Below are 107866 nucleotides of genomic sequence, written 5' to 3'. Positions count from 1 at the left end.
GAACCGCTCGTCACCGGCCTGCTGGAAACGGTGCTCCGACAGGGCGGCGCCCCGGCGGCAGGCGGACGCTAGCGGGGGATCAGCACGCTGGCCTGGTTGCTGCCGGGCACCACGCCCGCCTTCCGGTGCGCCTCCTTGAGCGCGTCGGACGCGAAGTGCCGCCGCATCGCCTGGGCGTCGTCGCATTCGAACAACACGACCGCCTCCTCCGGCTGCTCGGCGTCGACGGTGACCAGGACGGTGCGCATCCCGGCCGCCGACCGCACCTCCCCCAGCTCGTCGAACGCCGCGCGCCACGTGTCGTAGTCGGTGAACCGCTGCCTGATGAGCAGGTACTCCATGGCTGGACTCCTCTAACTCAACGCTGTTGAGTTAAATCTAGCACACCGAACTCAACAGCGGCGAGTTACTCTGGGGCCATGTCACAGCAGAAGCGGGCCGGAGGGCGGCGGCCAGGCGCGAGCCGTACGCGCGAGGAGATACTCCAAGCCGCGCAGCGCAGTTTCGCCGAGTCCGGCTACGACGGCACCACGATCCGTGGGGTGGCCCGGGCGGCGGGCGTCGATCCCGCTCTGGTGGTGCAGTTCTTCGGCAGCAAGGACGGGCTCTTCGACGCGGCCCTCCGCGCCGACCCGCCCATGCGGGACCTGGTCACCCTGGCCGGCGAGGGCGAGGCCGCCGATCTCGGCGCGCGCCTCGCCCGCCGCTATCTGGAGTTGTGGGAGGACCCGCACACAGGCCCCAGGATGCTGGCCGTGGTCCGGGCCGCCACGGCCGCGCCGAGCGCGTCGGCCATGGTCACGGCGTTCATGACGGACGCGGTGATGCTGCCCCTGGCGCGGGCCATCGAGGCCGACGAGCCCGAGCTGCGCGCCGCCCTCACCGGGGCCTACCTGCTCGGCGTGGCGACGGCACGGTACGTGCTCCGCATCGGCCCGCTGGCCTCACTGCCCAGGCAGGACGCCGCGTCCATCCTGGCCCCGGTCGTCCAGCACCACCTCACCGGCCCGCTCCGGGATCCGGCCGTCCAGCGGCGCTAACCCGCCGGCCGGCTACGAGGCCCGAGCACCACCGGCAGCGCCACCGGCCCCTCCGTGATGAGCGAGGGCGTGTAGGAGATCTCGTCCACCGCGACCCGCAGCCCGGGATACCGGCCGAACAACGACGACAGCGCGATCCGCATCTCCAGCCTCGCCAGCGGGGCCCCGAGGCAGAAGTGCGGCCCGCGGCCGAAGCCGACGTGCACGTCCGGCTCGCGCGAGGCGTCGAACAGCGTGGCGTCCGGGCCGTACCGGACGGGATCCGTGTCGGCCCCGTCGAGCGCGACGACGATCGGCTCCCCCGCCGGGATCTTCGTTCCCGCCACCTGCACGTCCTGGAGCGGGTAGCGGAACATGACGTTCAGCACCGAGTTCCGGCTGCGCAGCGCCTCCTCCACCACCTTCGCCCAGGAATCCTGATCGTCGGTGGCCGGCACCTGGGACGGGTGGGCGCACAGGGCGATCACGCTGTTCGCGATCAGGTGCACGGTGGTCTCGTGACCGGCGATGAGCACCAGCCACAGGATCCACAACATCTCGTTGTCCGACAGCCGGTCCCCGTCGTCCTCCTGCGCCTGGATCAGCCCGCTGGTCAGGTCGTCGCCCGGCTCGGCGCGCTTGCGCTCGATGAACGCGGCCAGGTACCCCAGCATCGCCTGCGCCGCCCCCGCGGCCTCCTCCGGGCTGGCGGTGTGGAAGAGCAGCACGTTCGTCCACTCGCGGAGCTGATAGCGCTCCTCCTCCGGCACGCCGAACAGCTCGCAGATCACGGCGATGGGCAGCGGCTCGCTGAAGTGCCGTACGAGGTCGACCACCTCGCCCTCGCCGGCCAGCCCGTCGAGCAGCCCGTCGGTGATCTGCTGGATGCGCGGCCCCATGGAGGCCACCCTGGCGGGGGTGAAGGCGCGGTTGATGAGGCCGCGCAGCCGGCGGTGGTCGTCGCCGTCCTTGGTCAGCAGGTGGTCACCCTGGACGAGCTGGCGCAGCGGCCAGTCAGGGGGGATGGTGCCGTCGTGCAGGGCGGGGCAGTTGAGGTGGTTCTTGCTGAACAGGGTGCCGTCGTTGATCAGCACCTCGTTGACGCTCTCGTACGAGGTCACCATCCAGGCGTTGACCTTGCCCGGCAACTCGATGGGAACGACAGGTCCGCCTTCGTCCCTGAACCGGCGGATCGTCTGCGACGTTCGCTCACCAGGGACTGGAATCTGCAGGGGTTCCATGCGCAGTCTCCCATGTCGGAGGGACTTCAACTGTCCGCTCAACCGACGATCCGGGCCAGAGCGCTTCGTGGTCATGTCACCGCGCAGTCGGCGACACCTGCCGCCGAAGCTACATACTGCTACGGGACGACTTCATCCAGCTCCCGCAGCGAACCGCCCTCTCCGCACTTGTAGCAAGATGTCCGGGTGATCGCCAACAGCCCGTTACGGCCCCGACGGCGGCTGCTGCTTCCCGGCCTGGCCCTGGCCACGGCGCTGGCCACGGCGCTGGCCACGGCGCTGGCCACGGCGCTGGCCATGAGCGCCGCCGTCCCGCTGCTGCGCGCCCGCGGGCACGCGGCGGCGGCGCCCCGCGAGGAGGCCGGGTCAGCGCACCCGTAGGACGCGGCCCCTGCGCTCACCGGTGAACTCGCCCGACTCCACCACCACCTGCCCTTCGAGCAGCACGTGCACGATGCCCGACGGCCGGGCGGAGGGGGCGGCGTAGGTGCCGGAATGGCCGATGGCGCCAGGGTCGAAGACGCAGATGTCGGCCCAGGCGCCGGGGCCCAGCCAGCCCCTCCCGCGCAGGGCGAACTGGTCGGCGTTCGCGGAGGTCGCCTTGCGCACGGCCTCCTCCCAGGAGACGATCTCGCGTTCCCGCACGTACGTGCCGAAGAAGCGCGGGAAGCAGCCCCACGTACGGGGGTGCTCCAGGCCGGTGGGGAGCCCGTTGTCGGAGCCGATGCCGATGAGCGGGTCGGCCATGATCTCGGTCAGGTCCTCCTCGGCCATCAGGAAGGCCACCATCGTGGCGGCCGGATCGGCGGCGACCAGCGCGCAGGTGGCCGCCCAGGCGTCCACCTCCAGCCTGCGGGCGATGTCGGCCAGCGAGCGGCCGGCGTAGGAGGGCTCGGCATGCGCGGTGATCAGCACGTCGTCCGGCGTGACGTCCTGCCACAGGCCCGCCCCCGTCCCGCCCGCCTCGGCCCGCGCGCGCAGCCGGTCCCGCTCGGCCGGCGCCGCCAGCACCTCGCGCACCCGGCCGCCGGCCAGCGCCGACGGGGGCAGCAGCGCGGCCAGCACGGTCGCGCCCGCGACGTACGGGTACTGGTCGCCGCGCACGTCCACCCCGCTCATCCGGGCCTCGCGCAGCCGGTCGAGCAACATCCGGGCCCGCCCGTGGTTCGCCCGCCCGGCGACCTTGCAGTGCGACACCTGCAGCCGCACGCGGGCCCGCCGCGCCACCTCGATGGCCTCGTCCAGCGCCGCGGCCAGCCCGGCGCCCTCGTCCCGCAGGTGGGTGGCGTACGGAACGCCGTACCCGTGCGCCACGCCGGCCAGCGCCACCAGCTCGTCGGTGCCGGCGTAACCGCCAGGCGGGTAGATCAGCCCGCTGGACAGCCCGCACGCGCCCGCCGCGAAGGCCGCCGCGGCGAGGTCGCACATCCTCTCCAGGTCGCCGCCGCGCAGGCGCTCGTCGAACCCGGCCACGGCCGCGCGCAGCGTCGAGTGCCCGATGAGGGTCGCCATGTGGTTCGTCGGCCTGGCCGCGGTGATCGTCTCCAGGTACTCGGCGAACATCCAGTCGGGCACGGCTGCGCCGGTCACCTCCGCCAGCACGGAGGCGTCGGGCGCGTAGGAGAAGCCGCAGTTGCCGTTGACCTCGGTGGTGACGCCCTGCAGCAGCTTGAACGGCTGCGGCTGCGCCATGAGCGGCACCAGGTCGGAATGCGCGTGCGCGTCCACGAACCCGGGCGCCACCGCCAGCCCCGTGACGTCGATCACCCGGCGCGCGGCCCCGAGCTCCCGCCCGACCTCCACGACCCAGCCGCCCGAGATGGCGACGTCCCCGGCGACGGCCGGGGAGCCGAGACCGTCGTACACGGTGCCACCACGCAGGATGAGATCGACCATGTAACCCACCCATCATCGCACGAGTCAATAAATCTTGTTATGTCATACAACGTCGCTCGCCCGCGCAGGTTCCAGGTCGCTGACATCCAGTCAAAAACAGGGGCAAGGACACTCTTGCGGAGCGCATACCGGCTGGTCTTGAATACGCCCTGGCGCTGACCCAGCCGCCCCTGCCGCCGACGAGGAGCCGCCGTGACCATCCCCGCAGGTCGGACCTCATCTTTCCCCGCCCTTCAGCTCGACGCCTCCCTGTTAGCGCTATCACGCACCACATGAAACTTTCTTTCCGCCCATCGGGAAAGCGCTTACCAATCGCAGAGGAAACCACCATGCGCTTACACCTGGCCGCCGCGGCCGCCGTCCTGGCCCTGGCAGCCACCGCGTACCCCGCCCAGGCCGCACCGCCGACCAAGCAGATGGAGGATCTGGACCGGGGGCTGATCAGCGTCCGCTCCGGCTCCGGCAACCTCGTCTCCTGGCGGCTGCTCGGCACCGACCCCGACGGCGTCTCCTTCAACGTCTACCGCGGCTCGACCAGGGTCGCGACCGGCCTGACCGGCTCCACCAACCACCTCGACAACGGCGCCGCCGCCGAGTCCTCCTACACCGTCCGCGCCGTCGTCAACGGGGCCGAGCAGGCCGCCTCGCCCGCCTCCCTGCGCTTCACCGGCGGCTCGTACCTGGACGTGCCCATCCAGCCGCCCTCCGGCGGCACCACCCCGGACGGCGTCTCCTACACCTACAGCGCGAACGACGCCAGTGTGGGCGACGTGGACGGCGACGGGCAGTACGAGATCGTGCTGAAGTGGGACCCGTCCAACGCCAAGGACAACTCGCAGTCCGGTTACACCGGCAACGTGTTCGTGGACGCGTACCGGCTGAACGGCACCCGGCTCTGGCGCGTCGACCTGGGCCGCAACATCCGGGCCGGCGCGCACTACACGCAGTTCCAGGTCTACGACTACGACGGCGACGGCCGCGCCGAGGTGGCCATGAAGACCGCCGACGGCACCAGGGACGGCTCCGGCACGGTGATCGGCAGCTCCGGCGCCGACCACCGCAACTCCAGCGGGTACGTGCTCAGCGGCCCCGAGTACCTGACCATGTTCAACGGCCTGACCGGCGCCGCCATGTCCACGGTGAACTACGACCCGCCCCGCGGCACGGTCTCCTCCTGGGGCGACAACTACGGCAACCGCGTGGACCGGTTCCTGGCCGGGACCGCGTACCTGGACGGCGAGCGTCCCTCGCTGATCATGGCCCGCGGCTACTACACCCGCAGCGTCATCGCCGCCTGGGACTTCCGCAACGGCGCCCTCACCAAGCGCTGGACGTTCGACAGCAACTCGGCCGGCTCGCAGTACGCCGGGCAGGGCAGCCACAGCCTGTCCGTCGGCGACATCGACGCCGACGGCCGCGACGAGATCGTCTACGGCGCCATGGCCGTCAACGACAACGGCGCCGGCATGTGGTCCACCCGCACCGGCCACGGCGACGCCCAGCACCTGGGCGACTTCGACCCGGCCAGGGCCGGCCTGGAGTACTTCAAGGTCAGCGAGTCGTCCTCGCAGCCGAGCTCGCTCTACATCGACCCGCGCACCGGCGGCATCCTGTGGTCCACCGCGGCGGGCGCCGACAACGGCCGCGGCGTGGCCGGCGACATCTCGACGGTCAGGGTGGCGAGCGAGTTCTGGTCCGCCTCGGACACGACCCTGCGCAGCGTGACCGGCAACAGCGCGGGCCGCGAGCCGTCCTCGGTGAACTTCCTCGTCTGGTGGGACGCCGACCCGGTCAGGGAGCTGCTCGACCAGACCAGGATCGACAAGTACGGCACCAGCTCCGACACCCGCCTGCTGACCGCCTCCGGCGTGCACTCCAACAACGGCACCAAGGCCACCCCGTCCCTGTCGGCCGACCTGTTCGGCGACTGGCGCGAGGAGGTCGTCTGGCCCACCAGCGACAACCGCGCCCTGCGCGTCTACGCCACCACCACGCCGACGGACCGGCGCATCTACACGCTGATGCACGACCCGCTCTACCGCGTCTCGGTGGCCTGGCAGAACACCGCCTACAACCAGCCCCCGCACACGAGCTTCTTCCTCGGCGACCGCATGCCCGCGCCGCCGAGGCCGGACATCTACGTGCGCTGACCGGGGCTCACCCGTGCTCCGCGCGCGCCCGGGCGAGCACGTGCAGGGCGCGGGGGAAGCCGTGGAGGCGTTCGGCCAGCGCGTCCAGGGCCGCCGGCACCACAAACTCCGGGATGCCGCGGGCCGTGAGCACGCCGGTCATCCAGCCCACGAAGGAGGTGAAGAGCTCGGGGTCGTCGACGTACAGGGCGGCGCGCAGGAAGTCGACCAGGTAGGCGACGTCCTCCGCCGTCCGTCCGCGCTGCTGCTCGTCGTAACCCGTGAGCTGCGGCACGCGCCGGGTGAGGTCGGCCAGGATGTCACGCACCAGGTCCCCCGCGGACCGGGTGAGCTCGGTGTACTCCCGGTCGGCCAGTGGGGGCGGCTCGTCGCGGGAGGCGACCCGGTGCGGCAGCCCGGCGGCCAGGAGGTCGGCGGCGGTACGGGCGTCAGGGGCCCAGGCGTCGGCGCCGAGCAGGCGGGCGTAGCGGCCGTCGGGGCCGAAGGCGGCGCCCCCCGCCACGACCGGAGTGCCCGCCGCCTGGCAGGCGGAGATCGCGGCGTGCGCGGCAGGCAGCCGGATCGCCAGCGAGCTGGACAGCGCCACCGCATCCGGGTTCGTCAGGTGCAGGTGCGCGACCAGGTGCGGCGTGGGGACCTGCGCGCCCAGGTAGTCGACCTGCCAGCCCCGCGCCCGCAGCACCTCGGCCAGCAGCCGGGCGGGGAAGGCGTGCCACTCGCCGTCGATGCACGCCACCATGATCCGCCCCAGGGTCTGATCGCCCTGCTCTGACGCGCGGTGCGCCAGGGTGGCGAGCACCCGCTCGTTGACCGCCGTGGCGGTGTGCTCCTGGGCGACCGAGAGGCGGTTGGCCGCCCACTCGTGGCCGACGCGCGCCTGCACGGCGGCCACGACGTCCAGCAGCAGGGTCTCCAGGGGCATGCCGGCGTCGAGCGCGTCCATCGCCACGCCGGTGGCGGCGCGCTCGTCGCCGGCCGTCGCCGCCGCCCACAGCGCCTGCGCCCGCTCCTTGACGGCGGCCGTCACGGGCGTCCCTCCTCCTGCTCGCGGGGGGCCGAGATGGCGACGACCGCCATGTCGTCGTGCTCGCCGTCGCCGACCCACTGGGAGGCCAGCATCTGCACCCGCTCCGCCAGCGCCTCGGGAGGCATGCCGGCGCACTGCCCGAGCTGCTCGCACAGCCGCTCCTCGCCGAAGAACTCGTGGCCGAGCGGGCCGCCTCTGGCCTCGATGATGCCGTCGCTGTAGAGCAGGCAGGTCTCGCCGGGCTCCAGCACCACCGAGTCGGTGACGCTGGTGATCTCGTCCAGCACCCCGATCAGCGTGCCGACGGCCGGCACCGCCTCGACGCGGCCGTCGGTGCGCATGATCAGCGGCGCCGGGTGCCCGGCGCTGGTCAGCCGCATCGCCACCCGCGGGCCGCGGTGCTGGAACGAGGCCAGCACGAGGGTGACGTAACGGGTCGGATCGCTGTCGCTGAGGAGCACCCCGTTCAGCAGCTCCAGCACGCGCTGGTGGTCGTCGGCCAGCGGCAGCAGGGCCCGCAGGGTGTTGCGGATGCGGCCGGTGAGCACGGCGGCCTCCAGGCCCTTGCCCGCCACGTCGCCGAGCACCACCAGCGATTCGCGTCCGGAACCCGCGGCCGGATACACGTCGTAGAAGTCGCCGCCGACGTGCTCGCTGGGGCCCGCGGGCCGGTAGCGGGCCGCCAGCTCCACCCCGTCCAGGATCGGCGTGGGCGGCGGCAGCAGCTCGGCCATCAGAGTCTCGGTGATGATCGACTGCTCGACGTAGAGGCGGGCGACCGCGATCGCGGAGCCGGCCCACAGCGCGAACAGCCGCACGAACATGCGCTCGTCGCCGGAGAAGCCGTCCGGCGAGCCGCGCAGCAGCACCAGCGCGCCCGCGGGCAGCCCGTGGCCGGGCAGGGCGGTCACCGCCACGGAGCCCACCTCGCCCGGCCCGTCGCGCAGCGCCCAGCCGGGGATCTCCTCGGGGGTGCTCCAGCGCGGCGGCACCGGCGGGAAGCCCTGCAGCGCCTCGGCCAGGCCGGGGAACGTGCCGGGGTCGATGGCCGCGTCCTCCCTGACCGCCTGGCCTCCGCGGGCGCAGCGGGCGATCGCGTACCGGCGCCCGGGCCGCGGCAGGACGACCAGCGCGACGTCGGCCAGGCGGCGGGCGGCCAGGCAGGCGGTCACCTCAAGGCAGCGGTCCAGGTTGAGTGAGGGCAGCAGCTCGCTGGAGGCCTCGGCCAGGAACGTGGCCCACTCCCGCAGCGAGTCCACCTCGTGCTGCCTCTCGGTGACGTCGACGAGCCACCAGACGATCCGGTCGGCCGCCGCCTGCACGGGGTGCGCCTGGTACACCCGGTCGCCGATCGCGCCGTAGCGCTCCGACCCGCCGCATCCGAAGTGCGCGTGCGACAGCCACTCGGGGACCGCGTGCTCCAGCCGCTCGCCGACGACGAGGCCGGCGAGGAGCCGCCGGGCCGCCTTGTTCGCCTGCTCGACGGTCCCCGTGGTGCTGACCGCCAGCATGGGGTACGGCGCGTCCTCCCACACCATCCCGACCATGGCACCATCCCGCGAGACCCCCGGATTTCCCACGTTACCGGCGGGACACCGGGGCTCTCTTTCCGCCATATCGCTTCTTTGCAGGATCTTTTCTCCGCTGCGCGGACGTGACCCGGGCGGCGCAGGCCGTACCGATGAGGAGGAGCACGGCGACGGCGACGGCGACCCTTCGCAGGCCGTCCACGGAGGCCGGCGCGGCGAAGTAGACGCTGCCGAGCCCGGCCACGGCGGTCACCCCGGCGAGCACGGGGCCGGTGGCGTTCAGCGCCGAGACCGCGGAGGCCAGCCGCGGCTCCACCAGGGACGTGATCCGCGCGATGAGCGGGCTGTACCCGGCGGCGTGCCCGGCCCCGGCGAGCATCAGCAGCGGCACGGAGGCGACCTCGTGCCACCGCAGGGCCAGCAGTCCGGCCCCGGCCGCGAACGCGAGCGGCCCCGCCACCGGCAGCACGTCCTGGAGCCGCCGCGGGTACCGGCTCCAGGTCAGGCTGAGCGCGCCGAACCCCAGCGCGTACGGCACGAACGCCAGCCCCGCCCGCAGCGGCGAGTACCCGAGCGCGTCCTGGAGGTGCAGGGTCAGGGTGAGCAGGAAGACGGTGTAGCAGCCCATGACGATCCAGCAGGCCGCGAGCCCCGGCTTCACGCCCGCCGGCCGCAGCGCCGCCGGGTCCAGCAGCGGATGCCGCGCCCTGGTCTCGTAACCGGCGAACCCCGCCAGCAGCGCCACCCCGCCCGCCAGCGAGATCCACGCCCAGGCGGGCCAGCCCTGGTCCTGGCCGAAGATGAGCGGGGCGGTGAGCGCGGTCATCGCGGCCGTCAGCACCGCGACGCCCGCCGGGTCCAGCCTGGCCTGCCCGTCCGTACGCGAGCCCGGGAGCACCCGCCGCCCGGCCAGCACCACGACCAGCCCGATCGGCACGTTGACCAGGAAGATCGGCCGCCACGAGAGCCCGAACAGGTCGGCCCCGGTCACCAGCCCCCCGATGACCTGGCCCAGCGCCACCCCCAGGGCGAGCACCATGCTGTAGACGCCGATCGCCCTGCGCCGGGCCGCCCCGTCGAAGTGCTGGAGGACGAGCGCGAAGATCTGCGGCGTCAGCAGCGCCGCGCCGACGGCCTGCGCGACGCGGGCGAGCACCAGCACGGTCGCCGTGGGCGCCAGCCCGCACAGCAACGACGCGGCGGTGAACCAGCCGAGCCCCAGCAGGAACGCCCGCCGGTGCCCGATCACGTCGCCGATCCGGGCGCAGGTGACCAGGAGCACGCCGGTGGTCAGCAGGTATCCGGACACGATGAGCTGGATCGCGGCCCCGTCCGCCCGCAGGTCCTCGCGGATGGTCTGGGCCGCCACCGAGACGATGGAGCCGTCCATGGAGGCCATGACCTGGCCGGTGAGCAGCACGGCCAGCATCCGGCCGCGGCGGGCCACAGTGATCATCGGCCCAGCATGGTGCGGGGGCGGCTGCCCGGTCTTGAAGGAATATGCGGATCTGCGTCGTACGGTGGTGCGGTGCGTACCACCAGGACGGTGACGGAGAGCCGCCACTTCGCGATCCGCTCGGTCGAGTGCACCGACGACCACGCCCGCTGGTCGGACCCCGAGCCGGCGCGGTCCGCGCACATCGTGCTGGTCCGGCGGGGCCGGTTCCGGATCGACGTCCGGGGGCGGGGGGTGACCGTCGAGCCCGCCACCGGTTACCTGCACCTTCCCGGGGAGGAGATGCGGTTCGCGCATCCGGCGGGCGGCGACGTGTGCACGGCGGTCGCGTTCGCCGGTGACGAGCTGACCCCCGGTGACGAGCTGGCCACCGGTGACGAGCTGACCGCCGGGGTGCGGGCGGCCGCGCGCTCGCGGGCCGTCCGGGTGGACGCGCGGCTGGAGCTGGCCCACCGGCTGCTCCTGCGCTCCGGCGACGACCCCGGCTTCGCCGCCGCCGAGGCCGTGCTCGGCCTGCTGCGGCTGGCCCTGCGCGAGCAGCCGCGCGACTCCCCGCCGCCCGGGCGGGCCGACCTGGCCGAGCGCGCCAGGGAGGCGGTCCTCGCCGACCCGCTCGCCGGGGCGGGCCTGGTGGAGCTGGCCCGCCTGCTGGAGACGTCCCCGTCGCACCTGAGCCACACCTTCCGGCACCACGTCGGCATGCCGCTGAGCCGCTACCGCAACCGCGTACGGGTCAGCCGGGCGCTGGCCCGCCTGGACCAGGGCGAAACCGACCTCGCCGCGCTCGCGGCCGGCCTGGGCTTCAGCGACCAGGCCCACCTGACCAGGGTCATGCGCGCCGAGCTGGGACACACGCCCGGCCGGGTGCGCGCCCTGCTCGCGTCAGGAGTGTGACGGCGGCTGTAATCCGAATCCGGGTCCCAGGCAGTAGTCATCACCGGATGACGACGAGACGGAGATGACGGATGGACGACGGGTTCGCCGAGTACGTGGCACACCGGCAGCTACGGCTGTGCCGGATGGCGTACCTCCTCACCCGGGACTGGGGCACGGCCGAGGACGTGGTGCAGACGGCGCTGGCGAGGGCGTGGCTGGCCTGGCGGCGGATCGAGGGCAACCCCGATCCGTACGTCTATCGGATCATCGTGAACACCCACACGTCCTGGTGGCGCAGGCGCTGGCGTGGCGAGGTCCCGGCCGAGACGCTGCCCGAGACCGCCGACCCGCGCGACGCGGCGGCCGAGGTGGACGACCAGGCCGCGCTGTGGAGCGCCAGCGGGCGGTGATCGTCCTGCACTACTACGAGGGACGCACGCTGACGCAGGTCGCCGACATCGTCGGGAGCTCGCTGGGAGCGGTGAAGAGCCAGCTCAGCCGGGCCCTCGCCCGTCTCCGGGTCGATCCGGACATTGAGACCATGAGCCTGGAGAGGGTCAAGCGATGAGCCACACCGAGAACGACCTGCGTGAGCTCCTGACCGGGCGGGCCGGAGGGCAGGAGGGCTCCTCCGCCCGGCTCGACACGATCATCCGGCGCGGCCGGCGCATCCGCCGCACCCGGCGGGCCCTGACGGCCGGCGCGGCGGCGCTGGCCGTCTCCGCGGTCGCCGTGGCCGGCGTGCAGGTGCGGCCGGGCGCGCCTCCGGTCGCCCAGCAGCCCGTGGACTCGGCCCAGGTCGAGCCGACCGGCCCGGAGATCCCGGAGAAGTACGAGGTGCGGCTGGGGGCCGAGCGGTTCGACCTCCCCCTCCTCCACGCCGAACGCTTCGAGACGACGGGCGCCCGTTCCGTGACCTTCGTCCCGACCAGCACCTCGACCGGGTACAAGGTGCTCTGTGACGATCCCCGTGCCTGGGTCACCCTGACGCTGGCGCTCAAGAGCGACGAGCCCGGCGGCGCCTCCGGACGGTGCGGCACCTCCTTCGGCGGGCACCACGACGAGCGCTCCGCGCCGGACGACTGGCTGAAGCGTCCGCAGTCGCTGCAGGTGTGGGTCTTCCCCGCGGACGCCCCGGTGCGGAAGGTGGCCGAGGAGGTCACGGGCTGCCCGCCGGTCAGGAAGGGCACGGAATGCGACGAGTCGGCGCAGCTCCGCGCGCTGGGGAACCCGGAGGTCCGAGAACGGCTCCTGGCCGAGATGGGTGAGCGTCCCGGCAGGTGGGCGGTCGCGGTCTACGACCGCCCCGCCGCCTCGGGGAGCTGAGCCGGCCACCGTCCGGGCGGGGGCCGCGTCGCGCCCGCCGGGTCACCGTCCGGGCAGAAGGGGCCACGCCCGCCGGGTCACCGTCCGGGCAGAAGGGGTCCGCGCCGCGCCCGCCGGGTCGCCGCCAGCCCGCCGATCAGCCCGCTCACGGCGCAGACCAGCACCAGCCCGGCGTACTGCGGCAGCGAGTAGGCGAACCACGGCCGGCCGGTGGCGGCCTGGCCGAGCGCGGTGAGGCAGGCGGCGGCGATGCCCGTGCCGATGAGCGCGCCCACGGCGGTCACGATCAGCGTCTCCCAGACCACCGCCCTGGTGAGCTGCCGCGGCGCGGTCCCCACCGTCCGCAGCAGCCTGAGCTCCTCGGCCCGCTCGGTCATCGTCATCGCGGTCGCGTTGAGCACCGAGATCACGGTGTAGACCACCGCCGACCCCACCAGGGCCGGGGCCGCCCACGCCGACGCCCCCGTACGGGTGACGCCCGCCGCCGCGTCGGAGGTGGTCACGGCGAACAGGAAGGTGCACGCCAGCGCCACGGTCAGCATCACCGGGGACGCCGCCGACATCGCCCGGCGCGGCTGCGCGACCAGCGACGCCCTGGCCAGCATCCCCGCGCCGGGGTCCAGCCCGGCCACCACGGATCCCAGCAGCCGGCCGATCCCGCTCAGCACGACCGGGCCCAGCGCGGAGGCGCCCACGCACAGCGCCATCGTCGCCCCCAGCCCGGCCGGCACCGCGGCGACCGGCTCGACCCTCGGCACCAGGGCCACCAGCACCCCGCCCCCGCCCAGCGCCGCCAGCCCGGCGACGGCCCTGGGCCAGGGCAGCAGCCGCCGCTGCGCCGCGCTGTCGCGCAGCACCTCCAGCGGCCCCACGCGTACGGCCTTGCGCGCCGCGACCCGCGCCGCGATCAGAGTCACCGCCAGCCCGACGACCAGCACCACGACGAACGGCCCCGGCGTGACCCGCACCGGCACACCCCCGGGCGCCAGCCCGGTCACCCGCACGAACCCGGACATCAGCACCGCGTACGGCACCGCCAGCACGCAGCCCGCCGCGCTCGCCAGCACGGCCACCACCAGCGCCTCCACCGTGACCAGCCGCCGCACCTGCCGCGGCGTCATGCCGAGCGACCGCAGCAGCCCCCAGGTCCTGCGCTGCCGCAACACGTGCAGGCTCAGCGTGCCCGCGACCACGAACACCGACACGAACCCGGACACCACGGCCGACAGCACCAGCAGCCCCATGACGCCGTTCAGCTCGTCCCTGGCGCCGGCGGCGGCGACCACCAGGCCGCCTCCGGCCACCAGCGTGACGGCCAGGAGCACCGCCGCGAACGACGCGGCCACCCCCGTCCGGTTCGCCCGGACGTTGCTGACGGCGAGGACGAGCGTCACCGTCCGCCGCCCAGCCTCGCGCCGATCCGCTCGGCGGTGGGCCGCTCCAGCACGTCCACGATCCGGCCGTCGGTCAGGAACAGCGCCCTGTCCGCCCGCGCCGCCGCCTCCGGATCGTGCGTGACCATCACCACCGTCTGCCCGAACCCGTCGACCGCCTCCCGCAGCAACCGCAGCACCTCGTGCCCGGTGGCCCGGTCCAGCGCCCCGGTCGGCTCGTCGGCGAACAGCACCTCGGGCCTGCCCAGCAGGGCCCGCGCGATCGCCACCCGCTGCTGCTGCCCGCCCGACAACTGCGCCGGCCGGTGCCCCTCCCGCCCTTCGAGGCCGACCCGGCGCAGCAGCTCCCGCACCCGCGCCGGATCCGGCCGCCGCCTGGCCAGCCTGCTCGGCAGCACCACGTTCTGCCACGCGGTCAGCGACGGCACCAGGTTGAACGCCTGGAAGACCACGCCGACCCGGTCGCGGCGCAACACCGCGAGCTGCTTCTCCCCGAGGCGGGTGATGTCCTGCCCCGCCACCCGCACCGCTCCGGAGTCCGGCCGGTCCAGCCCCGCCGCGCACTGCAGCAGGCTGCTCTTCCCCGACCCGGACGGGCCCATCACCGCGGTGAAGCTCCCGCGCGCGAACCCGACGCTGACCTGCCGGAGCGCGGCCACCTCTGTGGCGCCGTTCCCGTAGGTCCTGGTCACCTCCTCCAGGAGGACCGCATGATCAGTCATGATCGTCAGCGTGCCGGAGAGAGTGACCCGCCGCCCATCCGGGACATCCCCCATCGGCCCCTGGGACGTACCCGGTCCCGATCCGTACGCGGCGGGGTCAGAGCCAGTGCCACGTGACGCGCGCCTGTTCGGCGGCGCCGGCCAGCCACTCCTCGAAGGCGGCCGCCCCCGCCGCCTCCAGCGTCTGCGCGTCCGCCACGGCCTCCTCCCGCTTGTGGACGGCGCCCGTCAGGAACCGCCCCTCGAAGGGCACCGGCCCCACGCCGCTGCCCGCCGGAGCCGATCGCAGCGGCTCGGGCAGCTCGCCCGACCACGCCACGACCCTGTTCAGCCGCAGGTCCCAGCGGTCGCCGAGCGAGCCGTCGAGCTCGGCGGCCTCGATCGGCTCCCCGGACAGCGCCCAGGCCGCCCACACCCTCGCGAACCGGTCGCGATGGCGGCCCAGATACCCGGGGCCCAGCTCGGCGCGCATCCGGGCGCGGAACCTGTCGTCCTTGGCATTCGTGGTCATGTGGTCATGGAACGCCTCGGCGCTCATGCCCATCCGTTCCAGCCACTTCAACATCGCCTCCCGGCCGGTGAGGCCGTGGCGCCGGCGGAAGGCGTCCGCGGCCGCCTGGACGTCCTCCAGGCCGGCCTCCTCCTTGGCGGCGGCGTTGCGCAGGACGCAGAACCGCACCAGCTCCTCCTGCGGCGACAGCCCGGCACGGGTGAGCGAGCGGAGCATCAGCATCGCCTCGGGCATGGAGATCTGCATGCCGTCGACGGTCAGCAGGTTGCCGGCGGCCCAATGGGTCGAATGGTCGACCAGCCAGGACGTGCCGTCGTCCGGCTGCACGCCGAGCATGATGGTGCCGCCGGCGGGGTCGTCGATCAGCAGGTCGTAGTCCACGACCGGCGAGCCCGGCCGCGGGTTGCTCACGAGCTGGGCGGCGAGCGCGGGGAACGACCGCGCCCAGTCGTCGGCGGCGCGCCGGGCCTCCGCCACCGCCGCGCGGCGGCGGGGCAGGCCGCGCAGCAGGCTCACGCCGCTTTCGAGGGCCGGGCCGAGTGAGGGCTGTTTCATGGTTCGTCCGTTTCTCCGGTGAGCCAGTCGGCGATGGCGTCGCCGACGGGCAGGCCGGTCAGGTCTTCGATCCAGGCCCACTGGCCGTTGGGGTTGATCTCGAGGAACACGTACTCCCCGTCGGGGGTCAGGATGAGGTCGATCGCCCCGAACGACACGCCGAGCGCGGCGACCAGGTCGGCGCAGCGGGCGGCGACGTCGCCGGGCAGGTGGTGCACGCTGTGGCGGGCCCGGTCGAAGTCGTAGTGCCGCCAGTCGTCCCGGGTGCGCGGGGAGTCCTGCGAGGCGATCTCCGCGGCGAAGACCTGCCGGCCGACCACGGTGACCCGCAGCTCCACGGCCTTGGGCACGTACGGCTGCAGGATGGTCGGCTCGTGCGCCAGCCGGCCGCGGGCCGCCAGGTCCCTGCGCTGCACCACGGTGGTGTAGACGGTGTGGCGCGCGCCGTCGATCTCGAACGGGGCGTACTCGACCGGTTTGGCGATCAGCCGCCCGCCCGCCCGCTCGTAGGCGGGCGCCAGCTCGGACGGATCGTTGGTGACCACGGTGGGCGGCACGACGAAGCCCAGCTCCTGGGCCAGCGCCAGGTGGACCAGCTTGTTGTGCGCCCTGCGCAGCACCGGATGCCTGGCCGGCAGCCACCGCGCGTCCAGCAGATCCCAGAAGCCCTCCAGGAACCACTCCGAGAGCTCCCCCACGCGCTCCCGCAGGTCCCCGGCCGTGACGCTCGGGGCGGCGGCGGGCTGCCCGGGACGCCGGTTCCACACGGCCGTCGTCCCGCCGAGGTCCACGACCTCCCCGCCGGTGACCAGCCTGAGCTCGGTCCCGCCCGCCGCGAACCCGGCGGTCAGGTGGGCGGCGGCCGGGTACTGGGCAGGATCCCACCAGACGACTTCGGCGCCCCTGGCCTTCAGCTTGGGCAGGACCATCCGGACGGTGGTGTCGCCGGGTTCGCTGAGAATCAGTAGCATGTGCCCCCCTCAGCCGCGCGGGAGGAGCACGGATTCCTCGATGCTCCTCCCACGCGACGCCGAGTGATCTTTAGTAGTCGGACACCCAGCCGTCGGACGGCCTGCCCTCGGTGCCGTTGGTGTGGTAGCAGCGCTCCATCGGCCTGCCGCCCGAGACGAGACCGAGGTCGGCCTCGTCGATCACCGGCAGTTCGTTGCTCAGGTCGTCGAGGCTCACGATCTTCTTGGTCATGACTTCCCTCCCTTTCCTTGATGTGCTGGCCGCGGAGCATCCGCGCCGGAGATCCGCGGCTCGTGGGTGAAGCACACCAGCCGGAATTTGGAGCCGACTTGAATGTGGCTTGGAGGGGGAAACAAATCCCCTTCCTACCTGGATGTCAGTCCCCGCATGGCCTGGACCAGCACGGGCACGGCGACCACCAGGCAGATCCCGCGCAGCGCTCCCGCGACGGGGTACGGCGCGTGCACCCCGAACGTGTGCGCCACCATCCCGCCGGCCAGCGCCCCGAGCGGCATCAGCCCCCAGCCGAGCATCCGGTAGACGCTGTTCACCCGGCCGAGCAGCGCGGACGGCACGATCTGCTGCCGGAGGCTGACGGTCACGATGTTCCACAGCGTGGTGACGAAACCGGTGACGGCCAGCAGGGCGCCGAGCACGATCGCGTTCGGGCTCAGGCCGATGCCGACGAAGGTGACGACGTTGGTGACGAGCGCGGCGAGGAGGGCGGGCAGCGCGCCCAGCCGCGCTACGACGGGCGCCCCGAGCAGGCCGCCGAGCAGGCTGCCGGCGGCGGCCCCGGCGAGCAGCAGGCCGTAACCGGGGGCGTCGAGGTGCAGCTCCTGGGTGGCCAGCAGGATCAGCGAGACGTTGCCGAGCTGCCAGCAGAAGGTGTTGACGCCGAGCAGGAGGGCGAGGGTGCGCAGCAGCCGGTGCCCGGCCAGCCAGCGCAGCCCGTCCGCGATCGCCGTCCGCATCGGGGGAGGTGCGGCGTCATGGCCCTCGACACCGCGGCCGGGATGCCGGCGATCGCCGGACCTGGCCAGAGACGCCAGCAACGCGGCGGACAGCGCGAACGAGACGGCGTCCAGCCCGAACGGCAGCGCCGCCCCGGCCGCGAACAGCAGCCCCCCGACCGGCGGCCCGGCGAACTGCAGGCCGATCGTGGTGATCGCCTGCTGATGACCGTTCGCCTGGTGCAGCAGCGGCTTGGCCACGAGATCCGGCAGCACGGCCTGCGCCGCGTTGGAGAAGACGACCGTGCAGGCCCCCAGTGCGAACGCCATGACCGCCAGGACCGGGACCTCGATCCGGCCGGACGCGGCAAGGAGCGCGACGGCCCCGACGAGCACCGCCTGGATCACCTGGGCCCGCCACATCAGCGCCACCCGGTCGTACCGGTCGACGAGCGCCCCGGCGGGCAGCGACAGCAACAGCCAGGGCAGGAACGTCGCCGCGGACACCACCGACACGAGCCGCGCGTCCTGGGTGACCGTGACGGCCAGCAGCGGGACCGCCGCCGTGAACGCCCCGTCCCCGACACTGCTGATCCCCGTCGCCCACCACAACCGCCAGTACGCCGGGGACAGGTGCGGCGCGGCCTCGCTCTGCGTCATGCCGCGATCTTCCGGTGCCGGGAGGCCGCCACGACAGCTTGTAGGTGAGCGCTACATAATCGGCCCATGGCCCTGACGGTCGATCTCGGCGTCGCCGAGCTGGCGGCGACCCGGTTCGCGATCTCGCCGCTGTCGGAGACCGTGTCCGCCCTGCAGCAGCTCGGTGACCGCGACCGGCACCCGGTCAACCTGCGCTGGCTGCGCTGGGCGGCGGACGAGCTCGCCAGGCGTCCGCTCGACCTCTCGCGCACATGGCCGCTGATCGTGAGCGACCGGCCGAACTGGCCGGAGTTCCTCGTTCCCGCTCCGCGCGGTTCGGGCGCCTCCATCGACGACGACCTGGCCGCGTTGCGCCGCACACCCGCGTCCCAGGTGCGGATCAGCCTCCGGCGCGTGTTCGGCGACGACCCTCCCGCGCCGGTCGCCGCGCTCGCCGAACGCCCGGCGGCGGGGCTGCGCACGATCGCCGCCGAGCTGCGCGCGGCCCACGACCGGCTCATCGCGCCGCACTGGCCGCGGATCCGGGCCGTGCTCGACGCCGACGTCGGCTACCGCGCCCGGCGGCTGGCTGCGGGCGGCGCCGAGAGGTTGTTCGCCGACCTGCACCCCGACCTGCACTGGCAGGACGGCCGGCTGAGGCTGGAGGGAGCGCGCTGGCGGGCCGAACGGGCCGTGGACCGCGGCCCGGGCGGGCTGGTCCTCATGCCGGTCGCGCTCGGCACGCCGTACGTGCTGATCAAGAAGAGAACGTCCACGCAGACCACGGTCCGCTATCCGGCACGCGGGGTCGGTACGTTGTGGACCGCCGGAACGCGCGCCCCCGCCGGCCACGCGGTCCGGCTGCTCGGCCGGGTGCGCGCGGGGCTGCTCGAGGCCCTGCGCTCGCCCGCGACGACGACGGACCTGTCCCGCGCGCTCGGCGTCACGCCCAGCGCGGTCTCGCAGCACCTGCGGGTGCTGCGCGAGAGCGGGCTGGTCGCCTCCGAGCGCTCCGGACGCCAGGTCCTCCACATGACGACCCCCCTCGGAACGTCCCTGATCGGGGACGATCGGCGCCGCTAGCGCGTGGCGGCGAACTGCTTCGCCGTCGGCGCGCGTTCCGGGTCGGTCAGGCACTGCGAGGCGAGCCCGACCAGCAGGGCCAGGTAGTGCGACCCCGCCGCGTGGACCTCGCCGGGATCGCTGTCCGGCCCGAGGCCGGCGAAGGCCCGCGCCAGCGCGATCCGCGCCTGCTCCTGACCGCTCGCGATCATCTCCCGGATCTCACCGTCCCGCCGGGCGGACGCGACGGACTCGAAGTTCACGAACCACAGCGCCCGGTTGGCCCGGATCGACTCGATGATCCGCCCCCACAGCGCCTCCACCCGTGCCGCGGGCTCGTCCGAAGCGTCGTGGGGCTCCTCGATCACCGCGAACAGCAGCTCTCCCCACTCCGTGTTGAGGTCACGCAGCGCCTTGGTGAGCAGCTGCTCCTTGGACCCGAAGTGGTAGTTGATCGACGCCTGGTTCGCCCCTGAGGCCGCGACCAGGTCTCGCACGGTGGTGTGCGCGTACCCCTTGGTCAGCAGGCAGTCGCGCGCTGCCAGCAGCAGCTTGTCCTTGGCACTCACATGCCCTACCGTATCAAATAAACGTTCGTTTGAAATGTTCGTTTAAAACGGTTGTTTGGAGAGCTTCATGACCATGTCCACACCGCCCGTGCTGCGCATCCGCGACCTGCGCTGCGAGTACCCGGGCGAGGCCGGCCCCGTCCACGCCCTGCGCGGCATCGACCTCGACATCCCGCGCTCGTCCTTCATCGCGATCATGGGCCCGTCGGGCTCCGGCAAGACCACCCTCCTGCACTGCGCCGCGGGCCTGCAGCGGCCGACGTCGGGCGCCGTCGAGCTGGACGGGCAGGACCTGGGCCGGCTCGACCAGACCCAGCTCGCGCAGTTGCGCCGGCGCCGCGTCGGGTTCGTCTTCCAGTCGTTCAACCTGCTGCCCGCGCTCTCGGCCGTCGACAACGTCGAGCTCCCCCTGCGCCTCGACTCGCGCAGGACGCAGCCGGCGCGCACCGCCGACCTCCTCACCCGCGTCGGCCTCGGCAACCGGGGCGGCCACCGCCCCCACCAGCTCTCGGGCGGCCAGAAGCAGCGGGTCGCGGTCGCGCGGGCGTTGATCACCGACCCTGACGTCGTCTTCGCCGACGAGCCCACGGGCGCCCTCGACATCCGCAGCGCCAGGGAGGTCCTGCGGCTGATGCGCGAGCTGGCCGACCACGGCCAGACCATCATCATGGTCACGCACGACCCGGTCGCCGCGTCCTACTCCGACGCCGTGCTCTTCCTGGCCGACGGCCGGATCGTCGACCGGATCGCACGCCCCACCGCGCAGCGGGTCGCCGGCCGGATGGCCGTCCTGGTCGAGTCGGCCGAGCAGGCCGCGAACGGTGCGGTGGCCACCCGATGATCAGGATCGCCATCCGCTCCTTCGCACATCACCGCACCTCCGCGATCGCGACCGGCCTGGTCGCTCTCGTCGGCACGATCCTGGTCACGGGCATGATGAGCCTGCTCGGCACCGGGCTGGCCGGCAGCACGACCGACGCGGACCGTGAGTTCCTGGTGCAGTTCCCGCTCATCGTGGGCGGCTGGACGGTCGCGATCGTCCTGTTCGCCATGGTGTCCACGATCAGCGTCGCGCTCGGCGGCCGGGCCGGGGAGATCGCCGGCATCCGGCTCATCGGCGCGAGCCCCCGGCAGGTGCAGTGGATGCTCGCGGTCGAGACGGCGGCCATCACGGCCGTCATGGCACTGCCCGGCCTGGCCGGCGGGTACCTCGTCGGCTGGGCCGTCACCCGGAGCCTCCATGCCGCCGGGCTCACCAGCGCGGCCTCGGCGTTCGCGCCCGGCGTGCTCCTGCCGGTCCTCGGCGTGCTCGTCGTGCTGGCCGCGAGCGTGCTCGCCGCCTGGATCGGCAGCCGCTCCCTGGCCCGCCGCAGCCCGGTCGCCGACGCGGCCCCGCCCCCGCGCCGCCGTACGGGACGGCGTCCCGGACGTGGCCGCCGCGTCACCGCCACCATCATGATCGGCGCCGGCCTGGCCTCATCGGCCGCCGTGCTGGGCATGGACCCGGCCGACATCCTCACCACGGCGCTGACCGGGCCCGGCTGCGTGCTCGTCGCCGTCGGCCTCTGCGTGCTCGCCCCGGAGCTCGTCGCCGCGGTGAACCTCGTGCTCAGGGCGGTGCTCCCGGCCCACCGCGCCGCCCCCTCCCACCTGGCCGCCGTCAACCTGTCCGCCGCCCCCGACCGGGTACGGCCGACCGTCACCTTCCTCACCCTCTTCGTCGGCGTGGCGGCGGGCACGCTCAGCATGCAGGGCATCGAGAACGCCGCGGGCCTGGCGGGCGGCTCGGACGGCCAGGTCCTCGCCTCGATCAACTACTTCGTCGTGGCGCTGATCGCGGCCTTCATGGCCATCGCCCTCACCAACAACCTCGTCGCCTCCATCACCCAGCGCCGCGCCGAGTTCGCCGTCATGTCCCTCGTCGGCTCGACGGGCGGCCAGACGCACCGCATGCTGGTACGCGAGATCGGCGCGGCCACGGCCGTCAGCACCGTCGCGGGCAGCGCGGGCGCGTTCCTCGCCGTCCTGCCCTTCGCCATCGTCAAGACCGGCGACCCCCTGCAGGCGGCGGCGCCCCTGCCGTACGCGATCACGATCGCCATCGGGGTCTGCGTCACCCTCGGCGTCTCGTCGCTCGTCGGGCGGCACGTCATCCGTACGGCATGAGGCTCACCACGGCAAGCCTCACCTCGGGAAGATCGCCATGTCCCTGAGCATGCGCCAGCTCTCCAGGGCCTTGATCGAGTTGGGGTACTCGCCCTTGGCCATCCAGTCGCCCAGCCTGCGCCTACCGGCGTACTTCTTGAGCTGCCCGTTGAACTCCCCCACGTTGTAGTACACGTACGTCCAGTAGACGAGCTCGTCCCGGGTGGGGGTCGCGTACCCGTAGGCCCTGGCGTCGGCCAGGAACAACGCGCGGCGCCGCCTCAGCATCGCGGCCTCCCCCTGCAACCCCGCCGTCAGGCTCGGGAACAGGGCCGACTCCACCAGGGTGCCCTTCTCGTTGCGCCTCGTGTCGAGGACGACCCTGCCCGGGTCGTAGGGCAGGAAATTCCTGCCGGGCACCCTGGAGGCGTACATGTCGAGGAAGAAGCGGTCGGTGCCGAGGTAGTCGTAGCCGAAGATCGGGCCGGTGACGCTGACGCTCCTGAGCTGCGCGTCCGTCGGGTCGCCGGCCTTCTTCCCCAGCCCGATCCGATCGCGTACGTAGTCGACCAGCCCCTCCAGGTAGGCGTAGGCGTAGAGCTGGTCCGCCGGCAGGTCGGGCGTCGCGGCGGCGAAGACGACATCGAGCACCTGCGCCGGGGTGTTCTTCAGCCAGTACTTGGCCTGCGAGTTCGGGTACTTCTGCGCCAGCACGGCCAGAGGGGTGGTGAAGGCGCCGAAGAACCGCCGTTCCCTGTCCAGGTAGGACGAGCTCCCGGCGCGCGCCCGATCGGCCACCAGCCCCGCCCACTGCGCCAGCACCGCCTCCGCGTCCGCCGCCCGGCCGAGAACGCCCAGCGCGGAAGCGATCCTGGCTCGGCCCGCGTTCAGGTTGAACGCCACGCTCCTGCCGCGCTTCACCTCGCCCAACGCGCTCCTGAGCACATCGACGTCGGCCTTCACGCGGGCGTCCGGGACGAGGTACCGCTTCCTGGCCTCGTCGACGACCTGCTCGCCCCGCGTCCGCAGCCCCGCGCCCGCCTCAGCCGCCGGGTTCCCCGCGAAAGCCACCGCACAGGCCAGGGCGGCGACGGCGAAGCGCCGCCGTGAGTAGGTGTGCATGCCGCTGCCTCCAGAGGTCGGTTGGACCTCCTTGGTTACCGGCCGGGATGTTGACCTGCCAGGGCGCGGCGTCCGTGGTCATGGGTGGACAAATCTCAGCCCTCTGCCTACGGGAGGAGGCCCGCATCCACCCCTGGTCGTACGCCGGCCCCCGCCCGCCCGCCAAGATGCGACCCGGGTCAGACGCGCATGCCCCGCCCCGCCCGACACGATGCTGCTGCACCCCTCATCTCCCACAGGACGGGCACGAACCCATGAAGACCGCCCCTCAGAGCCGCATCACCCGATGGCGACGGGCCGGCGCCGAACGCCGGGCCGCCAGCGCCGCCGCCAACCTGGACCGGCAGCCCCCGTTCCCGGGCCGATGGGTGAGCGCCGTCTCGCTGATCGGCGGCCCCCTTCTGATCATGACCGGGACCCTCCTGCGCTCCCCCTTCTACTACTTCGTCCCGCAGCAGCTCACCGCCTACACCCGCCACCCGGCCCTCATCATGGCCGCCTACACCTGCTTCGCCGCGGGTTTCGTGCTGTTATGGCCGGCCGTCATGACACTGGCGCAACGGATCTGCGCCACCAGCCCGCTGTGGGGGCTGTGGGGCGGCTGCCTGGTGATGGTCGGCCTGTTCACCCGCACCTTCCAGTTCGGCACCGACTACCTGGCCTTCCACCTGACCGACAGCTTCGGCCTGCAGACCATGCTCAGCGGCATCGACGACTACTACCAGGCACGGCTGGAATCGAGCTGGCATCCGTTCAAGGCCATGTCCGGGCCGGCCTTCCTCGGCTGGGTCGTGCTGGCCGTCGGCGCCTACCGCTCCGGCGCCCTCGGCCTCGGCCGCTCGGTCGCGCTCGGCCTGATGTCGGCGCTCGCGCTCGGCACGCTCAAGGGCACCGAACCGCAGTCCTTCATCGCCGTGGGCGGCCTCTGCGTCGCCTTCATCCCGCTCGGCATCTCCCTGCTGCGCGGCGGCCCGCCGCCGACCAAGCGCGCCATGTTCTGGATCGCCGCCCTGGTCCTCGTGCACATCCTCATGACGGCGTACGGGCCGAAGGGCTGAGGATTCTCAGAAGGGCCACGGCGGCAGAACACAGCCACCTGGAGTGCCCACGGTGGCCAGGTCGTACAGAACCATGGCCACCGGCCCGGCGAAGGACCCGGCGACCGCGAGAGCCGGCAGAACGGCGCCCGACCAGAGGCGCCCGGCCAGCCAGGGCAGCCGCGCCAGCAGATGGAACGACTGCGCGACGAGCGCCGACAGTACCGAAACGATCGGAAACATCACGACCCGGCTCAGGAACCACATGGTGCCGGCGAACTTCTCCCCGGAGCTCAGATCTCCCTCGCAGTAGACCTGCGCGCGAGCGACCAGGTGAAGGTCGAGAAAGGTGCCGAACGTCGCGCACGCCATGGCGATGATCAGACAGAGCCCGCATCCGAACGTCCAGTAGACCTCGCGCGCCTCTGGCGTTCGCCGCTCCGTCACCGCGCCATCAAAGCAAACGCGAATGCACACGACGCGCAGCCCGTGTGCGGATCCGGTGCAGGATCCACGTCAGGGGGCGGGACGACGTGCTCAGCGGTCTTCCTGACGTCGCCACCCCCACCGAACGCCCGCCCAACCACAACTGGCATGCTTACGATCATGGGCCGCGGTGAAGCCGTTCCTCCACGGACAGCAGTCGCAGGAAGCTCGGCGCCCACACCCATCCTCGACTGGCGGCATCCTCGGGTGCTGGCGTTGTCCGCCGAGACCCGGGACGTCGCCCCTCAGGCAGAGCGAGCCTTCCTGACCGCGGCGCACCGGCTCATCGCCATCCGCGTGCGCCCGGTATACGCCATGAACGAACGGCAGCCCGTCTCCACCACCCTGCGTCTGGGACGCGGTTCGTGCAGTCAGAGACTGGCGCTGCTGGAGGCCGTCGCACGCAGTCGCGCAATCGACACCCGGGTCAGAGGCCTGCTGCTCGATGGGCGCTTCTGGCACCCGCGGTTCCCGCTGTTGCGTGCGCTGATCCCGCGTCACGTGGTGCTGGCCTGGCCGGAGTTCCTCCTCTACGGCCGGTGGGTGTCCGTGTCCGAACTCTACGGTGATCTGGGCACGCTGCGAGCGGGCGGCCGATTCACCAACACAGGCGGCATGACGCTCTTCGACGCGATCGCGCACACCGCCGTGGACTGGGACGGCGGCACCTGCTCCTCGTGCGACCTGTCAGGACACGTCCTGGCCGATCTGGGCTACTTCCACTCCCGGGACGACCTGTTCGAACAGCACGGACAAACCTTGTGCCTGCCGGTACGCGTACCCGCGGATCTCATCATGAGCCGTCGATCGGCCAGGACCCGCACGCCGGCCCGCCCCCGCCGTTGATCGACAACGGATACCCTGCCGGGCGTGCGGCGATCAACGACTTCCCGGGCGGTGTGGCTGGCGCTCGCGGCGGCCCTCACGGCAGCGGTGGCGGTGCTGGCGGCGAGGCGTTCCCTCCGTCCGCCCCCCACGCGGCGCCTGGCGCGGCATCAGGACGAGCCGGCCCCGCCTGCCACCGTCGGCCCCGGACAACCTGCCGCCGTCCCGATCCTCGGCACCCCCACGGCACGCGACCTGGAGCGCCTGGCTGCCAAGCCCTCCCTTCTGGATCGTCCCCCGGCCAAGGCGCGCACGCCCCGGGAGCCCTTGGACGCGGCGACTCGCCGTCGCCTGACCCGCTGGGGCGTGGCGGCCTGCGCGCTCGTCCTGCTGGCCTCCTGCACCCAGGTGCTGGAGTCCGCGGTGTTCTCCAGGACCGAGCGGGAAACCGGTGAGGTCGTCAGCGGACCGGGCCGGATCGTGGCCGAGGTGTGCGAACCCTCACTCGTCCAGAGCCAGGCCACCTGCCTGTTCCGGCAGATCGACGGCATGAGCCTTCCCGTCCGGGAACCGGCCGCCGACGAGGACTGCTCACCCCGGAGAACCACCCCGCGCGTACGCGAGATCGACGCGAAGGTGACACGAGCCGTCAACCGGCAGTGGCGGCGGATCGAGTCCTGGCTGAAGAAGCACGCCCCCCGCAGCCACCGCACGCTCGGCGAGCCGGGCAAGGCGTCGGACCTCGCGGCGGCGGAGGCCGAGACGGGCCTGCGCTTTCCCGACGACCTGCGCGCGTCGCTGCTGCGGCACGACGGCTCCAGCACCGTCGACGACACCTGGGGCTTCGGATTCCTGGGCCACACGAACGCGAGCGTCGCGCAGATCCTGTCCGACTGGCGGGCCCTGTGCGAGGTCGACGGCGAGAACGATGGAGACGGTGACGACGCAGCCGCCCGCGCCGAGTGGTGGGACGGCCGCATGCTGCCCGCCGGCGCCAACGGCATGGGCGACCATCTCGTGGTCGATTCGGTGCAGCGTGACATCGGCACGACCGACCACGAGGGCGGCATGAGCTTCGAGCCCGGCGGCGTCCGCATCCGCTCGTTCCACGCCCTGCTGAAGGCCACCGCCGACGCCATGGAGAACGGCACGTCCATCGGGTACTGGAAGCCCACGGCGGTCGCCCGCCAAGTGGAGTGGGACGTCCTTTGAGCCGGGCGTGACCGGCGGCCTTCTTGGCCCGCTGGTCGGACCGAGGGGCCGGGCCCGACCTGAGTGATCCGCGCAGAACCGGCCCGCCCACAGCCGGGCCCTGGCTGCGCTTGAGCCCGCTGGCGTCGGCTGGCGTGACCCCGGCTGCGGCCCGGCCGGAAGTTGTCGGACCCGTCCGCCATGATCAGCCTTCAATGATCCTCACGTCCCCTCAAGGAGTGTCATGGTCGTCACCGAAGGACCCGGCTGGTCCGGAATCGGCTGGGATGACTGGGCGAACCTCAGCCTGATCCGCGCCCGGCTCGACGCGGGCGCCGACCCCGACACGGGCGTGTACTTCCATGAACGACCGCTGCACGCCGCCGCCGAATGCGGCTCACCCGAGGTGATCGCCGAGCTGTGCCAGCGAGTCGGCGACGTCGATGCCGAACACGAAGGCCGTACCGCCCTCTGGGAAGCTGTCTTCAACAACCGCCCCGGCAACGCCCGCGCCCTGGCCGCCGCTGGAGCAGACCCGTGGCGGCCGATGATGAACGGCTGGTCCCCCGGACGCCTCAGCCTGGCCACGCCGACCCCTGACCTGTTCACTCCTCCTCCGGGGGAGGCCGGTCTGTCCGCCGCCGAGACCGCCGCCGTAGCCAAGGCCAGGCAGCTGATCACCGCCTTGGACGACCTGGAGGATGACGGCTTCAGCCTCGCCTGCGTGGCCGGCATCACCGCCGCGGAGGCGGCCCGGAGGCTGGAGGCCACACCGGCCGATGCCGACGACGTCGAAGACATCATGGACGACCCGTTCTCGGGCTCGGACGACGGCCTGTCCCTCATCGGCATCACGGACGTACCGGGCGGATGCGTCGTCTTCCAGCCGTGGGGATACAACGCATCCACCCCTGGCGTCATGAAGCGCCTGTCAGCCGGCTCTGTCTGCTACGGCATGTTCGCCAACCCCAAGAGCGGCAATCAGGGAGCCGTCGCCCGTGACGGCGTCATCGAGGAATGGGACACCCATCCCGGCGGAGGCTCCGTATCCGACCACGCCGCCACGGAGGACATCCTCACCGCCTACCTCTACCACCACCAAGCGGTGGCCTACTGCTTCGCCGGCGCGGGCCTGCGTCCGAGCGACACCCGCTCCATCACCGATCAACCCGACATCTGGCTCGAACTCCCCGACCGCGACTGGTGGAGCTGACCAGTGACACCACGAATGGCCCGGAGCCGAAGCGCGGGCCCGACGTGTTCGCGGGCCCGCGGACGGTTCCAGGCGGTTCGGCGACTTGTTCAGGGTGGACGCTTCGTTCGGCGGAGAAGCGGCGGTGGCACATGCGGGTGACGATGACGAGCGCGGCCGCGGGGCGGGCCGGCCGCGCGAACGAAGACTTCACTGGTGCCTTGCCGACGGCGGCGGTGCTGGTCGACGGCGCCGGCATCCCCGGCACGGAATCGATCTGCCGGCACGGCGTGGCCTGGTATGCCAGCCGCCTGGGAGGCGATCTCCTCGGTCTGTTGTCCCTCCCGCAGGACCGCAGCCTCCGGGCGGTGCTTGCCGAGGCCATCGAGCAGGTGACGGACGACCATCGAGAAACCTGCGACGTCACCGACCGCATAAGCCCCTCGGCGGCGGTGGCCCTCCTGCGCCTGTCCGGTGACCTCGTCGAGTACCTGGTGCTCGGCGACGCGTACATCGTGCTGGACAAGGCAGGCGGTGCGCCGCTCGTCGTCTCCGATCCCCGGGAGGTGGTGATCAGCCGCTCGTACGAGCCCGCGCTCAGGGCCGCCGCCGAGGATGGCGACGAGTACCACAGGATCCTCAGCGACCTACGCTCGAACCGGAACCAGCCGGGCGGCTTCTGGGTCGCCAAGGACGACCCACGGGCGGCGGACGAGGCCATCACCGGAGATTGCCCGATCTCCAGGCTGACCCATCTCGGCGCCGTTCTCCTCAGTAACGGCGCCGGCGGCATCGTGGACCGGTTCGGGCTCACCGACTGGCCAGGGGTCATGGCCGTCCTGGCGTCGAGCGGACCGGAGGAGATCATTCGCCGTGTCCGGCAGGCGGAGGCCCAGCACGCGGTGCCGCCGGACGACGCGACGATCACCCACTGCACAGACCTCGGGCAGACGTGACAGCGCCCACGATGACTGCCGGCACTTGATGTTGAGGTTCTGAAGGGATCCCCGGGGTCAGCGAGGTGATCAGCCCCCAGCCAACCCTCAACGTTCAGGTCACCTCGGTGCCGGAATGCTCCCGCCGGAGACATTCTCTGACCTCGTCGGGAGTCCAGGAGTTGGCGTCTCGCATGGTGCAGGCGAATGTCCTGCGCGCCACCTTGACCGGCTCGCCGAGGCGGTCGAGCAACTCGTCGTCCACCCCCGGTCAGTGATCTTTGAGCCAGGATTCCAGCGCGTTCAGCTCGCGCAGCGGGAAGGCTTGTCCTGTCCACTGCCGGGCGTATTCTTCCTCGCCCATCTCGAAGAGCAGTCGCCTGACCGAGCGGACCACCGCTCGCACCAGAGGGCTTACCTCGCTCTGTAGCGCGAACACCTCCTGCCCCGCGTCGTCCGGTTCGGGTCTCCTCCCGTCCCGGAACCTGAGAACGCGCACCCGGACCGCGTCGTCCTCATGGGTGAACATCCATCGGTACTCGGTGGGCTCAGCATCCCAGGAGAAGCGGATGTCGTCGCCCTGAGTGACCCGCACCAGGCTGTACAGGAGGTCCCGAAGAGCATCGGTCACGTAGGACACGACCATCCGGGCCTCACGCCCTTCATGGGCGATGGTGACCACGGACCAGCCATGCTCCGGCGCTCCATAGGAGAACTCGATCCGCGACATGGTGGTCATCGTCGCAGAACCGATGGTCACTCAGAAGATCAGTAAGGCCGCTCCCGACGACCGGCAGTCGCGCTGCTCGTGATCGTTTTCAGCCGGACCCTCCGGTCGGCAACGCGACCCGAGCGCAGTCGCGCCGTCCTGCACGGTGACGGCTGGGTAGCCTCCTTGATCAGCCCTGCGGCTCTGAGCAAGAAGGCGGTACAGCTGCGTGCGATCGCCCAGGAGCTCGGACGCCCGGTTCCGTCGATCTCCGTAGGAGGTCAGGCGATCGGCTGCGCCGTAGCCGGACGAGGAAGGCAGATCAAGGGTGCGCAGACGATCCTGATCGTGCCGCTCGTCGCTGTACGCCCAGAGGACCGTAGGAGTCGATCTGCGACGCCTCCGGGGATCTGCGTCAGACGCTGCAGCTGAAGCGGCCCGCGCCCGCACCGACATGTTGACAACGTGCCAACACAAGGTGTGTTCCGGTAGGTTCGTCACCTGCCGCTCAGGAGATCACGAAGGAGGCCCTCCCACAGGTAACGGTCATGACCGATGAAACGCTGGTCCTGCCTACGGAGGGTTGTGCGATGCGACTGGGGATCAAGATCTTGGGCCCGTGGGAGCTGACGGCAGACGGCGACGTGCTGCCGCTGACCGGCAGCCGGCGGATCGGCCTGCTGACCAGGCTGGCGTCGAGCGCCGGCCGGGTGGTCACCACCGACCAGCTCCTCACCGACGTGTGGGGGGAGAGCCGGGCGGCGACGGCGCCGAAGCAGCTCCACATCGTGGTGTCGAAGCTTCGCGAGTTCCTTGCGCCTCGGGCGCTCGACGAGGTCATCGTGACCGCGCCGGGTGGATACTGCCTGGACGTGCCACCTGATCACGTCGATGCTCATCTGTTCATGAGGCTGGTGCGCGAAGCGCGGGCCGGCCGGGACAGGGGAGACACCGTCACGGCGGACAGGTCGTTCCGGCAGGCGCTGGCCTTGTGGCGGGGAGAGGCCCTGGCGGGCATGTCGGCGGAGTGGGCCCAGATCGAGGCCACCCGCCTGACGGAGGAACGTCTCACCGCGCTGGAGGATCACGTCGATCTGCGGATGGCGGCGGGTGATCACCATGCGGTGATTCCGGATCTGACCGTCCACATCGAGGCGCACCCGCTGCGGGAGAGGCCGCACGCGCAGCTGATGCTGGCGCTGTATCGCGCTGGACGGTCGTCGGAAGCGCTCGCGGTCTACCAGGAGACCCGCCGCGTCATGATCCAGGAGCTCGGCATCGAGCCGAGTGCCGAGCTGCGCCGGCTCCAGCAGGCGGTGCTCGCTCACGATCCCGTCCTCGATCTGACCTCTCCGGCGCAGGATGCCACGCTCGGCGACGCCGTCGTCCCGGCCGAGCTGCCCGCCGACACCCGCGCCTTCACCGCCCGCGATGTCGAGCTCGCCTGGCTCGACAAGGCGCTCACCTCCTCGGAAGCCGGCACGCCGGCGATCGTCGCCATCGGCGGTCCCGGCGGGATCGGCAAATCCGCGCTGGCCGTACACCTGGCGCACGCCGTCGCCGACCGCTACACCGACGGTGTTCTCTACATCGACCTGCACGGCGCGACCGAAGGCCTCCGGCCGCTGTCGCCGCTGGAGGCGCTCGGCCGGCTCTTACGCTCGCTCGGCCTGGACGGCTCCGCCGTACCGACCACGGTCGACGAGGCGGCGGCCCGTTACCGATCCCTCACCTCGGCTCGGCACGTGCTGCTCATCCTCGACAACGCCCTCGACACCCGCCAGGTCCGCCCGCTCATTCCCGCCGGGTCGGGGTGCGCGGTCGTCATCACCAGCCGGCAGGTTCTCACCTCGGTCGACGGGGCGAGCCAGCTGAACCTGCCCGAGCTCGACCCGGCCGAATCCACCGCGCTGCTGGCCCGGATCGCCGGCCCCGGCCGGGTCCACGCCGAGCCGGAGGCAGCCGGGCGGATCGTCCGGCTCTGCGGGGGCCTGCCCCTCGCCCTGCGCATCGCGGCGGCGCGTCTGGCCGCCCGCCCCGACTGGACGCTGTCCTACCTCGCCGACAGGCTCGCCGACGCCACCCGCCGCCTGGACACGCTGGAGCATGCCGACCTGGCCGTCCGCGCCGGCATCGCCGTCAGCCTCCACCACCTCCAGGAGGAGCCCGCCGGCCAGGACGCCGCCCACCTGTTCGCCCTGCTCGGCCTCCTCGACACGCCCACCCACACCCCGGCGGCCACCACCGCTCTCGCTGATCGGCCCGAGCGCACGGTGGCGGATGCGCTGGACCGCCTCCTGGATGCCCGGCTGCTCGAATCGGCGGGGCCGGGCCGCTACCGGATGCACGACCTCGTCCGCCTCTACGCCCGCGAGCAAGCGGACGGCACCGTCCAGGAGAACGATCGGGTGGCCGCCACCCACCGCGCGTTGCACCATTACCTCGCCACGACCAGAACGGCCAGCCTTCTGCTCGATCCCACCTCCCCCATCGTCAGAGATCTTCGCGCCGACCAGCCGGGCCTCCGCCTGGACACACCGCGGGAGGCGATCGACTGGATCGAGCTGGAGCGCGACAACCTCATCGCCGTCGCCCGGCAGGCCGCCGGCCGCACCGACGATCCCGGCACCGTGGAAGGGCTCGCCGCCGGTCTCAACAGGCCCTTCAGCCACAGAGGCTGGCTCGCCGATCTGAGCGAGATCCATCACCACGCCTTGCGCGTGGCCGTCCGGACCGGTGACTGGGCGGGCCAGGCCCGCGGGCACAACCATCTGGGCCTCATCCACAAGAACGAGGGCCGCTTCGAGCCTGCGGTCGAGCAGTTCGAGCGCGCCCTCGCGTGCTGGGATCGAGCAGGTCTGCCCCTGCGCAAGGCGGGCACTCTCCACAATCTCGGCACGACGTACGGCAAGCTGGGGCGGTTCGACGACGCGCTCGCCACCCAGGACGAGGCGACAGCGGCAGCGACAGCCAGCGGCCTGCGCGACTACCAAGCGATGATCCTCAACGGCCGGGCCGCGGTGCTGATCAGAATGGGCCGGCTGGACGACGCGATCGACGCCAGCCGGCGAAGCCTGGAGATCTGGGCGGAGTTCGACAATCCCTACGGCGAGGGGACGGCGACCGACACGCTGGCCGACGCCTACCGGCGCGCCGGCAGGCTCGTCGAGGCCGAGGCCGGATACAGGAGGGCGGCCCGCCTCCACCACAAGGCCGGTGCCCGCGCGCTGGAGGCCGGCACTCTGTGGGGGCTCGGCGACACCCTGCACGATCTCGGACGCCAGGACGAGGCGCGGCAGCGCTGGCACCAGTCGGCTCGGATCCTGTGTGACCTCCATCTCCTCACCGAGGAGGAGCTGGAGGTCCTGCTCGCCCAGGACCTCCCTCAAGCTCCCGACCCCGTCAAGCACCTGAGCGCGGGAGCGCGCTGATCAGACCGACGGTCGCCCGGAACGGGGCAACGGTGCAGGTCAGGAGTCCGGGCCGAGATGGCTGCGGCGTTCTTCCTCGGTCAGCTCGCGGGTACGACGGGATCTGGCCAGTTCGAGCACCGTTCCGGCCGGGCCGCACACCTCGCAGGCGCGGGTCCGGACGAGGCTGCCACCCAGACCGGTCCCCAGCGAGCGACCGAGGAAGATCCGCGGGCTCAGCCCTCTGACGATCCGCCTGCCGTCGGGGCTGAACGCCGCGAGACCGCCTGTCGCGCCCCAGCCGGTCAACTCCAGCGGTTCGCCGCCGCCTGCCGCCCGCCAGAGCCGCAGGTGGCCCGCGGGCTCGTTGGTGACCAGCCAGGTGCCGTCAGGGCTGAAACCCACTTCGCGGACGGTGTTCTCGGCGCCGTACAGCACGTTCGCAGGCTCGCCGCGGCCGCCGGTGTCCCAGAGCCGGATGGCGCCGTCCGCGGCCGCGGCGGCCAGCCGCAGCCCGTCCGGGCTGAAGGCGAGGCCGGTGATGTCGTCCGCATGGCCGCGGAGGATCTTCGGCTCGCTCTTGCCGGTCAGGTCCCAGACGACGACGGTGTGGTCGTCACGGGCGTCGGCCAGCTTCGTGCCGTCCGGGCTGAGTGCCACGTCGCCGTCGGCGCGGCCGGTGGGCCGGGCCTGCCAGCCGGTGAGCGCCGTCAACCCGCCGGACGGGGAGATCTGCCACACCTGCGGTTCGGTGCGGGAGGCGCCGGCGACGATCCGCTTTCCGTCGGCGCTGAACGCCAGGCCGATCGGGAGGCCGCTGAAGGTCGCGGGTGTGGTGACCGGGGCGCCGGCGGTGGTGAGGTCCCACAGGCTGAGCGTCCCGGCCCGGCCGATGCCCGCCATCCGCCGGCCGTCAGGGCTCAGGGCGACGAGGTAGCCGGCATCACGCGGGCCGCGCACCTCGGCCGCGGTCGTGCCGCGCCAGATCTTGACGCGGACGTCCAGCGGGCTGAGGAGTGAGGTCGGCCCCGCGCTGACCGCCACCGTGCTCGTGTCAGCGCTGAGCGCCAGGGGCCTGCCCTCGCTCGGTGCCGGGTCGCCCGCCGTGACGTCCCACGTCCGCAGGGTGCCGTCCTCATCGACGCTGACCAACGACTTCCCGTCCGGGGTGAACGCCGCTCCGCGCGGATCCCCCTTCGGGGTGCGCAACACCAGTGGGTCGGCGTCGCTGCCCGTCGTCCAGACGCGGATCACGCCGTCGGCGCCGAAGGTGGCCATGCGGTCCCCGGCCGGGGTGAACACCAGGCCGTTCAGCTTCGGGGCGTGGCCGGCCAGCTCGATCTGCGGGATCCAGTCGCCGGCCGGCTCCTCCGTCGCGTCCCAGACACGGGGAACGTCGCCTTCGACGGTCGCGACCCATGGTCCACGCGGGTTGAAAGCCGCCTGCTCCGGCTCGCCGCGCGTGGCCGCACGCTGCAGGACGGGCCGGTCCCGGGTCATGTCCCACAGTCGCAGCGGCGATCCGTTGCCCCCGGTGGCGAGCAGCCGGCCCCTGGGGCTGAACGCGACGCTCCTGACCGCGCGGCCGGGGACGCTGAGCTTGACGGGCTTGGAGTTTCCCGGCTTCCAGATGCGCACGCCGTCGTTGTGCGCGCTCGCCACCGTACCGTCCCGGCTGACGCTGACACCGTTGACGCTGCCGTCGACGGTCCCCAGAACCACGGGTGGACCGTTCGACGCCAGGTCCCACAGCACCAGCTCTCCTCCGGCGCCTCCGGTGACGAGCTGCCGGCCGTCCCCGCTGAACGCGGCACTCTGGATGCCGTCCGTCCGATCCGCCTGGAGCACATGGCCGGCCCGGCGCGGTGCGGTGCCGTCCAGGCTCCAGATCTCCAGGCTGGCCGGGCCCGACCCGGCGCCCCAGATCGCGATCTTGCGGCCGTCCGGGGTGGCCGTCGTTCCTGTCACCCTGCGCAGGCCGACCGGGGCGGAGCCGCGCAGCCGGGAGTCCGCGGTGGCCTGGCGGAGCACGAGGTCGGCCTCCGGAGTGGGCTCCGCCTCGTACGCCTCGATCGCCAGCAGCAACGCCAGTTCCGGGTCTTGCTGGAGCTGGCGGCGCGCTTCGGCGGCCAGCCGTACCGAGGCGGCGCGGTCGCGCTCGACGTCCCTGTCGCTCACCTGGACCAGGACGAGCGCGGCCAGCACGACGACCGCGGCGGCGGCGACCGTCAGCCCGCCGAAGGCGAGACGGGTCCGGCGGCGGGCTCGGTCGCGCCCGGCCGCGCTCGAGCGGCAGGCCGCCAGGAAGGTCCGCTCCAGCTCGTTCAGCGGCACGAAGCTCGCCTCGCCGTCCCAGAGGGCGAGGCGAGTGCCGCGGTACAGGTAGTCCTCGCCGCGCCCGTTGCGGTCCCACTCGGCCGCGTCGGACGTGAGCCGCTGGTGCCGCAGCAGGGTCTCACGGTCGGCGGTGAGCCATTCCCGCAGCCGGGGCCAGCCGGTGAGGAGCGCTTCATGCGCGATGTCGACCAGGTCCTGGTCCACGACGACGAGCCTGGCGGCGGCGAGCCGGTCGAGGACCGCGTCCAGCTCGCCGGCGGGTCCGATGCCGGCGAGCTCGTCGCGGTCGAGACCGCGGCGGGTGTCGGAGCTGCCCGAGCCCAGGGCGACGAGCCGCAGCAGCACGGCGCGGAGCAACTGCTGCTGGTCGGCTTCCAGATCGGCGTACAGGTGCTCAGCGGTCCGCGCGATCGCGCCGGACACGCCACCCACGGCCCGGTAGTCCGCCAGCGCCAGCGTGTCTCCCTGCTGCCTGCTCCACGTTTCGCGCAACGCGTGCGCGACCATCGGGAGCGCCCCCTTCTGCTCGGCGGCCTCGGCCACCACGGTGACCACCAGATCCGGGTCGACGCTCAGCCCCGCCCGGGCGGCGGGTTCGGTGATGATGGCACGCAGCTCCTGCTCGGACATGGGGCCGACCGGCAGGTGAACGCTGTCGAGGAGGGCCGCGGCCAGACCGGGATGCGACGTGCAGCGCTCGTAGAAGTCGGTGCGGATCCCGATCACCAGCGCCGGGCCGTCCTGACCGCTGACGAGCTCGCTCAGCGCGTCGAGGAAGCCGGCGCGTTCCGGCTCGTCGGCGCAGAGCGTGAACGTCTCCTCGAACTGGTCGATGATCATCACATCGGCACCGTCGGCACCGTCCGCGGCGTCGGCACCGTCCGCGGCGTCGGCGGCGTGCAGCCGGGACAGCGGGTGCGCACCCGGAGTGAGCAGCGTGACGGAAGTTCCGCCGGCGGTCAGCCGTGCGGCCAGCCCGGCCCGCAGCAACGAGGACTTGCCGCTGCCGGTGGCACCGCGGACCACCGTCAGCGGTCCCTGCTTCACGGCCTTCAGCAGGACCTCGAGCAGCTCGTCCCGCCCGAAGAACAGGTCGGCGGCGTCGACGTCCAGCGGAAGCAGGCCGGGGTAAGGGCAGCGGCGCTGCGACCGTTCGAGTTCGGCCGCGACCAGCTGCCACTTCCGCTCCCATTCGGCGGGGTCGCCGCCGCAGGCGACGGCGTACGCCAGTGTCGCCTCAAGCGTGGGCAGCCGCGTCCCGGTGGCCGCCTCGGCGAGGGTGCTCCGCGAGAAATGCGCGCGTTCCGCGAGTACGCGGTAGCTCGGTCGCCCGGCCTCGTCCCTGAGCCGGCGCAATTCCCAGGCGAGCCTCTCGACGGGACCGGCCAACGGATCCACCGGCTGCTCGGGCCGCCCCAATGTGCACTCACCTCGTGTTGTCCGGACTCTTCGCCGCGTTGTCCTGAACCCACGGAGGGCTATTTCGGACATCCCTGGGCCGCCTTAGACCTTAGATCGCCAGCACGACAAGAGGGGGCAAATGATGAGATTTCACGATCTGGGATCCGTGGAGATCCACGCCAGGGATGGAGCAGTCGACGCCTACGTGAACCGGGCCGGGCTTCTGTGCGGCATGGGCGGCAGGGGCGGCAGGGGCGGCAGGGGCGGCAGGGTCCGCGTCCGGCGCGACGCCGAGACCGGCCTGACGCTCGCGCCGTCCGATCCCCACCTGCCGCGCCTGCGCGGCCGACTCCTGGACCGACCCCTGGACCGGTTCCCGGACCGGCCCCTGGACCGGCCCCTTGACCGGTTCCCGGACCGGTTCCCGGCCGAGGACAACGACCTTCCGGCCGTCAGGGCGGCCCTGTCAGCCGCGGTCGCGACCGATTCCCGGCCGGCCGAGTCGGCAGCGTCCCGCGATGCGCCGGCCGAGCAGGACGGAGACCTGGACGCCCCCGTCCAGTTCTTCGACGTCCACGCTGACGTCGCCGCGGTCGCGGACCACCTCGGAGGAGGGCGGAGGCCGGCCGGGCGGCCCGGTCGTGCTCGTTCAGCCCGTCGGCCAGGCGCCCGAGGCGCCGGTGGAGGGCAGCGCGCTCGAATCAGGCGCGTGACTTCTTCGGGTCGACGGTCGACCGCGGTGTAGTCGCCGAGGGCCTGCTCGTGGTCGCCGGACCGAGCCCGGGCAGCGCCGCCTGGTGCATGAGAGTCTGGCGTCCACACAATGGGCTCGGAAAACACGAGATCCCGTCCGATTCAGATGATCGGACGGGATCCCGTCAACCTCAGTCCAGCCGTTCCAAGAACGGCCTCTGGTGGAGATGAGGGGATTCGAACCCCTGACCCCTTCGATGCGAACGAAGTGCGCTACCGGACTGCGCTACATCCCCAAGGACTCGACCAGATTAGCAAACTTCCGGGAGTCCTCGCGCCACCCATCAGTCCCCCACCGCTCGCTTGGGCGGTTCGGCGTACTGATCGAACAGGACGTCCGGATGCATCGTCGTGAGATCGATGATCTCGGCCTCCGCCTCCTCGGCGGCCCGCCGCTGCTCGCGCTGCCGCCGGAGCCGCTCAGCGCGCGCCTGGAAGCCGCGATCGCGGCGCTCCCTGTCCACCTGTACGGCGATGCGCAGGAACGCCATGTACGCCAGCGTGACGACCACGGACGGCGCCACGCCCCACCACGGGATCACCTTCACCGCGGCGGTCACGATGGAGGCCAGCACCAGCAGGGCGGTGAAGAAGAGCAGGCGCCGGCGGCGGGCCACGATGATGGCGCGGCGCCGGAGGCGGAACTGGCGGACGTCGACCTTCTCGACCTCCACCGGCGGCGTCTCGTCGTCCTCGTCGGAGTCGGGCGGAGCCAGGTTGTCGAGGTCGGGGAGCTGGTGCTCGCCGGTGTAATACTCTTCGAGCTCGGCCAGCTCGGCGAGGTTCTGCTTGTCCTTGCGCAGCCACATCGGAATGAGGACGCAGAGCCACATCACGACGATGGCCAGATAGAGGAGGACGCTACTCACGACCACCTCCGGGCAGCATGAAGACGCGGGTGTGCTCGTCGCGCCTTCAATATGCTCACGTCACGCACCGTAAGACCGCGTGTCACTGATTGACGAGCATTCGGTGCGGTGTGTCGCGAGATCGTCAAACCTCTTCGACGGGAGACCCCCCGTGAGCGGCTGACTCACGCGCGCGACGCCACTGCACGAGCAGCCCGCCAGGAACATCCTCAACGGTCAGCGCATAGCAAATGTGGTCGCGCCAGGCTCCGTCGATGTGAAGTTGGCGACGCCGAATGCCTTCTTCCCTGAATCCAAGCTTCTCAACCACTCTACGGCTGGCTTGGTTCTCGGGGCGGATGTTCGCTTCCAGCCGATGCAAACCGGTGGTGAAAAAGCAGTGGTCAACGGCCATGGCGAGCGCGGTGGGGGTGATCCCCTTACCGGCCAGCGCCCCGTCGACCCAGTAGCCGACCTGGGCAGAACGGGCAGAGCCCCACACAATCGCGCCCACGGTCAGCTGCCCCGCGAACCGGCCGTCGTACGTCACCACCCACGGCAGCGCCAGCCCCTGTCGTGCCTCGCGACGCAGCGTCCCGACCATCGAGATGTACGGCCCCAGCCCGGTCCTGAACAGCGGCGTCTCAGGATTGCTCGGCTCCCACGGGCGCAGCCAGTCGGCGTTGCGCAGCCGGGTCTCGCGCCACACGCGTACGTCGCTCAGCCGCAGCGGCCGGAGGCCTACCGGACCTTCGTTCAGGGTCACCGGCCAGCCACGAAGTCGATCCACATCTCTCATCATCCCCCTATCGGGCACGATGTCGCCACGGATCAAGGAGGGCGATCGGATTCGCCGTCAACGAGGGTGATCGCCTCCCCGGATTTGATCTACGGCGTGCCGCAGAATCGGCGCCAGTACGGCCACGCCATCACGCACACCGCCGGAGGAACCGGGCAAATTAACGATCAAGGTGTTGCCCGCCTGCCCGGCAAGCCCGCGGGACAGCACAGAAGTCGGCACTTTTTCGCGATTCGCCAAGCGGATGGCCTCCGCAATGCCGGGAATTTCCCGAGAAATTACTCGGGACGTCACTTCCGGCGTCAAATCCATCGGCGTCAGTCCGGTGCCTCCGGTGGTGACGATGAGGTCGTAACCCTCCGCCACCCCGTCACGGAGCGCACCCTCGACCGGCTCACCGTCAGCCACCACCACGGGGCCGTCCACGACCTCGCACCCGGCCTCCTGCCGGAGCAGATCGACGAGCAACGGCCCGGATTTATCCTCATAAACCCCCGCCGACGCCCGGTTGGACACCGTAATCACCAACGCCCGCATCACGCCCGGCTCCCGTCTGCCGCTCCAACCACCCGCTCCGACCACCCGGTCCGACCCGACCTCCGCCCGCCGGCCCGATCACCGCCCATCATGCCCGACGGCCCGCAGACACCCGCCCGACCACCCGCAGACACCCGCCCGACCACCCGCAGACACCCGCCCGACCGCGCGCCCGACACACGCCCGACCGCCCGTGCACTCATGCCCGACCACCCGCCACATGCCCGACCACCCGCCGGCACATGCCCGACCCCCCGCCGACACCGGCAGCGGCGCTCCTGCCCACCAGCGGCCGCGCCAACGGCCGGCCGAACACTGTCAGCGGCACACAGTGGGCAGTCGCGCCCTCCCAGGCCGTCAAGGACACCTCACCGGCGTCTCACGCCCGTTCCGGCATCAAACACGCCACAGCGGCGAGATGGCCCACTCCCGGACCGCCGGTGCGCCACCCTGCCAACTCCCGCCGCCGTCGAACAGGTCAGTCCTGATCGCGCGCCCACCGGCCGGTCTTCCCGCCCAGCTTCTCCTCGACCCGCACCTCAGTGATCACCGCCCCAGGATCCACCGCCTTGACCATGTCGATCAGAGCCAGCGCCGCCACAGACACCGCGGTCAACGCCTCCATCTCCACCCCGGTGCGATCGGCCGTCTTGACCCGGCAGGTGATCCCCACCCCCCAGTCCTCGACGTCGAGGGTCACCTTCACCCCGTGCAACGCGATGGGATGGCAGAGCGGAATCAGATCAGGCGTACGTTTCGCCCCCATGATCCCCGCGATCCGCGCCACCCCCAGCGCATCCCCCTTGGGCACTTCTCCCGACCGCAGCAACGCCACGGTCTCGGCCGACAACAGCACCCGCCCGGTGGCCGTCGCGCTGCGGGCCGAGACGTCCTTGGCCGACACGTCGACCATGCGCGCCGCCCCGGTCTCGTCGATGTGCGTCAGCTCGCTCAAAGCCGGACCACCTCCACAGAAGCCCCCGCCTCCACCTCGGTCACATCCTCGGGCACCACGATGAGCGCGTTCGCCGAGGCCAGCGCGGCGAGCTGGTGCGAGCCCTGCCCGTGCGCGGGTGACACCGTGCCGTCGGCCGCAAGCACCCCGCGCAGGTACGACCGCCGCCCGGACGGCGACCGCAACGGCCCGGTGGTCCGCGCGGTGACCGTCTCCGGCATCCCGCCGGGCAGCCCGCGCATCCTGTCGAGCGCAGGCCGTACGAACAGCATGAACGACACGAACGATGACACCGGATTCCCGGGCAGCGCGAAGATCGGCACCTGGTCGTCCCCCAGGACGCCGAACCCCTGCGGCATCCCCGGCTGCATCGCCACCTTCTCGAACCGGACAGTGCCCAGCGGCGACAGGGCCTCCTTGACCGGCTCGTACGCGCCCATCGACACCCCGCCGCTGGTGATGATCGCGTCGGCGCGCATCAGGTGCGTGTCCAGCCGGTCGAGCAGCATGCCCGGATCGTCCCCGACGGACCCGGCGCGGAAGCCCTCGGCCCCCACCTCCCGCACGGCCGCCGTCAGGGTGTAGCTGTTGGAATCCCAGATCTGGCCGGGCTGGAGGGGACCGCCCGGCTCGACCAGCTCGGCGCCGGTGGAGATCACGACGACCCTGGGCCGCGGCCGCGCCCAGACGCGCCGCCGCCCCACCCCGGCGATGATCCCGAGCTGCGCCGGCCCGATCACGGTGCCGGCCTTGAGCACGATCTCACCGGTCTGCACGTCTTCGCCGGCCCGCCTGATCGCGTTGCCGGCCTCGGCGCGGCGATCGATGCGTACGGAGACGGTGCCGCCGTCGGTCCACTCGACCGGCACCACGACATCGGCCCCGGCGGGCAGGGGTGCACCGGTCATGATGCGTACGGCATGCCCCGGCCCCACGGCCCGCAGCTCCAGCGACCCCGCCGCCACATCGTCGATCACCGGCAAGGTGACCGGAATCTCCGACAGGTCCTCGACCCGGACGGCGTACCCGTCCATGGCCGAGTTGTCGAACGGCGGCAACGGCACCGGCGAGGACACGTCCTCGGCCAGCGTCGTCCCCAGAGTCTGCTCCAGCTCCAGCTCAAGGGGGGCCAGCGGACGTACAGTGGCCAGGATCTCGGCCAGATGCGCGTCAACTGATTTCATCAAGGAACTCCCGCAGCCACGGCACGAACTCCGGCGCCAGATCCTGCCGATCCGCCGCGAACTTCACCACGGTCCGCAAATAGTCCAGCTTGTCGCCCGTGTCGTAACGCCGCCCCCTGAACAGCACGCCGTGCACCGGCCCGCCCTCCTCGGAGCCGCGCGAGGCGAGCGTCCGCAGCGCGTCGGTGAGCTGGATCTCCCCACCACGCCCCGGCGGGGTATTCTCCAGCACCTCGAAGACGGCCGGATCGATCACATAGCGCCCGATGATCGCCCAGTTGGACGGCGCCTCGTCGGCCGGCGGCTTCTCCACCAGGTCCGTCACACGGACGACGTCCTCCTCGGCGGTCGCCTCGATGGTCGCGACGCCGTACAGCGAGACCTGCTCCTTGGGCACCTCCATCAGCGCGATCACGCTCCCGCCGAAGGTCTCGCGCACCTCGATCATGCGCTGCAGCAGGTGGTCGCGGTGGTCGATGAGGTCGTCACCGAGCAGACAGGCGAACGGGTGATCACCGACGTGATGCTTGGCACAGAGCACCGCGTGGCCGAGCCCCTTCGGCTCGCCCTGCCGTACGTAATGCAGGGTCGCCAGGGACGCGGGCTCGCGAACCTGGGACAACCGGTGCTCGTCGCCCTTGGCCTCAAGGGCCTCTTCCAGCTCGAACGCGCGGTCGAAATGGTCCTCGATCGAGCGTTTGTTCTTGCCGGTGACCATGAGGACGTCGAGGAGCCCAGCGGAGGCGGCCTCCTCGACGACATACTGGATCGCGGGCTTGTCGACGATGGGCAACATCTCCTTGGGTGTCGCCTTGGTCGCCGGGAGGAACCGGGTGCCCAGACCCGCGGCGGGCACGACGGCTTTCGTCACAGGGTCGAAGTCAGCCATGAGTAGACCCTAGTGGAGGGACCTGTGGACAAGCTGAACCTGCGCCGCGAGCTGATCGCGGCGCGTACCTCCCTCTCCCCCGAGGAACTGCGCGCAAACGCCATCAAGGTTCGCGAAACTCTGCTCGAACAACCCTGGGTCCAGATGGCCGGCCTGGTGGCCTGCTACTGGTCAACGGGGTCGGAGCCGGAGACGCACGGGCTGGTGTTCGCTCTCTGGAAACATGGGGCCACAGTTATCCTGCCGCTCCTGCGTGACGACAATGACCTGGATTGGGCGGTGTACGACGGGCCTGACACGCTCGCTCCCGGCCGCTACGGGATCATGGAGCCGGTGGACACGCGCCGCGGCGTGGACGCCGTACGCACGGCCGCCCTCGTGATCGTGCCGGCCCTGGCGGTGGACCGGCGTACCGGGATCCGCCTGGGACGCGGCGGCGGCTCCTACGACCGCGCCCTCGCCCGCGTCGGCCCGAACGTCCCCACCGTCGCGCTGCTGCACGACGGCGAACTGATCGACGGGGTCCCGTCGGAGCCCCATGACCGCACGGTCCGCTATGCCATGACGCCTGCGGGACTCACTAGGCTTGTGTGAACGCAGATACGGGAGGGGAGCCAGATGACGCTTGATCTCTGGCTCCTCGTCGGTGCCGCGATCGTCATCGCGGCCATCGCGTCCGTACGGCTGGCGCATCGCACCGGTCTGCCCAGTCTGCTCATCTTTCTCGGCTTCGGGCTGGCAGTGGGGCCTTCGGGGTTCGGAATCCCGTTCGAGAGCCCGCAGCTCGCCCAGCAGATCGGGCTGTCGGCGCTGGCGGTGATCCTCGCCGAGGGTGGTCTGACCACGAACTGGCCCCATGTGCGGCGTTCCGTCCCCATGGCGCTGGTGATGGCGACCGTCGGCGTGACGGTCAGCATCGTCGTGGTGGCGCTGCTCGTCCAGGGGATCCTCGGCATCGACGGCACCACGGCGCTGATCTTCGGCGCTGTGCTGGCCTCCACCGACGCCGCGGCCGTCTTCTCCGTGCTGCGCAGGCTGCCGCTGCCGCCGCGCCTGGCCGGGGTGCTGGAGGCGGAGTCCGGCTTCAACGACGCCCCGACGGTCATCGCCGTGGTGCTGCTCAGCGGCGCGTCCCACTCCCAGGCGACGTTGGGAACGTTCCTGGTCGAGACGTCCGTCGAGCTGATCATCGGCGCGGGCGTCGGGCTCGCCGTCGGCCCCACGGGCGCCTACGCCCTGCGCCGCGTCGCCCTGCCCGCCTCCGGCCTGTACCCGATCGCCGTGCTGGCGCTCACCTTCGTCTCGTACGGCGGCGCGGTGCTGCTGCACGGCTCAGGCTTCCTGGCCGTCTACCTGACGGCGCTCATCCTGGGCAACTCCCGCCTGCCCCACCGGGCCGCGACCAGGGGCTTCGCGGAGGGCGCCGCGTGGCTGGCGCAGATCGGCCTGTTCGTCATGCTCGGCATGCTGGCCGACGTGGAGGAGATGCCGTCGGCGATCGTCCCCGGCCTGATCACCGGCACGATCCTGGTCCTCGTGGCCCGCCCGCTCTCGGTCGTGGTCAGCTCGGCGCTGGCCTGGGCCCTGCGTCTGGGCTGGGTGAACTGGCGTGACCAGGCGTTCCTGTCGTGGGCGGGGCTGCGCGGCGCGATCCCGATCGTGCTGGCGACCATCCCCTGGGCGGCGAACGTCGAGGGCTCCAAGGACCTCTTCAACCAGGTCTTCGTGATCGTCATCGTGTTCACCCTGCTCCAGGGTCCGACGCTGCCTTTCGTGGCGCGCGTGCTCGGGGTGTCCGCGCCCGGCGAGGCCCACGACCTCTCCGTGGAATCGGCGCCGCTGGAGGAGCTCAAGGCCGACCTGCTGCAGGTCAAGGTGCCACCGGGCTCCCGGCTGCACGGCGTGGAGATCTTCGAGCTCCGCCTGCCCGCCGGCGCCCAGGTCACTCTCGTCGTACGCGACGGCAAATCCTTCGTCCCCGCCTCCACCACCCGCATCCGGGCGGACGACCAGCTTCTCGTGGTCACCACCGCCTCCTGCCGTGAGCAGGTCGAACGCCGCCTGCGCGCGGTCAGCCGCAGCGGGAAGCTGGCCGGGTGGTACGGAGAGCGGGGGTTGGAATAGGTGTTTGACCCGATCGGTTACCATTAGCAGTCGCATCGCTCGAGTGCTAGAGCTTGTTTAAGGAGGAGCGCGTGCCGACGTATCAGTACGCCTGCAACGACTGCGGTGAGCAGCTCGAGGTCGTCCAGAAGTTCACCGACGATGCGTTGACGGTCTGCCCGAACTGCCAGGGCAACCTGCGGAAGGTGTTCTCCGCGGTCGGCATCGTGTTCAAGGGCTCTGGTTTCTACAAGACCGACAACCGCTCGTCGTCCTCGACCTCGTCGTCCCCGGCGTCTTCCTCGTCCTCGTCGAAGTCGGGGGAGAGCAAGTCGTCGGACTCGAGCTCTTCGAGCTCGTCGTCCAGCTCGACCACGGCGCCCGCTCCGGCCGCCGCGTCCAGCTGAACCGCACGGCTCCCGCGTGACGCGGAGCCGTGCCCCCATACGGCGTGCCGCTGTCCCCTGACCTGCGGCACCCATCCAGCACGTACGGCGTGCTGCGGTTCGTGGTGCTCGTCTTCCGTCCTCGGCGGCTGCCCAGGACCTGCCGGCCCTCGGCGCCCACGCAGCACGTTCGACGTCACGCGTCGATCCGCAACGCCTCCACGTACGGGCTGCGCTTCACCATGCCCGCGCCGCCGTAGGGGCGCAGCGGCTTGCCGTACTCACGAGCTTCACCCTTTCTGAGAGCTGGCCCTTCCTGAGAGCTGGCCCTTCCTGAGAGCTGGCCCTTCCTGAGAGCTGGCCCTTCCTGAGAGCTGGCCGCGAGGCGCTGTCGCCACATGCGGCGATCCTGCTCTTCGTACTGCTGTGCCCACTCGCCGCAGCCGAGTTGTCCACAGCCACTCTCCGTCCGGCAGGGTTATCCACAGAACGCCGTTCGCGTCCGCCTCACCCACCACCGCTCCGGCTACTCTCTGCGCCATGGTTAATCGCGCAGATATCGGCGTTATCGGCGGCTCAGGCTTTTACTCCCTGCTCGACGACGCAGAGGAGATCGAGCTCGCCACTCCCTACGGCCCTCCGAGCGATGTCGTCACGGTCGGACGCATCGGCTCGCGTTCGGTGGCGTTCATCCCCAGACACGGGCGAGATCACCGCTTCCCGCCGCACCGCATCCCTTATCGTGCCAACCTTTGGGCACTGCGTTCGCTCGGCGTGCGCCAGGTGCTCGCGCCCAGCGCCGTAGGCTCGCTGAGAGCCGAGTACGGCCCCGGCGCCATCGTCATCCCCGACCAGCTCGTCGACCGCACCTCCGGCCGTGCACAGACCTACTACGACATCGGCGGCGCGGTCCACGTCTCCTTCGCCGACCCGTACTGCCCGGCGGGCCGCTCCACGGCCGTGGCGACCGCCCGCGCCGGCGACTGGGAGACGGTCGACGGCGGCACCTTGGTGGTCATCGAGGGCCCACGCTTCTCGACGCGGGCGGAGTCGCAGTGGTTCGCGGGCAACGGCTGGTCCATCGTGGGCATGACCGGCTTCCCCGAGGCGATCCTGGCCCGCGAGCTGGCGCTCTGCTACACGTCCATCTCCCTGGTGACCGACCACGACGCCGGCGTGGAAGCCGGTCAGGGCGTGACCCACGACGAGGTGCTGGAGTTCTTCGCCCAGAACGTCACCCGCATGCGCACCCTGGTCTCGGAGACCGTCCAGTCCCTCCCCGAAGAGCGCACCTGCTCCTGCGGCTCGGCCCTGGACGGCATCAAGCTCCCCTTCGAGTTGCCGTGATCCAGCCCTGGCTCTCACGCCACGGCCGTCGCCGCCGCCTGGTAGCGGCGGCGCTAGCCGCCGTCTCCGTCATCGCGGCCTTCGTCGCCACCCGCCCCACCGGCTCCGCCCCCACGGTTCTGGTGGCCGCCCGCGACCTGTCCCCCGGCCCTCTCGACCCCGCCGACTTCCACCCGGCGGCGCTCACCCCTCCGCCCGCGGGCGCAGTACGCACGATCCCGGCAGGCCAGACCCTGGCCACCCCCATCCGCAAGGGCGAGCCCCTGACCGACGTCCGCCTCCTGGCCTCCTACCGCCTCCCGCCAGGCCTGGTCGCCACCCCCGTACGCATCGCCGACGCCGCCGCGGCGGCCCTGCTCTCCCCCGGCTCCACGATCACCCTCCTGGCCGCCTACGAGCAGGGCGTTCCGGCCCGCCAGCTCGCCCAGGACACCACGGTCCTGTCGATCCCGAAACCCCCGTCGACGGCGTCCCACGACACGGACGACGGCACCCTGATCGTCCTGGCCACGACCCCCACCCAGGCAGCAGACCTGGCCACCGCCCAAGCCCACGCCCGCCTTTCCCTCACCATCAGAACTAACTTACAGTAATCGTTCGACTACGATTCCTTGCCATGAACGGATTCAAGAAGTTCCTCACTCAGGGGAACGTCATCGACCTGGCCGTGGCAGTGGTCATCGGAGCGGCCTTCAACGCGATCGTGCAGTCGTTCGTGGCCGACCTGCTCACTCCGCTGATCTCCGCGTTCGGCGGCCTGCCCGACTTCTCCTCACTCAAGGTGACGATCGGCCAGTCCAACTTCATGTACGGCAACTTCATCAACGCGATCGTCTCGTTCCTGATGGTCGCCGCAGTGATCTACTTCCTGGTGGTGAAGCCGTACACGCACTACAGGGATCGAGCCGCCGCCAAGATCGAGGCGAAGACCCGCGACTGCCCCGAATGCCTGTCCGAGATCCCCAAGCCCGCCTCCCGTTGCGCCTTCTGCAGCGCGGAAGTGGCCCCGGCGATCTGAGCCGAACGCCTCAGAGAAGCTTGTCGATCTCCGGGTCGTACTCCCAGTGCCAGGGCTCGAACGGGCTGCTGTAGGCCCACGAGGGGTGGAACCATCCGTACCTCTTGGAGTTCTTCTCCATCCACACGAACTCCGCGGACCCGGACCTCTCCACCCCGCCGCACAGGTCCACAGCCAGCCCGAGCCCGTGGTTGCTCCGCCCCGGCACCGCCGCGAACCCCGGCCGCCGGTAGTAGATCGACTGCTGCTCGGCCAGGCTCCGGTACGCATCGGTCACGCACATCGGCTTGCCGAACCGCTGCCGGTAAGCCTCGTTCAGGCTGACGAAGGCGATCGTGGCATCGGCCCTGAGACTGAACCCCTTCTGCTGCAACGGACAGAGCATGCCCCTGGGGATCAGCCCATTGGGATACTGATCGGCCGTAGCCGCCCGAAGCGGATTGCACCCGAGCGCCGCCCGCCCCACCTTGTCAATCTTGATCCCCAGCTTCACCAGCGCCGCAGTCAACGACTTCACGATCTTGTCCGACCGCTGCCGCAGGGTGTCCACCTCGGCGGCCAGTTGCGCCTCCGCCAGCAGGTTCCCGGCCCGAAGCTCCTGCGCCTCACCGGCCAGCCGCTCGGTCTCCTTGTACAAGGCGCTCGTCTGCTCGACGGCCTGCTGCCGCACGGCCACGATCTGGTTCGCGTCCATCAGCGCGCGCAGCGTCTTCTCATCCGCGCTCCCGGACAGGTACGGCACGATGCCCCCGGCCATGAACGGCTGCTGATACAGCAGCTCGGCCATCTGGGAGACAGGCTGCCGCATCACGGCCAGCCGCCGTTCGAGATCCTGCAGCGAGGTGAGCTTGCTCTTGAGCTCCTTCTCGGACGCCGCGATCTCGGCCCGCCGCTTCTCCAGCGCCTTGGTGGCGTCCTCAAGCTCCTTGGCCGACCGCTCGGCCTCTTTGCGCAGCTCACCCAGATCGGACGGATCCCGCTGCACGACTTCCTGCCGGCCTTGCTGAACCCGTACCTGAGCCTGCGCCGGCACACCTTCCAAGGGCACGAGAAGAGAAGCCACCGCCATGACGACCGCGATCAGACCCGCTGATCGAGGGGCTGGCACGTTCGACTCCTCCGTTTGCAATCTCGTTACCCTGGTCAGGCACGCACGTTACTACAGCCCCCCGAGTGCCCGGACCGAACTCCGAAGAGCTGTTATGAGACAAATAACCCACTTTGCACAGTGAGCCCCGCCCCACACACCCCTCAACACCCTCGCCCGCCATCCACGCAGAGCTCACGGCCCACAGCAGCAGCACAGCGCAAGCCCCGGACACCGCACCGATCACCCTCTACACAACCCACATAGATCAGTACGCCCCGCCCCGCACCACCGGTTCAAATCCCAGGCAGCCAGCTGTCAACGGCCCCATCCTCCTCCTCCCGATCCCGGCACAACTCCCACAGCCAGGTATCCACCCACTCCCCCGGACACCCACCCTGAGTCCGCACAGGCGCCGGCGTAACAGGCTCCTCCTGCACAACCTCCGGGACCTTCTTCTCATCCACCACCCTCGGCACCCGCTCAGGCACCTCACGCACGGGCGACGGCATCGCAGCCGCATACCGCCGCTCAGGCCGAGGAGGCGCCGGCACCAGCACAGGCTCGAACGCCCGCCTCACCGCCCCACCCCCACCGGTCCCGGCGCTGGCAACGTCCTTCTCAAACCCGCGCATCTCCCCCGCCAGCAACCCTCCCGCAAGAATCGCCGGCGCCAGCAACGCCCCGAACAGCACCACGGGCCGCCGACGGGCCTGCGCGCATCGCCTCCTGGTCACAGCCCCAGACGGTATCCGGGCGCGATGAGCAAGAATCTGATCACTTGTCATGCCTTTACCGCAGCTCAGAGCAGCCATAACCAACCCTGGGAAACTGACGGCGGGGCCACGTCGCACACAGTGCCAAACTTTCGCTAGGCTTACGGGAGTCCGCCTCCGTAGCTCAGGGGATAGAGCACCGCTCTCCTAAAGCGGGTGCCGCAGGTTCGAATCCTGCCGGGGGCACCACAGTTTGACCTGGGAAAACACCCCTCAGTAGGTCCCGTGGATCTACCGGGTGACAGCAGAAATTGACAGCACAGAGCACGCAAAGAAGCGGCGGTGGGCGCAGATCTTGATCGCCCACCGCCGCTTTCATGCTGTCGACTAGTTACGCTCCGATATCCCTCGGAAGATCGAAGTCCCCCAGCGGGACCCCTCCGAGGAACGCTCTCCACTCGCGCGGCGTGAAGGTCAGCACCGGGCCAGCCCCACGCGCCTTGCTGTCGCGCACCTCGATGGAGCCCCCGGCCAATCTCGCCTCCACGCAGCCTCCTCCGGTACTACCGGACAAGCTGCTTTTCCTCCATCGATCAGTCAGCATCCCGTTCAAGCTCCCTCGTGATCTGGCCGAGAATCTCCAGGGAATCTTCGGCGGTCAGGGCGGATGCCGACAAGCAGTGGAAACGCCGTTCGTAGCCCCGGACGAGAGCGACCTCATCGGTCACGATCTCTTGTGGTGCTCCTTCCACGAATACGCTCACAGGGTCCTGTGGCAGGGACAACAGAACGAACGCCCCGCTCATGCCGGGATGAGCACCTACCCGGCGCGGCAGCACCCGGAGCGTGACGTTCGGCCACTGTGCGACCTCCGCCAGGTGAGCCATCTGAGCCGCCATCACAAGGGCACCGCCCACCGGCACGCGCAGCGCGTCCTCGGCCAGGACCACGGACAGCACCAGCGGATCGCCACCTGCCAGCAGCCGCTGCCGCGCCATCCGCGCCCGAATCCGCAGATCCACCTCCGCGTCGGTGGCCTCGGGCAGCGAGGCCAATATCAACGCCCTGGCGTACGCCTCCGTCTGCAAAAGACCCTCGACGAGCTGCGGCTGCCAGGACCGCACCAGTTCGGCCTCGGTCTCCAAGGAGACGTACTCACCCAGCACGCTGCGAAAGGGAGCCCACCACGGCCGGGCCGCCGCCTGGGCCGCCAGCGCCATGCAGGTGCGCCGCACCTCGTCCGAGGCGCCGAACAGTTCAAGGCTGGCGGCCACATCCGCCGGCGAGGGCCGGGTCTGGCCGGCCTCGATACGGCCGACCTTGGCCGTGCTCCAGCCGAGGTACCGGCCGGTCTGGGCGAGCGTGATCTGCTCGCGGGTTCGCAAGTCGCGCAGGATACGGCCCAGGCGCCGCTGGCGCAGCAGGGGGCTAATGCGTTGGGCGTCCACTTAATGAGAATCTCGCTTTGCGAGACCCACCACCGGCAGTTCGATAAAGTTTCACGATTTTTGTAAAGACGGCTGATCGGCCGTCGAGTCGGAACTCCGCTGATACAGCCAGCCCCCTGGACCAATGCGAAATCCGACAACAACCGGGCCAGTCTGTGACGACGGCAATACGCTGAGCTGCCCCACACGTGGCCGCCCCCACTCCAGGAGTAACCCATGCGTCCCGCCGCCCTCGCCCTGGCCACCATGCTGCTCGCCGCCGGTTGCGGCATCACCACGGCCGACACGCCCACAAACGCAGGCACCAGCGAAGCAACCGCACCGCCGACCGACGGCGGCAGCTACGCCTCCCCCCGCGACGTCGTCGTGAAGCTCAAGGCTGCCGGCATCGCCTGCGACGACTACGAGCCGATCGCAGGCGCCACTGGCGCCAAGGACCGGGGGTCATGTCAGCAGGGCAACCTCGTCGTGTCGATCTACGAGCGCGAGGGCGACGTCCAGGCCCAGGTCGAGTTCGAAGAGTCTCTCGGGATCGGCGTCTTGCTGCTGACCGGCCGCAACTGGACCGTCAACCACGACGACCGCGCCACGCTGGACACGGCCCGGTCAGTCCTCGGCGGCACCCTGGTCATCAAGCCCTAGCACGCCGTCCACCTCGTCCTCTGCGGCGTCCTGCGATACGCGGCCGAGCAGCTGCTCCAGCCGGCGGAGATGCCCTCGGCCTCAGCGATCACTCACCGCCCTGCTTCTTCGCCGCGCGGGCCGCACGTACGGCCTCGCGCGCCTCGGGGTTGAGAGCCTGGCGGATGGCCTCGCGGCTCATGTCCATCAGGCGCACAAGGTCAACTTGCTTGCGGCCGGAGGCGATGGCAGCGCGTAGGCGCTCGTCCCGCCGTTGCATGGCGCGTTCGATGTCCTCGTCATAGTCCTTGCGGATCTGGCGAATCTCGCCATCGCTCATGGGCTCGGTCATGCCTCGATGCTGCCATCTGCGGTTGGCCATGTCGAGTTGGCCCAACATGCTTGACATGCCTAACTAGTTGGGCCTAACGTGTTGGGCATAGCAAGAAGGCGCCACACCAGGGGGAACGATGGAGATCCAGGTCAACACCCGCGAGGCCGCCACCGCACTCGGCGTCTCCGTCCGCACCGTCCAGCGCCGCGCCCAGCGCGGCCAGCTCGACGCCGCCAAGGTCAGCGGCCGGTGGATCATCACCCTCGCCGCCCCCTCCCTGGGCGACTTCAAGCCCGCCGCGATCGATAAGGCCCGCGCCCTCATCGAGGACGGCGGCATCCTCCGCACCTCCCGCCCGGGCCTGTTCACCGCAGTCAGCAGCGATGGCTCCACCACCTACCTGGTGCACGCATCCAGCTGCACCTGCCCGGCCGGACAGCGCGGCCAGTACGCCTGCTACCACCGGGCCGCCGTCGCCATCCTCACCGCCACCGCATCCGCCCAGGCCGCCTGAACCACCAACCCGGCCCCGGTCCCCGGGGCCGGACCGACCAACACCCACATCACGATCAGAACGGAGACCCACATGGGAACCAACAGGACCGCAGTCGCCCGCATCACCGCCCTGGCCGCGCTCATCCTCGGCCTCGCCGCCCTCACCGCTTGCAAGCCCATCGCGCAGACACCCGCTTACCCGGACGTCACGGGCACCGTGGACACCGCCCGCACCTGGCAGACCGGCCCCGAGAGCAGGAAGACCCACCACTACGAGCTCACCGTGAAGCACGACGGCAAGACGACCAAGGTCACGGTCACCGAGGCCATCTACGACGCATGCAAGGCCAAGCTGCCGGACTGCCTGCCGGTCTACGACGACTTCTAGCCGAGCACCAGCGCGGCGGTCCCTCCTCGCCCGGGCCCGCCGCGCCTTGGCCCAGCCCCGTCCACCTTCAAGGAGCTTGCGATGACCCGATCCACCATCGGCCCCCTCCCCCTACACCCAACCGTCCGCCTCACCCACCTGACGCGCGCCCACACCGCCGCCCTGGTGACCGCCGCGGCCGAGGCCGGCGAGCGGGCGTTCGTCAACGGCGGCCGATGGGCCGTCACCACCCCCGAGTACAGCTACATCGGTGGCCACCTCACCACCGCGAACTTCGTGTTCGGCGAGGCGTGGGAGTCGCCGGTGCAGTGGCTCGACCGCCACATCGACCGCTACCCGCCCGGCACCAGGGTCGGCCGACTGCTGCGGACCGTCCGTCAGCGACTGCTCGACCACCACGCCGACCGCGTCGTCTCGTGGCGCGGCGGCCCTCAGCTCGACCCGGCCACCGAGGACGGCTACCAGGCCGAGCAGGCCGACTACGAGTAGACGGAGGAGCCAATCATGGACATCGCCAGCAAACGGAGGGCCGCGTGAGCGGCCGCACCGCTCGCCTGGTCGCGGCCACCGTGACCACCCTCAGCGGGCTCGGCCTCCCCCACCCGGCCCACGCACACCCCCGCGCCATCTCCCAGCAGCTCAAGGCCCACACCGCCGTGCACGTCGCCACCGCCCAGGTCGGCTCCCCCTACCGGTACGGCGCCACCGGCCCCGGCGCTTTCGACTGTTCCGGCCTCGCCCAGTACGCCTGGCGCAGGGCCGGAGTCCTCCTCCCCCGCCGCACGTACGACCAGTACACCCGCATCCGCCGCAAGGTCTCCTGGGCCGGTCTTCGACCTGGCGACCTGGTGTTCTTCTACGGCAAGGGTCACGTCGGCATCTACATCGGCCGGGGCCGCATGGTCCACGCCCCCCGCACCGGCGGCCGAGTCCGCGTCGACCAGCTCGCTGCATGGTGGCGACGCGCGTTCGCCGGCGCCGTCCGCCCCGGAGCCTGACCCTCCCACCGGTCGCACAAAGACCCCCACGGGCTGCCCGTGGAGGTCCTCTTGCAACGCTCCCCGATGTGGCGGCGGCCCGGACCGCCGCACCCGTTACCCGCCGGGTTGCCGGTCGACCTCTCTGCCGGCAGTCCGCACTACGTCGAAGGCCCATTTCTCCGAGGCGTCGAACGCGTCGGCCACGGTGGCGGTCTTCACCGTGTTGCCCGCGCGCAGAGCGAGCGCCGCCGACTGAACAGCGCGCTGGAACTTCTCGCGCCCGGTCATCTCCTCCTGCTCCTCCAGGGTGGGGACCTCGGGCAAGTCGACAGTGGCAGCCAGATGGCGGGCGTACCAGTGGAGTTGATCGACGGCGAAGAGCAGGGCGGTCACATCGTTCGGCGTGCCGTACTTCTCCAGATGCTCAGCGGCGCGGTCCCGCATGGCCTTGATGACCCGGCGGGTGGTGAGGTCGTCGGGCAAGCGACCGTAGTCTGCTTCGCTGGCCGTTCCGATCAGCCCGTTGGCATTGTTGATCACTGGGTGTTCTCCCGTCTGTGCTACCCGTCGCCGTCCTCACTCGTACACCCGCCGGCGATCCTGTGCGAGCAGTTCTCTGCTGCCTGTGGGGGTCTTCGTTGTGTGGGGGTTCGGACCCCTCAGAGGCCCCTCAGAGGGGGTTCGCGCGGCCCCCCACAACTCCCACGCGGGGTCGTTTCTCCTGGTGAGGGGCCGTGGGACTCCCACGACCCCCACAGGGCAGTCTGTGGGGGTCGCGTGGGGGGTTGTGTGGGGGTTAGGCGGCCGTCCAGGCGGCCACTTCCGGGGGGACCTCCAGCTCGCCGACGCGGACCGCCGATGCGGCGTCGACGAGGGTCTGGCGCTCGTAGCCCCGGCGCCGGATGCCGCCTCGCTCGAACGCGTTGGGCAGCGTAGTGACGCCGAGCGCGCCCAGGAGCGCGGCCAGCTCGTGCTCGCTCATGCCGAGCTGCTCGGCCAAGCGGACGCTGTGCATCCGGCCGCCGTCCCAGCGCAACTCCAGCGCGCGCTCCAAGAGTTCGGGGACCGGGTGGCCGCCGTCACGGATCTCGGCCACCTGCTCCGCGCGCACGACGGCGGGCCGCGCCTCGGCCTGCGCCGCGGGGGCGGCCGGCGTGCGGGTGGCCGGGCGGCGGCGGTCGAGGTCACCCCACCCCGAGGTGATCCCTTCTGAGGGCAGCAGCCGCAGGTGCGAGCGGCGCGCGACCGTGCCGGGCGCGCGGCGGATCGGCAGCCGCGCGACAGTCTCCTCCTGGTCATCGTCCTCGGGGTCGTTGCCCGCCGGGTACCAGGGCGAGGCGCCCTCGAAGCCTGGCAGGGTGATGGGCTCCGGCGGCGTCATGGTGGCCTGCTGCGCAGGGGTGGCGTACAGGTAGCGCATCCGCTCGTGCCTGCTCGCGTACGCCTCGCCGGCCGCCGCGACCGCCGCGGCGTCGAGGTCCGGCCGGTGCTCGGCGATCGCGACCGCCGCGGTGTCGATGTCGCTGGGCTTCATGAAGAAGGCCTTGAACGGGCGCGGCCCGCCGGGCCCGGCCGCCAGGAAGCCTGAGCCCTGCTCGGGGGCGTCCTGCGGGGTGATGCCCTTGCGGTAGCCGAACAGGTAGTCCAGCTCCGACTGGTCGAACACCCGCATCGTTGCCCGCGTGCTGCACTGCTTGAGGATCTCCGTGGACAGCGTGTTCGACGTCGAGCGCAGCACCGACAGGACGGCGTTGCATGCCTCGTTGCCGCCGATGTCCACGAGCGTTTCCAGCAGGCGGCGGATCTGCCGGACGACCGGGTCAGTGACTTTCTGGCCGAGGACCTCCTTGCCCTCGTCGAGAATCAGCAGGATCGCCGGCAGGTCCCTGGAGACGGGCAGCAGCTGCACGTCCGCCTCTGCCTTCAGGTCCGCTGTGGTGCTCTTGCGGTCCTTGGCGATGGCGACCAGGGCGTGCGCCATCAGCAGGGCCTCCTCGGGGCAGGACGCGGCCCAGTCGATCGCCGGCCTGCGGGTGCGGCCTTGCAACCAGGGGCGTAGCCAGGCACGGGACACTCCGCCGCCGTTGAGGTCCATGTGGAAGACGATCGTGTCGTCCAGCGCGCCGGCGTCGGCGGTGATGTCGTGCAGCGTGCCGGTCTTCCCGCTGCGCTTCTGCCCGGCCACGACCATCGTGCTTTCACGCAGCGCCACGGTGGTGGTCTTGCCGTCGCGGTGCTGGCCCAGCCGGATGGCGTCCGGGTCGGAGATGCTGCCGCCGAGCCGAATGCCGGGATGGGGGATGGTGTCGGCCAGGCCGTTGACGGTGGCCACGTGCATCCACAGCGTGCCGCGGCGTGTGCCGGGCGTGAACTCCACGCCGCAGCCGTGGTCCAGGCCCTTGTCCTCGGCCAGACCCACCGCGGCCTGGACGAGCCGCGTCGTGGTGGAGGCGCCGAGCGGCTGCTGCAGCAGCATGCTGAAGCCGTAGCGGTTCGGCCATTCCCGGAACTCGAGTACCTGGACGCGGATCTGCGCCACGCGGCGGACACGTGCCACCCATTCCTCGGCCTGGACGACGTGCCGGCGAACGACGACGCTCTGCCCGATCGGCCGGTCGCGGTCGAGCGCGCCAGTGACGCTCGGCCGCGGCTTGGGCGGCCGGTTGGCGATCGGCGCGAACACGGCCGCCGCGAGCGCACCCAGGCCGAGCGCGCCCATCGTCGCCCCGTCCCACACGCCGGCCGCAAGGCCCCAGGTCAGCCAGCCTCCGGCCCCGATGGAGCAGCCCATCCGGTACCACAGCGGTGCCGGGCCCAGCTCGCGATGGACGGCCAGGGTGCCCACCGTGGCGACGGTGCCGGCGCCGACCGCCCACAGCGGGTCGACGCCGAACTCGTGCCCGATCGCCGCGCCCACGGCGAGGGCCAGGCCGCCGAGCCCAGCGCTGCTGAACGGGCCGCGCGGCGTCAGCTTCCAGTCGGCCCGGGGCCGGGCCTGGTTCTTGGCCTGCGTTCTGGGTGGCTTTCTGGTGCTCACGTGCGTGGTCCCCCTAGACCGTCATGTCGTGCCGGTGGGCTAGCGGCCGGCGTCCCACTTCTGCTCGTTGTTGCGCGGCTGGAGCTGGCGCTGGATATCGCCGGCGTGCGACTCCTCGAAGATGACCGAGGCCTCGTCAGCCGCTTGGACGGCGGCGCCGAACGCGTCGTACACCCGCTGCAGCGCTTCGGCGGCGTCCTGGTTGAGCGGGTAGTCCGCGGCGAGCCGCTCGGTCCAGATGCGCACCGCGGTGCCGCCGGCCAGCGGAAGCTCGCGGAGCATCTGCATGTGGCCGCGGACGTCCATCATGTGATCCGATTCGTACTCGGCTGCGATGGTGGGCAGCTCGGTAGCGTGCGTGACCAGGGCAAACTCGCTCATTGCTGTTCCTGTTCTGGTTGTGGCCGCCATGGCGGCCAGGCTGGTTGTGCGGTTGGGCAGTTCGACGGTGTCCTGGTCGTCCTCGCCGGGGGCGTCGCTGGCGTGCTCGGCGTCCTCGTCGCTGGCCTTCCGGTGTCGCCACCAGGACCAGGCGGCGGCGACTAACCCGCCGGTCAGCCGCTCGTCCCAGCGGGCCAGGCGTGACAGCAGGGCGCGCGGCCAGCCAGCGGATGCGATGCGGGCCCAGGCGCGGCCGAGCCGCCCGCCGGTGACCCTGTCGGCCTGTCGCCCGGCCCGTTGCAGGCCGCGGCCGATCGCCGAGCCCGCGCGCCGGGCCGCCCGGCCGACGGGGCTCAGCAGCGAGCCGACGCGCCGTCCGGCCGCCCTCGCACCGCGCCCCACCGCGGCCGCGGCCCGGCGAACAGGGCCACGGCGCGCAGCCCGATCCCCCCTGCCGCGTCCTGCGGCATGCTCGCGTCCTGAGCGGCCAGTCAGCCGGCGAGCGGCGGCGGCGACAGCGCGACCGGCCCTCCCGGCCCAGCCGCGCTTGTCCCTGCTTGCGGTGCGACCGCCTGCTCGGCCGCCAGCTGCGCCGGGGGCGCGCGGTCGGCCTCCCGGCATCAGGCGGCCCAGAGCGGACCGGAGCCCGCCCCGTCCCCCGCCTGCGCCGCCACCGCGAGGAGCTCGCGCAGCCGCCGACGTCCGGCGCGGGCTGCCGGACGTCGGCCAGGAGCGGCGGGAGGTGGACCCGGAGCGGCGACGGCGCAGCGCACGCCAGGCGAACGGCAAGGCCACGACCAGCACGGCAAGCGCGAGGAGCGCGCCCAGCACGATCAGCACCAGCGTCCAGCCGCCCAGCCGGTACAGCAGCCAGCCGCCGAGCGCGAGGACCAGGACGGCGCCCGCGGCCAGCTGCCCAACAGGCGTGCCGAGGTCGATCGGCGTCTCATCGTCGTCACCCGGCGATTCCTCGGGAGCCGGTGCGGGCGACTGCGGGGTCCGGTCCGGCGGCTCCTCCGCCTCCCCGACGTCGTCACGCAACGTGACCGGTTGCGTGACTGGCTCGTCGTGTGCCAGGAACGGCTCGTCGTGTGCCAGTGGTGGCTCGTCGGGTGCCGGCGCAGTCATGTGCCACCTGCCGCGTGGGCGTGGGACGTGTACTGGGGCCGGAGCTGGACCACTCGCCGGGGCGCGTCGGGCTCCTCCGGGTCGGCCGCGGTGGTGCGCGTTGGCTCGGCCTTCGGCTCTTCCTGGCGCGTGCGTGCCAGGACCTCGCCGGCGCGTGCCACGCTGAGCCGGAACTGGCTCGCGAGATCCTCGTCGGTCAGCGGCTGGCCGCCCGCGGTGAGGTAGCTCTGGTATCGGTCGGCGACGACCTCGACGACGATCTCGGCCGCGCGGCGGCGGCCGACGCCGAACACGTCCGCCAGGGCGCGCTCGCTGGTCGGCTCACGCCGGTCCAAGCTCGCGGCGTACTCACGGGCGGCACGCTCCTCGGGGGAGAGCTCCGGCCGTGGCTCGTCGTGTGCCACTGGCGGCTCGTCCTGTGCCAGTGGTGGCACAGGCTCTGCGGGCGGTGGCACGGCCTGTGCCAGCGCGGCTGGGACGGCCACGGCGGCGATCTGCGCGGGAGGTTGCGCCGGGGCGGGGGTGGACTCGACCGTCATCGCCGGTGGGGTCACCGGCGGGGTGGCCGGTGCGGCCGGCTCGGCGTGGGCGTCGAGCGCCGCCGGGAAAAGATGCCTGAATACGTGCATCAGGATGTGGCTACCGAACGCGATGCTCCCGACGAGCTGGCCCGCGATCAGGCCGACAACCGCCCCGTCCAGAGGCTTGATGAGGCGGGCGTTGACGCCCTCGCCGGTCATGAGGAAGGTCCCGGCGCCGTGCAGGTGGTTCACCACGTAGGACGTGCAGGTGAACAGCACGACCACGAACAGGCAGTACGCGCGAGGCCAGAACTTGTGCCGCAGGACGACCGCGCCGACGAGCGCGAGCACGATCAGTCCGTCCGGAGCGAAGGGGTAGAGGAACGCTCCCCAGCTGTCGAAGTGCGCCGCCCGGGCGCCGTCGGAGTGGGCGGTCCACGAGCCGCGGAAGGCCACGCCGATGACGCCAGCGAGGAGGACGGCGAGCGTGACGGCCAGGCGGCGTGCGGCGCGCGGCGGCGCGGCATGCGCCACGGGCGGTATGGGCTGTGCCACGCGCGGGGCCGGTTGAGCCACGGGCGGCACGGGCTGTGCCATCGGTGGCGCGCCCTGTGCCACGGCTGGCACAGCGTGTGCCACGGCTGGCGCGGGCTGCTGGTGCCGGCGGGGCCGGGCGGGTCCGTCGACGTGGTGCACGAGCCTGGCCGTGGCCGTGATGCGGCGTCCGATCCGGCCGAGGAGGCCGGGCCGTGCCACCGGTGGCACGGCCTCGGGTCGGTGTGGTTCGGGGCGAGCCACGTCTGGCTCGCCGTGTGCCACCTCTGGCATGTCCCCTCCATCGCTTGCGATCACCGTGTCTACACCATACGTTCGCTGTGTCTACAGTCGCAACGCGAAGGGGTGGAATTGTGGCCACGGGGAAGACCACGTACGGTGATCGCGTGCCCGAAACAACAGGCCGACACGTGCGCGTCGCCACCACCGACTGGACAGACTTCGGCGCGTCTGCAACAGCTCAGGGCACTGACCGCACCAAGCTGATCAACGAGTTCATCGCCTGGTACCTGGGACGCCCCGGAGCCCGGCTCCCCGAACGGCCGGGAAGCCACGCCGAGCCCGAGGCCGGTCAGCTTGTCCGCGTCGCCCAGGAGATCTGGTTGGCCCTCGCGCCGGACGCGAAAACGCCGGCCGAGCGGCAGGCGTTGATCAACGACGTACTGGCCTGGTACCTGCGCAGACCTAACGCCAGATCATCCGATCATCTGCGGATGTTCAGAGACAGCAAAAGCCCCGCACCGTAGCTGGACCCTCACACCAGCCGATGCGTTTCGAGACCCCCGCAGGCCCGCTGTGGAGTATCACAGGGTGACCTGCGAATTCCCATCCGTGTGGGGTGTCGGCGGGCGGGGCAGTCCGGCGATGGCAGCTGGCGCCGTACATGCACGGACACCCAGGCCCCTACCCGCGCGCCGCGCCCTCCGGCCAGATCACGATCACCTTCACGCCGCGCTCACGCGCCTCGGCCACGGCCTCAGCGGTGCCGCCCTTCCCTGTGCCGGGCTGGCCGTCCCACACCGCCAGCAGCTCGTCTACCGACGACAGCATGGCCTCGTTGGCCGCCTCGTACGCTTCTCGGCTGGCTTGGTCGAAGTCCATGACCCGGACGGTAGTCGCCGCCTTCATTAGCCGGTCGAACTGCTCGGCGTGATCCGGCTTCACCTTGGTCTGCCGGTAGTCCCGGGACGGCAGCACAACCTCTAGTTCGCCGCCGGCCGCCAGGACTGCGTCGGCGAAAAGCGAGTCGGCGCCGCGGGCGATGCAGGACACGCCCACGATGTCGGCCGCGCCGTCGAGGTGCGCGCGCAGCGCGTCGGAGACGAGGCGGGCGGCTTCCGGGGTCAGGTTCATGTGGCCGGTGACACCGATGCGCATCGTGAGCCCTTCCTATGGTGTCGGGGTCTTAGGGTGCCAGCGTTTCGCGGATCTGCTGCCGTAGCGGCGCAACGACGGGATCGCTCCGGGTCTCGATCTCAAGGTAGAACTCGCGAAGTTGTACACGTACCCGGTCGGACTGGACTTGCCCGGCGGTGTCAGCCGCCGCGCTGCCTACGGTCACGGCCTCATCGACGTCGCCGCTGATGAGGTGCGCGTACGCGAGTCCCACCTGGTCGAGGGCGAGACTTCGCATGCTGGACCGCTGACGAAGCTCGATCGCGCGCCGGATGTGGCCGAGCGCGTCGCCGGCGAATCTCCTGTCCTGGCGGGACAGCTCCAAATATCGGCCGCCGGTCACTCCCGCGAGTTCGGCCTCGTTGAAGTATTTGATCCAATCCGGGTCAGGGTCGCCGGATCCTATCTCAGTGAATGCCTGCTCAGCCGCGCCGGTCGCGCGCTTGAACGACTCTGGCCGGCCCATCTTCGCGTACGACCATGCCTCGCGAGTGTGCAGCATCGCCCGGAGTCTCGGCGTGGCTGTTGACCTGACACCGTCGAGGGCGAGCCGGATGAGCTCCAGCGCGTCCTGAGGCTGGTTGAGGTAGAGGAGCTGTCGGGCCATGGACGCGAGGACGCTCGCGCCGAACGGCTTGTCACCGGCGGGCTTGGACGCCTGCAACGACATGACGTAGTACTTCTGCGCAGCCGTCTGCATGCCGCAGTCCCAGGACATCGTGGCGGCGATCTTCGAGAGCTGCGCCATCACGTTGAACAGGCGGACGCTGATCTCGTGCGGGTGGTTGTCGCGCAGCAGGTCGGCGACCTCGTTGAGCTGCCCGATGACGGCCTTGCGGGCGAGGCCGCCGCCGTGCTGATCGTCCCAGGTGCGGAAGACGTTCGTGGCATCTTCGAGCTGGGCGACCTCATCCATGCCGATCCGACTCGGGCCTGCTGAGGCCGGCGCGGGTGACGTTGTGGCGAGCCAGCGCTGTACCGGGTCGACGAGCGGGATCCCTGCCGTGATGGCCAGGGCCTTTACTGCTTGACGGCGGTCGAGCATGAGGTCGCTCTTGGTGATGTCGTAGATGGCATCGGCTGTCGGTCCTGCTTCCCAGAGCCAAGGGAGTGAGGGCGAGGTGACCGAGTTCGCGGCGTCGTCGGCGCTCTCATCGGCTGTGACCACCGGCGATGCCGGGGCCTCGAACAGCCTAGCCTCGGGGATCTCGAATGCGCGGGAGTACAGAAGGGGATACGGGTCACGAGGTTGACCCTTGCCCGCTTCGTGCCGCTTAACCCTCGTCAGGACCGACTCGAACTCCGCCATAGCGATCTTGCCGCCAGCGGCCTTGAGCAGGTGTACGGCCACTTGCTTCTGAGACCAGCCCCGTTTTCTGCGCTCATGTCGGATGCGTTCGGCGTAAGCCGGGAGGGGCGTCTTGCGGCCGGTCTCGTCCGTCATGCCCATCGCACCTCATCGCGGGGAAGGTGACGCTCGCGTCCCCCAGTGTCCCCCAACGACCCCTGTCGTGGTGCCGTTACACAGCGTTGTGATGAAGATGTGCACCCGGATAGCAAGAACCTCTACTTCTGGACATGCCCCGGCGGGCTGACCTGCGTCGGCGGTGCGTGAGATGGCCTCGATCGTGATTGAGGCTTGGCTTGAGCTGAACGTTGTAGACCGTCAGGTCGCCGTGTTGCGCCTCTCCTATCCCGAGTGGAAGGCGTGGTATGAGGCGACGCCAGCCGGGCTGGTCTGGCGGGCTGAACCGACTTGGCAGGTCTCGGCAGAGCAGTTCGCCACCGGTGTGCGGCGCAGGCTGGAACGCGGGAACCCTGTCGCCCTCATGGCGGACTTGAGCCGACAGAGGCAGATCGTCCACAGCATCCCCAGACCACCCGCTTGAAGCTTCCCCGGCCCGTCGTTCGCGCGCGGCGTTCGGCGGGTCGGGGAGTCCAGGTCGGGACCTTATCTCCCGGCGTCATCGAAGAAATCACCCCCGAGGAGAACAAGCCATGGTGAGCAAACCAACGTCGATCGAGGCCGACCTGTGGGCGATAGCCGTGGACGCGTCCAAGTTCGCGCTGCTCGACGGCACGGGCCTGGAGTACGCGCCGATCGGGGACAGCGACGACTACGCGGTTCGCGACAAGGAGCGGCCGGCCGACGAGATCCGCCGGGCTGGCGACGACTTCCGCAAGCTCGGCGCGGTGCTCAGCTTCCAGCGCACCGAGGGCGAGCAGTCGTCCGCCGACGGCCTCCACGAGATCGACGTGGACGAGGACCGGTACCAGGTGGTCAAGGGCACGGGCCTGGAGTACGCCAAGGTGAACGACCACGACGCGTTCAGCGTGCGCGACCCGGAGCACCCGGGCGACATCCGGCGGCCCGGCGACGACTGGCGCAAGCTCGGCACGATCCTCTGACGCTTCCCAGCACAAGCCCCTCGTGCGGACCCGCGCGAGGACACCGGCCCCAGAATCTCTGGGGCCACAACCCGGAAGGAGATCCTATGACCGCACGGGATCTATACGCCCTGCCGCTGGAAGGCGCGCAGTTCACGAAGAGATGCGGCGGGAACCAGGACAACGACGAGATGGAGTCCTGCGTGGAGATCGCCCCGATCCCCGGCACCGAGGACGGGTTTGCCGTGCGTGACTCGAAGAACCCGGACGCCGGGACGCTCCGGTTCACCCGCTCCGAGCTTCTCGGGGTCGGGATGACCAACATCTAGCCGAGACGGGCGGCCCCTGCATGATCCAACCACGCAGGGGCCGCCACCCCGCACTCTACGAGAGAGCTTTTCTGATCATGCATTGGCATGCCTACACGTGGACGGGCAACGGCGAGGACCGCGGGCGCGAGGCCGAGCGCCGATCGACGTCCCCGGACTTTCTGACCTCGCATCTTCCGCCGATGCGGACGGGTGACTGGCTGGCCAAGCCGGCGTCCCGGATCGCCGCCACGTACGAACAGCAGGACCTCGACGCGGCGCTGGAATGGATGGCGGCCCAGTACGAGCAGGCGCGAGGCTCGTTCGTCCTGCCCGAGGGCGTACCCCTGGAAGACCGGTTGCGGAACGCTCGCGGGCTGCTGCCTGCGGGCGTCGATGTGCAGTGGGGCGAGTGGCTGCTCGCCGGCCGATTCGTCACCATCGGGATGATCTGCTGCCCGAACAAGCACGTCGATCACCCCTGCCCTATCAGGCATCCGGCCGGAGCGCAGCGGCCGTGAGCGGACACGCCATCTGTCAGGACCCGGCGGCGCCGTCCCGTCGTACTCGGGGCGGTTGGCGAATCCCAGATCAGAACCTATGGACAGGGGAGGTCGAGGATCATCGGCTGACCTGGGCGTTCGACCCCGAGTCCGCAGCGCTGTTCCTGACGTACGAGGACCCGCACCCGGACGATTGGGAGCACGGCGTGCTCTGGCTGCGGCATGGCCAGGACCGGTCAGGGGCGTACAAGTGGAAAGCGATCAACACGCCGCGCACGCGTGTCATGATGCGCGAGCACCTGTGCATGGTCTGCACCGGGCCGTGCCGGCGAAAGGATGGCCGGACGTGGTGGCTGTTCGTCGAGGACCCCGCGACCACGCCGGACGGGATGCCGATCACGAACCTGCCGCCCACCTGCCCGGACTGCCTTGATGAGGCGCTGGAGACGTGCCCGCGGCTGATCGAGCGGGCCAGGCTGGTCACGGTGGCGGGCACCCGGCCGTTCGCGGTCACCGCCGACCTGTATGAGCCCGGCGAGGGCTTCCCTGCGCCGGCCGTGAAGGCGCGGCACGAGCTCCACATCCAGTACGGGCCGGATACGGCGTACTGGATGCGCTTCGCGCTGGGCAAGCAGCCGTGGCTGGCCTTGGAGGACATGAGAGACGAGTCCGTACCAGGGCGCAAGACGGCCCGGTGTTAGAACAGTCCACCGGGCTATTGGGCCCCACCCCGTGGAGGATTGTAGGGGTGGGGCCCACCAGCGTCCGGTGGCGTACCCCGTGCCCCGGCCGAGACGGCCAGGTCGACGCGGTGGCCGTGGCGACGCCGGCCGCCCCGCTGACCGGCTCGATCGTCTCCAGACGGAGTCCCTACCGGGTGCCGCCCGTGAACCCTGCCGTGCCCGGGTCCCCCGTCGTCCCGGCCACGAGGGACTTGAGCAGGCTGAGGAGCGCGGCCAGCCCAGCTACCGAGCCGACCGTCTCCCACTTCACGTCCAGCAGCCCGAGCCCGTCAGCGCTCAGCAGGGCCAGCGCCGACCCGGCGCCCGCCCCGATCAACCGCTCGCCGGCGTCAACCCAGAACACGCCGGTCCAGATTCGTCTCCGCATGTCGTCCTCCTCATTCGTGGGCGGAAAACAGAAACCTCGCGCTTCGGCGCAGGTCAGGGCTGCGGCGTGTCCGTCACGTCGAGCCGCACGGTCACCCGCTCGATCTCCTCGCGGATCCGGCCGATGAGCGCGTCGACGTCGACGGCCTGGTCCTGCTGCGCGAGGGCGTCGGCCAGGGCCTTGATGGTGGCGCCCTGCGCCTCGATGGCGGTGAGGATCTTGCGCAGCTGCACGCCGTGGTCGACGAGCACGCTGCGGGGCTTCCACTCCTTGTTCGTCTCGGAGCCGTATGGCACCGGCATGGCGTCCGTCTCCCACGTCGCCTTGTAGATGGTGTCTCCGGTCACGTTGTCCTCCTTGTTGTAGTCGGGGGTCCAGAACCCCGCGATGACCTCGGGCCCTCTGATGCGGCGCTTTACCGCGTCGCCCGTGTTCGCCTCGATCGTCTGCACGCGCCCGTCCTGCAAATTGACCTCGACCAGGCCCACGTGATCGATCGCGCCTGTCTCGTTGGTGCCGCCCCAGTCGAAGAAGATCACCGATCCGGGCACGGCGTGCGCCCGGACATTGGCGGCGGTGCCGGCGTGCCAGCGGCCGAGGCGCTGGCCGTCCTGCGCATGCCACACGGTGTAGGCCCTGTCTCCGGCGGGCAGCACGGCCTCGGCATTGCCCGACTCGTGTGCCCAGTAGGTGATGCTCTGGTCACACCACGGCGCTTCCAAGAACTCGCTGCCGTTGCGCTTGGCGTACCAGCGCGTGACTCGGTTGGGACGGCCGCTCAGGCCGAGGTCCTGACGGGCCTCGGCAAGCATCGCCTTGGCGCCGCTCACGACTGCGGCTCGCCGCGGTAGATGCCGCCGGAGTCGGCCTCCCCGTACAGCCGGCGGAGAACCTCCTCCTCATCCGGCTCTGTCGGCCCCGTGGGGTGCTGGTTGACCCGCTCGGCCACCAGCTCGGCCTCGCTCATCTCGGGCACGTTCCTACCTCCTTGCTTACGTTCCGCTGAGACGGAAGATCTCTGCCTTGGCCACCGCGAGTTCGGCCCGCAGGATCGACACCTGCTCGGCGAGCTGCTGGATCTGCCGTTGCTGGTCGGCGCGTTCCTGCCGCAACTCGGCGATCTCGGCCTTGGCCGTGTCCAGCTCGGTGCGCAGCATGTTGACGACCTTGTCCGCCGTCTCCACAGCGACAGAGTCGGTCTGCCGGTCCAGCTGGCGTAGGTCCCGGCGGCGACGGGTGATGGCCATGATCGCCTGGACGATGCCTCCGCCTGCGGCGACCTGAGCGATGGAGACCAGAACCTCGGTCCACGTCACGTCTCCCCCTCTCGGCTCTCTCGCGCCGCGGTGCGGGCGCTGCGCATGATCACGCGAACCTTGACGAGGCAGCCGACGGCCAGGGCGCCGGAGATGATGCCAGCGGCCAGGCCGTGCACGCCCAGGCCGACCATGACGGTGATGGAGTAGAAGGCGTAGCCGCCGGCGAGCATCCACAGGCCCGGCGTCTCCAGCTCGCTGTGCTGCCAGTACAACCCCACGAGCTTGAGCAGCCCGCCGGCGGCGAGCTCGGCACCCCACAGGTGGGCGACAGGGCCGGCGACTCCGCGCAAGCTGTTGGTCATGCCCTGAGAAATGTCCTGGCCGACGACCAGGCCGAGCAGGCCCAGGGCCACGGCCGCCGCGGCGGCCGCCGAGCCGAACGGGTTGAGGCGCAGGCGGTCCTTCCTGTTCAAGGTCATGAGCTGCTCCTCATGGCAGCGGGATGACGATCAGGTCGCGGGCGGCGATGTCGGCGTTGTCGGGATCGGTTCCGGGCGTGACCAGGTGCATGGTGCGGATGTAGTAGAGCTGGCCCGGCGTCAAGTTCTCGATGAGGGAGACGCGGCACCCGTACTGGAACGCGGTGTTGTTCGACAGGCTGAGATATCCGCGCAGGGTGACGCTGGGGGCGAGGACCTCCGTGCCGTCGCTGCTGTCTCGGAACAGTTGCGGGGACAGGAAGATCCGGTCCAGCGGGGCGGCGCCGTTGTCCCTGAATCCGCCGCCGATCGTCAAGCGAACCTTGCCCGAAGGCGGGGCTACGAAGTAGACACCGATCTCGGGGCTGCCCGTCGCGTAGCTGGTGTTGGAGATCTCCGTCAGGATCGTGTCGTCGTGGAAGAACGCCGTCGGCGGGAGCGTGCGGACGAGGTCACCGGCTTTGATCGTCATGGGATCGGCACCACCGTGATGTCGCGGGCCGCGATGTCCTGCGTCGAGCCGCCCGGGTCGCCCGTCTGGACGGCGTACATGACGCGGGCGTAGTAGAGCTGGCCGGGGGTGAGCCCGTCGAGGACGCTCTCCCTGCTGCCGTAGGCGAACGCCGCGGCGGCTATGTCGGACCCGAAGCCGCGCGAGGTGACCGAGGGGGTGAGCACGACGGCGCCGCTCGAGTTCGTCTCCCGCACCTCCGGCGAGAGAAAGATGCGGTCTCCCGCCGCGCCGTTGCCGAGCCCGCCGCCCACGATGAGCAGGACCCGGCCGGACGTCGGCGCCGTGAACGTGAGCTCCACCGCCGGCGTCCCCGCGATATAGCCCGGGTTCGTCGGGTTGTTGATCTGCGTCGTGTCCTGCGCCCAGGTGGCGGGCGGATAGTCGAGCGCCCGCACCGGCCTGCCCGCAAACGAACTGCCGAGCGGCGTGGGGATGACCGTGATCTCCCGGACCGCGATGTCCGCCGTCAGCCCACCGGACACCTTGTGCATCGTCCTGGCGAAGTAGGTCGTCCCCGCGGTCAACCCGGTCAGCAGAGTCGTCCTCGACCTGTGCACGTTGGCCGACGACTCGCCAGGCAGACCCACGCCGCGGCTGGTCACGTCGGCGGCCAGCACCACGGCGCCTGCCACGCTGCCGACGCGCACTTCGGGCGCGAGGTGGATGCGGTTGGTGCCGCCGTTGTCCGCGCCGGCGACGCCGACCGAGAGGAGCACGGCACCGCTAGTCGGCGCGACGAAGGTGAGCGACACCTGTGGCGTGCCCGCGATGAAGCTCGTGGAGCCGATGTCGGTATTGGCCGTGGTGTCGGACGCCCATGCCGATGCAGGGCGGTCAGATGCTGAGACAGGCGCCCCGACCAGGATGTTCGGCAAAACGGCCTCCTCTCCCTTGCCCTGGGATCAGATTTCGGTGAGGGTCTGGTGGCAGATGCCGCTCAGATAGATCGCGCCCACGTTGAGATTGGCTGCTTCGAGTGCGTCCTTGATCTTGCCCATGAGCAGTGCAGCGTCGGCGGGAGTGTCCTCCTCTCCGGAGAGGTTCCCCATGAGGTCGACCCAGAAGGTCCCATCGTTGACCGAGAAATTGACCTTGTTCTGCGGGTACTGCACAACTTCGCCGGTCCACTCGTACGACATTGTTGATCTCCTTACAGCGCGTAGATGGCGGGTTGGAACATGCGCACCTCGGCACCGCTGGCGTGGCTTTTGACCACGCCGTTGACGCTCCGGGTGACGGTGAGGGTCTGCACGGTGCCCGCCGCGGCGCCGACGGCGGTCACGGTCATCACCTCGCCGCCGATGATGATCTGGTAGCCGGTGGAGGTGGTGGACCAGAGCGGCCCGGTCGCCGTGGTGATGTCCACCCCTGTCTCCGTCGTGTCCAACGGCTCGTTGAGCACGGTGTCGTACGGCTCGTAGCGCGCGGTGCCGTCGTAGGTGCCCACCTGGTATGGGGACTCGGGCGAGCAGTTGAGCGTCATGCTGTGCTCGAAATTGCCGAGCTCCTCCGACATGCCCTGTACCAACTGGCTGATCGTCTCCGGCGGCATCTCCTCGGGAGGGTTGGCCACCGTGACCCGGTCGCCGACCTCCAGCGCCCGCCCCGCCGCCGTCTGCGCGGCGTCGCTGGCGAAGCTCTCGTGCGCGAAGTTGATGCTGAGCTGCGGGTATCGGGCCTCATCCACGGTGCCGAGATGCAGCCGCCACCCGGCCTGCTCGAACAGGTCGAGGTCGTACTCGACGTTGACCGTGACCTCGCCCGGGTAGCGGCCCACCCCGGCCGGGGGTGGCAGAACGGACAGGGTGCCGGTCTCCTGCACCGCCCGCGCGCTGGAGCCGCCGGTGCGGGTGACGGTCACGTCGTTCGTGATCGCCTGGTCGTCGTCCACCGGGGACACGGCGTCGGCCAGCTCGTGCTGCTCGTAGTCGAGGGCGAGCCGGGCGGCCTGGTTGTACAGCGACGTGCGGGTCCGGTAGCCGAGCCCGAGCACGTCGCGCGGCTCGAACAGCATCCCCGCGTCGGCGTCGGCCGCTGCCCGGATCAGGTTCATCAGGGTGTCGGGGAGCTGCGCGCCGAGCCTGGCGCTGTCGTCGAGGTCGCCGAGCGCCCGGAACGCGACGCCCTCCTCCGCGCAGAGCCGCTCGATGCGGCGGCCGGCCCGCTCGCCCCGCCAGGCGTCGAGCTGGGAGCCGAGGTCGAAGAGGGTCGTGACGACGTTCTGGATGCTGAGGTGGCCGATTGCTGTGGTGATGAGCCCACCGGCCGGGTTGAGGATCACCGAGCCGACGCGGCCCACGGTGTTCGCGTTCAGCGTGGCTGAGGTGGCCAGCCCCGAGGAGGCGCCCGGTTCGAGCGTGCTCACCGTGTAGTCGATATCAGCGCCGTCCTGCGTGAGTTCGACGCTGACGAGGAGAAGTTCGCCGTTCACGGCATAGGCCATGTCGCCGGTGTCGAACAGCTGCGTGCCGCCGGCGTCGAACGCCCTCAGTCCGAGAGTGCCGCCGGTGCCGTAGTGCAGCTCCCACCTGCGCACGGAGCCGGTCGTGTAGAACGTCAAGATGGCCTGGTTGTCAGCGTCGCCGCCCGACGGGACCGCCATGAGGAAGCGGATCTGTGTCTGCCCGGTGTCGGTGTAGGTGGGCGCGCCGCCGCGCAGCTCGGCGTTGGCCAGCACCAGGATCGGGTTCGAGGCGGTGAACCCCTCGAACCCCGCGAGCGTCGGCGTGCCGATGATGGTCAGCGGTCCATGGTCGAGCGCCGGCGCCAGCGACGTGCTGCCTTCGGCATCTTGGAGCGGCCAGTACGCCACCAGGCCCGCTGTGTCGAAGATGCGGCCCCGGTACATGGCTGAGCCGAGAACGCCTCCCTGAGCACCGCTGGAGTCTCGGGAATCGCCACCCCGGCTCAGCCGCTGGAGCACGCCGGACGCCTCGATCGGGACGTAGGCGTCCTCACCGGTGATGTCCCACCGCGGCGGCCAGCTGCTCACCTCGCCGTGGAAGCGCCAGCACCGGTTGCTGATGGCGGCGCCCCCCTGCACCGTCCACGTCCGGCCGGACGAGTCGGCGAAGCTGGCCGCGCCGGGTGTCTGCGCGGTGAAGTCGGGGTTGGCCACGATCGACCCGGCGATGCCGTTGCGCAGCTCGAACGCGTGCACCGCCCCGACCACCGGGAACCCGGTGAAGTCGGTGACGTCGCCGACCTCCAGCTCGGCCGAGCTGGAGAAGATCGACGTCGTGCCCGCGGTGACGACGGGGTCGCCGAGCTGCGTCCACGGCCCGGCGATCGTCTCGGCGTAGTAGAAGGTCGCCGTGTTGCCGCCCGCTCCGTTGTTGACGTCGAACGTCACCCGCAGCGCCTGGCGCCCGCTCGCCGGAGCAGGGCACGGCACGGTGGCCACGATGTCGGTGGTCGCCGTCCCGTTCGCCGACCAGGTGAAGCACGGCCGCCCGCCGCCGTCGCCGTGCAGGTAGAACGCCCAGCTCCTCTGGTTGCCGGTGGTCTCGTACTTGGCGGCCATGTCCATCACCGTCCGCCAGGAGGCGGCGGTCAGGTCGATGCGGATGTCGATGTCGCCCGTGATGTCCAAGCTCGCGTGGTCGGGCGTGGTGGCCCGGTCGCCGGTTGTGCCGTCGAGCGCGAGGTAGGTGTCGCCGTCCTCAATGGCGATCCGGATCGGGGTGTTGCGGGTGAGCTGCCCGTAGTACGGGCCGACGGGGTTCCTGGGGCTGTAGCGGCCGTCCCTGTTGTTCATGGTCAGCGAGCAGGAGGACCGGTCGACCTGCCCGGCCTCGTCCGCCCGGCCGCGCCGGATGCTCACCATGTCTCGGCGGTACACGTGCGAGGTGACGTCCACCCACGCGCCGTCGAGATGCAGCTCGACGGCCAGCGGCAGGACGGTCTGAGGGAACGCCATCAGGTCCTCCCGAGCACGAGCTGGACGTTGCCACCGCGGACGCGGATGGCCTTGCGGAGGATCTGCAGGAGCATGTCGTCGATCGCGCTGCCGGAGGACCGCAGCTCGATGACGGTGGGGGCCGGCGCCGCGCCGCTTGCGAGCATGGCCGCGGTCTGATTCGCCGAGGTGACCTGACTACCGAAGGGTAGTTTCACGAGCTCGGCGCCGCGCTCGCCGACCATCGTCCACCCGCCGGCTGGCCCGCCCGTCGCCTTGCCGTCGAGGCGGGCGTTGAACGCCTCCGCCTGCTTGTTATAGGCGAGGTCCGCGGACTCCTTGGTGAGGACGCTCTTGACCTTGGACGGGATGAGCCCCCACTTGTCCGCCAGCGCTGTGGCTTCCTTCTTCGTGAGGCCGAACGCGCGGGCCATCTTGATGAACTCGGCGCGCTGCTCACGCATCTTCGTCACGATCTCGGACGTCGGCTTGCCCATGTCCCGCATCGCGAACGCCACCTGGTGCGCCGCGTCGGCCAGACCCATCAACGCGGTCCGGTTCTCCCGCCCCTTCTCCTTCGTGATGTTGAGGGACTTGCCGTTCTCCTTCATCGACCGGCGCACGGCGTCCCACGCCTCTTCGTACGCCATCAGCGCACGGCCCTGGCCGAACACGCTGTCGGTGAAGCGCGACATGCCGTCCCTCAGCGAGACGACCTCGCGCAACGCCTTCGTCAGGTCCCGCATGCTCCCCGCCAGGCTGCCCGCGCTGTCCCCTCCGGCCTGCCGGAATGCCATGCTGATCGACCCGAACCCGGAAGCGCCCCCGCCGCCGAGCATCGCCCGCGTCTGCCCCGCCCCGGTCACCGACGACCCGACCGGCAGCCGCACCAGCTCCGGCCCCTGCTCACCCACCATCGCGAGACTGGACCCGGCACCGGACACGCCGCCGTCAGCGAACCGCTTCACCCCACCGAGCCCGCCGACGATGCCGCCACGAGCCAAACCGGGCGCCAACACGGTGCCGCTGCCGACCCGCGGCTTACCGCTGTACCGGTAGATGGTGTCGATGAACGTCGTCGCACGACTGCCGTTGACCGACGCCAGCGCCGCCTTCGCCGCCGCCACCTTCCGCTGCAGGTCGGAAATCTCAGCACGGATCTGCGCCCGCTCCGGCCGGGTCAGCTTCGGGTCACGCAACCGTGCCTTCGCTGCTGCGATCTTCGATTCCAGGTCGCCGATATTGCCTCGCACAGCAGTCGTCACCGACTCCGGCACAGCCAGCCACGCCGCAGCGAGCGACTCAGCCTCCGCCTTCGTCGCCCCGGCCTGCCGCGCCGCCTGCACCAGCTGGCCACGGTACTGGCTGTACTTCTCGGCGATAGCGCCTGCAGACGCCTCCTCGTTCTGCATGGCCACGAGGTGTTCCTGAGACGCACGCGCCAGGTCGATCAGGGCGTCCTTGTTGGCCCGGCCCTTCTCCGAATGGATGTCGAGGGTGCGACCGTTCTCCCGGACGGCTTCCGCGGCCCGGTCGATCGCCTCCTCCACCCGGAGTTGAGCCTCCGCCGCGTCGAGAGCCGGCCCGGTCAGCCGCTCGAACTCGGCCTTGAGATCCCGAAGCCCCGCCGCGGCGTCGTCGGCCGCGCCGCCGAGATCGGAGGCGGCGGACGAGGCGCCCTTCACCCCGCCGCTGTTGGCCGCCGCGGCGTCGGTCTTGGCCCACTCTTCCCGCATCTTCTGCATGTGCTCGGTGTTGATGCCGAGGCTCTCGTACAGGTCGTACAGGCCATCGGCGAACCCCTTGCCGAAGTCGGTGTTCCCGGAGGTGAAATCGCTGACGTCGCCGGTGAAGTCGGACCACGAGTCGGCGAGGGCATCGACGGCCTCGGTCGTGAACTCGACGGCCCTGGCCGCAAATTCGAACGCGCCCGCGATGTCGTCGGCGTGCTCTTCGGCGGTCTCGGCTACGTTCTCGATCGACCGCTGCAACGCCCCGAAGATCGCCGGGCTCCGGGCGGAGATCCGGTCCAGGACCGCGCTGTAGCCGCGCTCCAGAGGGACCAGCGCCGGGCCCAGGGAGGCTACCCCGTCACCGATCGACCGGACGAAACGATCAACAGCGGGGGCGCTGTCCGAGAAAAAGCTGCTCAAGTACGGCTTGAGCCGCGAGAAGGTGGCCCTCGTGACCGTGGCCGCCCGCAGGGCGGAGCGTTCCATCGGCTGGGCAGCGTCCGCGAGATCGGCCTTGACCTCCTGGCCGACGGCGGACCACTCTTGCCGCACCTTCACCGACTGGGCAGCCGAGACGGCCCCGATGGCCGTGAGCGCGCCGCCGACCGCCAGCGTGACCGCGCCCGCCGCGGTGCCCGCACTAGCCGCCGCCCCGTACAGGCCGGCTGTGACCGCGGCCCCCATGCCGGGCCCCAGCTTTCGGAAGCTGGACAGCACGGAGGACGTGAAGCCGCCCACGATCTGGTCGCCACGGCGGGTGCCGGACTCGATGCCTTCGGCGATGCCGTCGCCCAGGTCCTGGCCGCCCCGCACGAACCGGCCGCGGCTGTCTCGCAGACGGGCGCCGGCGCCACGTACGATCCCGTCGCCGAGCGCCTGCCCGGCTTCGACGCCAGCCTTGCCCAAGGTGGCCTTGGTGCTGGCGGCGAACGCGCTGGCCTTGCCGCGGGCGGCGGCCAGGCCGGGCCCGGTCCGGTCCCTCGATGAGACGACGATCTCGACTTCATTGCTCAATCCAGCTCGCCCCCTCCCCCGTGTTCGGTCCGGCCATCTCCTCCAGGCGCAGCAGGCGGATCAGCCCTGCGTCTTCCTCCATCAGCGCGCTGGGCAGGCATCCGAAGCGGGTGCACTGCGCGAGAATCCAGCGCGCGTCCCTCAGCTCGCGAGGCTCGGTGACAGGGGTTCCACAGGCAGAGATGCCTCCGGGAACGGCTCGCCACCGGGCGATCTGCTGTCCAAAGGGACGGGCACTCCAGCGATGGCCTCGGCCCACTGGTCCAGCACCTCGCGGAAGAACCGGGGGTCTGAGGCGACGAACTCCTCGGGCGTGCACGGGACCGGCGTCTTGTTGCCGTGCCCGTCCTCGTCCTGCACGTTCCAGGACACCAAGTACGTGCCGAACTCCAAGGCCAGGCCCAGGAACTCCTCGCGGCCCTTCGGGTTGGACACGTCGATGCCGGCGTCCAGGATCGGAGCGAACCTGAAGAAGGTCTCCAAGCTGGCCCGGCGGGCACGGATCTCCAGGCCGGCGAACTCTCCGTCTTCCCACCGCAGGAGGAGCGTGCGCGGCCGCACGTAGCCGGTCACGCCGACGTCCACGTGGGGACTGCGCCGTTGGCGAGTACGAGGGGCACCTGCCAGGTGAGGCTGCCGTCGGCCGCGCGGGTGAGCGCGTAGTCCGTCGGCAGAAGGGTGCACAGCGGGGTGGTGCCGAGCGTCTGGCCGCTGACCGTGAGCGTGAACTCGCGGGCCACGGAGGTGCTCGGAACGGTCTTGAACACGTCGTGTGAGGCGTTGCTGGCGTCGTTGAAGACGCCGTTCAGGGACATGCTCATGTCGGCGAGCAGCAGCAGCCGCTCCATCGCCGATTTGTCCACGCCGGTCACGTCCTGGACCGCCCTGGGGGTGGCGAACTCCATGTTCGTGACGTCGTTCCTGATGTCGCGCAGGGTGCCGCCGCTGTCGTCGATGCTCAGCGCGGACCATGCGAGGCCGGTCTCCTTCGCGATGGCTACTGCCCTCCTTCTTCAGCTTTCCTGATCTCGACCTGGACTCCGCCGAGCGCGGTCACGACGGACAGCAGGTCGCGGTCCGGGTTGGCGAACTTCTCGGTGTAGATCACCGGGATGCAGCCCGCCTTGATGTCGATCACCACGCGGCTCGTGTCGTCATCGCAGAGCCCGGCGTCCCGAAGGGCTTTCAGCAGTCCTTCGTGCACCGCCACGTAGTTGCGCGGCATCGGCTATCCCCTCTCGGTCTGCCGCGCGAGGCGGTCCTGGTGGAGCGCGAAGTCCTCGACCCAGTCCGCGCCCCGGGAGTGCTGGCGGATCAGGCCGAGGTCCTGGCGCCAGTCCCCGCCCCGGACGAGGAAGGTCTCCGGCCGGGTGCGGTGCTCGGCGAAACACCGTTGCCCCGATATGAACTGGAAGACGGTCAGCCCCTCGCCTGTGCGGCGCTCCCGGTAGGTCCGGCCTGCCTGCTGCCGGATGTAGGCGGCCTGCGCCCGCCCAAGGTCGGTGCCCTCGTCTACCTGCGTCTCCCAGCCGCACCGCCAGGCTGGACAGCCAACGTCCTCGCACGCGCTGCGCACCGCGTGGTCCGGCGGCGACACGATCCGGTACGTCTGGAAGGCGTTCACCGGCGCCGCCGGCGTAATGCGGTTCAGGGGTCTCACTACTGTCTGCCTTTCTCGGTGGCGGGTCGCGGGCCGCGCGGGTCCAGGGGGTCGCGCGGGCCGTGGGGGCCGCGGGGTTCCGGAGCCCCGATCTTGACCGGCTCACGCACCGGTGCATCCGGCCGCGGCAGACGCGCGCTCGCCTGCTCCAGGCGCACGAATCCCGGCCGCGAATCGGCCAGCACCAGGCCCCTGAGCCCGGCCACGTACGCGGCTCCGGCCTCATCCCATGCCTCGACGGGAACCGCGACGAGCAGGTCGTCGTCGGCCTGGTCGACGTAGAGGGCGACGGTCCCGGTCGTACACGGGCAGTAGGTGGCCATCAGAACACCACGCTCACCGGGTTAACGCTCACGACCACGACAAAGGACAGCGAGGAGAAACCACCGCTGGTGCTGGTGACGACGCGGAGATACCGCTCCACGGCCTGGCCCCGCGCGGTCTGGATCCGCTCCGAGGTCGGCCCGGCGGTGACCTGGGTGAAAGCGCCGCCGGTGACGTTCGCGAACGCGTCGGCGCCGCCGTCGTCGCTGGACTGCTGCAGCCGGATCGTGGCGTCCGTGCCCGTGAACGCGGTGACGTGCAGCCACGCCTGGAGCCCGAAGGAGCCGACCGCGCCGAAGTCGACGGATGCGCCGTTGGCGGCGCCGGTGTCGGTACGTACGCCGGCGGTGAGCTGGCGGCCCCACTCCAGGCCATAGCCGTCGGCGAGGGCCTGGACCGAGATGGTCAGCGAGCCGTCGGCCGCGCGGGACGGGTCGTAGTTGATCTGCCGTCCGATGAGACACGCCGCCGGCGAACCGAGGCCCGTGCCTCGCCCGTAGGTGGCAATCCGGTTGGTGAACGGCAGTGTGGACAGCACCTCGTGCGCCGCGGCGGTGCCGGGGTTGAAAAAGCTCGTCCACTCCAGCGCGCCGTCCCTCGCGAGCCCGGCTCGCTCCATGGCCGACTTGTTGATGCCGGTCATGTCCTGCGTCCCGGCCAGGCCGCCGCCGATCCGACCCAGCGCGCCGACGTCGCCGGACAGGTCGTAGCCGTCCAGCCAGAACGCGTCACCGAGACCTGTCTGCTTACTCATCTTGCGCCTCCTCGACGGGGACGAGCGGCCCGTTGGAGGGCCCACGGTGGACGTGGGTGGCCAGGTGGGAGACGTCGGCCTCCCGGTCCCGGCGCAGAGTCTCGTACGCCTGCTCAGCGGCCTGGAGCGCCTCGGCGGGGATCTCGTGCAGGTACGCATTCACCCGCACGCCGTGCCGATCGGCCGTCATGACCGGCCGGAAGGTCTGGGCCGCGGCGAGGCAGGTGTGCCAGCGCACGACATGGCCGTCCCGAGCAGCCTTGGTGACGGTGACGATCACACGCTCCCCCTCTCCTTGAGCGCTGCCCGCTCGATAGCCTCGGCCGCCGCCGTCCACGCCTCGCGCTGTGGCTTCGGCAGCTCGCGCCAGCGCGGCATGACGTTGCCGGCGTGGTTGACCCAGTCGACGTGATCGCCGTACGCGTCGTAGCCCACCCGGGCCAGCTCCAGCGCGGTCATGGCGCCTGCCCCCAGAGATCGTTGACGATGAGCGGGAGGGTGACGATCGCGACCCGGTAGGTCTGGGCGTCGATCGTCACGTAGCCAGTGGTCGCGGACAGCGGGGTGCCGTGCGCGCCGAGCAGGTCCACGTTGCGGACCCGCTCGCCGAGCTCGAAGTCGCTGGAGTAGGCGGTGAACAGGGCGTCCACCCCGGCGACGAGCAGCGGCTCAATGTCGTCGGCCGGCTCCTGCGGCACCGGCGCGAAGATCATGACGTTGAGGGTGAGGCGGCCGGTCGTCCCGGCCAGTCCGGACGCCCCCGGGATGGGCGTGACCTCGGCCACGGTGACGGCCGCGGACAGGCCGTTGCCGGGCGCGTTCTCCGGCTCGTGCGTGTTCACCCGCTCGAACAGGCCGAGGCCCTGGGCGTGCGACACCGTGGCGTCGAGGATGCCGGCGATGTTGAGCGCCATCAGTTGAGCCTCCTCACGTACTGGTGCAGCACGTGCTCGGCGACCTCGCCGGCCTTGGCCGTGAGGTCCGCGCGGGTCAGCGGCCAGTGCTTGTAGCCCCTGAACCGGGTGATGGGGAAGTTCCGGGACCCGACGCCGGCGAGCCACCAGCTGTAGATGACGCGCTGGTCGTAGATGACAGCCGCGCCGAACATCTGCTTGACCGCGATCTTGGACTGGTAGTAGCCCGTGGGGTGCTGAAGGAACTGATGCAGGTACCCGTGCAGGATGCCCTTGCCGACGCCAGCGACCTTCAGCGTGGCCTCGTCCCGGTAGGCGCGGATGACCTGCTCGGCGTACCCGCGCCGGAAGATCGGGCCCGAGGTGTTGACGTCGAAGACGAACTCCATCTACACCCCCCGGATCCTGGCCTTGCGCCCGTAGGCGGTGATGCAGTCCTTGCGGAGCTGGGCCAGGCCGCGCCCGGTCACCTCGCGCTGGTTGTCACCGGTGCCGGCGGTGCGCGCGTACCCGGCCTGCTCGCCGAGCAGCTGCACGAGCGCCAGGCCGAGCGAGTAGTCGCGGACGAGGCCGGGCACGAGGTGGCGTTCGACCGCCGCGGCGGTGTCGTGCGTGGCCGCTGTAGTGCCGTACGCGCCCCTCACCACGTTGAGGGTGCGCGGGGCGTAGATGCTGCTCCCGGCGGCGTGAGCGGCCAGCACAGACCCGTCCCACGCCCTCTTCACCGTGAGGACCGACCCGGCGACGTCAACCACCAGCATCCGCTCCGAGTCGATCAGGATCACCTCGTCGACCGTGGGCGCGCCGGTGGCGGTGGACAGGGTGATCGACACGTCCGACGCCGCGGCGGTCAGCGCGTCGCCAGCGTGGATGTCCACGCCGGTGTCGAGCATGCTCTTGGACGTGACCAGCATCCGCTCCGCGCCGACGGCCACCAGGTCGCCGACCCCGATCAGGCTGGAGTCGGTGACGTCGACCGCGGTCTCACTGGAGTCCAGGGCCTCGGCGAGCGCTCCGGCCGTGGCGGTGGCGATGTCGCAGCCGCACCAGGTGCCGGTGATGGCGATGGCCCGCTGGTGCGTGGCCCCCGAGCTGAAGGCGGCGCTGGAGTCGAGGGCGATCTCCAGCCGGTTGTACGGCGGCCCGTCGTCGGGACGCAGGAAGTAGTCCCCCGGCGGAATGACGATCCCGCCGGCGACCACCGCAGTGGCCGCCGCGAGCTCGTGCTGGTCGAGCCATAGCCGCCAGGAGCGGGCTCCCTGGGGGTTGGGCCAGTCGAACGTCCGCGTCTCCATCTCGGGGAAGAACCTGCGCTTCAGGATGCCGGCGCCGCGGTTGGCGCCGGTTGCGCCGCCGTCGATCGCGTCGGAGGCGGACTCGATTGCCCGGTCGATCTGCCGGGCCGAGCGCGCGGTCTCTTTGACGTCCAGCGCCCGCTGGACGTCTTCCCGCGTGCAGTAGCAGGCCCGGGTGATCGCCATGCTCAGTCGTCCTTGCCCTCATCAGGCGTCTCGGGGCCACTGCCATCCGTCCCATCGGCAGTGGAGCTCTCCGTTTGGGCCGCTTTCGAGCGGCTCGCCGTCGTTCGGGCACGCCTGCGGGGGGCGGGACTGCTCGTCTCTTCGCTCGGCGGCGGCGTCTCGGAGAATGTCGAGGAGCTGTTCCCAGGAGATGGCTCGTCTCCCTCCTGCTCGACCGGCGGCAGGGCCTCGCCGGACCCGTCGCCGGTGATTTCGGGCGACTCGGTGCCGTCGGCCGGCACCTCGATCCCCTCACTGGGGCCGTTGAGCTGGTGCTCGCGCTCGGGCGGCTCGATGGCCGGGTCGTTGGCCGGCGGCCGACCGGCGCTCTCCTCTTCGCGATCGGCCGCCGCGTTGGTGGGCCCGCCATGGCGGGTGATCTTCGGCATGTTCTCCTCCATCCCGGCCAGGCCAGGCCAGCCCGCGACGGGCAGCATGACGGCGCCGCACGACACGCACACGTACGTCGGCCGCTCCACCACGCCGGGGACGATCATCGGCTGATGGATGCGGCGGACGACGTCCTCCGCCCGGCACCCGGCGGTCGGACAGGTGACGTCGAGGAAGGGCAGCCGCGACCCCTGCGTACTGCCTTCCTCGACGCGCTCACGCCCGCCGCAGTGCGGGCAGGTCTCCAGGTCCTGCGCGTACCGCGTCGAGCAGTCGGAGCACACCAGCATGGCCATCAGGCCGCCGCCACGGTCGCGCCGTTGTCCAGCGCGACGTACGTCAGCGACCACTCGACCTGGCCGGTGTTGCTCGCGGCGGTGTTGAGGCCGATCGCACCCGGCGCGACCACGATCGGGTTACGCAGGTTGGACACGCCGCCCCCGGTCGACTTCACCAGGGCGTCGCCGGCCAGACCGGTCGCGCCGAGCAGCCCGCCGGCGGCCAGGCCGTTGACGTCGACCGTGGCCGACAGGTCGTTGACCGTGCCGCTCCCGCTCGGCGTGGCCACGAGCTTGACCGCGTTAGCCTGCGCCTGAATCGACGTGGTGACGCGGCCGGTGATGCTCGTAACGAGCACCCGGCCGCCGGTCACGTTGAACAGCGCCCCGGTCGCGGTCTGCGGCAGGTTCGCCGCCGCACGGTCGACCTTCGCGCCGAGCAGCAGCGTGCGGAGCTGGTCACCCTGAATCATCGTCGTCATGTCGGCAGCTCCTTACTGCGGCGCGGCGAGCTTCTCAGGCGCTCGCTGCACCTTCAGCCCGGACAGGATGGGGATCACGGCGACGTAGCGGGTGCCGTTGGTGCCGAGGTCGGGCACGTTCACGCTGACCCACTCGAACCCGTCGGACAGCTGCTCCGCGCGGACCTCGACGACCAGGAGGAGTTCCTCCGACGCGGCACCGACGTTGGTGATCTCGGAGGCGGCGGCCTGGGTGCCCTTGGTCCACTGCTCGTCACCGTCGAGGCTGGCCTCGGATCGGTAGTAGTAGGTGGTGATGACGTCGAGGTCCTGCGAAGTGCCACCGCTCGCGGCGTTGTGCTCCTGCAGGTCGATGTCCGTGATGTCGGTGGAGCCACCGGTGGTGACGATCACGAAGCTGCACACCGCAGCGTCCTTCATCCGCGTGCGCAGTCCGGTGATGGCGCCGGCGACTGCGTCGGTGGGAACGGTGACGGCGCCGATGTTGAAGTTCTTGCCGAGCGCGTATGCCTCTACGGCCATGATCAGTAGGTCCTTCCTGGCTCAGCGGGCCGCGAGCTCGACGAACGGGCTGAGGCTGTTGCCGCCGTTGCGGGGGGTGATCGCCGACTGGATCCACGGCCTGCCGTCGACCCGCTGGATGATCCGGTACGCCGTCTGGTCGTGCCCGAACCGGTAGTCCGTGCTCGACGCGGCGGTCATCGACTGCCTGTCGCCGATCAGGTAGTAGCCCAGATCGCAGAACGCAATGTCGCCGCGGTCGCCCAGGCGCCCGGCCTTCTCGCTGACGATGATCGGCCGGCCGAACAGCGTCATCGGACCGGGCCCGGCCGCGTTGACCACGAACACGCTGTTGCCGCCCGTGCCCACCGAGAGCGCCATGGTGAACAGCTCAGGGATCACATCTGGGCTGATGATCCACGCCGCCCGGCCGATCGAGCTGGGCAGCATGCGGGCGTACATCTTGACGACGTTCTCGTACACGATGGAGTCCGCGGGCTGGCCGCCCTCTGTGGCGACCGCGATGCCAGCGGAGTTGCCCGCGCCGAGGAACCCGAGCGGCTCGCCGACGCCCGGGCCTGTCATGAACGCGGCGTCCTCTTCGAACGCCAGGACCATCGGCCACAGCCGCTCGATCAGCGCGGAGAACGAGATGAGGCTGTCCTGCAGCAGCTCGTTCGGCACCACGCTGAGCCCGGTCAGCTTCTTGGCGTCCAGGACGACGCGGCCGAACTTCGGGTCGCTCTCGGTGAGCGCCGCAGACTCCTCGCCCCAGTACGCGATCATGCCGCCGAACAGCGATGATGCGTTGCTGGTGACGTCGATCGTCGGGAACGGGACCCTCGCCGAGTCCATCGGCACCACCGTGGCGCGGGAGCGGACGACCGCCATCTCCAGCGCGATCTCCAGCAGCTGGGAGCGGAGGTTCTCCGGGACGAGGAAACCGCCGTCCGCCGGCGACACCGAGCTGGCGGCGTTGCGGATCGCGGCCTTCTTCGACGCCGAGCCCTCCCCAGGGCTCAGGTGCCAGATCGCCTCCAGGTACTCCACGCTCGTGTTGAACATGTGGTCCAGCACGGCGCCGGGGGCGTGGGGGTTGTGCGCGGCGCCCTGGCCGTAGCTGGTGAGCATGCTCGCGCGCTTGCCGCCGCGGGCCGCCTGCGGGTCGAGGTTGAGCCGCTTGATCCGGTCCGCGTTGTCCGGGTCGACGTCCTTGTCCTGCAGGTAGCCGGCGAGCTGGCGCTGCGTCTCGGCGGCGACCGCGCGGTGCAGGTCGGTGCCTTCGCCCTGGAGCTTCTGTCCGTACGCCTGGATGAACTTGGTCAGCGTGCCGACGTCGGCGAGCACCGGGCGGTACTTGCCCGGGTCGCCCATGAACTCGGCCAGCTCCTCCGAGGAGGCCGGGATGGGGATGTCCTTAGGCAGGACGGGGGTGGTCACATTGCCTCCCTCAGATGGGCTAGCAGGTCCTCCGCGGAGGGGTCCGCGGGGGTCAGTAGGTGGGCGACGAGGTCCGCCCACGGGTCCACGACCGGCCCGGCGACTGGCTCGGCGGCCGGGCTGGTGCCGGTCGCGTCCGGTGGCGCGGGCTCAGCACGTGCAGACGCCGGCTGCGGGACGGGCTCCGCATGAGGGGTATGCGGTGTCGCGTCGGGGGAACGCGACGGAGTCGCAGCCGGCGCCTGGTCCTGGGGTGCTGCCGTCGTGGACAGCGGGTACGGCAGGCGGCCGTCGTGCGCACCTGCCCGTCCCGTGTCGGCCAGCGTGCCGGTCTGGGGCGCGGCGTCAGCGGGTGCGGGGATGGGCGCGGGCGCGGCGGCACGCCCGGCGTACCGGAAGACCGACAGGTCCCAGCGGGCGGCCATGAGCTTGGCCGCGTCCTGGGGGCCTTCGGGCTCGTCCGGGTCGTCGGTCTTCGGCGGGATCATCAGCTCGTCGGCCAGGCCCGCCTCGACGGCCTCGGCCGCGGTGTACCAGGTCTCCGCGAGCATCCGGCCGCGCCACTCGGCGCGGGATCCGCCGGCCTTGGCAGCGTAGGCGTCGGCCAGGTTGTCCGAGATCTTGTCGAGGACGTCGCCGGTCTTGCGCATCTCGGCGGCGTCGCCCCAGGTGTACGTGGACGCGTCGTGGATCATCATCATGCTGTTCGGCGCCATCACGAGGCGGTCGCCGGCGAGCGCGATGATCGAGGCGATGGAGGCGGCCAGGCCCTCGACGCGGACCGTCACGCTCGCGGGGTGCGCGCGCAGAGCGTTGGCGATCGCCACCCCGTGCCAGACGGAGCCGCCGGGCGAGTTGAGGCGCAGGGTCAGCCGTGTCGCGCTCACCTGGTTGAGTTCCTCGACGAACTCGTCGGCCCAGACGCCGAACCAGCCGCCGATCTCGCTGAAGATGAGCAGTTCGGCGTCGTCCTCGCTGGCGTTGCGGAACTCGTACCAGCGGGGCGTGTCCTGCTTCTGTGCGGCCGGTGGTATCCGCAGGTTGCGGTACTCGGCGGGGAGGTGGATCCACGTCATTTACTGCTCCTCCCAGATGGGCACGATCGTGCCCCGGCAGCGGGTTCGGCCGAGGCAGTCCCGGTACGCCCCGACCGGGTAGGCGGCCCGCGCGCTCGCGTAGTCGGTGAACCGCTTGTCGTCCACCTCGCGGCAGTTCGCGCAGCTGTTGGCATCGTTGCGCTCGCTGGCGATCCACACCTCGGGATCCGGGGCGTCCTCCAGCGTGGCCATGCGGCCTTCCTGCTGGGCGTGGTGCAGGGCACCGCCGAGCTCGTCGCGCAACGTCCGGTCGGACAGGCCGCGCAGGTGCTCGTCCACCTGGTGAGCCACCTCGTCGGGCTGGGCGTCCGGCCCCCACACGCGCAGCGCCTCCCGCGCGGCCGCCGCGGCAAGGCCAGCGGCGAGCAGCGCCACGACCACGACGGCCGTGGCGCCCAGGCCGCTCTCGTCGGGGTCGGCGGGCTCAACGGTGACGCCTTGGGCTGCGGCCTCGTCGGCGAGCTGCTGTGCAGCTGCGCGGGTCAGGGCGATCAGCGCGTCGGACAGCTCGACCTTCGCCTGGTCGGTGTCGGGGGCCAGGCTGGCGAGCTGGGCGACGTCGTCGTCTTCGACGGCCTGGCGGACCTGGTCGACGAGGTCGCGCCGCCAGGCCACGTTGATCGTGTCCCAGGCGGCGAGGAGCGCATCCAACGCATTTTCGAACAGCGTTCGAATGGCTTCCATGGCCTGCTCGACAAGACGCTCCACCTCGTCCTCGTCCTCGTCCTGCGCCACCGGTGCCGCCGGAAGCTCACCGCGCAGTCCGGCCAGCAGCTGCTCGCCGGACTTCTGGTTCGACAGCGCCGGCGGCTTCGCTCCCGCCGGCGGGCCGACGTAGGTCATGCGGGGCAGCCCGACCGCGTCGGCGACGTCGTCCGGCGCCCACCCTGCGATGACGAGCCGTTGGGCAGCCTCGGCCTTGCTCAGCCGCTCCCGGTCGCGGGCCTCGGCATCGGCGGGGACGGGGTCGCAGTAGTCGAACTCCAGGTTCCTGGCAGCGTCCCCGAAGAGGGGCAGGAAGAAGCTGTTCAGGGCGCCCTTGGCCCGCTCCAGGCGGGGCACGGTGAGCATCTCGGCGAACCAGGCTTTGCTCGCCTCGGCCGTGGCACGGTTGACGTCGTCGATGATCCCGAGCGCGAACTTGGGGATCGTGTACGCCTCACGAATGATCTCCCGGGACAGGCCACGCATCTCCGTGAACTGCATGTCCTGCATGGTGAACTTGCGGTCCACCCACTTGGCGCCGTTCTCCAGCAGAGCCACGCGGTGGGCGGCGGCGACGCCGCGATGCTGCTCCTCCCACCGGTCGCGGAACTGGTCGAACTCGTCGTCGGTCCATTCGCCGGGGACCTCGATGATGCCGCCGGGCAGCGCGCTGTTGATGAAGAAGTTCCTGTTCCACTGCGCCGAGTACTTGCTGGCGTCGATGTCGGACAACACGCTCTGGATGGGCCCCATCCCCCGGTACGGGTCCAAGGGGTTGGGCATCATCAGCCGGATGACCTCGTCCAGCTTGAGCGGGACCTGCTCGCCGTCCGGGCCGATGTAGACGTAGCCGGCGAGGAAGTTCTCCCGCGACGGGACGGGCTCGATCCGGTCCGGCCTGACTGGCCACAGCTCCAGCGGGATCTGCCGCATGCGCGGGTTGCGGGCGACGACCCACACGGCCTCGCCGACCAGGTCGAGGTGCTGCTGGAACGACTCCCTGAACAACTGCCCTGTATAGAAGGGGTTCGGGCGGTTCCAGATGTCCAGTGCGAGGTGGCGGGTGACGGGCTTGCGGTCCTCGTCCAGGCCGGACTCGGCCTTCTCCCACAGTCCCCACTCGACCTGGGAGAACGCGTTGCTGGTGCGGTGGACGATGCCGAACACCGTGCCGATCGAGCCCATGGTGCGCATCTGGGCTTCGGCGTCGATGCGGCTCCCGAACAGGCGTCCGCCCCAGGTGCGGGCCCTGCCCTCGTACGGGACGGGCGCCTTGTTCGCCGGTGCGATGATGCGGCCGGTCAGGGTGCGCAGCGGGGATCTCACCTGCGGTCACCGCCGGACAGGGCCTCCAGGATCAGCAGGCTGACGCCCGCGGTGGCCAGGCCGGCCACGATGTGCAGGTGCCAGGCGGCGGCGGTGATCAGCCCGAATCCGGAGACGCTGAGGACGGCGGTGCGGATGGTGGCCCAGCGGGGCAGGATGCGCGCGAGGCGGCGGGCGGCGCGGACGGTGAGGGGGGTGCGCGGCGGGCGCGCGGCGGCGGCCTGGCGTTCGTCTCGGAACGCCGTGCGGAACGTGGTGACGCGGGCCGCGGGGGTCGCCATACTTCGGATGGTAGCGCGGGCAGGAATATTTTCGGCAGACACGCCGATCGTCCGAAGATTTTCCTGCTAGGTGAAGCGGACACGCCCCTTCGGCCCGCCATTGTGGAACGCCAGGAGGAGAGCGTCCGCATTATCGGGGCTCCGGCCGAGCCTCTTGATCACTTCCTCCTTCTTCTCCACCCTGATCCGCCCGGTCGGGTCGGCGTCCCACTGCGGCTCCAGCAGCTGCGCCACGGTGGTGTCGCCGTTCTCCATCGCGCTCAGGTCCCAGCCGCGCCGCTCCGACAGGCCGCGGCCGACCTCCCACCAGATCTCCGCCCGCAGGTTGGCGAACCTGTCCGGCCTGCTCGCCTTCTCCCCCACGTTGACGCCGATGATCTGCACATTGCGCAGGGCCTTGTCGTTGCGCAGCTCGCCGATCACGCCGAACCCGACGCCGATCGAGTCAATCTTGACCTTCGTGGCGCCGGTCTCCCGGATCGCCATCTTGATCAGCGGCGCGATCTCCTCCGGCCGGTCGGTGTGCTTACGCCACTCCCGGCCGGCCACCATGCCGCGCCGCTCACGGACGACCGTCTCGTCCGAGCCGCCGCCGACGTCGACGCCCAGCTCGACCGGCAGCAGCTGCTCGGCCGGGCGCGGCTCGTCCCTGCCGATCCGGCACGCCGCCACGTCGCTGCCCCGGACGACCTGCCACTCGGAGTCCTCGGAGAACTCCCCCTCGACCTTGGCCTTGTACAGCGGGTTGTCCTCGCCCCACTCCCGCCGCTTCTCCTCGACCCACTCCTTGCCGACCAGGGCCTTAGCCACCTCGCGCGGGATCGGCTCGCCGGTCAGGTTCGGCGAGTCGTACGCGGAGATCTTGATGACGTGCCAGCCCGACCCGGGCCGGCACACCTTCCGGAACTCCGACGCGGGGTTGTCGGGGTTGCCAATCGCGAGCATCCGGCAGTCCTCGTTGGTCGTCAGCGCGTCGGCCGCCACCCACAGCTGCGCCGGCACCCCGCACGCCTCGTCCAGGATCACCAGCACGTAGCGGGCGTGAATCCCCTGGAACGCGGACTCGTCGTGATCGGACGGCTTGCGACCGAACGCCACGATCTCGTCGTCCAGCCACCACTCGGTCTGATTGACCCGGCCAGGCAGCCCGGCGGCCTTGTGGATGCGGCGGATGTACCGCCAGAGGATCGCCCGCACCTGCGCGTACGTGGGCGCTGTGGTGACGACGAACGCCTGCCCGGGCGGGTGCGTGTCCAGCCACCACGAGGCCGCCAGCGACGCCGTGTGGGACTTGCCGACGCCGTGGCCGGACTGCACCGCGGTGCGCCGGTTGTCGCGGACGGACTCCAGGACCTCGCGCTGCTTTGACCAGACGATCTGCTTGAGCCGCCGCCGCACCCACCCCACTGGGTCACGGGCGTACTTCCGGGCCCGCTCGGCGAGCCGCTTGCGGTCCACCGCGGACTTGAGCTGACGCTGCACCGCGCGCAGCCGCCGGGTGTCGCCGGCACGCACCAGCTCGTCCACGCTGGCCGCGATGCGGGCCAGGTCAGGCGGGCTCGTCACCGCGGCCGTCCGGGCCGGGCTCGTCGGCCTGGCCCTCCTCGTCGTCCAGGTCCTCGTCCTCGTCGCCGGTGACGAGCGCGGCGATCAGGTCCCGGATCTCCTCGCCCAGGTTCTGCGCGTCGATCGAGACGCGCTGCGGGGCCTTCAGGCCGAGCAGGTCGGACACCTGCGTCTCGATCTTCAGGAGCCGGTCGATCGCCTGCAACTTCGGCATGTCATCTTCCAGAGGAGTTCCTCCCCGGGTGAGCCGTACGACCCTGCCCTGGGAGACGACGTAGTGCGTGTTGCGGAGGACCTCGCGGGCATGCCGGGCGTACTCGTCGAGCCGCATCAGCGCCAGCCGCCGGACGTCGTCGGCAGGCTCTTGGAGGGTGTCGCGCAGGGCACGCTGGACGGCGTCGTAGGCGGTGTGCACGTCCACGCCGAGCTCGGCGGCGATCTGCCGGTAGCTCATGTTCTGGGCGCGCAGGCGGCACGCCTCGGCATCCCGCTTGGCCGTCTCAGGGTCGCGGTCGAAGCGGCCGTTGCCGTCTCGTGTTGGGCCGGTCATGGGGTTGGGCCGGTGCCTGCGCTCATGTCTCTAATGTGCCCCCGATCAAGAGGTCCGGGGCCACACCGCGGAAGCAGCGATGCGTTTCTTGGGCCTACGCTCCTCATCGTGACCTCAACCGACCACATTCGCGCTCTCATCGCCAAGGCCCTGGACGAGTTCGAGGAGCGTCCCCTGGGAGCGACCATCAGGCGAGTCGTCCGCATCGCCAACCTGGTGGGCGACGTGCCGACGGCGATCCGTTTCTCCCACGAGCTCAGGGACATCGGAGCCGACAGGGCGAGCAACAAGCGGGACGTACAGCGCCTCATGACGGATCCCAGCACCTGGGCTGATCCCTCCGGGCCCGCCAGCATGGCGCTGGATGGGTTCATGGCCGATCGACGTCGAGCTCCCGGCACCGAGGATGACAAGATCTACGCCCACTCAGTCGAACATATGGACTATCTCGACCGGGTCTTCGAGAACATCGGCGACGCCAACATGGGGAACCGTGAGTGGTCGGAGCAGTTCCACATGCAGAGCAGGCTCAACGAAATCCGCGGCACAATCCGGTACCGGGCCTTCATGGCCCTGTGCGGCTGGGAGCGTCAGCTGAGCTATCAGGGCGTCCACGAACGGATCTTCTCGGCGCAGCGAGCCAGAGTTGATCAACTGCTGGCCGAGAGCGCTCCTCACCTCGTGGATATGTTCAACGCGGCGTTCAGGAGGCTCGCGGAGGCGGCAGACGGGCAGGCGGGTGTCGTGGTCACCGAGGAGCTCTCTCAGGCCGTCACCTCCTGCCGAAGGATCTTCAAGGCCGTCGCTGACCACGTCTACCCACCCGAGGCCGGCGCGCTGAACGAGCAGGGAGCGAAGCTGGACGATCCCGCGTATCGCAACCGGCTGAAGGAGTTCATCAAGCAGGCTGTCGAGAGCGACAGCTTCGCTGCCACCATCGGCGCCATGATCGCAGGCGTCTACGAGCGGTTCGCAGCGCTCGACAGGCTCTCCAGCAGGGGCGTCCACGCCGAACTGGCGCTGGAGGAAGCGGAATGGTGTGCCCTCAACGCCTACTTGGTCTGCGGCGAGATCCTCCGGATCCATGAGAAGAGCGCGCCGGAAATCTCCTCGTGATCACGTGGTTATCGTGATGCTCGAGTAGCTGCAGGGCCTGCTGTCGCGGTCATCGATCTGGTTGCTGGGTGTTGTCAGGTCAGGTCTCGGATGCGTCCTTGCGTGGTCGGCCGCCGCCGGCGCCTTGGCCTGGGCGTTTCCAGCTGGTGATCGTGGCGGGCCGCCAGACGGGTGTGCGGCCGATCATGTGGTCTTCGGGTGGCAGGTCTCCGCGGGTTCGGTAGGTGTGCACGCTGCGGAGCTTGATGCCGAGGTGCTCGGCGATATCTGCCATGGTCCAGTAGTCGGCGTCAACGTCAGCCATACAAGGATTATGGCTGCGGCCAGCGCCCCTCGTACCAGTGATCCTGTTCACGGCGTAGCCTCCGGACATGCCTGAGGGCCGGAAGCGAGTCGGTGGGACGATGTCCCGGTCGCGTCTCCGGCCCTCAGGGGCTTGGTGGGCTCAGTTCGAGCGGCGGTAGTGCTGGTCTTCGGGCTTGTCGTTCTCGGCGTGGTGCTCGATCCAGGCGGCGGCGAGGTCGGGCCGCCCCATCTCTGCGATGAGGTCGGCCATAGCTTCGGCTTCGGAGCAGGCCAGCCCGGGGCCGACCTCGCTGGCCAGGTAGCCGTTCCATGCGTCGAGGAAGGTGGCCACGGTCACGTCTGAGAGGATCATTAGGTTCCCCCGGTCGGCCGGGGGCGGCCAGTGCGGGGCCGCCCCCGGTGGTGGTTCAGCGGCGGACCATCAGCATGAGCCGCTTGTGGGCCTTGGCCTTGAGCTCGTCGTCCGAGCCCTCCAGGAGGGCGGTCGCGCGGGCGATCTCTTCGGTCATGGAGCGGCCGGGGCGGCGCGGCGCGACGTGGTCGAGGTAGTCGGTGATGACCCGCTCCGCGGCGTAAGCCGTCTTGCCGAGCCGCTCGGACTCGTCGCGGAACATCGCGTCGAGGCGCTGGCGGCGCCGCTCGGCGGTGTTGCGGGTGCGGACGGGGGCGTCCTCGTCGACCGGCTTCCACAGGTCGTCGACCAGCATCCGGAAGGCGCGGATGGTGATGTCGGTCTGGGCGAGGGCGGTCTCCTCGGCTGCCCACTCCTCGTAGTAGGCGACGGTCAGGCCGAGGGTGCGGCGGGCCTCGTGGATGCGGTCGAGGGCGCTGGCGGTGTGGCGGACCTTCCAGGAGCTGGAGGCGTCGCGCATGGCGAACCGCTCGGTGTTGGCGCAGACGACCCGCCATGGGGTGACCAGGGCCTGGGCGGGGCTCTGGCCGTCGTGGCTGTTGAGCATGACGACGAACGGGATGATCTCGTCGTTGATGCCCTGCGGGTCGATCGTGACGGACTCGGGCAGGCGCATCGTGACGAACACCTTCTTGCCGTCGCGCAGGGCTCCGGCGGACTCCCAGATGACGTTGTGCTCCTGGACGAGGTCCTGGAGGAAGGTGAACAGATCCTTGTTCTGGATGGGGGTGTACTTGCTGCCGACGACGCCGAGCGGGGCGCCGGTGTCGGTGCGGACGGTGACGAAGTGGTCGGGCGCGGTGCGCAGCTGCGGAGTGACCTCGGCGTCGTTCATGAAGCTGTAGCGGACGGCCCGCTTCTCGACCTCGAAGCCGATCTTGCCGAGGCGGAGCACGTCATCAACGCTGCTGGTGCCGCCGGGGATGACCTCGCCGAGACCGTGCCATGCGGGGGTGGAGGTGTAGAGGGCGGCCTGCCCGGTGGTGGTGTCGAGCGCGTCGCGTCCGATGACCTCGCCAGCGTCGTAACCCGTGCCGGTCCAGCTGCCGTTGTCGCGGCGGACGCTGCCGAAGCGGGCCACCATGTCGCGACGGGACTCGTTGAACTGCTGGTTGACGTCGGTGGTCATGTTCCCCCCTAGAAACTTCGTTATGCTGACTACAACTAAGTATGGGATCGCACACCACGCTTGTCAACGTCAATACAACAAAGTTTCCGGAGGGCGCGGCGAAGCCGAAGACCCCGGCGCCTGAACTCAGGCGCCGGGGTCTTCTCAGTGATCGGGAGAACTCTGCTGGTCAGGGGAGCATCGGCGCGGCGTCCCAGCACGCCCGGCACGGGCCGCCGGCGGCGTCCTCGGTACGGCGGCCGCACCCCATGGGGCACACGTCGATCTCGTCCAGCACCTCGTCAGGCCACTCACCGCGGGCGACAGCCAGAGCCCGCTCCTTCAGCTCAGCCATCTCCTCGGGCGTCTCGGCCTCCCAGGTGATGGAGATCTCGTCGCCCTCGACGACGCGGGTCACCTTCACGGCGCACCCTCTCCTGCTCCTGCGTGTTCGGCCCTGGCCGCGTCGCAGGCCGCGTCGGCGGCGCGAGCCGCGTCAAGGTAGTACTGATTACGGGCTCTGCGAGCCTTATCCCACCGTGGCGCGTGCGAGACGTCGCCGGAGTTGGATCTTCGCCACTTCTTCCATGAGCACGGCGTGCCGATCTCGGCGCCGCAGCTACGGCAGGGAAAGTCTGTGTCCTCAGGCTTTCGGTGGCTTGCCATGTATGCGGCCTTGGCCCTCTCCCAGACCGCACCTTCGTCGTAGATCGGCTTATTTGTCATGTCAGAACCCCATCTGCTCGGCGCGGCCGGTGGTCGCCCCTTCCTTGTCATCCGATGTCATTGGCACCGCCGAGCTCGTCGACGACCCACGGCATCGCCAGGCCGTCGCGTACGTCGTCGGCCGGCGAGCGGCCGTCGTCGGGGTAGGGAGCTTGCCGGTGCCGCGTCTCCGGTTTGAAGTGAGAGGACTTCGGGTCGCAGCCGGCGATCCAGCGGGTGAAGGCGGCGGCCTCGTCGGTGTGGCGGTCCAGCGAGTCGCCGTCAAGGACGTACAGCGTCCGTACGTCTCGGCGTAGGCGCTCGTCGAACCGAACCTCCTGCGCGCCCTCGTAGACGCCATAGCCCATGATGTCGAAGCAGGACATGCGGGCCGCCCGGCCGCACACCAGGGCGGGCTCGATGTGGTCGAAGAACAACCACATCTGGGGGAGGGTGCCGGCCATGCCGACCGCGTAGCCGCGGCGGACTCTGTGGCTGTCGGTGTGCCTGGCGCGCGGCAGCATCGCGACCTCGTGGATGTGGTCGTAGTTCGCCTGCTCGCTGGTGTACGCCCGTCCCGAGCATTCAGGACATGTTGGAGCGGTCATGGTTCTCCCTGCTGTTGGGGTCGGTCGGAGGGAGGAGGGGGCTCCATCCTGCCGACGGCGCGCGTCGGCCGCCGGGGTTTTCCGGGGTTGATGCGGCACCCCGCACACGCGACCGTGGGTAGCCGGTGCTCGTGCTGGTGGTGCCGCATTGTCGCGTACTCGATCTGCAGTGGGAGGGGCTACTGGGCGAAGACCTCGGCTTCCGCCTTGTCCGCCTGAGCGAGCAGACGGCTGAGGTCCTCCGGGCGGAGGGTGACGTTCATCCGATCGGACCCGCACCAGATGGTCACCTCGATGCCGTAGCCCATGGTGTGGGCCGTGGCGGCGGCTGCCGCCAGGCGCTCCTTGTCGGCGGGCCATGCCGCGCGGCCGGTCATGCGCAGCCGACCATCCTGCACATAGACGAAGACGATCTTGTACGGCTTGACAGACGGGAAGGTGGTCTCGCTCATGGTGCTGTTCTCTCCTGGTTGCTGTCGATCACTGCTCTTGGCCGGCGCGAGGTCCTCGACCGGTACACCGATGTGCCCGTATGGAGCACGGTCGACCATGGCCCAGCCGGTCTCGTCGATGGAGAAGACGCGGCCGGGCTCATCGATGAGGCGGGTGTCGCCGAAGTTGGCGAAGCGGGCAGGTAGCAACGCCATGTCACCGACCCTGATCAACGGAGTCTCCTTGCCGGCTGACGGCGGCGTCGTCGGGCATGTACTCGCCGCGGGCGGCTACGGGCCTGCCACCGGAGTGGGAGCGGCACACGCGCTCCCACATCGTGGTGCTCGGGTACCAGCGCCACCCGACGCTGGGGGTACATCCCCAGGCACACGGCTGACCAGGGGCGGGGACGGGTGGGAGCGGCTTGCTGCTAGGCGTGGGTCTGGGCATGTGGGGCCTCCTGGTCGGGGTGGTGGCGGAGAACGCGCACGCGTTCGGGGTGGACGATGGGCGCCGCTTCAGGGCCGCGCCAGTGCGGGGCGATCCACTTCGGACGGTGCACTTCGCGGGAGGGGTACCACTGGTTGCGCCAGAAGCCGCGGACGGGGAAGCGGACGGAGAGCTTGCGCCCGCTGTCCTCGACGTCGTCGGCTCCGGCCTGCTCGGCCTCCGGGCTCGGCCCCTCCTCGCCCGGCTCGTAGCGGCGCGGCCGCGCATCCACGATCCGGATGTCGCCGGTCGGATAACCGGCGCGCTCCAGCTGGCGGCGCAGGCCGCGCCGGATCGGCTCTGGCCGCTCGTACACGAGCGGTTGCTGCATCAGCAGCAGCGTGGCGAGCACGTGCTTGGCCCAGAAGCTGGTGTAGCCGGGCTGGTCGGTCTCGGCCAGGCGCTCTTGAAGCTTCGCCTTGCCCGCCTCGTCGTCCGTCCCCGCGAACTGGATGCCGTACTCGTTGTCCGGCACCAGGCGCGCGTGTTCGGCGCGGAGGCCCTCGCGCGTCCGGTCGTCGATGGTCTTGGCGAGGATCTCGGCGCGGTTGCGGTAGAACGACATCCACACGCCGCCGTGCTTCCAATCGCCGGCCATGTCGAACGGTCCCCAAGTGCAGGCGGTGACGCCGATCTCTTCGCGTCCGTCGGTGGGGTCATAGGCCATGCGGCCGTCGATCATGACCGCCGCCAGCTCGGCCCGCTCGTACTCCACCAGCGGCGTCTCGTACACGATCATCCCCGCGGGCATGGGGAAGTCGTCGGCGTCGGGCGGGAAGGCGGGCATGTCGGCGGCCGCGGTCCGTACGATCTCGGTCATCTCTGCGGTGACGAAGTACAGCGTGGCGTTGGCCAGCGTCCGTGCTTCCTGCTCGCACAGCATCTCGGCCCAGGCGCGCATCATGCCGGGGTGCCCGTCCAGCTCCGGACGGCCCATCATCGTGCCGGCCTTGGTGGACATGCGGGCATGGAAGCGCAGGCCGCGCCCGTCGCGCAGCCACTCCAGCAGCTCCCGCCGTAGCGCGGGCACGTCGCCCGTTGTGAAGGTGTCGACGGTGGTCACGGCGTGTCCTGGCTGGGGCATGCGCACGCGGTGTGCACGGCGACGGCGGCGCCGCGCACCCACCCGGCGTCCTTGCGGTCGCACGGGTCGATGCCGACCGCGACCAGCGCGACGGGCTTGCCGTCGTGGCCGAGCGGGACGGGACAGGCCGGGCACGGATGGCCGTACAGCGGATGGTCCATGGCGAGGGTGCAGTCGTCGCGGACGATGTGCGGCGTGAAGTCGGCGGGTAGCCGCACGGGGATCATGTACATGAGGTCTCCTCGTGGGGGATGGTGAGCTGGCCGGGGATGTCCCGCCACCAGCGGACGGGGATCGTGAGCGGGATGACCAGGCGGCGGCGGGCCCGGTTGTAGGCGCGCCGGCACTTGTCGCCGCGGCGTCGGCCGTCAGGTCCTACGCGCAGGGACTCGGCGGCGCGGACGCGCCGGCCGCAGTCGTCGCAGCGCGGCACCCACCCGCGCCGTCCCTTGCGGCCCTGCAGGCGGCGGCGGGGCGTCCAGATCGTCAGCTGCCTGCTCATCCCGGCCCCTGGACGGCCAGGCAGAGGACCGCGAAGTATCCGACGAAGACGAGGACCACCAAGAGTGCCAGGAGACGCACCCTCACCGGGGCGCCCTCTCGCCGTTCACCGCCAGGTCGAGCTCGGCGAGCATCCGGCCGACGAGGTCGGCCCGCTCACCGGCGCGGTCCGCGCTCCACCCATCGGCGGTCTCGCGGATGCAGGCGGCCTCCTCCTTCCTGGACACCCAGGTCTCGCGGAGGGCGGCGAGACGCGACGCGGGCACGCCGTAGCGGGCGTTGTCGTGCTCGATGGCCAGTTGCAGCACGGTGCCGAGGTCGGCGACGGCCAGGCCCTCGGGGATGAGGTTGGCCACGCATTCGCCGTCCTGGCTGCCGGGGCAGCGTCCGCCCCGGTAGGGGCAGTTCATGACCAGGAAAGAGTGTTCGTCGACGTCGGCGTGCAACGTGTAGGCGCCGACGTCGCCCAGCTGCCGGTACAGCTCAGACCAGTGCCGGGTGCGCTCGATGGAGGGTTTGGGCTCGTCGTGGAAATGCGCTATCCGGACGAGGTCGGCGAGCTCGATCGTTGCGGTCCGCTGTGCCCTGTCGATGATGTTGGTGACGCACGCGGCACGGGTGATGTGACCGGTGCCGATCCCGTGGGGGCAGTGCAGGACCAGGAACGGGGTCTCTTCGACGAGCCGCTCGCCAGGGGTCAGGCGGTAGGCCGCCACAGCCCCGGGGAGCTGGGGTGCTACGAAGTTGATGTCGGTCATCGGGTCTTCCGGGGTTGAGCGCCGGGGAGTCCCGGCGCGGCTTCAGGTGAGGGCTTTGCGAAGTCGGCGCAGGAGCCGCGATATCGCTCCGCCGGGGGTGGCCGCGGTCATCTCCTCCGGGACGGGGTCTGCTCCGGCCGGAGCTGACCGCATGGCGGGCGGCCGGGGTGCCTGGACGGGATCCGCGGGCGGGGGCGCCTCACCGGCCGCGGCCCCGGTGGAGGACTGGTCCCCCAGGGAAGGAGTGGCCTTAGGGCCGGTCCGGGCCTGTGCCCGGAGGAGGCGCACCCTGGCTGTGCACTCGGCGCACTCGGGTGTGGTCAGGTAGGGCGGGAGGGCCTGCCAGCCGTCGGTGACCGGCAGCCCGCACACGGTCTCGTCGTCAGCCGACCCGTGGGCCACGACGTACCGTTCACCGGGTGCGTAGATCAGCCCGCTCATCGGCGCCGTCTCCTCCGGCCCGCGCGGCTCCGCTGGCGCGGCTCTAGGCGGACCACGTTCGACGGCATGCCCTTCGGGATCATGCCGGGCAGCTGCTCCTGCACGGCGGGCCGACCGGTGCAGGTGGCCACGTGCGGCCGGTACCGGTCCTCCCACCGCGCCAGCGGCCGGGCGTCGGCCCCGTCCAAGCTGCGCGACACCCACGAGCGGCTCACGACCCGGTAGCACGCCTGGTTGCCGTCCTCGGCCGGGTGCGCGTCGACGGCGAGCCGCTTGCCGGCGGCGGTGGTGGTCCACAGCACCGGCTGGCCGCAGTCGTTGCAGGGGCGCAGCTCGCTCGGCGCGGGGATCACCGCGGTCCTCCCGCGGCCGGCCGGGTGGGCAGGTGGAGGGCGCCCGCGGCGTCCTGGTCGCTCATGCGGCGCTCCTTTCGGCCGCTGCCAGGCAGGCGGCCCGTTCGTCGGGGTCAGCGCCGAGGTCGGCCAGAGCGCGCTCGATCGCCGCGGCGTCGACTTCGGTGGTGGTGTCGCTGGTCCAGGCGCAGGTGCAGATGGCCGGGTCGTTGGCGCAGGTGCGGCAGGTGTGGCCGAGCTCGGCGTCGCGTCGCAGGCGGGCGAGGGCGTAGCGCAGCTCGGGCACGTGCTGTTGGTCGGCGAAGCGGGCCTCGCCGATGACCATCGCGGCGTAGCTGGCGATGGCGTCGGGGCCGTAGCCGGTGTCGAGTGCTCGTTTCAGCAGGGCGGTGAGGGCCCAGCCGTAGCGGGCGCCGAGTAGCGGCCGGTAGCGCGGGATGCGGGCGAGGATCCCGGCGGGGGTGTGTGCTCTTAAGGGCGATGATCTTCCGGGTTGCGCCGGAGGCGCCGGGGTGGCGCGCTCGGTACGGGCGTCAGGGTCGCCTACGGCGAGAACCCGGGATTTGTGAACTCCTCTCGTACCCCTTGATGTACTCACTACGTACTCCACCCCAACCGTTGGGGTCCAACGCTCCAGCGGTTGGGGTTCAACGCCCCAGCGGTTGGGGTTCAACGCCCCAGCGGTTGGGGTCGAACACTGTTCGGTAGGAGGGTTATCCACAGGCTCGTCACCCTCGTTGAACCCCAATGGTTGGGGTTCAACGTCCGGCTGCTCCCCCTCCGGCAGCGCTCCCGAAGCCGCCGGCACACCCCCGTGCAGCACGCACGGCCCTGCCCCGGGAGTGTCCGTGCCACGGCCCGCCCGCCGCGTGCACACGCCGCCCTTCTTGGTCGGCCGGCCGCACTTCGACACAGGCGCACGGTCGCATGGGTGCCGGTCATCGCCCGGCCACGCGAGCCGGTACACGTTCGGGTGCCGGCGGCGGCGCACCACGACCAGCCAGCCCTCAGCCTCCAGGTCCTCCACGGCCGCGGCCGCGGTCGTCTCCGACAGGCTGCAGTCGTCCGCGAGAGACGCGATGCTCGGGTTGCAATGCTTACGCTCGCGGCCGACCGTGTGCACGTACAGCCGCTGCGCGACGTCCACCCGGGAGGCGTCCCATCCTCGCCGGGAGTAGATCAGCAGGATCCACTGCAAGCCGCGGTCGATGCCCAGCTGCGCACGGCTCAGGTAGTCGGCAGCCCACGCGGGCGCCGGGCCATCGTCCACCGGGACTCCTTCGCCCGGTTGTTCCTCACTCACATACGCCTCACTTCAGGGTGGTCTCGGTCACTCCGTCCGGGGCGGGATCTGTCTTCGCCTGTGCAGCGCAGCCCACCAGCGCACGGCCGCGCCGCACCGGCAGCACCGCACATCGCGGATGCGGCCGGTGCTGACGTTCAACTCAGGCGTCATGCGGCCAGGGGGACCACGTCGCGGGCTCGGACGGTGTCACGCCACTGCGGGTTCTCACCGTGAGGCTGCAGGCGGTCCCACAGCACGTACACGACGGCCTCGCCACGCAAGGTGCCCAGGCCGGTGATGGTGCCGTAGCCGTTGTTGCCGACGATGCGCTGGCCGGTCCGGCGGCCGATCGTGATCATGTCCGGTCCTCTCCGATCAGGTCGCTGAGCATGCGGTTGCGCTGCTCCAGCGCGGTCGCTTTATCTGCCGCCGTCCGCATGGCCTCCTCGGCCAGCTGCGCCCGGCTGCGCCAGTGGTCACGCTGTCTGCGCAGGGAGCGGATACAGGCCTGCTGGCGCCGGTCCCTGCACCACCACCACGCCGCGTTGCCTGCGGCGGTGGCGACCAGGATGGAGACAAGGAGGGTGGCGGCCATCAGGGCGCTTCCCCTTCCACCCGCACGACACCCGCCTCCTGCTCGGCCGCGGCCTCGGGTGCGTCGGATGCCTCGTCCAGGCGACCGGTGGTGTTGTTCAGCCGCCACTGGTCGTGCAGGTCGGTGCGGCACAGCGCGCACAGCGGGCCATGGCAAGTGCCCAGGCCACACTCACTGCAGTCCGCGGTCGTGGCGCTGGGTGCTACGACGACGTCCGCGTTGCGAGCCTTCACGCACGTGCCGCACATCCCCTCGGGCATGGCCTCGCCCGGCTCGATCTTGATCGGCGCCTCGGGGATGACCGCGAGCTCGCCGCACGCGGTCTGCGCGAGCTCGCCCGGCCGCGGCGAGGCCATGAGCCAGGCGGGCATCGCGAACAGGTGCCGGACATCGAGCGCGGCAGTCGCGTACGGGCTGTAGGAGTTGGGCTCGACCCGGGTCACGGGGCCTTCACCGCCTCGCAGGTGTGGTCGTCCCGGGCCGACGTCAGCTGGGCCAGGTCCTGGCCGTGCTCGACGTACACGAGGTGAGCTCCGCAGCCGGAACAGCGCACGTAGGTGTACACGCTCTCGGCGTCGATGTGGGCGAGCGTCCCGGCTGGCCGCTTCGTGGCCAGCCCACGGGCGATCCAGACGGTCATGACTGCGGACGTCACCGCCAGCACCAGCAGCACGGCGAACCGCGTGGTCCGCGCGTCTTCAGCGGCGAACAGATCGTTTGCCGTCCAGCCGAACGCGACGACGCAGACGCCGAGCCAGAACGAAGGCTTGTGCAAGCGGTTCATGAGGCGACACCGTCCTGCTTCGCCTCCTGTGCCTGGGCGCTCCGGCCGCCGGCGACGACCAGCGGTTCCAGGTTGTCGGCGTGGCCGTTGACGATCCGTGCCAAGTTGCGCAACGCCCGCCGGGCCGCCAGCAGCTCGTGGACGGCGTCGGCGTGGTCCTGGACAGGCATCTGGCCATCGCTGTCGCCGACGGTGATGGACCTCAGCAGGCCGAAGGCGTCCATCAGGGCGAGCTGCGCGTTGCCGATCTCCTCGGCCGCCAGGTTCGCGGTGCGCGCGTCCTCGGCGAGCGCGTTGGCGTCCATCACGCCCGCACCTCAGCAGGTGCCGGAGCCTCAGCGAGCAGCCCTGCGAGCAGTTCGACGCATGCCGTGCACAGGTCGACGCCGAACGGGTTGGGCATCCAGGCGCAGCCGCCCTCGCAGGCATGGTCCTCGATGCATCCGCACAAGACGCAGGAGGCCACGCCGTTGCGCTCCAGCTCGATCCTTTCGGCGTACACGGCCCACAGCGCGTGCAGGCGGTCCGGCGGCATGCCGGCCGTCAGGGTCTTGTGCGCTTTGTCCCTCAGCAGGAGGGCGGCCTTCAGCGCGTTGTCGGACGTGAGGGGCCCTGCCGGGCCGGGCTCGTCGAGGACGTAGTCCAGGAGGTGGAAGACGGCGTTGGCCTCGCCGATCGTGAGCGACATCAGGTTCTCCTTGCGGTATCAGGTCAAGAGGGGTGCCGACCGCCGGTCACAGCGCTCAGCCGTAGCGGCCGGCACCTCCGAGCCCGCGCTACGCGCGCTTCCCCACGCGCGGAGCGGGCGGTATCGGGATGGTCAGTGGGATCTGCCGGTAGGGCGGCCCGATGCCGCCTCAGTGGTCATCGGCGGTGGCGCTCTCACCGGCTGGGGATGCGCCGACCGGGTGGATCGGCTCCTCAACCGAAGCCGGGCAGGCCGGATCGGGATGGTCGTGCGAGGCTGCGTGCATCGCGGCGGCGATCGGCGCGGCGGTGCGGGCGCGCTGGCGCTCCTCCAGCTCGGCCCGTAGAAGGGATCCGAACCGCTCGGACACGTTCCGCATGTGCCAGGCCAGGTGGAGCGCGGCCTGCAATCGTGTGTCATCGGCGTCGCGGGGCACGCCGACCATGAGGCCGGCCACCCACAGGATCAGCGCAGCCTCCGACGCCTCGACCTTGATCGCGTCCGGTGTCATGTGCCGCTCAGCGGCGTAGACCCCGACAGGGAAGGCATCGGCGGGCAGACGCAGGTGATCGGAAGAGTTCATGCGGCGTACCCCCGCCCGGCCAGGTTCCGGAAGATGCTGGTCTGCCGTACGAGCAGGAGGGAGAGCTTGTCGGGGGTTTCGGCCTGAACGGTCCGGGCTAGCCCGTGGTTGAGCTGGTAGTCGGTCAGCTCCCCGGGGCGGGTGGCGTAGCAGCGCGGGGCGAAGTCGCCGTCGCCGCGGCTGGTCCAGATGGACCAGCCGGGATATGCGCTCTGGAGCTCGGCCAGCGGTTCGGGCAGGGCCTGACCAGGCTTAGGGTGGATCATCGGGTGCTCCCTTCGGGGAGTGATGCCGGTGCTGGAACTGGTTGGTGCCACGGGCGGCCCCCCGAGAGCCGCCCGTGGACGGGACTACGGGGTGATCCCGTCGCCTGTCGCGTTACGGCGATCGAGCTCCGCCTGGGCAGCCTCGAACGCGTCGGCCGCCACGCGGAGTTCAACTGACACCTGGTCTCGGCTCCGGGGCTGCGAGGCGCGAGTGAGCCACTCCACCTCACTCAGCGCACGCAGATGCCGGACCAGCGCCACCAGGGCCGCCTGCGCGATGTCCGACTGCGGGGACGCATGCCGCAGGGCGCGGTGCACCTCAGAGCGGACCACCCGAGCGTGAGGCAGGCCGGCCACCAGGTCAGCGGCCCGCCGCAGGACAGCCGGGATGGAGCCGGTAGTGATCGTCGCGGCCATCATCCGACTCCCTCCGTGCGAGGGCTGGTCTGGGTGTCGAGCACGGCCTGCACGTCATCACGGCGGTAGAGGCGGTGGCCGCCGGGCGTGCGCACCGAGCCGATCCGGCCGGCCGCCGCCCACCGGGTGACGGTCTTGGGACCAACGCGGAACAGCTGCGCCACCTCGGCGGGGGTCATCAGCTCCGGCGTGCCGGACGGCAGCTGATACGGCTCAGGCATCGTGAACCTCCAGGTCTACGTAGCGGCGCACGTGCTCGGGCCTCTCGGCGGCCAGCTGGCGCGAGATCCGGTCGATGTGCCAGCCCGGCATCGTCTCGGCGGCGGCCTCCAGCACCTGGCGGACCTGCTCGACGACTGCGGCGGGCCCTACGATGCGGATCTGGGTCATGCGCACCGGTTGGGGCCTGCGCTGGCTGCTGTAGCGGCCTCGCTCGGTCACCGGCCCTCCTCTTTGACCTGGCCGTACCAGCTCAGAAGCTCACCCATGGGCGAGCAGAGCCGTTCGACCACGGCCGGGTCGACTTCGGCGCTCAGGTAGCGGGCGAACTGGTGGGCTTCCTGCTCGTCGGTGAACGGGCCGTACGGCATGCGCTGCTCGACGAGGCGGACGATCCACATCACGACGCCTCACTCCCGGCCGCGCTACCCGGCTGGCGGACCGGGGGCCAGCCGGCCTCGTCCTGGTCGAGCGGCGGCGCGATCGCGCCCTGTTCGTCGGCCGAAGGCGGGGGCGGCTCGATCTCGGGGCGTCCACCCGCGGGGACGCTCGTGAGAGGGACGGCCAGGCGCTCCATGACGTCGAGCTGGTCGTCGATCTTCAGCAGCTCACGGATCTCCGGCGACGTCGGAACGCGCTTGTTCAGGCGCCTGACCGGGGACTTGAGCCACATGGCGTCGAAGTCGGTGTGCCAGGTGGAGTTGTACTTGCCCCAGTGCGGATTCTTCGCGAACTCGCCGGGGTTCTGGCGGCGGTTGCGTTCGGCCAGCTGGTACGCCTTGGAGCGGGTGTCGCGGATCTCCTCGGCCTCTCGCCGGTTGAGGAACATGATCTGGGAGCGTCCGCCGGTCTTCATCCAGCAGAAGGCGTAGGCCAGGATCTTGTTGCCGTCGTGCCGGTTGATCAGGTCGACCTCGTGCTCGAAGTCGTCCGGGGGCCGCTGGGCCTGGTTGTAGCGCCACTGGTCGGTGTCGTGGATGTGGTCGAAGACGACCGACTCGACCATCCCCGAGCGGTACATCAGCTCGATGTAGCCCATGTACATGGGCACGAAGGTCGCGGTCTTGCCGTAGGGGACGACGGCCGCGTGCACGCCGTCGGGGTCCAGGCCGAACCTGGCGCACTGCATCAGCGCCATCATCAGCGACTCCGGCGTGCACTCCTGCAGCTTCTCGGTCTTGTACATCGCGGTGAGCGCGGCCTGGATGAACTGGGACTCGTCGATGTGACGGGGCAGCGCGTCGGCGAAGTACGAGCGTCGCTCGTTCAGCCAGCGCAGCCACGTGTCCCGCTGGGCCAGGTCCACCACCTCGGCCATGGGCTCGGGTGCGGACTCCTGCTGCTTAGCGACGGCCTGGCCGCCGGCCTGCTGGGCGACGCGAGCGGCCAGGGTGCCCTTGTTGTTGGTCATGCTGCCTTCTTCCGGGGCTTGGCGGGGCGGATGACGCGGGCGCGGTGAGCGCGGTACTCGTCGGGGTGCTGCTCCTTGACGGCCTCCACGTCGAGCACCGAGACGGTCTTACGGAGCCGCGCGGCGATCTCCGGGTGGGCCTCCTCGAACCGCTTGTTGGCGAAGACGCCGTTCTTCTTCGCGGTGTAGAGGATCTGGTTGTTGGCCTGGGCGATCTCGGCGTCGCCGAGCTCGGCCGTCAGCTGGTTGTCGATCTCGGAGAGCTGCTGCTCGCGCTCCTTGACCTCGGCCTTGAGCCGGTCACGCTCGGCCAGCAGCGGCGTGATCTTGGCGGGGTCGAGCTCGCGGATCGCGTCGGGGTGCACGTCGAATAGGTGCGCCAGCAGTTCGGTCGTGGCGTCCGAGCCGTCGATCGGCGGCGGGTCGCCGTCGAGCACGCGCTTCATGAACCGCTCGCCGGCTTCGACGAGATGGCTGAGCAGCTGCTCGTCGCGGTCGATGCGGACGTGCCGGAACTTGTTGCCGCCGATCAGCGCGGCGAGGTGGCCGTGGCTGTAGCCGGACACCCCGATGCCCCAGTGGACCTGGAGAGCGGGCTCGTCCGGGACGCCGTCGCGCCAGTCCTCGAACTGGTACTCCGACCGGTTCTTGCACTCCACGAAGCACGGCCCGTCGTCGCAGCCCTCCACGCGCCGGTCGAGGTTGACGAGCATCCACGCCCGATCGACATGCTGGAGCGTGCCAATCGGCTCGACCCAGGTGCCGGTCATCCGTGCGAACCGGGAGGCGATGAACTCCTCCAGATCGCTGCCGATGTCGGCGGCCTCCTCCAGCCACGCGGGCCGGGGCAGGGGCGGCAGCTCGCCGCGCTTCTCCAGGTACAGCTTGATCGGCGAGGTGTGCCGGTGCATGCCGAGCACCGCGGCGATGTCGCTGCCGCCGATCCCGGCCAGCCGGTTGGCGAGGAACTCCTCACGCGGCAGGCCGGCCGGCGCGATCAGGCGGCCGGTGGGAGTGACAAGCGGCAGGCCGGACATCTTTGTGGCGGTCATCGGAACGCCTCCGGTCCGGTCGCGCCCGGCCCTGCACCCTGATCGGCCTGTTCAGTCCACGGGCCGAAGGTGAGGGTGCGAGTGACGATGGCCGCGTCCACCTCGGGGCACAGCGGCGAGCCCTCCTGCATGGCGCGAACCTGCTGCAGGACTCTCGCGGCGGTGTGGAGGCTGCACAGCTTGTACTTGGTGCGGCGCTTGAGCTTGGGGTCGCCCGCGACGCGGCCGATCTCGGTGTAGCGGATGCCGTACTCGATGACCGTGTGGCCAGGCGACGCGGGCACCTCGTGCTTGTTGCTCACTGAGCACCGTCCTCGCGCAGGCAGCCCGGCCGCCACGCTGACGGTGTTGTCGCCACTGCGTGGGCCCTCCGTGTTCAGGTGCAGGTCGGTCATCGCGCACCCGCCACGGTGTCGAGGTCGGGGCGGGCGGACAGCTCGGCCAGGTCAGGCCCGTCGAGGGGAATAAGCCGCCAGACCTTCACCTTCTGGCCGAGCCAGGTCCCCTCGACAGCGAGCATGCGCTGCTCCCCGTTGTGAGCCTTGACGGTCCACCGGGCGTCGTCGAGCTGAGCGGCCCACTGGTGGAGGTTGATGCAGATCAGATCGAGGGAGCCCGGGCCGGCGGGCAGGATCTCGATCACGAACTCGTTCGTGACGCGCATTGAAAAACGTGTCGGGCACGGGGTAGGTGAACAGGTTGGCGGCGGCGGCCAGGGCGATCTGCAGGCGGTGGCGCCGAGTGGGTGCGGTCATCGGGCACCGTCCTGCGTCAGCTCGGTCTCCCAGCGCTGCGTCGCGGCGGCGCGTTCGGCGTCGGTCACGCAGCATCCGAAGTTCGGTGAATGGCCGGTCCTGGCGCGGTGCTGGTTAGCGGTCTCGTCCTGGTCGCCCTGGGCGAGCTCGGCCGCCCTGGCGGCCTGGCGGGCCTGCTCGATCAGCGCGCGGGCCCGGTCGTTAACGACGCGCTCGGCGTAGCTCCAGACGGGGTCGGCGGCGCGGTCGTCAGCGTCGGCCGGGGCCAAGTGCAGTTCGCCCGCCAGGAGCGCGGCGTACAAGGCGTGGTGCAGAACCGCGCCATCAGGGCCGGTACGCACAGCGGCCAGGTGCGCGAGCGTGGCCAGCGTGCGGTCGGCGACCTCGACGGAGGTCAGGAGGTCGTTCGCGGGCCGGCTTCCGGCCACGGAACGGGTACCGTTGGTCATGAGACTCTGCGTCCCTTCTGGTGGTTGCGGGTCGTTTGGCGAGGTCCAGCGGGCGAGGCTGGGCCTCGCTGCTTTTCAGCAGGTAGCGATCTCGGGCTGCCTGGTCAGGCAGACGACTTGGTGCGGTTGCGGCGCGGGCGGCTCACGGCCTGGTGGTGGCGTTCTCCGAGGGTGGGGCGCGTGTCCCTGAGGGCGCGTTCGAGGTACTCGTCGAGGTGCTGGCGGGAGATGCGGCGGTTTCCGCGGATGCGGTAGGAGTCCAGCTCGCCGCTGTTGATCAGCTGGTAGACGGTCCTGAGGGAGACGTTCATGATCGTTGCGGCCTCGGGGAGCTTGAGCAGTTCGGGCTCAAGCTGAGGCGAGGCCTTGCTCTCGCTGCTCATGAGCAGATCCTATGCGTAATTCTGCGTAGCACAAGTAGGTGAAGCGGAATTTTTAATCAACATGGCTACCGAGTTGCCTTGGCAGCCTGCTGTTACCGGCAAGGAGGGGTGGCGACGCGCCAGTGCGCTGTTACGTTTACGCGGGAAGGTGCAGATTTCTGCGTCACTCTGAAAGGGTGAGATATGGGGCCGGGTGGGGCACCCCCAGAGGCCGAGCTGATCCGCGAGAGGCGGGAGGCGATGATCCCTCGCCTGTCGCACCGCGCCGCCGCCGTACGTGCCGCCAAGCTGGGCAACACCAGTTTCAGCACGGCTACCTGGCAGAAGATCGAGAAGGGCGAGTACTCGGGCGGCGCCGACCGCATCACCCTGATGGCGATGGTCGTCGGCATCACCCCGGAGGACCTCGAGGACGTGGGCCGGCCGGACGCAGCACGGATGCTGCGGACGGAGATCGAGCGACGCGCGGCGCAGGAGCCGTTGCTCCGCGAGGTCGAACGCGAGACCACCTCCGAGGCGGTTATGCAGCTGCTACTTCAAGGCCTGGAGGAGATCCGCTCCGAGCCGCGACTGGACGCGGCACAGAAGGCGGAGCTGGAGCGTCAGCTCATCCGCTCACAGCTCGCGCATCTGCGAGGCCAAATGGAGCAGATACGCACGACATTGGACATCAAGGAACGCGTGTCGCACGATAACGGGCATTAGCCTCAATCCATGATGACCGGCGCACATTGTGCACCATTCATAACGCTTCCGCATCGAAGCTCCACATAACTAATCGTGCAATTCTCACGATGCAACGCTGTGGCTCTACGGGCATGGGGGAAGTACCAACGAAAGGTTCGCGAGCACACATGCGACGCATCATGACAACGGTGGTCCTGAGCACGATCTGTTGGAACGTTGCAGGGGCTCTCCTTATCTATATGCACCTGAACGGCCCGAACTACGTGGCCGGGATGTGGTTCATGACCGCTCTCGCCGTCGCCGCCACCGCCACCCTGGCCGGCTGCATCAACAGACGAGACCAGCCCATCGGCATCTCCTACGACCTGGGCTGGCAGCAGGGCTACCGCACGGCCGAGCAAAAGTACCTCGCCCTCCTCACCCAATGGAAAGGCATTCATGGCAAAACAGAATCGCCGTCAGAAAGGTGAAGGCTCACTCCACCAGCGCAAAGACGGCCGCTGGGTCGCCATCGTCTTCCTCGGCTACAAGGCCGACGGGAAAATGGATCGCCGCTATTTCTACGGCGACAACCCCGACCAGGCGCTCGCCAAACGCGACGTCTTCATGGAGTCGCACAAGGCCGGCTTCACGCCCCCGACCGGCAAGGGCGACACCGTCGCCGAGCACCTGATCCACTGGCTGTACCACGTAATCCGGCCGAAGGTCCGCGCGACCACCTGGCACCAGTCCTACAAGCCGAAGGTCCTCAACCACCTCGTGCCCCGCCTCGGCCGGCCCAGGCTGAAGGACCTGGCCGAGGAGGACGTCGAGCGGTTTCTGACCGATATGAAGGCCGACGGCTACTCCCCCGCCCAGATTCTGGCGTGCTTCCGGCTGCTGTCCCAGGCGCTGAAGCACGCCGTGCGGCGCAAGCTGATCGGCCGCAACGTGTGTGACTTCGTCGACCCGCCGGCGCAGAGCGCCGAGGAACCGCTGCCGCCCGAGCGCGACGAGGCGGCGATCCTGCTGGAGGCGCTGGAGCGGCGTCGCAACGGCGTCCGCTGGCAGACCGCGCTCGCCGTCGGCCCGCGCCGCGGCGAGACGCTGGGCCTGACCTGGCCGTTGATCGACCTGACGGACCTGGACGCGGCGACCATCCGCATCGCGTGGGAGCTCGTCCGGCTGCCGTGGCAGCACGGTTGCGAGGACGTCGCGGCGTGCACCGAGCGCCATCACGTCCGGGCCTGCCCGCCGGACTGCACCAAGGGCACGCGCAAGCAGGGCGGCCGGCCGCACGAGTGCCGGACGAAGGTGTGCCTGCCCGGGTGCGCCGGCGCCCATCAGGGCCGGTGCATCAAGAGGTTCTGCCCGCCGGACTGCGACCGGCACGCGAAGGTGTGCCCGGACAAGTGGGGCGGCGGCCTGGTGATGACCGAGCCGAAGTCGAAGAAGTCGAAGCGGACGGCGGTCATCCCTCGCCAGCTCGCCGAGCGGCTGCTGCTGCACCAGATGGCCCAGGCCGCCGAGCGCGAGCAGCCCGGGTGGGCCGGGTGGGGCCACGAGTCGCGCTCGCCGGCGAACCCGGACGGGTGCGAGCGCCGGCCGCGGCCGCGGGAGGTGGTGTGCCCGCGCTGCCAGAAGCCGATCCGGAAGGACGCGCTGGTGTTCACGCAGCCGAACGGGCTGCCTATCAACCCCAGCGAGGACTGGCGGGAGTGGCAGGCGCTGCTGGCCGAGCTCGGGCTGCCGCACTACCGGCCGCACGATGCGCGGCACTTCTCGGTCACGCTCCAGCTGGAGGAGGGCGTGGATCCGCGGGTGGTGTCGGACAACCACGGGCACTCCTCGGTGTCGTTCACTCAGGAGCGCTATCAGCACGTGACGGCGCGGCAGGAGTCGGAGGCTGCGAGGAAGGTTGGTGGCGCTCTGTGGCCGTCGAAGCCTGCGCGGGGTGACAGCAGCCGATGACAGCAGAGGGGATGCATCTGGGCGCACATTTGAGCATGATTACGCGTCGTGATTCTGCGCTCTACCTGCGGAGTACGCGAGATTACGCAGATGGGGATCATGAGGGTTTTCCGCAGAACCAACACTCCTAAAGCGGGTGCCGCAGGTTCGAATCCTGCCGGGGGCACTCACCTAGATCAGCATTTCAGGCCCCTGACCTGCGGTTTCACAGCCGCAGGTCTTTTGTTGTGCGCCCTTGATAGGCAGCAGGCGGTGCCAGCATGCAGCCGGACGACCATGATCAGGGGATATACACGGGATGATCTTGATAGCGTTTCCCCAGGTCAGACCGCACTGTAGGCCGCCGCGTTGCCCGGCACCCACTTCCGGCCACACGACATGGGGCGAACACAGCCAGTCTGATCGCGCCAAAGGCGTGCGTAACCCTGCTTGAAGTCCACATC

The 107866-nt window shown here is 70.6% G+C and carries 136 protein-coding genes, 2 tRNA genes and 1 pseudogene (1 of these 139 only partly in view); 40 read left to right on the top strand and 99 right to left on the bottom strand.

All coding sequences use genetic code 11. The annotated features are described in order from the left end of the window. A protein-coding gene (locus HD597_RS56680; protein ID WP_253756786.1) for a LysR family transcriptional regulator crosses the window boundary here: on the top strand, window positions 1-72 show its end. Its footprint begins 849 nt before the window's first position; the window shows 72 of its 921 coding nt (coding positions 850-921); its start codon lies beyond the left edge, outside the window; its stop codon occupies window positions 70-72. Here the strand turns inward: HD597_RS56680 and HD597_RS56675 are convergent. Beyond that, entirely contained in the window at window positions 69-341 is a 273-nt protein-coding gene (locus HD597_RS56675; protein ID WP_253756784.1) for an antibiotic biosynthesis monooxygenase, read from the bottom strand. The two genes, HD597_RS56680 and HD597_RS56675, sit on opposite strands and share 4 nt — an antisense overlap. Window positions 342-419: 78 nt before the next feature. Here HD597_RS56675 and HD597_RS56670 point away from each other — a divergent pair, with 78 nt between their 5' ends. Next, a complete protein-coding gene (locus HD597_RS56670) occupies window positions 420-1040 on the top strand; it encodes a TetR/AcrR family transcriptional regulator (protein WP_253756781.1) in 621 nt (206 codons plus the stop codon). Here HD597_RS56670 and HD597_RS56665 read toward each other — a convergent pair. Then, entirely contained in the window at window positions 1037-2260 is a 1224-nt protein-coding gene (locus HD597_RS56665; RefSeq protein ID WP_253756778.1) for a cytochrome P450 family protein, read from the bottom strand. The genes HD597_RS56670 and HD597_RS56665 overlap by 4 nt on opposite strands. A gap of 186 nt (window positions 2261-2446) precedes the next feature. On the opposite strand from HD597_RS56665, the gene HD597_RS56660 reads away from it, so the two are divergent. After that, a complete protein-coding gene (locus tag HD597_RS56660) occupies window positions 2447-2641 on the top strand; it encodes a hypothetical protein (RefSeq protein ID WP_253756775.1) in 195 nt (64 codons plus the stop codon). Here HD597_RS56660 and HD597_RS56655 read toward each other — a convergent pair. Continuing rightward, a complete protein-coding gene (locus HD597_RS56655) occupies window positions 2627-4156 on the bottom strand; it encodes an N-acyl-D-amino-acid deacylase family protein (RefSeq protein ID WP_253756773.1) in 1530 nt (509 codons plus the stop codon). The two genes, HD597_RS56660 and HD597_RS56655, sit on opposite strands and share 15 nt — an antisense overlap. Before the next feature lie 329 nt (window positions 4157-4485). On the opposite strand from HD597_RS56655, the gene HD597_RS56650 reads away from it, so the two are divergent. Beyond that, a complete protein-coding gene (locus tag HD597_RS56650; RefSeq protein WP_276083279.1) occupies window positions 4486-6306 on the top strand; it encodes a rhamnogalacturonan lyase in 1821 nt (606 codons plus the stop codon). A gap of 7 nt (window positions 6307-6313) precedes the next feature. Here the strand turns inward: HD597_RS56650 and HD597_RS56645 are convergent, their stop codons facing one another. Genes HD597_RS56645 through HD597_RS56635 form a run of 3 tightly spaced genes read right to left on the bottom strand, consistent with a single transcriptional unit; the run spans window position 6314 to window position 10318 of the window. Further along, window positions 6314-7333 carry a cobalamin B12-binding domain-containing protein gene (locus tag HD597_RS56645; RefSeq protein ID WP_253756771.1) on the bottom strand — a complete coding sequence of 340 codons (1020 nt, stop codon included), beginning with the start codon at window positions 7331-7333 and terminating at the stop codon, window positions 6314-6316. Then, a complete protein-coding gene (locus HD597_RS56640; protein WP_253756768.1) occupies window positions 7330-8880 on the bottom strand; it encodes a PP2C family protein-serine/threonine phosphatase in 1551 nt (516 codons plus the stop codon). The genes HD597_RS56645 and HD597_RS56640 overlap by 4 nt, the downstream gene beginning before the upstream one ends. A 34-nt stretch (window positions 8881-8914) precedes the next feature. Continuing rightward, entirely contained in the window at window positions 8915-10318 is a 1404-nt protein-coding gene (locus HD597_RS56635; protein WP_253756765.1) for an MFS transporter, read from the bottom strand. Window positions 10319-10390: 72 nt separating this feature from the next. Here HD597_RS56635 and HD597_RS56630 point away from each other — a divergent pair, with 72 nt between their 5' ends. The 4 genes from HD597_RS56630 (at window position 10391) to HD597_RS56615 (ending at window position 12520) form a co-directional block, all read left to right on the top strand. Further along, on the top strand, window positions 10391-11212 hold the full coding sequence (locus HD597_RS56630) for a helix-turn-helix domain-containing protein (RefSeq protein WP_253756763.1): 822 nt from the start codon (window positions 10391-10393) through the stop codon (window positions 11210-11212). Window positions 11213-11283: 71 nt separating this feature from the next. After that, window positions 11284-11604, top strand: a complete 321-nt coding sequence (locus HD597_RS56625; RefSeq protein ID WP_253756761.1) for a sigma factor — start codon at window positions 11284-11286, stop codon at window positions 11602-11604. Continuing rightward, complete coding sequence (locus HD597_RS56620; RefSeq protein ID WP_253756759.1) at window positions 11601-11762, top strand: sigma factor-like helix-turn-helix DNA-binding protein; 162 nt, start codon at window positions 11601-11603, stop codon at window positions 11760-11762. Before HD597_RS56625 ends, HD597_RS56620 begins: the two co-directional genes overlap by 4 nt. After that, entirely contained in the window at window positions 11759-12520 is a 762-nt protein-coding gene (locus HD597_RS56615) for a hypothetical protein (RefSeq protein WP_253756757.1), read from the top strand. The genes HD597_RS56620 and HD597_RS56615 overlap by 4 nt, the downstream gene beginning before the upstream one ends. Before the next feature lie 77 nt (window positions 12521-12597). On the opposite strand, the gene HD597_RS56610 is transcribed toward HD597_RS56615, so the two are convergent. From HD597_RS56610 to HD597_RS56585, 6 genes are all read right to left on the bottom strand, one after another. Then, window positions 12598-13914, bottom strand: coding sequence for an FtsX-like permease family protein (locus HD597_RS56610; protein WP_253756755.1), 1317 nt, complete (start codon window positions 13912-13914; stop codon window positions 12598-12600). After that, on the bottom strand, window positions 13911-14636 hold the full coding sequence (locus tag HD597_RS56605; RefSeq protein ID WP_253756753.1) for an ABC transporter ATP-binding protein: 726 nt from the start codon (window positions 14634-14636) through the stop codon (window positions 13911-13913). Before HD597_RS56605 ends, HD597_RS56610 begins: the two co-directional genes overlap by 4 nt. A 97-nt stretch (window positions 14637-14733) precedes the next feature. Continuing rightward, on the bottom strand, window positions 14734-15702 hold the full coding sequence (locus tag HD597_RS56600) for a TIGR04500 family putative peptide maturation system protein (RefSeq protein WP_253756751.1): 969 nt from the start codon (window positions 15700-15702) through the stop codon (window positions 14734-14736). Beyond that, window positions 15699-16673 carry an MvdC/MvdD family ATP grasp protein gene (locus HD597_RS56595; protein ID WP_253756749.1) on the bottom strand — a complete coding sequence of 325 codons (975 nt, stop codon included), beginning with the start codon at window positions 16671-16673 and terminating at the stop codon, window positions 15699-15701. The genes HD597_RS56600 and HD597_RS56595 overlap by 4 nt, the downstream gene beginning before the upstream one ends. Window positions 16674-16743: 70 nt before the next feature. Continuing rightward, window positions 16744-16905, bottom strand: coding sequence for a hypothetical protein (locus tag HD597_RS56590; RefSeq protein ID WP_253756747.1), 162 nt, complete (start codon window positions 16903-16905; stop codon window positions 16744-16746). A 134-nt stretch (window positions 16906-17039) separates the two neighbouring features. Beyond that, complete coding sequence (locus tag HD597_RS56585) at window positions 17040-18287, bottom strand: MFS transporter (protein ID WP_253756745.1); 1248 nt, start codon at window positions 18285-18287, stop codon at window positions 17040-17042. 66 nt (window positions 18288-18353) lie between these two features. On the opposite strand from HD597_RS56585, the gene HD597_RS56580 reads away from it, so the two are divergent. Beyond that, window positions 18354-19349, top strand: coding sequence for an ArsR/SmtB family transcription factor (locus tag HD597_RS56580; RefSeq protein WP_253756743.1), 996 nt, complete (start codon window positions 18354-18356; stop codon window positions 19347-19349). Here HD597_RS56580 and HD597_RS56575 read toward each other — a convergent pair. Beyond that, complete coding sequence (locus HD597_RS56575) at window positions 19346-19897, bottom strand: TetR/AcrR family transcriptional regulator (protein ID WP_253756741.1); 552 nt, start codon at window positions 19895-19897, stop codon at window positions 19346-19348. The genes HD597_RS56580 and HD597_RS56575 overlap by 4 nt on opposite strands. A gap of 73 nt (window positions 19898-19970) precedes the next feature. Here HD597_RS56575 and HD597_RS56570 point away from each other — a divergent pair, with 73 nt between their 5' ends. Together HD597_RS56570 and HD597_RS56565 are read left to right on the top strand one after the other, a co-directional pair. Further along, window positions 19971-20738, top strand: a complete 768-nt coding sequence (locus tag HD597_RS56570) for an ABC transporter ATP-binding protein (protein WP_372513653.1) — start codon at window positions 19971-19973, stop codon at window positions 20736-20738. Then, complete coding sequence (locus tag HD597_RS56565) at window positions 20735-22063, top strand: FtsX-like permease family protein (RefSeq protein WP_253756737.1); 1329 nt, start codon at window positions 20735-20737, stop codon at window positions 22061-22063. Before HD597_RS56570 ends, HD597_RS56565 begins: the two co-directional genes overlap by 4 nt. A gap of 18 nt (window positions 22064-22081) precedes the next feature. Here HD597_RS56565 and HD597_RS56560 read toward each other — a convergent pair whose 3' ends face one another. Then, window positions 22082-23164, bottom strand: coding sequence for a hypothetical protein (locus tag HD597_RS56560; RefSeq protein WP_253756735.1), 1083 nt, complete (start codon window positions 23162-23164; stop codon window positions 22082-22084). A gap of 254 nt (window positions 23165-23418) precedes the next feature. On the opposite strand from HD597_RS56560, the gene HD597_RS56555 reads away from it, so the two are divergent. Continuing rightward, window positions 23419-24222, top strand: a complete 804-nt coding sequence (locus HD597_RS56555; RefSeq protein ID WP_253756733.1) for a hypothetical protein — start codon at window positions 23419-23421, stop codon at window positions 24220-24222. A gap of 6 nt (window positions 24223-24228) precedes the next feature. Here HD597_RS56555 and HD597_RS56550 read toward each other — a convergent pair whose 3' ends face one another. Beyond that, on the bottom strand, window positions 24229-24648 hold the full coding sequence (locus tag HD597_RS56550; RefSeq protein ID WP_253756731.1) for a hypothetical protein: 420 nt from the start codon (window positions 24646-24648) through the stop codon (window positions 24229-24231). 246 nt (window positions 24649-24894) lie between these two features. Between HD597_RS56550 and HD597_RS56545 the strand changes: the two genes are divergently transcribed. The 4 genes from HD597_RS56545 (at window position 24895) to HD597_RS56530 (ending at window position 28851) form a co-directional block, all read left to right on the top strand. After that, window positions 24895-25533, top strand: coding sequence for a transglutaminase domain-containing protein (locus tag HD597_RS56545; protein WP_253756729.1), 639 nt, complete (start codon window positions 24895-24897; stop codon window positions 25531-25533). A 24-nt stretch (window positions 25534-25557) separates the two neighbouring features. After that, the gene (locus HD597_RS66340; protein ID WP_253756727.1) at window positions 25558-26724 is read left to right on the top strand and encodes an SMI1/KNR4 family protein; all 1167 of its coding nucleotides are present in this window, start codon (window positions 25558-25560) and stop codon (window positions 26722-26724) included. Window positions 26725-26947: 223 nt separating this feature from the next. Further along, a complete protein-coding gene (locus HD597_RS56535) occupies window positions 26948-27916 on the top strand; it encodes an ankyrin repeat domain-containing protein (RefSeq protein WP_253756725.1) in 969 nt (322 codons plus the stop codon). Window positions 27917-28047: 131 nt separating this feature from the next. Continuing rightward, window positions 28048-28851 (top strand): integrase, encoded by an 804-nt coding sequence (locus HD597_RS56530; protein WP_253756722.1) that lies wholly within the window; start codon window positions 28048-28050, stop codon window positions 28849-28851. Window positions 28852-28945: 94 nt separating this feature from the next. Here HD597_RS56530 and HD597_RS56525 read toward each other — a convergent pair whose 3' ends face one another. Both HD597_RS56525 and HD597_RS56520 read right to left on the bottom strand, forming a co-directional pair. Then, a complete protein-coding gene (locus HD597_RS56525) occupies window positions 28946-29095 on the bottom strand; it encodes a hypothetical protein (RefSeq protein ID WP_253756720.1) in 150 nt (49 codons plus the stop codon). 6 nt (window positions 29096-29101) lie between these two features. After that, complete coding sequence (locus HD597_RS56520; RefSeq protein ID WP_253756718.1) at window positions 29102-29560, bottom strand: hypothetical protein; 459 nt, start codon at window positions 29558-29560, stop codon at window positions 29102-29104. A gap of 569 nt (window positions 29561-30129) precedes the next feature. Between HD597_RS56520 and HD597_RS56515 the strand changes: the two genes are divergently transcribed. Continuing rightward, window positions 30130-32970 carry an AfsR/SARP family transcriptional regulator gene (locus tag HD597_RS56515; protein ID WP_253756716.1) on the top strand — a complete coding sequence of 947 codons (2841 nt, stop codon included), beginning with the start codon at window positions 30130-30132 and terminating at the stop codon, window positions 32968-32970. A gap of 39 nt (window positions 32971-33009) precedes the next feature. Here the strand turns inward: HD597_RS56515 and HD597_RS56510 are convergent, their stop codons facing one another. The 9 genes from HD597_RS56510 to galU form a co-directional block, all read right to left on the bottom strand. After that, window positions 33010-36675 carry an nSTAND1 domain-containing NTPase gene (locus HD597_RS56510; RefSeq protein WP_253756714.1) on the bottom strand — a complete coding sequence of 1222 codons (3666 nt, stop codon included), beginning with the start codon at window positions 36673-36675 and terminating at the stop codon, window positions 33010-33012. A 478-nt stretch (window positions 36676-37153) separates the two neighbouring features. Next, window positions 37154-37291 (bottom strand): hypothetical protein, encoded by a 138-nt coding sequence (locus HD597_RS56505; protein ID WP_253756712.1) that lies wholly within the window; start codon window positions 37289-37291, stop codon window positions 37154-37156. A 308-nt stretch (window positions 37292-37599) separates the two neighbouring features. Then, a tRNA-Ala gene (locus HD597_RS56500) sits at window positions 37600-37676 on the bottom strand. A gap of 48 nt (window positions 37677-37724) precedes the next feature. Then, entirely contained in the window at window positions 37725-38309 is a 585-nt protein-coding gene (gene sepX / locus HD597_RS56495) for a divisome protein SepX/GlpR (protein WP_253756709.1), read from the bottom strand. Window positions 38310-38433: 124 nt separating this feature from the next. After that, window positions 38434-39087, bottom strand: coding sequence for a GNAT family N-acetyltransferase (locus HD597_RS56490; protein ID WP_187415194.1), 654 nt, complete (start codon window positions 39085-39087; stop codon window positions 38434-38436). A gap of 57 nt (window positions 39088-39144) precedes the next feature. Beyond that, window positions 39145-39624, bottom strand: a complete 480-nt coding sequence (locus HD597_RS56485) for a MogA/MoaB family molybdenum cofactor biosynthesis protein (protein ID WP_253759897.1) — start codon at window positions 39622-39624, stop codon at window positions 39145-39147. Window positions 39625-40102: 478 nt separating this feature from the next. Further along, window positions 40103-40579 carry a cyclic pyranopterin monophosphate synthase MoaC gene (gene moaC, locus HD597_RS56480; RefSeq protein WP_276083278.1) on the bottom strand — a complete coding sequence of 159 codons (477 nt, stop codon included), beginning with the start codon at window positions 40577-40579 and terminating at the stop codon, window positions 40103-40105. After that, window positions 40576-41763: a molybdotransferase-like divisome protein Glp gene (glp, locus tag HD597_RS56475; protein ID WP_253756706.1), complete on the bottom strand. Its 1188-nt coding sequence runs from the start codon at window positions 41761-41763 to the stop codon at window positions 40576-40578. The genes moaC and glp overlap by 4 nt, the downstream gene beginning before the upstream one ends. Next, window positions 41750-42652 (bottom strand): UTP--glucose-1-phosphate uridylyltransferase GalU, encoded by a 903-nt coding sequence (gene galU, locus HD597_RS56470; protein WP_253756703.1) that lies wholly within the window; start codon window positions 42650-42652, stop codon window positions 41750-41752. Before galU ends, glp begins: the two co-directional genes overlap by 14 nt. Before the next feature lie 24 nt (window positions 42653-42676). Here galU and HD597_RS56465 point away from each other — a divergent pair, with 24 nt between their 5' ends. From HD597_RS56465 to HD597_RS56455, 3 genes and pseudogenes are all read left to right on the top strand, one after another. Then, window positions 42677-43246 carry a 5-formyltetrahydrofolate cyclo-ligase gene (locus HD597_RS56465; protein WP_253756700.1) on the top strand — a complete coding sequence of 190 codons (570 nt, stop codon included), beginning with the start codon at window positions 42677-42679 and terminating at the stop codon, window positions 43244-43246. 24 nt (window positions 43247-43270) lie between these two features. Next, window positions 43271-44776, top strand: coding sequence for a potassium/proton antiporter (locus tag HD597_RS56460; protein WP_253756697.1), 1506 nt, complete (start codon window positions 43271-43273; stop codon window positions 44774-44776). Between the two features lie 71 nt (window positions 44777-44847). Beyond that, window positions 44848-44940 (top strand): annotated as a pseudogene (locus HD597_RS56455) (FmdB family zinc ribbon protein); the annotation flags it as partial. A gap of 62 nt (window positions 44941-45002) precedes the next feature. Here the strand turns inward: HD597_RS56455 and HD597_RS65465 are convergent. After that, a complete protein-coding gene (locus tag HD597_RS65465; protein WP_276085511.1) occupies window positions 45003-45131 on the bottom strand; it encodes a hypothetical protein in 129 nt (42 codons plus the stop codon). A gap of 60 nt (window positions 45132-45191) precedes the next feature. On the opposite strand from HD597_RS65465, the gene HD597_RS56450 reads away from it, so the two are divergent. From HD597_RS56450 to mscL, 4 genes are all read left to right on the top strand, one after another. Beyond that, window positions 45192-45401 (top strand): hypothetical protein, encoded by a 210-nt coding sequence (locus HD597_RS56450; RefSeq protein ID WP_253756695.1) that lies wholly within the window; start codon window positions 45192-45194, stop codon window positions 45399-45401. Window positions 45402-45681: 280 nt separating this feature from the next. Then, the gene (locus HD597_RS56445) at window positions 45682-46488 is read left to right on the top strand and encodes an S-methyl-5'-thioadenosine phosphorylase (protein ID WP_253756693.1); all 807 of its coding nucleotides are present in this window, start codon (window positions 45682-45684) and stop codon (window positions 46486-46488) included. Then, a complete protein-coding gene (locus HD597_RS56440; protein ID WP_253756691.1) occupies window positions 46485-47081 on the top strand; it encodes an RcpC/CpaB family pilus assembly protein in 597 nt (198 codons plus the stop codon). The genes HD597_RS56445 and HD597_RS56440 overlap by 4 nt, the downstream gene beginning before the upstream one ends. 23 nt (window positions 47082-47104) lie before the next feature. Further along, complete coding sequence (gene mscL / locus HD597_RS56435; protein WP_253756689.1) at window positions 47105-47506, top strand: large conductance mechanosensitive channel protein MscL; 402 nt, start codon at window positions 47105-47107, stop codon at window positions 47504-47506. A 10-nt stretch (window positions 47507-47516) separates the two neighbouring features. Here mscL and HD597_RS56430 read toward each other — a convergent pair whose 3' ends face one another. Together HD597_RS56430 and HD597_RS56425 are read right to left on the bottom strand one after the other, a co-directional pair. Continuing rightward, complete coding sequence (locus tag HD597_RS56430) at window positions 47517-48491, bottom strand: D-alanyl-D-alanine carboxypeptidase family protein (protein ID WP_253756686.1); 975 nt, start codon at window positions 48489-48491, stop codon at window positions 47517-47519. 398 nt (window positions 48492-48889) lie between these two features. Further along, window positions 48890-49291 (bottom strand): hypothetical protein, encoded by a 402-nt coding sequence (locus HD597_RS56425; protein ID WP_253756684.1) that lies wholly within the window; start codon window positions 49289-49291, stop codon window positions 48890-48892. Between the two features lie 191 nt (window positions 49292-49482). On the opposite strand from HD597_RS56425, the gene HD597_RS56420 reads away from it, so the two are divergent. Beyond that, window positions 49483-49558 (top strand) — tRNA-Arg (locus HD597_RS56420). 142 nt (window positions 49559-49700) lie between these two features. On the opposite strand, the gene HD597_RS56415 is transcribed toward HD597_RS56420, so the two are convergent. Then, complete coding sequence (locus HD597_RS56415) at window positions 49701-49913, bottom strand: DUF397 domain-containing protein (RefSeq protein ID WP_253756682.1); 213 nt, start codon at window positions 49911-49913, stop codon at window positions 49701-49703. After that, window positions 49903-50757, bottom strand: a complete 855-nt coding sequence (locus HD597_RS56410) for a helix-turn-helix domain-containing protein (protein ID WP_253756679.1) — start codon at window positions 50755-50757, stop codon at window positions 49903-49905. Before HD597_RS56410 ends, HD597_RS56415 begins: the two co-directional genes overlap by 11 nt. Window positions 50758-50973: 216 nt before the next feature. Between HD597_RS56410 and HD597_RS56405 the strand changes: the two genes are divergently transcribed. Then, window positions 50974-51399: a hypothetical protein gene (locus HD597_RS56405; protein ID WP_253756677.1), complete on the top strand. Its 426-nt coding sequence runs from the start codon at window positions 50974-50976 to the stop codon at window positions 51397-51399. 88 nt (window positions 51400-51487) lie between these two features. Here the strand turns inward: HD597_RS56405 and HD597_RS56400 are convergent, their stop codons facing one another. Continuing rightward, window positions 51488-51730 (bottom strand): hypothetical protein, encoded by a 243-nt coding sequence (locus tag HD597_RS56400; RefSeq protein ID WP_253756674.1) that lies wholly within the window; start codon window positions 51728-51730, stop codon window positions 51488-51490. 118 nt (window positions 51731-51848) lie between these two features. On the opposite strand from HD597_RS56400, the gene HD597_RS56395 reads away from it, so the two are divergent. From HD597_RS56395 to HD597_RS56380, 4 genes are all read left to right on the top strand, one after another. Continuing rightward, complete coding sequence (locus HD597_RS56395; RefSeq protein WP_253756671.1) at window positions 51849-52226, top strand: helix-turn-helix domain-containing protein; 378 nt, start codon at window positions 51849-51851, stop codon at window positions 52224-52226. 72 nt (window positions 52227-52298) lie between these two features. Further along, complete coding sequence (locus HD597_RS56390; RefSeq protein WP_253756669.1) at window positions 52299-52595, top strand: hypothetical protein; 297 nt, start codon at window positions 52299-52301, stop codon at window positions 52593-52595. Between the two features lie 81 nt (window positions 52596-52676). After that, a complete protein-coding gene (locus HD597_RS56385) occupies window positions 52677-53084 on the top strand; it encodes a hypothetical protein (RefSeq protein ID WP_253756666.1) in 408 nt (135 codons plus the stop codon). Between the two features lie 44 nt (window positions 53085-53128). Then, window positions 53129-53593 (top strand): C40 family peptidase, encoded by a 465-nt coding sequence (locus HD597_RS56380; RefSeq protein ID WP_253756664.1) that lies wholly within the window; start codon window positions 53129-53131, stop codon window positions 53591-53593. Window positions 53594-53689: 96 nt separating this feature from the next. Here the strand turns inward: HD597_RS56380 and HD597_RS56375 are convergent, their stop codons facing one another. The 4 genes from HD597_RS56375 to HD597_RS56360 all read right to left on the bottom strand — a co-directional run bounded on the left by HD597_RS56375 (window position 53690) and on the right by HD597_RS56360 (window position 59176). After that, window positions 53690-54115 (bottom strand): hypothetical protein, encoded by a 426-nt coding sequence (locus tag HD597_RS56375; RefSeq protein ID WP_253756662.1) that lies wholly within the window; start codon window positions 54113-54115, stop codon window positions 53690-53692. A 256-nt stretch (window positions 54116-54371) separates the two neighbouring features. Beyond that, the gene (locus HD597_RS56370; RefSeq protein WP_253756659.1) at window positions 54372-56612 is read right to left on the bottom strand and encodes a hypothetical protein; all 2241 of its coding nucleotides are present in this window, start codon (window positions 56610-56612) and stop codon (window positions 54372-54374) included. A gap of 39 nt (window positions 56613-56651) precedes the next feature. Continuing rightward, window positions 56652-58121: a hypothetical protein gene (locus HD597_RS56365; protein ID WP_253756656.1), complete on the bottom strand. Its 1470-nt coding sequence runs from the start codon at window positions 58119-58121 to the stop codon at window positions 56652-56654. Then, window positions 58118-59176, bottom strand: coding sequence for a hypothetical protein (locus HD597_RS56360; RefSeq protein WP_253756654.1), 1059 nt, complete (start codon window positions 59174-59176; stop codon window positions 58118-58120). Before HD597_RS56360 ends, HD597_RS56365 begins: the two co-directional genes overlap by 4 nt. 407 nt (window positions 59177-59583) lie before the next feature. Here HD597_RS56360 and HD597_RS56355 point away from each other — a divergent pair, with 407 nt between their 5' ends. Next, window positions 59584-59943, top strand: a complete 360-nt coding sequence (locus HD597_RS56355) for a hypothetical protein (RefSeq protein WP_253756651.1) — start codon at window positions 59584-59586, stop codon at window positions 59941-59943. Between the two features lie 157 nt (window positions 59944-60100). Here the strand turns inward: HD597_RS56355 and HD597_RS56350 are convergent, their stop codons facing one another. Both HD597_RS56350 and HD597_RS56345 read right to left on the bottom strand, forming a co-directional pair. Further along, a complete protein-coding gene (locus HD597_RS56350) occupies window positions 60101-60574 on the bottom strand; it encodes a hypothetical protein (protein WP_253756648.1) in 474 nt (157 codons plus the stop codon). Window positions 60575-60602: 28 nt separating this feature from the next. Next, window positions 60603-62036, bottom strand: a complete 1434-nt coding sequence (locus HD597_RS56345) for an NsdA family TPR-like regulatory protein (protein WP_253756646.1) — start codon at window positions 62034-62036, stop codon at window positions 60603-60605. A 172-nt stretch (window positions 62037-62208) separates the two neighbouring features. On the opposite strand from HD597_RS56345, the gene HD597_RS56340 reads away from it, so the two are divergent. From HD597_RS56340 to HD597_RS56320, 5 genes are all read left to right on the top strand, one after another. After that, window positions 62209-62481: a hypothetical protein gene (locus HD597_RS56340; protein WP_253756644.1), complete on the top strand. Its 273-nt coding sequence runs from the start codon at window positions 62209-62211 to the stop codon at window positions 62479-62481. Window positions 62482-62590: 109 nt separating this feature from the next. Further along, window positions 62591-63001 carry a hypothetical protein gene (locus tag HD597_RS56335; RefSeq protein ID WP_253756642.1) on the top strand — a complete coding sequence of 137 codons (411 nt, stop codon included), beginning with the start codon at window positions 62591-62593 and terminating at the stop codon, window positions 62999-63001. Between the two features lie 86 nt (window positions 63002-63087). Continuing rightward, the gene (locus tag HD597_RS56330; RefSeq protein WP_253756640.1) at window positions 63088-63309 is read left to right on the top strand and encodes a DUF397 domain-containing protein; all 222 of its coding nucleotides are present in this window, start codon (window positions 63088-63090) and stop codon (window positions 63307-63309) included. 77 nt (window positions 63310-63386) lie between these two features. Beyond that, window positions 63387-63809: a hypothetical protein gene (locus HD597_RS56325; RefSeq protein ID WP_253756638.1), complete on the top strand. Its 423-nt coding sequence runs from the start codon at window positions 63387-63389 to the stop codon at window positions 63807-63809. 188 nt (window positions 63810-63997) lie between these two features. Then, on the top strand, window positions 63998-64492 hold the full coding sequence (locus HD597_RS56320; RefSeq protein WP_253756637.1) for a hypothetical protein: 495 nt from the start codon (window positions 63998-64000) through the stop codon (window positions 64490-64492). Window positions 64493-64661: 169 nt separating this feature from the next. Here the strand turns inward: HD597_RS56320 and HD597_RS56315 are convergent, their stop codons facing one another. The 30 genes from HD597_RS56315 to HD597_RS56170 all read right to left on the bottom strand — a co-directional run bounded on the left by HD597_RS56315 (window position 64662) and on the right by HD597_RS56170 (window position 87586). Then, complete coding sequence (locus tag HD597_RS56315) at window positions 64662-64901, bottom strand: holin (protein WP_253756635.1); 240 nt, start codon at window positions 64899-64901, stop codon at window positions 64662-64664. A gap of 53 nt (window positions 64902-64954) precedes the next feature. Then, window positions 64955-65731, bottom strand: a complete 777-nt coding sequence (locus HD597_RS56310) for a CHAP domain-containing protein (protein WP_253756633.1) — start codon at window positions 65729-65731, stop codon at window positions 64955-64957. Then, entirely contained in the window at window positions 65728-65877 is a 150-nt protein-coding gene (locus tag HD597_RS56305) for a hypothetical protein (protein ID WP_253760022.1), read from the bottom strand. The genes HD597_RS56310 and HD597_RS56305 overlap by 4 nt, the downstream gene beginning before the upstream one ends. A 16-nt stretch (window positions 65878-65893) precedes the next feature. Further along, window positions 65894-66217 (bottom strand): hypothetical protein, encoded by a 324-nt coding sequence (locus HD597_RS56300; protein ID WP_253756630.1) that lies wholly within the window; start codon window positions 66215-66217, stop codon window positions 65894-65896. Next, window positions 66214-66639: a hypothetical protein gene (locus HD597_RS56295; protein ID WP_253756627.1), complete on the bottom strand. Its 426-nt coding sequence runs from the start codon at window positions 66637-66639 to the stop codon at window positions 66214-66216. Before HD597_RS56295 ends, HD597_RS56300 begins: the two co-directional genes overlap by 4 nt. Before the next feature lie 10 nt (window positions 66640-66649). Continuing rightward, the gene (locus tag HD597_RS56290; RefSeq protein ID WP_253756624.1) at window positions 66650-67111 is read right to left on the bottom strand and encodes a hypothetical protein; all 462 of its coding nucleotides are present in this window, start codon (window positions 67109-67111) and stop codon (window positions 66650-66652) included. Then, window positions 67108-67869 carry a hypothetical protein gene (locus HD597_RS56285; RefSeq protein WP_253756622.1) on the bottom strand — a complete coding sequence of 254 codons (762 nt, stop codon included), beginning with the start codon at window positions 67867-67869 and terminating at the stop codon, window positions 67108-67110. The genes HD597_RS56290 and HD597_RS56285 overlap by 4 nt, the downstream gene beginning before the upstream one ends. A gap of 186 nt (window positions 67870-68055) precedes the next feature. After that, window positions 68056-68292, bottom strand: coding sequence for a hypothetical protein (locus tag HD597_RS56280; RefSeq protein WP_253756619.1), 237 nt, complete (start codon window positions 68290-68292; stop codon window positions 68056-68058). Between the two features lie 11 nt (window positions 68293-68303). Next, window positions 68304-71072, bottom strand: a complete 2769-nt coding sequence (locus tag HD597_RS56275; RefSeq protein WP_253756617.1) for a hypothetical protein — start codon at window positions 71070-71072, stop codon at window positions 68304-68306. Continuing rightward, a complete protein-coding gene (locus HD597_RS56270) occupies window positions 71072-73690 on the bottom strand; it encodes a hypothetical protein (protein WP_253756615.1) in 2619 nt (872 codons plus the stop codon). Before HD597_RS56270 ends, HD597_RS56275 begins: the two co-directional genes overlap by 1 nt. A gap of 249 nt (window positions 73691-73939) precedes the next feature. Beyond that, window positions 73940-74383 (bottom strand): hypothetical protein, encoded by a 444-nt coding sequence (locus HD597_RS56265; RefSeq protein ID WP_253756612.1) that lies wholly within the window; start codon window positions 74381-74383, stop codon window positions 73940-73942. Continuing rightward, entirely contained in the window at window positions 74368-74703 is a 336-nt protein-coding gene (locus HD597_RS56260) for a hypothetical protein (RefSeq protein ID WP_253756610.1), read from the bottom strand. The genes HD597_RS56265 and HD597_RS56260 overlap by 16 nt, the downstream gene beginning before the upstream one ends. A gap of 92 nt (window positions 74704-74795) precedes the next feature. Then, window positions 74796-75023 carry a hypothetical protein gene (locus tag HD597_RS56255; protein ID WP_253756607.1) on the bottom strand — a complete coding sequence of 76 codons (228 nt, stop codon included), beginning with the start codon at window positions 75021-75023 and terminating at the stop codon, window positions 74796-74798. 3 nt (window positions 75024-75026) lie between these two features. Beyond that, on the bottom strand, window positions 75027-75458 hold the full coding sequence (locus HD597_RS56250) for a hypothetical protein (RefSeq protein WP_253756604.1): 432 nt from the start codon (window positions 75456-75458) through the stop codon (window positions 75027-75029). After that, entirely contained in the window at window positions 75458-75781 is a 324-nt protein-coding gene (locus tag HD597_RS56245) for a hypothetical protein (protein WP_253756602.1), read from the bottom strand. The genes HD597_RS56250 and HD597_RS56245 overlap by 1 nt, the downstream gene beginning before the upstream one ends. Continuing rightward, on the bottom strand, window positions 75781-76536 hold the full coding sequence (locus HD597_RS56240) for a hypothetical protein (RefSeq protein WP_253756600.1): 756 nt from the start codon (window positions 76534-76536) through the stop codon (window positions 75781-75783). Before HD597_RS56240 ends, HD597_RS56245 begins: the two co-directional genes overlap by 1 nt. Beyond that, on the bottom strand, window positions 76529-76816 hold the full coding sequence (locus tag HD597_RS56235; protein WP_253756598.1) for a hypothetical protein: 288 nt from the start codon (window positions 76814-76816) through the stop codon (window positions 76529-76531). The genes HD597_RS56240 and HD597_RS56235 overlap by 8 nt, the downstream gene beginning before the upstream one ends. Continuing rightward, entirely contained in the window at window positions 76813-76995 is a 183-nt protein-coding gene (locus HD597_RS56230) for a hypothetical protein (protein ID WP_253756596.1), read from the bottom strand. Before HD597_RS56230 ends, HD597_RS56235 begins: the two co-directional genes overlap by 4 nt. Continuing rightward, the gene (locus tag HD597_RS56225) at window positions 76992-77450 is read right to left on the bottom strand and encodes a hypothetical protein (RefSeq protein WP_253756594.1); all 459 of its coding nucleotides are present in this window, start codon (window positions 77448-77450) and stop codon (window positions 76992-76994) included. The genes HD597_RS56230 and HD597_RS56225 overlap by 4 nt, the downstream gene beginning before the upstream one ends. Next, window positions 77450-77839, bottom strand: coding sequence for a hypothetical protein (locus tag HD597_RS56220; protein ID WP_253756592.1), 390 nt, complete (start codon window positions 77837-77839; stop codon window positions 77450-77452). The genes HD597_RS56225 and HD597_RS56220 overlap by 1 nt, the downstream gene beginning before the upstream one ends. Next, the gene (locus tag HD597_RS56215; protein ID WP_253756590.1) at window positions 77840-78931 is read right to left on the bottom strand and encodes a hypothetical protein; all 1092 of its coding nucleotides are present in this window, start codon (window positions 78929-78931) and stop codon (window positions 77840-77842) included. Between the two features lie 2 nt (window positions 78932-78933). Then, window positions 78934-79656, bottom strand: a complete 723-nt coding sequence (locus HD597_RS56210) for a hypothetical protein (RefSeq protein WP_253756588.1) — start codon at window positions 79654-79656, stop codon at window positions 78934-78936. Further along, window positions 79656-80120: a hypothetical protein gene (locus tag HD597_RS56205; RefSeq protein WP_253756587.1), complete on the bottom strand. Its 465-nt coding sequence runs from the start codon at window positions 80118-80120 to the stop codon at window positions 79656-79658. Before HD597_RS56205 ends, HD597_RS56210 begins: the two co-directional genes overlap by 1 nt. 12 nt (window positions 80121-80132) lie before the next feature. Then, complete coding sequence (locus tag HD597_RS56200; RefSeq protein WP_253756585.1) at window positions 80133-80642, bottom strand: hypothetical protein; 510 nt, start codon at window positions 80640-80642, stop codon at window positions 80133-80135. Between the two features lie 21 nt (window positions 80643-80663). Beyond that, window positions 80664-82061, bottom strand: a complete 1398-nt coding sequence (locus tag HD597_RS56195) for a phage major capsid protein (protein WP_253756583.1) — start codon at window positions 82059-82061, stop codon at window positions 80664-80666. Further along, complete coding sequence (locus HD597_RS56190; RefSeq protein WP_253756581.1) at window positions 82058-83137, bottom strand: head maturation protease, ClpP-related; 1080 nt, start codon at window positions 83135-83137, stop codon at window positions 82058-82060. The genes HD597_RS56195 and HD597_RS56190 overlap by 4 nt, the downstream gene beginning before the upstream one ends. Beyond that, on the bottom strand, window positions 83138-85189 hold the full coding sequence (locus HD597_RS56185) for a phage portal protein (protein WP_253756579.1): 2052 nt from the start codon (window positions 85187-85189) through the stop codon (window positions 83138-83140). Beyond that, window positions 85186-85470: a hypothetical protein gene (locus tag HD597_RS56180; RefSeq protein ID WP_253756577.1), complete on the bottom strand. Its 285-nt coding sequence runs from the start codon at window positions 85468-85470 to the stop codon at window positions 85186-85188. Before HD597_RS56180 ends, HD597_RS56185 begins: the two co-directional genes overlap by 4 nt. Window positions 85471-85536: 66 nt before the next feature. Beyond that, window positions 85537-87036 carry a hypothetical protein gene (locus HD597_RS56175; protein WP_253756575.1) on the bottom strand — a complete coding sequence of 500 codons (1500 nt, stop codon included), beginning with the start codon at window positions 87034-87036 and terminating at the stop codon, window positions 85537-85539. After that, the gene (locus HD597_RS56170) at window positions 87020-87586 is read right to left on the bottom strand and encodes a hypothetical protein (protein WP_253756573.1); all 567 of its coding nucleotides are present in this window, start codon (window positions 87584-87586) and stop codon (window positions 87020-87022) included. Before HD597_RS56170 ends, HD597_RS56175 begins: the two co-directional genes overlap by 17 nt. A gap of 108 nt (window positions 87587-87694) precedes the next feature. On the opposite strand from HD597_RS56170, the gene HD597_RS56165 reads away from it, so the two are divergent. Beyond that, the gene (locus HD597_RS56165; RefSeq protein ID WP_253756571.1) at window positions 87695-88702 is read left to right on the top strand and encodes a hypothetical protein; all 1008 of its coding nucleotides are present in this window, start codon (window positions 87695-87697) and stop codon (window positions 88700-88702) included. A 79-nt stretch (window positions 88703-88781) separates the two neighbouring features. On the opposite strand, the gene HD597_RS56160 is transcribed toward HD597_RS56165, so the two are convergent. The 31 genes from HD597_RS56160 to HD597_RS56010 all read right to left on the bottom strand — a co-directional run bounded on the left by HD597_RS56160 (window position 88782) and on the right by HD597_RS56010 (window position 104786). Then, window positions 88782-89006 (bottom strand): helix-turn-helix transcriptional regulator, encoded by a 225-nt coding sequence (locus HD597_RS56160; protein ID WP_253756569.1) that lies wholly within the window; start codon window positions 89004-89006, stop codon window positions 88782-88784. A gap of 141 nt (window positions 89007-89147) precedes the next feature. Next, window positions 89148-89345 carry a hypothetical protein gene (locus tag HD597_RS56155; protein ID WP_253756567.1) on the bottom strand — a complete coding sequence of 66 codons (198 nt, stop codon included), beginning with the start codon at window positions 89343-89345 and terminating at the stop codon, window positions 89148-89150. A 70-nt stretch (window positions 89346-89415) separates the two neighbouring features. Next, window positions 89416-90549, bottom strand: a complete 1134-nt coding sequence (locus HD597_RS56150; RefSeq protein WP_253756565.1) for a DUF932 domain-containing protein — start codon at window positions 90547-90549, stop codon at window positions 89416-89418. A 169-nt stretch (window positions 90550-90718) separates the two neighbouring features. After that, the gene (locus tag HD597_RS56145; RefSeq protein ID WP_253756563.1) at window positions 90719-90952 is read right to left on the bottom strand and encodes a hypothetical protein; all 234 of its coding nucleotides are present in this window, start codon (window positions 90950-90952) and stop codon (window positions 90719-90721) included. Between the two features lie 349 nt (window positions 90953-91301). After that, window positions 91302-91841 (bottom strand): hypothetical protein, encoded by a 540-nt coding sequence (locus HD597_RS56140; RefSeq protein ID WP_253756561.1) that lies wholly within the window; start codon window positions 91839-91841, stop codon window positions 91302-91304. 179 nt (window positions 91842-92020) lie between these two features. Next, on the bottom strand, window positions 92021-92506 hold the full coding sequence (locus tag HD597_RS56135) for a hypothetical protein (protein ID WP_253756559.1): 486 nt from the start codon (window positions 92504-92506) through the stop codon (window positions 92021-92023). Window positions 92507-92703: 197 nt separating this feature from the next. Further along, window positions 92704-93825 (bottom strand): hypothetical protein, encoded by a 1122-nt coding sequence (locus HD597_RS56130; RefSeq protein ID WP_253756557.1) that lies wholly within the window; start codon window positions 93823-93825, stop codon window positions 92704-92706. Beyond that, window positions 93822-94079: a hypothetical protein gene (locus HD597_RS56125; protein ID WP_253756555.1), complete on the bottom strand. Its 258-nt coding sequence runs from the start codon at window positions 94077-94079 to the stop codon at window positions 93822-93824. Before HD597_RS56125 ends, HD597_RS56130 begins: the two co-directional genes overlap by 4 nt. Beyond that, a complete protein-coding gene (locus HD597_RS56120) occupies window positions 94070-94348 on the bottom strand; it encodes a hypothetical protein (RefSeq protein WP_253756553.1) in 279 nt (92 codons plus the stop codon). Before HD597_RS56120 ends, HD597_RS56125 begins: the two co-directional genes overlap by 10 nt. Before the next feature lie 82 nt (window positions 94349-94430). Then, on the bottom strand, window positions 94431-95105 hold the full coding sequence (locus HD597_RS56115) for a hypothetical protein (RefSeq protein WP_253756551.1): 675 nt from the start codon (window positions 95103-95105) through the stop codon (window positions 94431-94433). A gap of 42 nt (window positions 95106-95147) precedes the next feature. After that, on the bottom strand, window positions 95148-95546 hold the full coding sequence (locus HD597_RS56110) for a hypothetical protein (RefSeq protein ID WP_253756549.1): 399 nt from the start codon (window positions 95544-95546) through the stop codon (window positions 95148-95150). Further along, window positions 95543-95899: a hypothetical protein gene (locus HD597_RS56105; RefSeq protein WP_253756548.1), complete on the bottom strand. Its 357-nt coding sequence runs from the start codon at window positions 95897-95899 to the stop codon at window positions 95543-95545. The genes HD597_RS56110 and HD597_RS56105 overlap by 4 nt, the downstream gene beginning before the upstream one ends. Before the next feature lie 61 nt (window positions 95900-95960). Continuing rightward, window positions 95961-97169 (bottom strand): helix-turn-helix domain-containing protein, encoded by a 1209-nt coding sequence (locus tag HD597_RS56100; RefSeq protein WP_253756546.1) that lies wholly within the window; start codon window positions 97167-97169, stop codon window positions 95961-95963. Between the two features lie 182 nt (window positions 97170-97351). Then, on the bottom strand, window positions 97352-97543 hold the full coding sequence (locus HD597_RS56095; protein WP_253756544.1) for a hypothetical protein: 192 nt from the start codon (window positions 97541-97543) through the stop codon (window positions 97352-97354). Continuing rightward, complete coding sequence (locus HD597_RS56090; protein ID WP_253756542.1) at window positions 97540-97779, bottom strand: hypothetical protein; 240 nt, start codon at window positions 97777-97779, stop codon at window positions 97540-97542. The genes HD597_RS56095 and HD597_RS56090 overlap by 4 nt, the downstream gene beginning before the upstream one ends. Further along, window positions 97779-98222 (bottom strand): hypothetical protein, encoded by a 444-nt coding sequence (locus HD597_RS56085; protein WP_253756540.1) that lies wholly within the window; start codon window positions 98220-98222, stop codon window positions 97779-97781. Before HD597_RS56085 ends, HD597_RS56090 begins: the two co-directional genes overlap by 1 nt. Beyond that, the gene (locus tag HD597_RS56080; RefSeq protein ID WP_253756538.1) at window positions 98219-98563 is read right to left on the bottom strand and encodes a hypothetical protein; all 345 of its coding nucleotides are present in this window, start codon (window positions 98561-98563) and stop codon (window positions 98219-98221) included. Before HD597_RS56080 ends, HD597_RS56085 begins: the two co-directional genes overlap by 4 nt. Then, window positions 98560-98871 carry a hypothetical protein gene (locus HD597_RS56075; protein WP_253756536.1) on the bottom strand — a complete coding sequence of 104 codons (312 nt, stop codon included), beginning with the start codon at window positions 98869-98871 and terminating at the stop codon, window positions 98560-98562. Before HD597_RS56075 ends, HD597_RS56080 begins: the two co-directional genes overlap by 4 nt. Then, a complete protein-coding gene (locus HD597_RS56070) occupies window positions 98868-99251 on the bottom strand; it encodes a hypothetical protein (RefSeq protein WP_253756534.1) in 384 nt (127 codons plus the stop codon). The genes HD597_RS56075 and HD597_RS56070 overlap by 4 nt, the downstream gene beginning before the upstream one ends. Before the next feature lie 169 nt (window positions 99252-99420). Then, complete coding sequence (locus HD597_RS56065; RefSeq protein WP_253756531.1) at window positions 99421-99834, bottom strand: hypothetical protein; 414 nt, start codon at window positions 99832-99834, stop codon at window positions 99421-99423. Beyond that, the gene (locus HD597_RS56060; protein ID WP_253756529.1) at window positions 99831-100100 is read right to left on the bottom strand and encodes a hypothetical protein; all 270 of its coding nucleotides are present in this window, start codon (window positions 100098-100100) and stop codon (window positions 99831-99833) included. The genes HD597_RS56065 and HD597_RS56060 overlap by 4 nt, the downstream gene beginning before the upstream one ends. A gap of 84 nt (window positions 100101-100184) precedes the next feature. Beyond that, window positions 100185-100517 carry a hypothetical protein gene (locus HD597_RS56055; protein ID WP_253756527.1) on the bottom strand — a complete coding sequence of 111 codons (333 nt, stop codon included), beginning with the start codon at window positions 100515-100517 and terminating at the stop codon, window positions 100185-100187. Beyond that, window positions 100517-100738 (bottom strand): BldC family transcriptional regulator, encoded by a 222-nt coding sequence (locus HD597_RS56050; protein ID WP_276083277.1) that lies wholly within the window; start codon window positions 100736-100738, stop codon window positions 100517-100519. Before HD597_RS56050 ends, HD597_RS56055 begins: the two co-directional genes overlap by 1 nt. Continuing rightward, window positions 100731-100958, bottom strand: a complete 228-nt coding sequence (locus HD597_RS56045; RefSeq protein WP_253756526.1) for a hypothetical protein — start codon at window positions 100956-100958, stop codon at window positions 100731-100733. Before HD597_RS56045 ends, HD597_RS56050 begins: the two co-directional genes overlap by 8 nt. After that, the gene (locus HD597_RS56040; RefSeq protein WP_253756524.1) at window positions 100955-101137 is read right to left on the bottom strand and encodes a hypothetical protein; all 183 of its coding nucleotides are present in this window, start codon (window positions 101135-101137) and stop codon (window positions 100955-100957) included. Before HD597_RS56040 ends, HD597_RS56045 begins: the two co-directional genes overlap by 4 nt. Then, the gene (locus HD597_RS56035) at window positions 101137-102147 is read right to left on the bottom strand and encodes a recombinase RecT (protein ID WP_253756522.1); all 1011 of its coding nucleotides are present in this window, start codon (window positions 102145-102147) and stop codon (window positions 101137-101139) included. Before HD597_RS56035 ends, HD597_RS56040 begins: the two co-directional genes overlap by 1 nt. Continuing rightward, a complete protein-coding gene (locus HD597_RS56030) occupies window positions 102144-103199 on the bottom strand; it encodes a YqaJ viral recombinase family nuclease (RefSeq protein ID WP_253756520.1) in 1056 nt (351 codons plus the stop codon). The genes HD597_RS56035 and HD597_RS56030 overlap by 4 nt, the downstream gene beginning before the upstream one ends. Continuing rightward, window positions 103196-103501, bottom strand: a complete 306-nt coding sequence (locus tag HD597_RS56025) for a hypothetical protein (protein WP_253756517.1) — start codon at window positions 103499-103501, stop codon at window positions 103196-103198. Before HD597_RS56025 ends, HD597_RS56030 begins: the two co-directional genes overlap by 4 nt. An 89-nt stretch (window positions 103502-103590) precedes the next feature. After that, window positions 103591-103863, bottom strand: a complete 273-nt coding sequence (locus tag HD597_RS56020) for a hypothetical protein (protein WP_253756515.1) — start codon at window positions 103861-103863, stop codon at window positions 103591-103593. An 87-nt stretch (window positions 103864-103950) separates the two neighbouring features. Continuing rightward, window positions 103951-104403: a hypothetical protein gene (locus tag HD597_RS56015; RefSeq protein ID WP_253756513.1), complete on the bottom strand. Its 453-nt coding sequence runs from the start codon at window positions 104401-104403 to the stop codon at window positions 103951-103953. A 104-nt stretch (window positions 104404-104507) separates the two neighbouring features. Next, the gene (locus tag HD597_RS56010) at window positions 104508-104786 is read right to left on the bottom strand and encodes a helix-turn-helix domain-containing protein (protein ID WP_253756511.1); all 279 of its coding nucleotides are present in this window, start codon (window positions 104784-104786) and stop codon (window positions 104508-104510) included. Window positions 104787-105026: 240 nt separating this feature from the next. On the opposite strand from HD597_RS56010, the gene HD597_RS56005 reads away from it, so the two are divergent. The 3 genes from HD597_RS56005 (at window position 105027) to HD597_RS55995 (ending at window position 107423) form a co-directional block, all read left to right on the top strand. Continuing rightward, on the top strand, window positions 105027-105491 hold the full coding sequence (locus HD597_RS56005; protein WP_253756509.1) for a hypothetical protein: 465 nt from the start codon (window positions 105027-105029) through the stop codon (window positions 105489-105491). A gap of 149 nt (window positions 105492-105640) precedes the next feature. After that, complete coding sequence (locus tag HD597_RS56000) at window positions 105641-105943, top strand: hypothetical protein (RefSeq protein ID WP_253756507.1); 303 nt, start codon at window positions 105641-105643, stop codon at window positions 105941-105943. Next, window positions 105912-107423, top strand: a complete 1512-nt coding sequence (locus tag HD597_RS55995; RefSeq protein ID WP_253756505.1) for a tyrosine-type recombinase/integrase — start codon at window positions 105912-105914, stop codon at window positions 107421-107423. Before HD597_RS56000 ends, HD597_RS55995 begins: the two co-directional genes overlap by 32 nt. Window positions 107424-107866: the final 443 nt, after the last annotated feature.

It is taken from the genome of Nonomuraea thailandensis (assembly GCF_024172165.1).
GTDB lineage: Bacteria > Actinomycetota > Actinomycetes > Streptosporangiales > Streptosporangiaceae > Nonomuraea > Nonomuraea thailandensis.
Note: the sequence above shows the minus strand (reverse complement) of the source record. Positions and strands in the feature narration are given on the sequence as shown.

What these genes read in the sequence shown, in the direction of transcription:
- HD597_RS56205 (WP_253756587.1), bottom strand. Translation starts at nt 80,120, where the DNA reads ATGACGACGATGATTCAGGGTGACCAGCTCCGCACGCTGCTGCTCGGC.
- HD597_RS56070 (WP_253756534.1), bottom strand. Translation starts at nt 99,251, where the DNA reads ATGTCGCTCACGATCGGCGAGGCCAACGCCGTCTTCCACCTCCTGGAC.
- HD597_RS56275 (WP_253756617.1), bottom strand. Translation starts at nt 71,072, where the DNA reads ATGGCGTTCCCTCAGACCGTCCTGCCGCTGGCCGTCGAGCTGCATCTC.
- HD597_RS56150 (WP_253756565.1), bottom strand. Translation starts at nt 90,549, where the DNA reads ATGACCACCGACGTCAACCAGCAGTTCAACGAGTCCCGTCGCGACATG.
- HD597_RS56520 (WP_253756718.1), bottom strand. Translation starts at nt 29,560, where the DNA reads ATGTCGCGGATCGAGTTCTCCTATGGAGCGCCGGAGCATGGCTGGTCC.
- HD597_RS56095 (WP_253756544.1), bottom strand. Translation starts at nt 97,543, where the DNA reads ATGATCACGATCGGCCGCCGGACCGGCCAGCGCATCGTCGGCAACAAC.
- HD597_RS56295 (WP_253756627.1), bottom strand. Translation starts at nt 66,639, where the DNA reads ATGACCTTGAACAGGAAGGACCGCCTGCGCCTCAACCCGTTCGGCTCG.
- HD597_RS56010 (WP_253756511.1), bottom strand. Translation starts at nt 104,786, where the DNA reads ATGAGCAGCGAGAGCAAGGCCTCGCCTCAGCTTGAGCCCGAACTGCTC.
- HD597_RS56365 (WP_253756656.1), bottom strand. Translation starts at nt 58,121, where the DNA reads ATGACTGCGCCGGCACCCGACGAGCCACCACTGGCACACGACGAGCCG.
- HD597_RS56535 (WP_253756725.1), top strand. Translation starts at nt 26,948, where the DNA reads ATGGTCGTCACCGAAGGACCCGGCTGGTCCGGAATCGGCTGGGATGAC.
- HD597_RS56040 (WP_253756524.1), bottom strand. Translation starts at nt 101,137, where the DNA reads ATGTGGATCGTCCGCCTCGTCGAGCAGCGCATGCCGTACGGCCCGTTC.
- HD597_RS56560 (WP_253756735.1), bottom strand. Translation starts at nt 23,164, where the DNA reads ATGCACACCTACTCACGGCGGCGCTTCGCCGTCGCCGCCCTGGCCTGT.
- HD597_RS56590 (WP_253756747.1), bottom strand. Translation starts at nt 16,905, where the DNA reads ATGACCAAGAAGATCGTGAGCCTCGACGACCTGAGCAACGAACTGCCG.
- HD597_RS56415 (WP_253756682.1), bottom strand. Translation starts at nt 49,913, where the DNA reads ATGCTGACTGATCGATGGAGGAAAAGCAGCTTGTCCGGTAGTACCGGA.
- HD597_RS56340 (WP_253756644.1), top strand. Translation starts at nt 62,209, where the DNA reads ATGGCCTCGATCGTGATTGAGGCTTGGCTTGAGCTGAACGTTGTAGAC.
- HD597_RS56565 (WP_253756737.1), top strand. Translation starts at nt 20,735, where the DNA reads ATGATCAGGATCGCCATCCGCTCCTTCGCACATCACCGCACCTCCGCG.
- HD597_RS56255 (WP_253756607.1), bottom strand. Translation starts at nt 75,023, where the DNA reads ATGCCGCGCAACTACGTGGCGGTGCACGAAGGACTGCTGAAAGCCCTT.
- HD597_RS56170 (WP_253756573.1), bottom strand. Translation starts at nt 87,586, where the DNA reads ATGACCGGCCCAACACGAGACGGCAACGGCCGCTTCGACCGCGACCCT.
- HD597_RS56005 (WP_253756509.1), top strand. Translation starts at nt 105,027, where the DNA reads ATGATCCCTCGCCTGTCGCACCGCGCCGCCGCCGTACGTGCCGCCAAG.
- HD597_RS56595 (WP_253756749.1), bottom strand. Translation starts at nt 16,673, where the DNA reads ATGCTACTGATTCTCAGCGAACCCGGCGACACCACCGTCCGGATGGTC.
- HD597_RS56090 (WP_253756542.1), bottom strand. Translation starts at nt 97,779, where the DNA reads ATGGCCGCCACCCTCCTTGTCTCCATCCTGGTCGCCACCGCCGCAGGC.
- HD597_RS56555 (WP_253756733.1), top strand. Translation starts at nt 23,419, where the DNA reads ATGAAGACCGCCCCTCAGAGCCGCATCACCCGATGGCGACGGGCCGGC.
- HD597_RS56625 (WP_253756761.1), top strand. Translation starts at nt 11,284, where the DNA reads ATGGACGACGGGTTCGCCGAGTACGTGGCACACCGGCAGCTACGGCTG.
- HD597_RS56335 (WP_253756642.1), top strand. Translation starts at nt 62,591, where the DNA reads ATGGTGAGCAAACCAACGTCGATCGAGGCCGACCTGTGGGCGATAGCC.
- HD597_RS56615 (WP_253756757.1), top strand. Translation starts at nt 11,759, where the DNA reads ATGAGCCACACCGAGAACGACCTGCGTGAGCTCCTGACCGGGCGGGCC.
- HD597_RS56210 (WP_253756588.1), bottom strand. Translation starts at nt 79,656, where the DNA reads ATGGCCATGCTGGTGTGCTCCGACTGCTCGACGCGGTACGCGCAGGAC.
- HD597_RS56190 (WP_253756581.1), bottom strand. Translation starts at nt 83,137, where the DNA reads ATGACGTGGATCCACCTCCCCGCCGAGTACCGCAACCTGCGGATACCA.
- HD597_RS56110 (WP_253756549.1), bottom strand. Translation starts at nt 95,546, where the DNA reads ATGAGCGGGCTGATCTACGCACCCGGTGAACGGTACGTCGTGGCCCAC.
- HD597_RS56325 (WP_253756638.1), top strand. Translation starts at nt 63,387, where the DNA reads ATGCATTGGCATGCCTACACGTGGACGGGCAACGGCGAGGACCGCGGG.
- HD597_RS56215 (WP_253756590.1), bottom strand. Translation starts at nt 78,931, where the DNA reads ATGGCGATCACCCGGGCCTGCTACTGCACGCGGGAAGACGTCCAGCGG.
- HD597_RS56290 (WP_253756624.1), bottom strand. Translation starts at nt 67,111, where the DNA reads ATGACGATCAAAGCCGGTGACCTCGTCCGCACGCTCCCGCCGACGGCG.
- HD597_RS55995 (WP_253756505.1), top strand. Translation starts at nt 105,912, where the DNA reads ATGGCAAAACAGAATCGCCGTCAGAAAGGTGAAGGCTCACTCCACCAG.
- HD597_RS56000 (WP_253756507.1), top strand. Translation starts at nt 105,641, where the DNA reads ATGCGACGCATCATGACAACGGTGGTCCTGAGCACGATCTGTTGGAAC.
- HD597_RS56330 (WP_253756640.1), top strand. Translation starts at nt 63,088, where the DNA reads ATGACCGCACGGGATCTATACGCCCTGCCGCTGGAAGGCGCGCAGTTC.
- HD597_RS56140 (WP_253756561.1), bottom strand. Translation starts at nt 91,841, where the DNA reads ATGACCGCTCCAACATGTCCTGAATGCTCGGGACGGGCGTACACCAGC.
- HD597_RS56315 (WP_253756635.1), bottom strand. Translation starts at nt 64,901, where the DNA reads ATGCGGAGACGAATCTGGACCGGCGTGTTCTGGGTTGACGCCGGCGAG.
- HD597_RS56570 (WP_372513653.1), top strand. Translation starts at nt 19,971, where the DNA reads ATGTCCACACCGCCCGTGCTGCGCATCCGCGACCTGCGCTGCGAGTAC.
- HD597_RS56390 (WP_253756669.1), top strand. Translation starts at nt 52,299, where the DNA reads ATGGGAACCAACAGGACCGCAGTCGCCCGCATCACCGCCCTGGCCGCG.
- HD597_RS56160 (WP_253756569.1), bottom strand. Translation starts at nt 89,006, where the DNA reads ATGGCTGACGTTGACGCCGACTACTGGACCATGGCAGATATCGCCGAG.
- HD597_RS56120 (WP_253756553.1), bottom strand. Translation starts at nt 94,348, where the DNA reads ATGAGCAGGCAGCTGACGATCTGGACGCCCCGCCGCCGCCTGCAGGGC.
- HD597_RS56180 (WP_253756577.1), bottom strand. Translation starts at nt 85,470, where the DNA reads ATGGCGACCCCCGCGGCCCGCGTCACCACGTTCCGCACGGCGTTCCGA.
- HD597_RS56405 (WP_253756677.1), top strand. Translation starts at nt 50,974, where the DNA reads ATGCGTCCCGCCGCCCTCGCCCTGGCCACCATGCTGCTCGCCGCCGGT.
- HD597_RS56050 (WP_276083277.1), bottom strand. Translation starts at nt 100,738, where the DNA reads ATGCCTGAGCCGTATCAGCTGCCGTCCGGCACGCCGGAGCTGATGACC.
- HD597_RS56125 (WP_253756555.1), bottom strand. Translation starts at nt 94,079, where the DNA reads ATGTACATGATCCCCGTGCGGCTACCCGCCGACTTCACGCCGCACATC.
- HD597_RS56035 (WP_253756522.1), bottom strand. Translation starts at nt 102,147, where the DNA reads ATGACCAACAACAAGGGCACCCTGGCCGCTCGCGTCGCCCAGCAGGCC.
- HD597_RS56635 (WP_253756765.1), bottom strand. Translation starts at nt 10,318, where the DNA reads ATGATCACTGTGGCCCGCCGCGGCCGGATGCTGGCCGTGCTGCTCACC.
- HD597_RS56515 (WP_253756716.1), top strand. Translation starts at nt 30,130, where the DNA reads ATGCGACTGGGGATCAAGATCTTGGGCCCGTGGGAGCTGACGGCAGAC.
- HD597_RS56445 (WP_253756693.1), top strand. Translation starts at nt 45,682, where the DNA reads ATGGTTAATCGCGCAGATATCGGCGTTATCGGCGGCTCAGGCTTTTAC.
- HD597_RS56345 (WP_253756646.1), bottom strand. Translation starts at nt 62,036, where the DNA reads ATGACGGACGAGACCGGCCGCAAGACGCCCCTCCCGGCTTACGCCGAA.
- HD597_RS56200 (WP_253756585.1), bottom strand. Translation starts at nt 80,642, where the DNA reads ATGGCCGTAGAGGCATACGCGCTCGGCAAGAACTTCAACATCGGCGCC.
- HD597_RS56605 (WP_253756753.1), bottom strand. Translation starts at nt 14,636, where the DNA reads ATGACTGATCATGCGGTCCTCCTGGAGGAGGTGACCAGGACCTACGGG.
- HD597_RS56220 (WP_253756592.1), bottom strand. Translation starts at nt 77,839, where the DNA reads ATGGAGTTCGTCTTCGACGTCAACACCTCGGGCCCGATCTTCCGGCGC.
- HD597_RS56460 (WP_253756697.1), top strand. Translation starts at nt 43,271, where the DNA reads ATGACGCTTGATCTCTGGCTCCTCGTCGGTGCCGCGATCGTCATCGCG.
- HD597_RS56585 (WP_253756745.1), bottom strand. Translation starts at nt 18,287, where the DNA reads ATGACGCAGAGCGAGGCCGCGCCGCACCTGTCCCCGGCGTACTGGCGG.
- HD597_RS56580 (WP_253756743.1), top strand. Translation starts at nt 18,354, where the DNA reads ATGGCCCTGACGGTCGATCTCGGCGTCGCCGAGCTGGCGGCGACCCGG.
- HD597_RS56065 (WP_253756531.1), bottom strand. Translation starts at nt 99,834, where the DNA reads ATGAACTCTTCCGATCACCTGCGTCTGCCCGCCGATGCCTTCCCTGTC.
- HD597_RS56015 (WP_253756513.1), bottom strand. Translation starts at nt 104,403, where the DNA reads ATGACCAACGGTACCCGTTCCGTGGCCGGAAGCCGGCCCGCGAACGAC.
- HD597_RS56020 (WP_253756515.1), bottom strand. Translation starts at nt 103,863, where the DNA reads ATGCGCGTCACGAACGAGTTCGTGATCGAGATCCTGCCCGCCGGCCCG.
- mscL (WP_253756689.1), top strand. Translation starts at nt 47,105, where the DNA reads ATGAACGGATTCAAGAAGTTCCTCACTCAGGGGAACGTCATCGACCTG.
- HD597_RS56080 (WP_253756538.1), bottom strand. Translation starts at nt 98,563, where the DNA reads ATGAACCGCTTGCACAAGCCTTCGTTCTGGCTCGGCGTCTGCGTCGTC.
- HD597_RS56640 (WP_253756768.1), bottom strand. Translation starts at nt 8,880, where the DNA reads ATGGTCGGGATGGTGTGGGAGGACGCGCCGTACCCCATGCTGGCGGTC.
- HD597_RS56030 (WP_253756520.1), bottom strand. Translation starts at nt 103,199, where the DNA reads ATGACCGCCACAAAGATGTCCGGCCTGCCGCTTGTCACTCCCACCGGC.
- HD597_RS56055 (WP_253756527.1), bottom strand. Translation starts at nt 100,517, where the DNA reads ATGGCCGCGACGATCACTACCGGCTCCATCCCGGCTGTCCTGCGGCGG.
- HD597_RS56260 (WP_253756610.1), bottom strand. Translation starts at nt 74,703, where the DNA reads ATGGAGTTCGCCACCCCCAGGGCGGTCCAGGACGTGACCGGCGTGGAC.
- HD597_RS56240 (WP_253756600.1), bottom strand. Translation starts at nt 76,536, where the DNA reads ATGAGTAAGCAGACAGGTCTCGGTGACGCGTTCTGGCTGGACGGCTAC.
- HD597_RS56650 (WP_276083279.1), top strand. Translation starts at nt 4,486, where the DNA reads ATGCGCTTACACCTGGCCGCCGCGGCCGCCGTCCTGGCCCTGGCAGCC.
- HD597_RS56280 (WP_253756619.1), bottom strand. Translation starts at nt 68,292, where the DNA reads ATGTCGTACGAGTGGACCGGCGAAGTTGTGCAGTACCCGCAGAACAAG.
- HD597_RS56245 (WP_253756602.1), bottom strand. Translation starts at nt 75,781, where the DNA reads ATGGCCACCTACTGCCCGTGTACGACCGGGACCGTCGCCCTCTACGTC.
- HD597_RS56225 (WP_253756594.1), bottom strand. Translation starts at nt 77,450, where the DNA reads ATGGCGCTCAACATCGCCGGCATCCTCGACGCCACGGTGTCGCACGCC.
- glp (WP_253756706.1), bottom strand. Translation starts at nt 41,763, where the DNA reads ATGAAATCAGTTGACGCGCATCTGGCCGAGATCCTGGCCACTGTACGT.
- HD597_RS56400 (WP_253756674.1), bottom strand. Translation starts at nt 51,730, where the DNA reads ATGACCGAGCCCATGAGCGATGGCGAGATTCGCCAGATCCGCAAGGAC.
- HD597_RS56385 (WP_253756666.1), top strand. Translation starts at nt 52,677, where the DNA reads ATGACCCGATCCACCATCGGCCCCCTCCCCCTACACCCAACCGTCCGC.
- HD597_RS56490 (WP_187415194.1), bottom strand. Translation starts at nt 39,087, where the DNA reads ATGAGAGATGTGGATCGACTTCGTGGCTGGCCGGTGACCCTGAACGAA.
- HD597_RS56395 (WP_253756671.1), top strand. Translation starts at nt 51,849, where the DNA reads ATGGAGATCCAGGTCAACACCCGCGAGGCCGCCACCGCACTCGGCGTC.
- HD597_RS56665 (WP_253756778.1), bottom strand. Translation starts at nt 2,260, where the DNA reads ATGGAACCCCTGCAGATTCCAGTCCCTGGTGAGCGAACGTCGCAGACG.
- HD597_RS56350 (WP_253756648.1), bottom strand. Translation starts at nt 60,574, where the DNA reads ATGCGCATCGGTGTCACCGGCCACATGAACCTGACCCCGGAAGCCGCC.
- HD597_RS56485 (WP_253759897.1), bottom strand. Translation starts at nt 39,624, where the DNA reads ATGCGGGCGTTGGTGATTACGGTGTCCAACCGGGCGTCGGCGGGGGTT.
- HD597_RS56530 (WP_253756722.1), top strand. Translation starts at nt 28,048, where the DNA reads ATGCGGGTGACGATGACGAGCGCGGCCGCGGGGCGGGCCGGCCGCGCG.
- HD597_RS56670 (WP_253756781.1), top strand. Translation starts at nt 420, where the DNA reads ATGTCACAGCAGAAGCGGGCCGGAGGGCGGCGGCCAGGCGCGAGCCGT.
- HD597_RS56115 (WP_253756551.1), bottom strand. Translation starts at nt 95,105, where the DNA reads ATGACCGACATCAACTTCGTAGCACCCCAGCTCCCCGGGGCTGTGGCG.
- HD597_RS56230 (WP_253756596.1), bottom strand. Translation starts at nt 76,995, where the DNA reads ATGACCGCGCTGGAGCTGGCCCGGGTGGGCTACGACGCGTACGGCGAT.
- HD597_RS56655 (WP_253756773.1), bottom strand. Translation starts at nt 4,156, where the DNA reads ATGGTCGATCTCATCCTGCGTGGTGGCACCGTGTACGACGGTCTCGGC.
- galU (WP_253756703.1), bottom strand. Translation starts at nt 42,652, where the DNA reads ATGGCTGACTTCGACCCTGTGACGAAAGCCGTCGTGCCCGCCGCGGGT.
- HD597_RS56600 (WP_253756751.1), bottom strand. Translation starts at nt 15,702, where the DNA reads ATGAAACAGCCCTCACTCGGCCCGGCCCTCGAAAGCGGCGTGAGCCTG.
- HD597_RS56060 (WP_253756529.1), bottom strand. Translation starts at nt 100,100, where the DNA reads ATGATCCACCCTAAGCCTGGTCAGGCCCTGCCCGAACCGCTGGCCGAG.
- HD597_RS56675 (WP_253756784.1), bottom strand. Translation starts at nt 341, where the DNA reads ATGGAGTACCTGCTCATCAGGCAGCGGTTCACCGACTACGACACGTGG.